General features: G+C 62.4%; 77 protein-coding genes, 1 tRNA gene and 1 pseudogene. 52 read left to right on the forward strand and 27 right to left on the reverse strand.

What is annotated here, in order from left to right; all coding sequences use genetic code 11:
• From K8U03_16070 to K8U03_16080, 3 genes are all read left to right on the forward strand, one after another.
• The coding region (locus K8U03_16070; GenBank protein MCE9606411.1) for a hypothetical protein at nucleotides 1–313 on the forward strand (313 nt) is incomplete at its 5' end.
• Nucleotides 314–315: 2 nt separating this feature from the next.
• A complete protein-coding gene (locus K8U03_16075; GenBank protein MCE9606412.1) occupies nucleotides 316–996 on the forward strand; it encodes a hypothetical protein in 681 nt (226 codons plus the stop codon).
• Between the two features lie 73 nt (nucleotides 997–1069).
• Complete coding sequence (locus K8U03_16080) at nucleotides 1070–2173, forward strand: methyltransferase domain-containing protein (GenBank protein MCE9606413.1); 1104 nt, start codon at nucleotides 1070–1072, stop codon at nucleotides 2171–2173.
• A gap of 76 nt (nucleotides 2174–2249) precedes the next feature.
• Here the strand turns inward: K8U03_16080 and K8U03_16085 are convergent, their stop codons facing one another.
• The 3 genes from K8U03_16085 to K8U03_16095 form a co-directional block, all read right to left on the reverse strand.
• On the reverse strand, nucleotides 2250–3083 hold the full coding sequence (locus K8U03_16085; protein MCE9606414.1) for a YHYH protein: 834 nt from the start codon (nucleotides 3081–3083) through the stop codon (nucleotides 2250–2252).
• Nucleotides 3084–4119: 1036 nt separating this feature from the next.
• Nucleotides 4120–7068, reverse strand: a complete 2949-nt coding sequence (locus tag K8U03_16090) for a serine/threonine protein kinase (protein MCE9606415.1) — start codon at nucleotides 7066–7068, stop codon at nucleotides 4120–4122.
• Nucleotides 7069–7169: 101 nt separating this feature from the next.
• Nucleotides 7170–7718 (reverse strand): sigma-70 family RNA polymerase sigma factor, encoded by a 549-nt coding sequence (locus tag K8U03_16095; protein ID MCE9606416.1) that lies wholly within the window; start codon nucleotides 7716–7718, stop codon nucleotides 7170–7172.
• A gap of 342 nt (nucleotides 7719–8060) precedes the next feature.
• Here K8U03_16095 and K8U03_16100 point away from each other — a divergent pair, with 342 nt between their 5' ends.
• The 4 genes from K8U03_16100 to K8U03_16115 all read left to right on the forward strand — a co-directional run bounded on the left by K8U03_16100 (nucleotide 8061) and on the right by K8U03_16115 (nucleotide 11910).
• Nucleotides 8061–8306, forward strand: coding sequence for a PqqD family peptide modification chaperone (locus K8U03_16100; GenBank protein MCE9606417.1), 246 nt, complete (start codon nucleotides 8061–8063; stop codon nucleotides 8304–8306).
• Nucleotides 8307–8393: 87 nt separating this feature from the next.
• Nucleotides 8394–9440: an ATP-grasp domain-containing protein gene (locus tag K8U03_16105; protein ID MCE9606418.1), complete on the forward strand. Its 1047-nt coding sequence runs from the start codon at nucleotides 8394–8396 to the stop codon at nucleotides 9438–9440.
• A complete protein-coding gene (locus tag K8U03_16110) occupies nucleotides 9437–10822 on the forward strand; it encodes an alanine racemase (GenBank protein ID MCE9606419.1) in 1386 nt (461 codons plus the stop codon). The genes K8U03_16105 and K8U03_16110 overlap by 4 nt, the downstream gene beginning before the upstream one ends.
• Nucleotides 10823–11142: 320 nt before the next feature.
• Nucleotides 11143–11910 (forward strand): Crp/Fnr family transcriptional regulator, encoded by a 768-nt coding sequence (locus K8U03_16115; GenBank protein ID MCE9606420.1) that lies wholly within the window; start codon nucleotides 11143–11145, stop codon nucleotides 11908–11910.
• On the opposite strand, the gene K8U03_16120 is transcribed toward K8U03_16115, so the two are convergent.
• Nucleotides 11894–13726: a sulfurtransferase gene (locus K8U03_16120; protein MCE9606421.1), complete on the reverse strand. Its 1833-nt coding sequence runs from the start codon at nucleotides 13724–13726 to the stop codon at nucleotides 11894–11896. The genes K8U03_16115 and K8U03_16120 overlap by 17 nt on opposite strands.
• Nucleotides 13727–13853: 127 nt before the next feature.
• A complete protein-coding gene (locus K8U03_16125; GenBank protein ID MCE9606422.1) occupies nucleotides 13854–15062 on the reverse strand; it encodes a Gfo/Idh/MocA family oxidoreductase in 1209 nt (402 codons plus the stop codon).
• 215 nt (nucleotides 15063–15277) lie between these two features.
• On the opposite strand from K8U03_16125, the gene K8U03_16130 reads away from it, so the two are divergent.
• From K8U03_16130 to K8U03_16140, 3 genes are all read left to right on the forward strand, one after another.
• A complete protein-coding gene (locus K8U03_16130) occupies nucleotides 15278–16591 on the forward strand; it encodes a DUF1080 domain-containing protein (protein ID MCE9606423.1) in 1314 nt (437 codons plus the stop codon).
• A gap of 136 nt (nucleotides 16592–16727) precedes the next feature.
• Nucleotides 16728–16940, forward strand: coding sequence for a type II toxin-antitoxin system HicB family antitoxin (locus K8U03_16135; protein MCE9606424.1), 213 nt, complete (start codon nucleotides 16728–16730; stop codon nucleotides 16938–16940).
• On the forward strand, nucleotides 16933–17142 hold the full coding sequence (locus K8U03_16140; protein MCE9606425.1) for a type II toxin-antitoxin system HicA family toxin: 210 nt from the start codon (nucleotides 16933–16935) through the stop codon (nucleotides 17140–17142). The genes K8U03_16135 and K8U03_16140 overlap by 8 nt, the downstream gene beginning before the upstream one ends.
• Before the next feature lie 128 nt (nucleotides 17143–17270).
• On the opposite strand, the gene K8U03_16145 is transcribed toward K8U03_16140, so the two are convergent.
• The 4 genes from K8U03_16145 to K8U03_16160 all read right to left on the reverse strand — a co-directional run bounded on the left by K8U03_16145 (nucleotide 17271) and on the right by K8U03_16160 (nucleotide 23428).
• Complete coding sequence (locus tag K8U03_16145; protein ID MCE9606426.1) at nucleotides 17271–18353, reverse strand: sugar kinase; 1083 nt, start codon at nucleotides 18351–18353, stop codon at nucleotides 17271–17273.
• 129 nt (nucleotides 18354–18482) lie between these two features.
• Nucleotides 18483–19751 (reverse strand): DUF1552 domain-containing protein, encoded by a 1269-nt coding sequence (locus tag K8U03_16150; GenBank protein MCE9606427.1) that lies wholly within the window; start codon nucleotides 19749–19751, stop codon nucleotides 18483–18485.
• Nucleotides 19752–19962: 211 nt separating this feature from the next.
• Complete coding sequence (locus K8U03_16155) at nucleotides 19963–22308, reverse strand: DUF1592 domain-containing protein (GenBank protein MCE9606428.1); 2346 nt, start codon at nucleotides 22306–22308, stop codon at nucleotides 19963–19965.
• A gap of 232 nt (nucleotides 22309–22540) precedes the next feature.
• A complete protein-coding gene (locus tag K8U03_16160; protein MCE9606429.1) occupies nucleotides 22541–23428 on the reverse strand; it encodes a cation diffusion facilitator family transporter in 888 nt (295 codons plus the stop codon).
• A 272-nt stretch (nucleotides 23429–23700) separates the two neighbouring features.
• Between K8U03_16160 and K8U03_16165 the strand changes: the two genes are divergently transcribed.
• The gene (locus K8U03_16165) at nucleotides 23701–24897 is read left to right on the forward strand and encodes a nucleoside monophosphate kinase (GenBank protein MCE9606430.1); all 1197 of its coding nucleotides are present in this window, start codon (nucleotides 23701–23703) and stop codon (nucleotides 24895–24897) included.
• 1070 nt (nucleotides 24898–25967) lie between these two features.
• On the opposite strand, the gene K8U03_16170 is transcribed toward K8U03_16165, so the two are convergent.
• Nucleotides 25968–28187, reverse strand: coding sequence for a hypothetical protein (locus K8U03_16170; GenBank protein MCE9606431.1), 2220 nt, complete (start codon nucleotides 28185–28187; stop codon nucleotides 25968–25970).
• Nucleotides 28188–28232: 45 nt separating this feature from the next.
• The gene (locus K8U03_16175; GenBank protein MCE9606432.1) at nucleotides 28233–30230 is read right to left on the reverse strand and encodes an efflux RND transporter periplasmic adaptor subunit; all 1998 of its coding nucleotides are present in this window, start codon (nucleotides 30228–30230) and stop codon (nucleotides 28233–28235) included.
• A gap of 256 nt (nucleotides 30231–30486) precedes the next feature.
• Between K8U03_16175 and K8U03_16180 the strand changes: the two genes are divergently transcribed.
• Both K8U03_16180 and K8U03_16185 read left to right on the forward strand, forming a co-directional pair.
• Complete coding sequence (locus K8U03_16180; GenBank protein ID MCE9606433.1) at nucleotides 30487–31170, forward strand: hypothetical protein; 684 nt, start codon at nucleotides 30487–30489, stop codon at nucleotides 31168–31170.
• A 224-nt stretch (nucleotides 31171–31394) separates the two neighbouring features.
• Nucleotides 31395–33560, forward strand: a complete 2166-nt coding sequence (locus tag K8U03_16185; GenBank protein MCE9606434.1) for a TolC family protein — start codon at nucleotides 31395–31397, stop codon at nucleotides 33558–33560.
• Between the two features lie 25 nt (nucleotides 33561–33585).
• On the opposite strand, the gene K8U03_16190 is transcribed toward K8U03_16185, so the two are convergent.
• Entirely contained in the window at nucleotides 33586–35481 is a 1896-nt protein-coding gene (locus K8U03_16190) for an adenylate/guanylate cyclase domain-containing protein (protein ID MCE9606435.1), read from the reverse strand.
• A 259-nt stretch (nucleotides 35482–35740) separates the two neighbouring features.
• Here K8U03_16190 and K8U03_16195 point away from each other — a divergent pair, with 259 nt between their 5' ends.
• The 6 genes from K8U03_16195 to K8U03_16220 all read left to right on the forward strand — a co-directional run bounded on the left by K8U03_16195 (nucleotide 35741) and on the right by K8U03_16220 (nucleotide 46797).
• Entirely contained in the window at nucleotides 35741–37420 is a 1680-nt protein-coding gene (locus tag K8U03_16195; protein ID MCE9606436.1) for a cytochrome c family protein, read from the forward strand.
• A 2-nt stretch (nucleotides 37421–37422) separates the two neighbouring features.
• A complete protein-coding gene (locus tag K8U03_16200; protein ID MCE9606437.1) occupies nucleotides 37423–39087 on the forward strand; it encodes a cytochrome c family protein in 1665 nt (554 codons plus the stop codon).
• Nucleotides 39088–39157: 70 nt separating this feature from the next.
• On the forward strand, nucleotides 39158–42244 hold the full coding sequence (locus K8U03_16205; protein ID MCE9606438.1) for a serine/threonine-protein kinase: 3087 nt from the start codon (nucleotides 39158–39160) through the stop codon (nucleotides 42242–42244).
• Between the two features lie 168 nt (nucleotides 42245–42412).
• Nucleotides 42413–44011, forward strand: coding sequence for a hypothetical protein (locus K8U03_16210; GenBank protein MCE9606439.1), 1599 nt, complete (start codon nucleotides 42413–42415; stop codon nucleotides 44009–44011).
• Between the two features lie 84 nt (nucleotides 44012–44095).
• Nucleotides 44096–46021: an adenylate/guanylate cyclase domain-containing protein gene (locus K8U03_16215; GenBank protein ID MCE9606440.1), complete on the forward strand. Its 1926-nt coding sequence runs from the start codon at nucleotides 44096–44098 to the stop codon at nucleotides 46019–46021.
• Nucleotides 45979–46797 carry a DUF3800 domain-containing protein gene (locus K8U03_16220; protein MCE9606441.1) on the forward strand — a complete coding sequence of 273 codons (819 nt, stop codon included), beginning with the start codon at nucleotides 45979–45981 and terminating at the stop codon, nucleotides 46795–46797. The genes K8U03_16215 and K8U03_16220 overlap by 43 nt, the downstream gene beginning before the upstream one ends.
• Nucleotides 46798–47090: 293 nt before the next feature.
• Here the strand turns inward: K8U03_16220 and K8U03_16225 are convergent, their stop codons facing one another.
• Complete coding sequence (locus K8U03_16225) at nucleotides 47091–48167, reverse strand: amidohydrolase (GenBank protein ID MCE9606442.1); 1077 nt, start codon at nucleotides 48165–48167, stop codon at nucleotides 47091–47093.
• Between the two features lie 169 nt (nucleotides 48168–48336).
• On the opposite strand from K8U03_16225, the gene K8U03_16230 reads away from it, so the two are divergent.
• Nucleotides 48337–51978: a DNRLRE domain-containing protein gene (locus tag K8U03_16230; protein ID MCE9606443.1), complete on the forward strand. Its 3642-nt coding sequence runs from the start codon at nucleotides 48337–48339 to the stop codon at nucleotides 51976–51978.
• A gap of 37 nt (nucleotides 51979–52015) precedes the next feature.
• Here the strand turns inward: K8U03_16230 and K8U03_16235 are convergent, their stop codons facing one another.
• Nucleotides 52016–53056, reverse strand: a complete 1041-nt coding sequence (locus K8U03_16235; GenBank protein ID MCE9606444.1) for a C45 family peptidase — start codon at nucleotides 53054–53056, stop codon at nucleotides 52016–52018.
• Nucleotides 53057–53187: 131 nt separating this feature from the next.
• Here K8U03_16235 and leuB point away from each other — a divergent pair, with 131 nt between their 5' ends.
• From leuB to K8U03_16250, 3 genes are all read left to right on the forward strand, one after another.
• Nucleotides 53188–54303 (forward strand): 3-isopropylmalate dehydrogenase, encoded by a 1116-nt coding sequence (gene leuB, locus K8U03_16240; protein ID MCE9606445.1) that lies wholly within the window; start codon nucleotides 53188–53190, stop codon nucleotides 54301–54303.
• A 138-nt stretch (nucleotides 54304–54441) separates the two neighbouring features.
• Nucleotides 54442–55830, forward strand: coding sequence for a hypothetical protein (locus K8U03_16245; GenBank protein ID MCE9606446.1), 1389 nt, complete (start codon nucleotides 54442–54444; stop codon nucleotides 55828–55830).
• A gap of 120 nt (nucleotides 55831–55950) precedes the next feature.
• On the forward strand, nucleotides 55951–56172 hold the full coding sequence (locus K8U03_16250; protein ID MCE9606447.1) for a hypothetical protein: 222 nt from the start codon (nucleotides 55951–55953) through the stop codon (nucleotides 56170–56172).
• 94 nt (nucleotides 56173–56266) lie between these two features.
• Here the strand turns inward: K8U03_16250 and K8U03_16255 are convergent, their stop codons facing one another.
• The 5 genes from K8U03_16255 to K8U03_16275 all read right to left on the reverse strand — a co-directional run bounded on the left by K8U03_16255 (nucleotide 56267) and on the right by K8U03_16275 (nucleotide 62883).
• On the reverse strand, nucleotides 56267–57262 hold the full coding sequence (locus tag K8U03_16255; protein MCE9606448.1) for a threonine dehydratase: 996 nt from the start codon (nucleotides 57260–57262) through the stop codon (nucleotides 56267–56269).
• Nucleotides 57259–59379: a nicotinamidase gene (locus K8U03_16260; GenBank protein MCE9606449.1), complete on the reverse strand. Its 2121-nt coding sequence runs from the start codon at nucleotides 59377–59379 to the stop codon at nucleotides 57259–57261. The genes K8U03_16255 and K8U03_16260 overlap by 4 nt, the downstream gene beginning before the upstream one ends.
• 26 nt (nucleotides 59380–59405) lie before the next feature.
• Nucleotides 59406–60737, reverse strand: a complete 1332-nt coding sequence (locus K8U03_16265; protein ID MCE9606450.1) for an MFS transporter — start codon at nucleotides 60735–60737, stop codon at nucleotides 59406–59408.
• 25 nt (nucleotides 60738–60762) lie between these two features.
• Nucleotides 60763–61545, reverse strand: a complete 783-nt coding sequence (locus tag K8U03_16270; protein MCE9606451.1) for a creatininase family protein — start codon at nucleotides 61543–61545, stop codon at nucleotides 60763–60765.
• A gap of 342 nt (nucleotides 61546–61887) precedes the next feature.
• Nucleotides 61888–62883 (reverse strand): Rieske 2Fe-2S domain-containing protein, encoded by a 996-nt coding sequence (locus K8U03_16275; GenBank protein MCE9606452.1) that lies wholly within the window; start codon nucleotides 62881–62883, stop codon nucleotides 61888–61890.
• Between the two features lie 449 nt (nucleotides 62884–63332).
• Here K8U03_16275 and K8U03_16280 point away from each other — a divergent pair, with 449 nt between their 5' ends.
• The 4 genes from K8U03_16280 to K8U03_16295 all read left to right on the forward strand — a co-directional run bounded on the left by K8U03_16280 (nucleotide 63333) and on the right by K8U03_16295 (nucleotide 67704).
• A complete protein-coding gene (locus K8U03_16280; protein MCE9606453.1) occupies nucleotides 63333–64388 on the forward strand; it encodes an SgcJ/EcaC family oxidoreductase in 1056 nt (351 codons plus the stop codon).
• A gap of 644 nt (nucleotides 64389–65032) precedes the next feature.
• The gene (locus K8U03_16285) at nucleotides 65033–66337 is read left to right on the forward strand and encodes a hypothetical protein (protein ID MCE9606454.1); all 1305 of its coding nucleotides are present in this window, start codon (nucleotides 65033–65035) and stop codon (nucleotides 66335–66337) included.
• A 181-nt stretch (nucleotides 66338–66518) separates the two neighbouring features.
• Nucleotides 66519–66869: a hypothetical protein gene (locus tag K8U03_16290; GenBank protein MCE9606455.1), complete on the forward strand. Its 351-nt coding sequence runs from the start codon at nucleotides 66519–66521 to the stop codon at nucleotides 66867–66869.
• A gap of 175 nt (nucleotides 66870–67044) precedes the next feature.
• Entirely contained in the window at nucleotides 67045–67704 is a 660-nt protein-coding gene (locus K8U03_16295) for a hypothetical protein (GenBank protein MCE9606456.1), read from the forward strand.
• A 137-nt stretch (nucleotides 67705–67841) separates the two neighbouring features.
• Here K8U03_16295 and K8U03_16300 read toward each other — a convergent pair whose 3' ends face one another.
• On the reverse strand, nucleotides 67842–69443 hold the full coding sequence (locus K8U03_16300; GenBank protein ID MCE9606457.1) for an arylsulfatase: 1602 nt from the start codon (nucleotides 69441–69443) through the stop codon (nucleotides 67842–67844).
• Nucleotides 69444–69642: 199 nt separating this feature from the next.
• Here K8U03_16300 and K8U03_16305 point away from each other — a divergent pair, with 199 nt between their 5' ends.
• The 4 genes from K8U03_16305 (at nucleotide 69643) to K8U03_16320 (ending at nucleotide 72656) form a co-directional block, all read left to right on the forward strand.
• On the forward strand, nucleotides 69643–70089 hold the full coding sequence (locus tag K8U03_16305; GenBank protein MCE9606458.1) for a hypothetical protein: 447 nt from the start codon (nucleotides 69643–69645) through the stop codon (nucleotides 70087–70089).
• Nucleotides 70090–70305: 216 nt separating this feature from the next.
• Nucleotides 70306–70902, forward strand: a complete 597-nt coding sequence (locus K8U03_16310; GenBank protein MCE9606459.1) for a DUF1080 domain-containing protein — start codon at nucleotides 70306–70308, stop codon at nucleotides 70900–70902.
• Between the two features lie 195 nt (nucleotides 70903–71097).
• Nucleotides 71098–71772, forward strand: a complete 675-nt coding sequence (locus K8U03_16315; protein ID MCE9606460.1) for a hypothetical protein — start codon at nucleotides 71098–71100, stop codon at nucleotides 71770–71772.
• Nucleotides 71773–71867: 95 nt separating this feature from the next.
• Nucleotides 71868–72656 (forward strand): hypothetical protein, encoded by a 789-nt coding sequence (locus K8U03_16320; GenBank protein ID MCE9606461.1) that lies wholly within the window; start codon nucleotides 71868–71870, stop codon nucleotides 72654–72656.
• Nucleotides 72657–72875: 219 nt separating this feature from the next.
• Here K8U03_16320 and K8U03_16325 read toward each other — a convergent pair whose 3' ends face one another.
• Nucleotides 72876–74675, reverse strand: a complete 1800-nt coding sequence (locus tag K8U03_16325; GenBank protein ID MCE9606462.1) for an ABC-F family ATP-binding cassette domain-containing protein — start codon at nucleotides 74673–74675, stop codon at nucleotides 72876–72878.
• Between the two features lie 200 nt (nucleotides 74676–74875).
• Here K8U03_16325 and K8U03_16330 point away from each other — a divergent pair, with 200 nt between their 5' ends.
• The 4 genes from K8U03_16330 to K8U03_16345 all read left to right on the forward strand — a co-directional run bounded on the left by K8U03_16330 (nucleotide 74876) and on the right by K8U03_16345 (nucleotide 78501).
• On the forward strand, nucleotides 74876–76579 hold the full coding sequence (locus tag K8U03_16330) for a sodium/solute symporter (GenBank protein MCE9606463.1): 1704 nt from the start codon (nucleotides 74876–74878) through the stop codon (nucleotides 76577–76579).
• Between the two features lie 39 nt (nucleotides 76580–76618).
• Nucleotides 76619–77536 (forward strand): dihydrodipicolinate synthase family protein, encoded by a 918-nt coding sequence (locus K8U03_16335; protein MCE9606464.1) that lies wholly within the window; start codon nucleotides 76619–76621, stop codon nucleotides 77534–77536.
• A complete protein-coding gene (locus K8U03_16340; GenBank protein ID MCE9606465.1) occupies nucleotides 77533–77838 on the forward strand; it encodes a hypothetical protein in 306 nt (101 codons plus the stop codon). Before K8U03_16335 ends, K8U03_16340 begins: the two co-directional genes overlap by 4 nt.
• A gap of 354 nt (nucleotides 77839–78192) precedes the next feature.
• Entirely contained in the window at nucleotides 78193–78501 is a 309-nt protein-coding gene (locus K8U03_16345) for a type II toxin-antitoxin system Phd/YefM family antitoxin (protein ID MCE9606466.1), read from the forward strand.
• A gap of 319 nt (nucleotides 78502–78820) precedes the next feature.
• On the opposite strand, the pseudogene K8U03_16350 reads toward K8U03_16345, so the two are convergent.
• Nucleotides 78821–79354, reverse strand: a pseudogene (locus K8U03_16350) (hypothetical protein).
• Nucleotides 79355–79636: 282 nt separating this feature from the next.
• Here K8U03_16350 and K8U03_16355 point away from each other — a divergent pair.
• Nucleotides 79637–80089, forward strand: coding sequence for a carboxymuconolactone decarboxylase family protein (locus K8U03_16355; protein MCE9606467.1), 453 nt, complete (start codon nucleotides 79637–79639; stop codon nucleotides 80087–80089).
• Nucleotides 80090–80144: 55 nt separating this feature from the next.
• Here the strand turns inward: K8U03_16355 and K8U03_16360 are convergent, their stop codons facing one another.
• A complete protein-coding gene (locus K8U03_16360) occupies nucleotides 80145–80459 on the reverse strand; it encodes a DUF1398 domain-containing protein (GenBank protein MCE9606468.1) in 315 nt (104 codons plus the stop codon).
• 138 nt (nucleotides 80460–80597) lie between these two features.
• Nucleotides 80598–82409: a hypothetical protein gene (locus K8U03_16365; protein MCE9606469.1), complete on the reverse strand. Its 1812-nt coding sequence runs from the start codon at nucleotides 82407–82409 to the stop codon at nucleotides 80598–80600.
• Between the two features lie 310 nt (nucleotides 82410–82719).
• Between K8U03_16365 and K8U03_16370 the strand changes: the two genes are divergently transcribed.
• The 3 genes from K8U03_16370 to K8U03_16380 are packed head-to-tail and all read left to right on the forward strand — an operon-like array spanning nucleotide 82720 to nucleotide 85789.
• On the forward strand, nucleotides 82720–83769 hold the full coding sequence (locus tag K8U03_16370; GenBank protein ID MCE9606470.1) for an RluA family pseudouridine synthase: 1050 nt from the start codon (nucleotides 82720–82722) through the stop codon (nucleotides 83767–83769).
• Nucleotides 83770–83787: 18 nt separating this feature from the next.
• On the forward strand, nucleotides 83788–85029 hold the full coding sequence (locus tag K8U03_16375) for a CoA transferase (GenBank protein MCE9606471.1): 1242 nt from the start codon (nucleotides 83788–83790) through the stop codon (nucleotides 85027–85029).
• 1 nt (nucleotide 85030) lies between these two features.
• A complete protein-coding gene (locus K8U03_16380) occupies nucleotides 85031–85789 on the forward strand; it encodes a hypothetical protein (GenBank protein ID MCE9606472.1) in 759 nt (252 codons plus the stop codon).
• Nucleotides 85790–85799: 10 nt separating this feature from the next.
• Here K8U03_16380 and K8U03_16385 read toward each other — a convergent pair whose 3' ends face one another.
• The 3 genes from K8U03_16385 to K8U03_16395 all read right to left on the reverse strand — a co-directional run bounded on the left by K8U03_16385 (nucleotide 85800) and on the right by K8U03_16395 (nucleotide 89020).
• Nucleotides 85800–86954: an altronate dehydrogenase gene (locus K8U03_16385; GenBank protein ID MCE9606473.1), complete on the reverse strand. Its 1155-nt coding sequence runs from the start codon at nucleotides 86952–86954 to the stop codon at nucleotides 85800–85802.
• A gap of 48 nt (nucleotides 86955–87002) precedes the next feature.
• Nucleotides 87003–87521, reverse strand: a complete 519-nt coding sequence (locus tag K8U03_16390; GenBank protein MCE9606474.1) for a zinc finger Ran-binding domain-containing protein — start codon at nucleotides 87519–87521, stop codon at nucleotides 87003–87005.
• A gap of 110 nt (nucleotides 87522–87631) precedes the next feature.
• A complete protein-coding gene (locus K8U03_16395; GenBank protein ID MCE9606475.1) occupies nucleotides 87632–89020 on the reverse strand; it encodes an undecaprenyl-phosphate glucose phosphotransferase in 1389 nt (462 codons plus the stop codon).
• 159 nt (nucleotides 89021–89179) lie between these two features.
• Between K8U03_16395 and K8U03_16400 the strand changes: the two genes are divergently transcribed.
• The 13 genes from K8U03_16400 to K8U03_16460 all read left to right on the forward strand — a co-directional run bounded on the left by K8U03_16400 (nucleotide 89180) and on the right by K8U03_16460 (nucleotide 101338).
• Nucleotides 89180–90073: an NAD(+)/NADH kinase gene (locus tag K8U03_16400; protein ID MCE9606476.1), complete on the forward strand. Its 894-nt coding sequence runs from the start codon at nucleotides 89180–89182 to the stop codon at nucleotides 90071–90073.
• A gap of 160 nt (nucleotides 90074–90233) precedes the next feature.
• Complete coding sequence (locus tag K8U03_16405; protein ID MCE9606477.1) at nucleotides 90234–91532, forward strand: hypothetical protein; 1299 nt, start codon at nucleotides 90234–90236, stop codon at nucleotides 91530–91532.
• Nucleotides 91533–91853: 321 nt separating this feature from the next.
• Nucleotides 91854–92018 carry a 50S ribosomal protein L33 gene (rpmG, locus tag K8U03_16410; protein ID MCE9606478.1) on the forward strand — a complete coding sequence of 55 codons (165 nt, stop codon included), beginning with the start codon at nucleotides 91854–91856 and terminating at the stop codon, nucleotides 92016–92018.
• 40 nt (nucleotides 92019–92058) lie between these two features.
• Nucleotides 92059–93813: a single-stranded-DNA-specific exonuclease RecJ gene (gene recJ / locus K8U03_16415; GenBank protein ID MCE9606479.1), complete on the forward strand. Its 1755-nt coding sequence runs from the start codon at nucleotides 92059–92061 to the stop codon at nucleotides 93811–93813.
• A 335-nt stretch (nucleotides 93814–94148) separates the two neighbouring features.
• Nucleotides 94149–94223: transfer RNA gene (locus K8U03_16420), tRNA-Pro, on the forward strand.
• 123 nt (nucleotides 94224–94346) lie between these two features.
• Nucleotides 94347–95642, forward strand: a complete 1296-nt coding sequence (locus K8U03_16425; protein MCE9606480.1) for a site-specific integrase — start codon at nucleotides 94347–94349, stop codon at nucleotides 95640–95642.
• A 407-nt stretch (nucleotides 95643–96049) separates the two neighbouring features.
• Nucleotides 96050–96343 (forward strand): hypothetical protein, encoded by a 294-nt coding sequence (locus K8U03_16430; protein ID MCE9606481.1) that lies wholly within the window; start codon nucleotides 96050–96052, stop codon nucleotides 96341–96343.
• Nucleotides 96344–96417: 74 nt separating this feature from the next.
• Nucleotides 96418–96909 (forward strand): hypothetical protein, encoded by a 492-nt coding sequence (locus K8U03_16435; protein ID MCE9606482.1) that lies wholly within the window; start codon nucleotides 96418–96420, stop codon nucleotides 96907–96909.
• A gap of 85 nt (nucleotides 96910–96994) precedes the next feature.
• Nucleotides 96995–97225 carry a hypothetical protein gene (locus tag K8U03_16440; protein ID MCE9606483.1) on the forward strand — a complete coding sequence of 77 codons (231 nt, stop codon included), beginning with the start codon at nucleotides 96995–96997 and terminating at the stop codon, nucleotides 97223–97225.
• Nucleotides 97222–97527, forward strand: a complete 306-nt coding sequence (locus tag K8U03_16445; protein MCE9606484.1) for a hypothetical protein — start codon at nucleotides 97222–97224, stop codon at nucleotides 97525–97527. Before K8U03_16440 ends, K8U03_16445 begins: the two co-directional genes overlap by 4 nt.
• 400 nt (nucleotides 97528–97927) lie before the next feature.
• Nucleotides 97928–99076, forward strand: a complete 1149-nt coding sequence (locus tag K8U03_16450) for an AAA family ATPase (GenBank protein ID MCE9606485.1) — start codon at nucleotides 97928–97930, stop codon at nucleotides 99074–99076.
• Between the two features lie 392 nt (nucleotides 99077–99468).
• Nucleotides 99469–99771: a helix-turn-helix domain-containing protein gene (locus K8U03_16455; GenBank protein ID MCE9606486.1), complete on the forward strand. Its 303-nt coding sequence runs from the start codon at nucleotides 99469–99471 to the stop codon at nucleotides 99769–99771.
• Between the two features lie 199 nt (nucleotides 99772–99970).
• Complete coding sequence (locus K8U03_16460) at nucleotides 99971–101338, forward strand: phage major capsid protein (GenBank protein MCE9606487.1); 1368 nt, start codon at nucleotides 99971–99973, stop codon at nucleotides 101336–101338.
• Nucleotides 101339–101455: the final 117 nt, after the last annotated feature.

A 101455-nucleotide genomic window follows, 5' to 3' on the forward strand; every position in this document is an offset into this window, starting at 1 on the left:
GATCGGGCTCGTCGCTTCGCGCGGCGGCCGATTGGTTGCGCTCTCCGCTGCGCCGTTCGTGGCCGGCTTGGCGCGCGTGGCCGTTTCGCTTCGCTACGTCGGGCCGTACACGATCGAATCGACCACGGCTCCCGCGCGGTTCGCGCCGGCTTCGCTCACCCGCGTCGACCTCGACCCGATCTACGGCTTGGCGTCGGTTCGCCGCGGCGATTTGGAACTTCGCTTGAAAGCCGCGGTGCCGGTTGCGCCCCGCTCGGAAGACGAGTCGTGCGGCGCCGATTGGTTGGAAACGGCCTCCTCGAAAGGAACCTAACGATGAAGTATCGGGCTTTATTCAGCCGCCGAACCATGCTCGCGCTAGGCACGGCGCTCGCCTTCGCCGGCGCGCCGACCATCGGCGGCGTCTCCATCATCTCCACGGTCGCGGCGGCGATCGCCGGCGACATCGCCAACGAAGCGGTCGCGAAGTCGCTCACGTTGGAGAAGGAGCTGAAATACGACGAAGCGATTCTCGCGCTGACTGCCGTGCGCAAGGCGAGCTATCTCGTGAATCTGCGGCTCGGTTGGTTGCATTATCTCAAAGCCGATTACACGACGTCGAAGCAGTTTTATCAAGCGGCGATGCGCATGGCTCCCAAAGCGATCGAGCCGCGCCTCGGCGTGACGTTGCCGATGCTGGCCGAGCTGCGCTATGCCGAGGTCGAGGGGGTGTCTCGCGCCATCCTCACGCTCGACGCCAACAACTACACCGGCAGCTTGCGACTGACCACGGCCCTCCGCTTGCAAGGGAAGTATCGCCCGGCGCGGGAACTCAATGCCGCGATCCTCGAGCTCTATCCCACCGACGTGACGTTTCTGAGCGAGCAGCTTCTAACGAGCGTCGCTTCGCAACAGAACGACGTCGCTGCGCTTTGCGACATGATCTTGGCCCTCGATGCCGAGAACGCGACCGCGAAGTATTACCAAGCCAATTCCGTCGCCGGCCGCAAGAAGTAACCGTGCGGCAGCCCCGATCCATCAGCCCGATCCCTCGATCTTCTTGAGCTTTATCTTTTCGGAGAGTCATTCGATGCTGAGTCCGTCGTCGACGTTGTGGGAATCGCCGGCACCGCCGAAAGGCTCGCCCCGCGATCGAGATAATCGCTACTACCAACTGTTGGCCGGCGGCGCGAAGACCCGGCTGCTCGAAGGCTTCATCGAGCTGCGCGTCCCCGAGCTGCTCGGCGGCGCCGGTCCCTTAGCGGCCGACGAGATTTGTCGTCGTTTGAATCTCGATCTCACGCGCGGTTGGAAGTTTCTGCATCTCTTGGCGCTCGCCGGATTGCTGACGGAAACGCCGGGCGTCGACAAGCGCGGCGCACAAGGGACCGACGGCACGATCTTCGGGCTTTCCGAAGAAGCGATCGAGTATTTCGGTCCGCGCGGCGACGAAGGCTATTTCTATCGCGACTTGGTGCATTATTGGCGCCATGTCGCCATGCTGCCGTTTGCGGACGTGCTGCGGGGCATGCCGCTCCCCGAGGCGGTGCGCTGGCCGCCCGAAAGCGCCGAGGCGGCCGATCACTTGGAGACCTGGATGCGCGTCACCGCGACCGGCGCGATTCGGACGCTCGTCAACTCCGGGGCGATGGCCCATGCCGAGCGCCTGCTCGACGTCGGCGGCGGCGACGGCACGATCGCCTGCGCGCTGGTCGAGCTCTACGGCAACCTCGACGCGACGGTCTTCAATCTCCCCGCCTCCGCCCGACTGGCCGAACAAAACATCGCCTCGCGCGGTCTGACCGAACGGGTTCACGTCCACATCGGCGACTTCCTCCGCGCAGAACTCCCGACCGGTTTCGATCGGGTCTTGTTCAGCCGCGTGCTGACCGATTGGAATCCGCAGATCTGCTTGATGCTGTTTCGCAAAGCGAAAGCGGCGCTCGTGCCGGGAGGCCGGCTGGTGATCAACGAAGCGCTCGTCGAAGGGAACGTCGACTACACCGTGGCGTGGGAGTTTCGCTACCTGTTTTACGACACCTTCGGCCGCTCGCTTTTGAAGCCGCTCGAAGCCTATGAGCAACTCTTGCACGCCGCCGGCTTCGAGATCGTGCAAGTCACGCCGATGATCGACGACGCGTTCTACAGCGTGATCGAAGCCCAGCCGATCGGCGAGCTCGATACGCGACGCTAAGCTTCGACTCTAAACTCCAACGCTAAAATTCGCGGCGAGCGGCCGGCTCACAACCGGCGGCTCGCTTCCGCTTGCGCTACATCGGCCGCTTCACGTTCTTTCGTTCGAGCGTCCCCCAGTAGCCGCCGAGAATGTGCGGGAAGCGCCCCGGCGTTACGTGGTAGTGCGGGCCGCGCTCGGGATCGTCGTGGAGGTTGAACTCGTTCAGCGGCAGCTCCTTCGAGTCTTTCGCCATCACGCCGGCGGCCTCGTAAGGGCCGTATACCGGAAAGCCGTCGAATGCGAAGCCGATGAGCGGCGAATGGCCCGTGCCGTCGTCGCTCCAGGGCGACTTCACGCAGACCGGATACTTGTGATAGTGATACTGTTGGAACGGGCTCGGATGCCCGCAACACCGGTCGAGCCTCCAGAACGCTTCGACGGCTTCGGCGTCGTAAGGATCGTAGAAGACGACGCCGTTGATGGCGATGCCGATCGGGCCCGGCGGCATCACGTAGCGGTTCGCGATGCTCGTGAAGGCTTGCTTCTCCGGGTTCTCTTTCGGCTCCAGCGGAATGAGCCACGTCGCGTCTTGCTCTTTGATGTAGTTGTGGCTGCCGTCGAGCGCGCGGGCATTGTCCGGGAACACGGCCGTCGGATGGTTCGGCAAGTTGTGCGAACGACCGACCAGGTGCGTCGGCGTGAACGAGACGACGACGTTGTCCGGCACGAAGCGATCTTGCTCGACCAGCTTGCCCGCGAGATCGAGATAGCCGCGCCGGAGCCAAGCGGTCGTGTTGTCGGCAAACGGCGCTTCGAGGCGATCGGTCAAGTAATACAGACGGTCGGCGTTCGAGCGGTCGAATTGCTTCGGTGTTGCTTTCGTTTCGCCGCGGGGGTCGTAATACCAGCGTCCGCCGAGCGGCAGCATGCCGGCGAGCGCGGCGGGTTTCGTGGGCGCGCCGGTTTTCGTCGCCGCGCGAGCGACATAGTCGGCCGGGTCGGGAATGCGCACCAGTTCGATGTCGTCGATCATGAACTCGCTGCGCTCTCCTTCGCCGTTGCCGTCGCGAAAGCCGACCGAGAGCTTGAGCGTGTCGACTTCGACGAACGGCGTGTGGAACTCGAGCGCGTGCGTCGTCCAGGTGACGGCGCCGAGCGGTCCGGTGTCGCCGCTCGGAACGTCGCGGCGCGCTTGCTCTACCGTGGGATAAAGGTTTTTCGAAACGGCATCGAGCGAGTTCTGGCCGTCGGCGGCGAAGAACTCGGCTTTCAAAAAGAGTTGCTTCGACGACGAGCTGAAGCCCTCTTGCGCGAGGCCCCGCACGCGGAAGCGGAACCAGCGTCCCTCTTCGCTGCGCAGATTGCGCACCGTGGCGGTCAACGCTCCTTCACGCTTGCCGTCGCCGTCGACATCGCGGCCCGACGGGAAGCGGACGCCCCAGCCGGTGCGGTCGGTTTTCGGATTGCCGAGGTAGCTGTACAGATAGTCGCCGGTGAGGGTAAAGCCGCGCGGCGTTGTGCTGATACCGGTCGTGCCGCCGGCCGACTTACTTGCGCCGGCTTTCTTCCCCTCGGCGATCTCGAAATCGGCGTTGTCGATCAAGCCGCGTTGCGACTTCTTGTCTTCGCTTTCGCTCCGGCGCGGTACGGTCTCATCGACGATGCGCCGGCCCGGCGGCGGGCCGAACCCTTGCTGCCCGAAGCCTTGAGGGCCCATGCCTGGCGGTCCAAAGCCTTGCGGCCCGACGCCCTGTGGTCCGAAGCCCTGCTGTCCGAACCCTTGGCGGGGCGGCCGCATTCCCGGCGGCGGCTGCGCGTCGAGCGTGGCGACGAAGCCGAAGAGCGAGAGTAGTAAACCACCCACGAAGAACGAGTAGTAACGCTTCATGATTTCCTAACTCTTCTCAGTGCGAGAGAAGGAGGCCTAAAGGGTGCCGACAGGGAGCGAGAGAAAGTGCGGGAAGCTATTCCCCTTCGTTGCCGCCGACCGGGCGCGGCGGGGTCTTTTTCAAGCGGTCTTCGAACTGCCGCAAGATATCGAGATCGTGCGTCGCTTGAGCTTTTAAAGCTTCGTCTTTAAGCAACGGCTCGACGACCTTGCTCGTCGCTTGAATCACCGTGAGCGCTTGGTCTGGATGCCCGCGACGGAGTAGCGTCTCGGCGTAGTTGCGGCTGATCCGTGCCAGCCATTCGGTTTGTAGATAGACGCCGGCGAATTGCTGGGCGATCCGTTGTTGCTCTTCGTAGCAGCGCTTCAGCGCGGTCTCCGATTCGGCGAGGTCTCCTTGATCGCGCGCAAGCGTGCCGAGCCGATGGTAGATATGTACGTTCGAGATCGCGTAGGCGGTCGTTTGCGGATGTTCGCGGAGCAGACGATCGGAGATCGTGGCCGCTTCGCGCAGCTGCGCCGCCGCGGCCGGACGATCGACCGGCGGAATGTCGCGCACATGGAAATCGACGAGCGTCTCGCAGAGTTCGTAGGAGAAGTCCGGAACCGTCGGAAATTCGCTGCACAGGCCGCGCAGCAACGCGACCGATTGCCGATAGTCGGCCGATTCCCACTGCTCGCGACCTAAGGGACCGGCTTTCGAGCGCTGATGCAGGCACCGAGCCATTAGCAGTCGGACTTCGGCATCGGCCGGTCGTTCGATAGCGAGCTGCTCCAACAACACGAACGCCGAAGCCAGATGGGCGCTGAGCATGGTATCGACTTCGGGCGATGGCGCGTGTTCGCCAGGGGGACCATCCGGCGGTCCCGGCGGCATCCGGTCGTGCGGCGGCCCACCAAACGGTGGCGGGCCGAAGTGGGGCCCGAACGGCGGTGGGCCGGGCGGATGCGGCGGGCCGGCGAACGGAGGCGGCCCGCGCTCCGGACCACCGCCGGGCCGGCCACCGGGGCCCCCTCGTTCACCCTCTTTGCCCCCCGGTCCTCCCGGCGGTCCATCAGGCGGGCCTGCGTGCGGACCTCGACCGTCCGGAGGTCCGTGCGGGCCGGGACCGGCGTGCGGCTGTTGCGACGGCGGGGGTCCTTTGTCGCGCGTTCCCAAGGCCAGATGGATGCGGGCCGAGGTACGGCGCGAGGCGAACGTCGCTTGCGATTCGGAGAGTTGCGATAAGTCCGCGAGCGCGAGCGTGTAGGCGGCGCGGGCCTCGACGTTGCGATCTTCCAAGCGCTCCGTGTCGCCGAGGTCGCACGCCATTTCGGCCGCGAGCAGCGCCAGACCGGTGCGCGTTCCGTCGTCTGCGGTGGCGGGGACCAAGCCGGCGATCTCGCGCTCAGCCGCGTTCCAGGCTTCGCGCGCTTCGGTGAACCGGCCGAGCCGAGCATGGATCAGGCCGATCCGATGTCGGGCCGAGATCGTTTGTCGGCGGACTTGCGGATCGGAGCCGCGCTCGCCGGCGAGCTTGAGATAGTAGGGCAACAAGTCTTCCAAGGCCGCGGCGATCTGCGGCGAGACGGTCGGCACGGCGGTCGTCGATGCGCCGGCTCCGTCGCTCGCGATGCCGTCGACTTTCGCGAACGAGCTGGTAAGCGAATTGCTCGGCGCGAACCGCTCGAAGACTCGATCGAGCGCCTCGAGCGAAGTCGCCGAGATCGATTCGGCCGCGGCCCGCGCTTCGCGCTGCGCCGCGAGCGAGCTCGTGAGCTCCTGATTCAAGCGCGACGTATGCCAATAGCCCCAAGCCGACACGACGGTCAGCGTGACGAGCGAGGCGGTTGCTAAGCCGAGCGCCGCGGCGGCGACCCGATTGCGCAGGCACCAGCGGCGCATCCGTTCGAACGACGAGACTCGCCGCGCACGGATCGGCATTCCTTCGAGAAACCGATCGAGGTCGTCGGCCAATTCGCCGGCCGAAGCGTAGCGGTGGGCCGGCTCTCGGGCCGTCGCTTTGGCGATGATCGTGTCGAGGTCGGCCGGCAGCAGCGGGTGGACGGAGCGGAGCCGAGGCAAGCTCGTTTCCGTAATCTGCCGCATCAGCTCGACGCTCGTCATGCCCGTAAACGGGACGCGTCCGGTGGCGAGCTCGAAGAGGGTGACGCCGAGGCAATACACATCGCCGCGCACTTCGGAGATCCCCAGAAAGCGCTCCGGGGGAAGATAGCGGAGCGTTCCGGCGACATGCGTGCGCGTGACCGTGTCTTCCGATTCCAAAGCCTGCGCGAGTCCGAAGTCGGTGATCCAGACGTGCCCGGCCCGATCGAGCATGATGTTCGCCGGCTTCACGTCGCGATGCAAAGTCCCCTGCGCATGGGCACATTCGAGCGCTCGGGCCGCGTCGCGCCCGATGCGGGCCGTTTCGCGCGGGTCGAGCCGGTGGTCGGGCTGCGCGGCCGAAAGGCGATCGAGGCCCGAGCCGTCGATCAATTGCATCACATAGTAATGCAGGCCTTCGTCGAAGCCGACGCCGAACACCGGCACGATGTTCGTATGATGGAGTTGCGCGGCGAGCCGGGCTTCGAGCTCGAACCGATACACGCGCCGCTCGTCGTTCAAGACTTGCGGCGGCAGCACCTTCACGGCGACGTTTCGTTCGAGCGATTCTTGCCGCGCTTCGTACACGACCCCCATGCCGCCGGAGCCGATCTCGCGTAGGAGTCGAAAGTCGCCGAGGCGCTCGGGCATCTTGCGGAGCGAGGCGCGTCCCCCTTCGTTCGTATAGCCGGTGCGTACCTTCACGTTCTCGACCGCCGCGATCGTCGGCAGGAGCGTGCGCAGCAGCTCGGCGATCTGCGGATAACGGCCGGCGTATTCTTCGATCGTCGGCCGGTCGTCGTCGCGGAGGCGGCGCATGAAGTCGGCGGCGACCATCTCGAACAGGTCGTCGTCGTCGAGAATGATCGGAGCCGTATCCGGCGAGAACGAGGCGGGCGCGCGCTTCGAGGCGTCTTCCACCGTCGGATCGGAGATCATCGGGTTCGAGGTGTTCGGCGAGCGTGGCGGAGTCGAAGACTCCGAGCCGAGGGACAACTTCGAGGATCGAACCGGCTCCGGTGTCATGTCAATTCGCCGTTTTAACTTTCCGTTGCGTCGAAGAATCCGGGTACTTGCTTCAGAATCGTTTTCAAGCGTTCGAGTGCGCGAACGTAGCGAATGCTCGCCGCCTTCACTTCGATGCCGAGCACTTCGGCCGTTTCCTTGTTCGTCAGTTCCTCGAAGTGTCGCAAGGCCAGCACTTCGCGGTCGGTCGGGTTCATGTCGTCGAGCGCCGTCGTGACGAGCTCCGACAACTCGGCTCGCTGCGCCGCCTGGCTCGGCGACGACAACCGGCCCAGGAGTTGGAACGACATCGTCAGCGAAGTCCCGTCGGCCAAGCGCGCCTGGATCGACTGTTCGCGGCCGGCGTCGCGCATTTGCGCGCCGATGTGCCGACGATGGAAGTCGATCAAGGTTTGTCCGACGATCAAACGCAACCACACGAAACCGGTCATCGGCTGCGAAGTTCGGAAGGCGTCGATCCGTCGGGCCGCGTCGACGTAAGCCTCTTGCAAGACGTCTTCGGCATCGACGCGACCTCGCAGTCGCGGATCGAGCCGAAATTGCACCATCCGAGCCAATCGCATCCGGTGACTCGCAAAAAACTCGACCAGCGCCGCCTCTTCGCCCGAAAGCATTCGAGCGGTCAGCGGATCGCGGGACAGGGAGTCGTCGCGAGCACCTAGTTTAGAAACGGAATCGTTCATAAAGCGTCTACAAAAAAATATCCGGAGGGGAGAAATCCTACGGTTTCCCTCGATCATAACCGGTATTACGTCGCTCGTCGTCGGGGGTTCGAGCCGGTCTCGAAAGAGGCCGGCCGTTTTTTCGGCGGAGTTGTAGACGCCGGGCCGGAGCCGCCGTTTATCTAGGTAGAGCAGCACGGTTTTCTAACAATTAAAGACCCTTGGTTTCGAAGGCTTCCGGCCATGAGCATTGTCGACCGACTATCGCACCTCACGATTAAAGACGACGGTTTCCTCTTCGACTCGACGACCGGCGACACCTACGTCGCCAACCCGACCGCCTTGGCGATCTTGCGCTGGATGCAAGACGGCTGCGATGAAGTTCAAGCGGCCGATGAAGCGGTGCGCAGATTCGATGCCGGCGAGACCGAGATTCGCCGCGACGTCGCCGACCTCGTCGCCCGACTTCGCTCTTGGCAGTTGTTGTAAGCCGCTCGTTCAAGAATCGTCGCTCGAAAAAAATCTACCGCCCCGTACGCTACCGAAAAAGAAGCAACTATGACCGTGATCATCAGCATGAAGGGCATTACGGTCGGTATCTCCGGCATCAACGCCGCCGACAACCCCGGGCCCGGCACCGGCATCGCCCGGAGCTTGAAGGAAGATTTGGATCTCAACGTCCGGACGCTCGGGCTCGCCTACGATGCGCTCGAGCCGGGCATCTACATGGACTGGTTGTTCGACCAGTCGTATACGTTGCCCTATCCTTCGGCCGGCGGCGGCGAGTTCGTCGAGCGGTTGCTCGAAGTGCAAGCGGCCCACGGCCTCGATTGGATCATTCCGAATCTCGATATCGAGCTGCCGCTGTATATCAAGTATGCCGACGTGCTCGAGCGCCACGGTATTCGGACCTTCTTGCCGACGATGAAGCAGTTTCGTTTGCGCGGCAAAGACAAGCTCGTCGAGGTCGCCGCGACGATCGACGTCGATGTGCCCGAGACGTTCGTCGTGTCGAGCGAAGACGAATTGTTTCACGCTTGCGAAAAGCTCGGCTATCCGGTGATGGTGAAAGGGGCTTACTACCAAGCGCATCGCGCCTACACGGCCTTGGAAGCGGTCGCGAAGTTTCGCGCCGTGGCTGCCGAATGGGGCTATCCCGTCATCGTGCAACAGATGGTCACCGGGGACGAGTTGAACCTGGTCGGCGTCGGCGACGGCGAAGGAGGTTTGCTCGGCGCCGTCTCGATGAAAAAGATTTCCACGACTTCGCTCGGCAAGGTCTGGTCGGCCGTGACGCTGAAGAACCCGCTGATGGACGAAGCGGCCGAGCGGTTCGTCGCCGGCTTGAAATGGCGTGGGCCGTTCGAGCTGGAGTGCATTCTCGACGCGCGGCAAGAGAAACTTTATCTGATCGAGATCAATCCCCGCTTCCCGGCTTGGTCGTACTTTGCGACCGGCGTCGGTTTGAATCTGCCGGCCCGGATGCTGCGCACGGCGATGGGCTTGCCGCTGCCGCCGCTGCCCGACTACGAAGCCGGCCGATTTTTCATGCGCTATACCGACGAGATGGTGACGAGCCTGGACCGTTTTCAAACCGTGATGACGCGAGGAGCCGCCCGATGAAAATGGTCTACGAGAAGCCGATGGTGATGAAGCTGCAAAGCAAGATGATGAACAAGTTCGGCGTCGGAGCGACGTCGCATCGTCGGGTGCGCAAGGCGATCGACGGCGTGCGCGTCTCCGAGCTCGTCGAAAAATACGGCTCGCCGCTGTTCGTGTATTCGGAGCGAGCGCTGCGCCGCCGTTTCTCGCAGCTGCGCTCCGCCTTCACGACCCGCTATCCGCACGTCACGTTCGGCTGGTCTTACAAGACGAACTATCTCAAGGCCATCTGCGCGCTGATGCACCAAGAAGGGGCCGTCGCCGAGATCGTCTCGCAGATGGAGTATGAAAAAGCGAAGGCGCTCGGTGTGCCCGGCGAGCAGATCATCTTCAACGGGCCGCATAAGCCGTACGAAGTGCTGCTCAAGGCGATCGCGGAAGGAGTGACCGTCAACGTCGATCATCTCGACGAGATCGACGACCTGCAACGAATCGCCGAGCAACTCGGCCGGACGATCGACGTCGGAATCCGGCTCAATATGGATGTCGGCATCCATCCGCAATGGTCGCGGTTCGGCTTCAACCTGGAGTCGGGCCAAGCGCTCGATGCCGCGAAGCGCATGGTCCGCGGCGGCAAACTGCGCATCACCGGGCTGCATTGCCATATCGGCACGTATATCCTCGACGAGACGGCCTACGCGCGACAGGTCGAGAAGATGGTGAAGTTCGGTTACGAGTTGCAGAACTTGTTCGGCTTCGAGATGGAATACATCGACGTCGGCGGCGGGTTCCCTTCGCGCAGCAAACTCAAGGGAACCTATCTCTCGCCCGACGTTTCGGTTCCTTCGCTCGACGACTTCGCCGAGCAGATCTGCGACGCGCTGGCGAACACGCTCCGCTCGGGCCATCAGCCGCGGCTGATCGTCGAAGCCGGCCGGACGCTCGTCGACGAGGCCGGTTACCTCATCAGCACCATTCAAGCGACGAAGCGCCTCGCCGACGGCACGCGGGCCTACGTGGCCGACGCCGGCGTGAACCTATTGTTCACTTCGTTCTGGTACAAGTATCAAGTCGAAGTCGATCGCGAAGTCTCCGGGCCGAACGAAACGAGCGTCGTCTATGGGCCGCTCTGCATGAACATCGACGCGATCGACGACGGCGTGGCGCTGCCGCCGCTCGATCGAGGCCATCGGCTGATCTTCTCGCCGGTCGGGGCGTATAACAACACGCAGTGGTTGCAGTTCATCGAGTATCGCCCGAACGTCGTGATGGTGATGGAGAACGGCGACGTCGAACTGATCCGCGAGCGGGAAGACCTGAGCGATATCGAACGGCGCGAAGTGTTGCCGGAGCGATTGCAGTCGAACGACGCCGGCATTCGCCCGTGGCGTGAGTTGGCGTAGCGGGCGAGTTGTTCAGTTCTCGACCTCCGAGGCGAGCGGCCGGTGTGAACCGGCCGTTAGGGGCGCGCTCGGATTCATCTTACCGGCGATGCGTTTCGGCGGGTTCAACAGTGGCTTCAAAACCCTGACATGACTGTCCCCGCTCGCCTCAGACGCGGCGATCGTCTTAAACCCGCTCGTAAGGAAATTCCTGATATTTTCTTTTAGTGAGGAAGGCTAGGGTAGCATGCTCGACATTTATAGCGCTATCGGTTCGGACGATGTCAAAGGCGGCCTCCCTCGATGCTTCGTGCTCGTCACCTCTTCGCCGGTGAAGCTTCATGAGCGGCGATTCCGCGTCGCTCTCGACCAACTGGATCCTCGGCCGACTCACCGAGCCTGAACACCGGTCGTTCCTCGCGCGGCTGCAGCTCGTGCCGCTGCGCTTCAACGACGTGATCTATGAAGCCGGCGACCCGCTGAAGCAGGTCTACTTTCCGATTCGCGGCGCGCTCTCGGCGCTGGCGATGATGGAAGGGGGAGACGGCATCGAGATCGCGAGCATCGGCAAAGAAGGGCTCGTCGGCTGTTCGACCTGTAACGAAGCGACCCACTCGCCGTACAAAGTCATCGTGCAATCGGCGGGAGAAGCCTATCGCCTCGAGGCCGCGGTGATGCAAGAAGAGCTCAAGCTGAACCCGACGCTGCGCCGGCTGCTCGAGCTTTCTCAGGCGACGTTTCTCGCGGCCGTCTCGCAAACCGCGGCTTGCAACGGTTTGCACACCGTCATGCAACGCTGCTGCCGTTGGCTGCTCACGTCGTGCGATCGGCTCGAATCGAACGAGCTGCCGCATACGCACGAATTTCTCGCGCTGATGCTCGGCGTCCGCCGCCCGAGCGTGACGGATGTGCTTCAGCCGCTCCAGCAGCAGGAAATCATCCGGCATAGCCGCGGCCGGATCACGATCGTCGACCATCGCGCGCTCGAAGAGCGGGCTTGCGAATGCTACCGCACCACGAAGGAAAATCGGCGTCGGTTGCTCGAGAAGTTTCCCTCCGGCGAACGCGATGGCTTCGCCGGTGCGCACGCCTTCAATCCGGCTTCTTAGCCGCGGCCCATTCGGGCAACTCCGACGTGAACTCCAAGCGCTCGCCCGTGAGCGGGTGGCGAAACGAGAGCCGATGCGCAAGCAGACAGAGCGGCGGATCGTCGACGGCGTGCGTCTGCATCTCGCCGAGTCGATGACCTGTGAGATAAGAACGATCGCCGCAGATCGGGAAGCCGAGATGCCAGAGATGGATCCGAATCTGATTCGTCCGGCCGGTCAGCGGACGGACCTCGAGCAGCGTGGTGCCGTCGTCGAAGCGGTGGAGCGTCTTGAACTCCGTGCGCGAGGGAAGCCCGGCCACGAGGTCGATCGTCCGAAGTCCGGCTTCGAGCGTCTCGGCTCCAATCGGCGCATCGCAAAAGAATTCTTCCTCGCGCGGTAGGCCGACGACGCGCGCGAGGTAGATCTTCTCGACGCTCCCTTCCGCGAACTGCGGCTGTAGCAGGCCCGCGAAGTGGCGTGTGCGCGAGAAGACGACGAGCCCGCTCGTGTTGGCATCGAGCCGATGAGCGGGCCGAGGTTTCTGCGGCGCGTACACGGTTTGCAGAATCGATTGGAGCGTGTTGCGGTTGAACCTACCGCTCGGATGGAGCGGCAACGGAGCCGGCTTGTGCAACACGATAAACGCTTCGTCTTCATGCACGATCCGAATCGCGGCGTTGACGTCGGGCTCGGTGGTAGCGGGCTCGGAGTTGAGATACCGCTCGCCGCCGCGCACCCTATGCTCGGCCGGCACGGGACGCTCATCGACATCGAGGATGCGGCCCGAGGCGCAGAGCTCGGCCCAATGTTCGCGCGGAACATGCGCGAAGATGCCGCAGAGAAAGTCGAGCAACGTCGCCCGATCGAACGCGGCGGGAACGATCAGCGGGCGATAGTTGTGATAAGGAATGCTGCCCGGTAGCGGCGCGACCGCGGCGCGCAGCGCGCGTTGCCGAGCCGCGAGCGCTCGGGCCCGTTGCTCTTCGCCGGGGGCGAAGCAGTAGGGGCACGAGACCCCTTTCACGAAGCGGGCGTCTTGCTGGTCTTCGGCCGTGAGCGGAGTTTGGCAAGCATAGCACTGATCGCTTTCGGTCTCGCGCAGCGAAGGATCGAGGCCGACGCGGTAATCGAAGACGAAGCACTCGCCGTCGTAGTGCGCTGCGCCGCACTCTTCGAAGTATTTGAGGATGCCGCCGTCGAGCTGATGGATCTGCTCGTAACCTTCGCGCTCCATGAAAGGTCCGGCCTTCTCGCAACGAATGCCGCCGGTGCAGAACATCACGACCGGCTGCTGCTTCAATTCCTCGGGTAAGCGCACGACCGCGTTCGGAAACTCGCGAAAGTGGTCGATGCCGACCGTAACCGCGCCGCGAAACGTGCCGAGCTTGATCTCGTAGTCGTTGCGCGTGTCGAGCAAGGTGACGGGCCGACCTTCATCGAGCCATCGCTTCAACTCCTGCGGCGAGATCTTCGGCGCCGGCTTTCGCGCGGGATCGATCCCCTCGACGCCGAACGCAATGATTTCCTTCTTGATGCGCACGAGCATGCGCGAGAACGGCTGCCGCGCGCTCTCGCTGATCTTCACCGGCAGATTTTCCAGGCCTGCGATGCTACGCAGCTCGGCGAGCAGCGCGTCGACGCCCTCACGCGCACCGGCGACGAAGAGGTTGATTCCTTCGGTGCTGAGCAGGATCGTCCCCTTGAGGTTGCGCGAACGAGCGAGCGCGATCAAGCGTTCGCGGAGCGGCTTCAGATCCGCGAGCGGCGCAAACTTGTACGCGGCGACGTTGACGATCGGCGCGGCGGCGTCGAGCGGAGCAGGGGACGAACTCATGATACTTTTTCGGCCGCGTCGATCCGGGGGCGGAAACGTGACAGTACCGCCGTATTTTACGCCGGTTCGGGTTTTACGCCAGCAGCCCGCGGCGCGATCGTCGTCGATTCACCGGTAACCCAAGGACTCAACCCAAGCGAGTGAGCGGATTGTCGCGCTGGGCGAGCGGGAACGTGACGCGCGCCCCGCCGCGAACGTGCGACTCGAAGACCGCCGCGATCATTTCGACGATCGTGCGCGCTTCGTACATATCGCAGAGCGGCTTGCGGTTTTCCGCGATCGCGGCGATCAGATCCTTGCCGCCGACGACATGGTTCATCACTTGCTTCGCGATGCCGTCGAGTGGTTCCGGAGCGCCGATGCCCGCTGAGCTGATGGTCGTCCATTGGCGCGGCTCCTTGGAAGGGCGCAGCGGATTGCCGGCCAGGAAACTTGCCAACGGCTCTTGATCGATCCGCATGTCGACGATTCCTTCCGTGCCGATGATCTGAAGACCGAAGCCGGCTTGCTTCGTCCCGGCGTCGTGAATCGAATCGAAAAACACGGGGATCCCGCTCTCGAACTCATAACGGGCATGCACCTCGTTCCCCGCGAGTGGCCCGAGCCCTTCGGCACCGGGCCCGACATCGGCCTTCACGATCGGACGACCATCGCGCAGCACCGTGGCCGAGCAGGCGACCGGCTTGCCGGCGAAGTAGGCGCACAGGTTCAGCGCATGACCGCCGAGCACCCACAGATCGAGCGCGCCGCCGCGCGTGTCTTCTTTGCCGCGCGCGCGAATTTCGAGGACACGGCCGAGCTTGCCGTCGGCCATGAGTTTCGCGATCGCCGGCAGCACCGGATGGTTGCGGTTGCGATGCGCTACGGCGAGCTTCACGTTCTTGCTTTCGCAAGCCGCGACGATCTCATCCGCCTCGGCCGGGGTGCGGCAAAACGGCTTCTCGATGTAGATCCCGCGCACACCCGCCGCGACCGCCGCGAGCACGGCCTCGCGATGTTGGTCGACGTGCCGCATGCCGATCGCGACCAAGTCGGGCTTCGTTTCGGCGAGCGCTTGCTTGTAGTCGGCGTAGCCTTTCTCGACGCCGCGCAGTTTGAGCTGCGCGGCAAGTCCGGCCGCATCGGCATCCGCAATGGCGACGAGCTCCGTCTCGGGCAAGGCCGACCACATCGTGTTCAAGCCATGCCCGTAGTCGCCGCGCCCGGTATGCCCGATGACGACCACGCGGAGCTTCCGCTCGGCCGCGGGCTTAGCGCTCGCCGCCGGATCGGCGGCCTGGGCCTGCGCTACAATCCCGGCGGCAGCGGACGTGAGGAGAAAGTCGCGTCGATTCATGGCAGGCACCTCGAAAGAAAACGACCGATCAGTCTCGTCGATCATCGACGTCCGGCGGTCGCTTGTAAAGGTTCTTGCGCCTTCCGCTTCGGGCAGCGCGCCGTTTCCCCGCCGGAGAGAGGCTGGCAAAGCGCCCTGCGGCGGAATAGTATGGCCGCTTGTTTCCCGCCCGTCGTCGAACCTCGCCCACCTTTCACTCTCAGGAATTTCTTTTCATGCGCTATCCGCTTTGGCTCGCCGCTCTCGCGGCGCTCGTCGCCGGTTCCGGCGTTCGGGCCGCCGACAACACGCCGCCCGAAGGTTTCACCGCTCTGTTCAACGGCAAGGACTTCGCCGGTTGGCACGGCATGGGACACTTCGATCCCTACAAACTCGCCGCGATGACCGATGCCGAGCGCGCCGAGAAGCGCGCGAAGGATCTGGTAGACCTGAACCAACATTGGAAGGTCGAAGCCGGCGAGCTCGTCAACGACGGCCACGGCGTGTATCTCACGACCGATGCACCGTACGGCGACGTCGAGTTGTTCGTCGATTACAAGATGCTCCCGAAAGGAGATAGCGGCATCTATCTGCGCGCCACGCCGCAAGTGCAGATTTGGGACTTCACCGAAGAAGGAGGCAAGTGGAAGCTCGGCGCCGATAAAGGCTCTGGCGGTTTATGGAACAATCGCGCCGGAAAGCCGGGCAAAGATCCGCTGGTCTTGGCCGATAAGAAGTTCGGCGAATGGAATACGTTTCGCATCGTGCAGGTCGGCGCGCGGACGAGCGTCTGGTTGAACGACAAGCTCGTCGTCGATCATGCCGTGCTCGAAAACTTTTGGGACAAGGATCGCAAGCTGCCGCTGATCGCATCGGCTCCGATCCAATTGCAAACGCACGGCAGCGAAATCCGTTGGAAGAACGTCTACGTCCGGCCCATTCCTGCGACCGAGGCCAACGAGATTCTCGCGAAGCACGAAAGCTCCGGCTTCGCGCCGATCTTCGACGGCAAATCGTTCGACGGCTGGAAAGGCCCGACCGAGAACTACGACATCGTCGAAGGGGCCGTCCGCTGCAAGCCGAGCAAGGGAGGGACGATCTATCGCGATGAAGAGCTGACCGACTTCGTGGCGCGCGTGGAGTTCAAGCTGCCGGCCGGCGGCAACAACGGCCTCGCGATTCGGTATCCCGGCACCGGCGACACGGCCTACGTCGGCATGACCGAGCTGCAAGTGCTCGACGACAGCTCGCCTAAGTATGCGAAGCTCGATCCGCGCCAAGTCCACGGCTCGGCCTACGGCATGGCGCCGGCCGTGAAGGGCTATCAACGCCCCGTCGGCGAATGGAACTTTCAAGAAGTCACGGTGAAGGGCTCGACGATCAAAGTCGAACTCAACGGCTCCGTGATTCTCGACGCCGATCTTTCCACGATCACGGAATATATGGGCAAGTCGCCGCATCCCGGCAAGGAACGGACCAGCGGCTTCTTCGGCTTCGCCGGCCACGGCGACGCCGTCGAGTTTCGCAACGTGAGCGTGAAGAAGCTGTAGGGCTTTTTCAGGGAATTCGAGACTGGCGATTCCTCGTGGGTCGTCTCATAATCAATAGGAGGCGTCGGCCGGGATGATCCGGCAGGCGCCACGGTTCTCGGGCCTGATCGCGATCTTTGAAGCTGGGAGCTCTCCTATGGAACTGACCGCCGTGCTCACGCGGGCCGAAGAAGGGGGCTTCGTCGCTTTCAATCCCGAGACGGGGACCACGACGCAAGGTGAAACCGTGGAAGAGGCCGTTGCCAATTTGAAGGAAGCGACCTCCTTATACCTTGCCGAGTTCCCACTTCCCAATACCGGGCATCCGGTCGTGACCATGTTCACGGTCCCCGGGCCGGCGCATGCCTAAGCTACCCCACGTTTCGGGCGCGGAGCTTCAGCGGCTTGGCTTTCGGAAGGTGCGCCAAAGCGGTAGTCATGTTATCATGAAGCGCGAATCGAAAGGCTGCGTCGTGCCCATGCACAGCGAAGTCAAGGTCGGCACGTTGGCCGGTGTTTTGCGACAGGCCGAGGTTTCTTCCGAAGAGTTCATTCAGGCGTTGCGAGGGTGACGAAGCACAAGGCCCGGCGAGATGTGTTTCTCGCCGGGCCTTTTGTGCTTTAGATCATCGAGCGCGGGTTCAACGGGAGCATGACTGCTCCCGCTCGCCTCGGAGGTTGACAGTTAGCGCTGCACTGTTTAGCGCTGCACTCGGGCCGAGCCACCCTTGGCGAGTTGTTCCACTTCCGCGAGGCGGGCCATCGTCGTGTCGCCGGGGAACGTGGTGAGCAAGGCGCCGTGGGCCCAGCCGAGGCGGAGCGCTTGTTCCGCGTCCTTGCCCGAGAGCAGGCCGTAGATCAGGCCGGCCGCGAAGCCGTCGCCGCCGCCGATCCGATCGATCACGTCGAGCTCGCAGGTCGGGCTCACGTATTCCTTGCCGTTGAGCCAGAGCACGGCGGCCCAATCGTGGCGGTTCGTCGAGCGCACTTCGCGGAGCGTCGTGGCGACCGCCTTGATGTGCGGATGCTTCTTCACGACTTTGCCGATCAGGTCGAAGAACGCCTTCGGGTCGAGCTTCGACGCATGCTCGACGTCTTGCCCTTCGATGCCGAGCCCCTTCTGCAAGTCTTCTTCGTTGCCGACCAACACGTCGACATGCTCGACGATCTTGGCGATCACTTCTTGCCCCTTCTTCTCGCCGCCGATCGACGACCAGAGCTTGGCCCGATAGTTGAGATCGAACGACGTGACGGCTCCGGCAGCCTTGGCGGCCTTCATCCCTTCGATGATGACGTCGCTCGTCGTTTCGGAAAGGGCCGCGAAGATGCCGCCGGAGTGAAACCAGCGCACGCCGCGGGCGTGGATCTTCTTCCAATCGAAGTCGCCGGCCTTGAGCATGCCCGCCGCTTCGTTGGCGCGGTTGTAGAACACGACCGGCGGACGAACGCCGCAGCCCCGATCGCTATAAACCGTGGCGATGTTCGGGCCGCGAACGCCGTCGTGGTCGAACCACTTATAGAACGCCTCGACACCCATTTCGCGAACCCGCGCTTGCACCAATTCGCCGATGCCGTACTTCACCATCGCCGAGGCGACGCCGGTCTTCAAGCCGAAGCAATCGCTCAGGTTGGCCGAGACGTTGTACTCGCCGCCGGACACATGCACGTCGAGCGTGCGGGCCTTGCGAAACGGCAACACGCCGGGATCGAGTCGATGTACCAAGGCGCCGAGCGAGAGGAAATCGAAATCGCAAGCATCGGAGCGAACGGCAAGAGAGGTCATAGGAAGGGGTCGGGGGTCAGAGGTCGGGGGGGTGGGGAAGAGAAGTCAAAAGTCTAAATGCAAAAGGCAAAAGTGGGAAGCGGGCGAACTCCGTACTTTTGCATTCTGCATTTTGACTTCCGACTTCTACTAGATTTCGCTCAACGTCCCCGTGCTGGTGCCGAACTTGTCGGTCTCGATTCCCATTCGTTGCAGCATCGAAACGAAGAGGTTCGAGAACGGCTTGTTGTTCTTCGGGTCGTAGGCGACGTGACCCGCGTGTTTGAAGCCGCCGCCGGCGAAGACGATCGGCAGGTTGCGCGAGTCGTGAGCGTTGGCGTTGCCGAGGTTGCTGCCGAACAGCACCGAGGTGTTGTCGAGCACGCTGCCCGCTCCCTCCCGTTTCGATTTCAGCGACGAGAGCAGAACGTTCAAGCCCTTGAACATCTCCGACTCGACGAGCTTCAGCTGCGCGAGCTTCTCGGGATCTTGCCCGTGGTGCGACAGGCCGTGATGGTCGACGCTCACGCCCGGCACCAGCGGCACGTCGCCGCGGCCTTGCACCGTGACGGCGATCACGCGGGTCGAATCGGTTTGCAAGGCGAGCGGCACCAGCTCGAGGATCAGCTTGATCCTGTTGATGAGATCGGCGTCGACTTTGCTATCGGTCGGCTGTTGGGCGTCGACCTTCGGCTTCGGCCGGCGAACCCACTCTTGCGACTTCGAGATCCGCAGCTCCATCTCGCGCACCGAGGTGAAGTATTCGTCGAGCTTGTCTTTATCGGCCGGCCCGACGCGGCGCTCGAGCCGCTTCGATTCGTCGGCCACGGCGTCGAGAATGCTCCGGCCTTGGCGTAGCTGCTCGCTCTGCGCTTCGATCTCGGCGGCCTTGCCGTCGAGGAACAACTTGGCGAACACCTTCGCCGGCGAATACTCGGCCGGAATACTGACGCCCGAGCGCGTAAACGATTGGCTGCTGGTGCCGGTGCTGCTCAAGACGAGCGACGGGTAGCGCGTTTCGTAGCCGAACTTCTCGGCCGCGAACTGGTCGAGGGAGATCGCATTGCGAAAGCCGCTGAGGCCGGGATTGCGGACGGCCGTGAGCCAGGTCATTTCGGAAGAGTGGCCGTTTGCGCCGGCTTGCTCGGGATGCGACATGCCGGAGAAGACGGTGAATTCCTTGCGATGATCCTTGAGGAGTTCGAGATACGGCGTCGGGGCATAGTCCGGGCCGGTCGTCGTCGGAAAGAGATACGGCGTGTGGATGCCCAGGTTCGTGCAGATCGTCACCATGCGCTTCGGCGCCGCAGCCGCGGCGGCACGCGCCGCGCGGAGCGTGACGGGGAGCATCGCATCGAGCGCGGGAAGCCCGAGGGCGATACCGCCGGCTCGAAGAAACATGCGCCGCGAGAGAGGCATAGTCATGACTTAAATTCCTAGTTGCAATATCTCCCTCTCCCATCGGGAGAGGGCCGGGGTGAGGGGCGTAGCTGCTTCTTACTCTCTAATTCAATCGACCTTCTTCGAAACTCGATCGACCGGACCCCTCATCCGGCCTTCGGCCACCTTCTCCCGCCGGGAGAAGGGTTTTATCACTGACCCCTGACCTCCGACCCCTGACCCCTTCCGCTCACTTCGTCTGAAACAATTCCGATTGCACGACTTCATGCACCAACGTGCGGAAGCCGTAGTTGCGTGAACGGGCGTTGTGCAGAATCTTTTCGACCGCTTCTCGATCCGCGAATTCGACCGTCGCGCCGGTGCCGTAGGCGAGCAAGTTGTTCGTGAGCGCGCGGGCCACTTGCTCGGTTTGCGTGAGCAGGTATTTCTTGAAGTCGTCGATGTTCTTAAACTTCGCGCCGTCGGGCAGGTCGCCGCTCGCGTCGACCGCCGGGCCGTGCTTATAGCCCACGTGCTTGCCGCGGAACAGTTCGACGACCTGGTCTCCTTTCCCTTGCGAACGATATCGCTCCCGCCAGCTGCCGATGACGTCGAAGTTTTCCAACGCGAAGCCCGGTGGATCGATCGTCCGATGGCAGGTGTTGCACGACTCGACGCTCCGATGCTTCGCCAACTGCTCGCGCACCGTCGTCGTGCCGCGCGTGTCGGGCTCGATCGAGCCGACATCGGCCGGCGGCGGAGCCGGGGGCTGCCCCAGGAGATGTTTCATCACCCATGCTCCGCGCAAGACGGGAGACGTGACGGTGCCGTTGGCCGTGACTTTCAAGATGCTCGCTTGCGTCAGAAGTCCGCCGCGATGCGAATCGGCCGGCAACTTCACTTTGCGGAATTGCTCTCCTTCGACCCCCGCGATCTTGTAGTGATCCGCCAGCCGGCGATTGATGATCGCGAAGTCGGAGTGGATGAAGTTCGCCACGCCGAGGTCTTCGCGTAGCACTTCCGTGAAGAAGTCTTCGGTCTCGCGAATCATCGAGATGCGGAGCAGCGGATCGTATTCGGGATACATCCGCGCGTCCGGCGCCGTGGCGTCGATGTTGCGCAACTCCAACCATTGGCCGACGAAATTCTCGGTGAAGGCCCGCGCCTTCGGGCTCGCGAGCAGGCGCTCGGTTTGCGCTCGCAACACGGCGGGTTGCGACAACTTCTTCGCCGCCGCGACCGCGATCAACTCGTCGTCCGGGAGCGAACTCCACAGGAAATACGACAGCCGCGCGGCGAGGGCATAGTCGTCGAGTCGGCCCGGATGTTCTTCGAGCATGAGGAACTGCGGCGCAACGAGAATGGCTCGCAGGCCGACGCGCACCGACTTGTCGAACGATTGCCCGGCGTCGAGCGCTTCATAGGAAAGCTTCAAGAACCGATCGATCTCGCCCGGCGCAAGCGGCCGGCGGAAGGCGCGCACGGCGAACGCGGTCAGCGCTTTCGCGGCGTCGGCGCGCGGGTCTTTCGACGCGATGTCGTAGCAAATGGCGCTCGGGTCCCATTTGCGTCGGTCGCCCGCGACATTCGTCTCGAAGGTCGCGCCGGGAAACAAAGCGGTGGTGCCGGCCGGCGGCCACGTATCGCCGAGCGGTCCTTCGAACTCGATCCACTCCATGCCGGTGCCCGAGCCGTTCCAGTTCTTCGCGCCGACGTTGTAGAGCCCCTTCTTCGTGTCGGGATCGGCTATCAGATCGGCCGGCGCGGGATAGAAATACTCGCTTGCTTCGAGCTTCGTCACGAAGTCGACTTCGCGCGAACCGGAGATCGGCATGTCGAAGTAGCCGACTAGCCGCGCCGAACCTTGGCGATAGTTGCCGGCGTAGAATTGCAAGATCGTCGGCTTCTGCGACTTATGCGAGAAGCCCGAAGCCCGGATACGATACAAGCCGGTTTGCGGAATACGCAGGCCGAAGATCTTCGTGATGTACGAAGCGTCGCCGAACATCACGATGCCGTTCGGAACTTCCAAACAGAGCGCGTGTTCCGAATCGAGGTTCTTCTTGACCCCTTCCTGCTCTTTGTAGATGAACCGCTGCACGAGCTTCTCGGGCTTGCGCGTCAGGCGGATGCCGAGGTCGAGCGCCGTGTCGGCCGCTTCCAAGTATTTTTCCAAGTGCAGCGGCGAGATCCGTAGCCCTTCGGCAACCGTGTCGAAGCCGCCGACGGCGTTTTCTTCGGGAAGGATTTCTTTGAGGGGGGCGTCGATGTCGAGCAGATGGTGCAACGTCTTTTCGTATTCGACGCGGTTCAAGCGGCGCATGCCGACGCGCCCTTCCTTCTCTCGGCGGGCTCGGCTCACATCGATGAGCGCCGCGCGGAGCGAGCCCAGCGACGCAGTCTGCAGCGCTGCCGGCGGACGGGCCTCGCCGACCGGCGGCATCTCTCCCTGATTCACCCGATCGAACACCTCGACCCATTGCGCGAAGTTTTTCGGATCGCTCGGGTTCCAAGTAAGCGACGACAGATCGAGCCCGCCGTCGGGCGTAGCCTTGTCGTGGCACGACGTGCAATTCGTGTCGATGAACCCCTTCATCGGCGACGGCGGAGCGGCACCGCGCGCGGCCGAAAGCAACGACATCGTGGCGACGTGTGTCGCGGCGACGAGCATCAAGCAGTTCGATATCAAACGCGCAAGCGGCATGGGCATCGCTACGGGACCAAGCGGTGGCGGAGCTACGGCGGAACCCGGTCGCCGAACCGGAAACAGCGATTATAACCGAGGCAGGCCGGAATTTCTCGCTGGGTTTTATACCGGTTTTGCCTCGCTAACGACTGCGGGTTAACGTTCGCCGAGGCTCGATATGCACCACGACGTCTTGAATCCGGAGGCCCGAGGCAAGCAGCCGGTCTTTCACCCGATGGGCGATCGTGTGCCCGGCGGTGACGCTGATCGCTCCGTCGACGTGAACATGAATATCCATAAACAAGCCGAGGCCGCTTTTGCGCACGCGCACCTTCTCGATCGCCTCGACCCCTTCGACGCCGGCCGCCGCCGAGCGGATCGCCTCTTGTATCTCGGCCGGCACCGTCGCATCCATGATCTCTTGCACGGCGGTGCGCAGCAGCAAGCCGCCGTTGAGCGCCATCACCGTGCAGGCGAGGAGCGCGGCCCAGGCGTCGGCGCTTTCGTAGCCCGGCCCGCAGAGCAGCGCGATCGAGATGCCGACCAATACCGCGGCCGAGGTGATCGCGTCGGAATGATGGTGCCAGGCGTCGACCTTGAGCGAAGTGCTTGCGAGATTCCGCCCGATGCCGGAAACGAACCGCGCGATGGCGATCTTCGCCACGATCGCCACGACCAAGACCGGCAGCGTGAACCAAGCCGGCGCGCGATGGGCCACGCGAATCTCGTGGATGCTCTGTACGGCGATCAGCCCGGCCGCGAGGAGCAAGCCCATCGCCGCGAGCATGCCGGCGATCGACTCCGCTTTGCCGTGTCCGTAGGGGTGCAAGTCGTCGGCCGGTCGGGCCGCGATACGCAGGCCGCTCCAGACGATCATCGAGGCGAGGATGTCGCCGGTCGATTCGATCCCGTCGGCGATCAGAGCGTAGGAGTTTCCCGCGATGCCGGCGACGATCTTCATCACGGCGAGCGCGACGTTGACGCCGATGCCGATCGTCACGGCCCGAAATCCGGAATCGATGGAATTCATGCTCGCAGTATACAACGCCGAGGCCGCGGCCGGGGCGAGCCGGCCACGGTGAACGGGCCATCGGTGAGCGGGTCTGCGGCAAACTCGACAGTAGGAATCGTTTCGTCCGATTACGAGCGATTTCCCTTGCCGCACGCCGGCACGCTTGCCGAACCGTGCGGCAACTCGCATAATCGAGTCCCTGCCATGTCGGGCCGATCATGCCGTAAGGAGAGTTCCCTTGCGTCGTCGGAAGTTCGCACCAGTCATCGCCGCCTTCCGAGAATCGAGCTATGGGTTCCCCACCGGAGCAGGTTAAAGCTTCGCAAGACCTGGAAATCAAAGATGCGCACGTCATCTTCCACACGGTTTGGGAATCGCTCGAAGAAGAAGTAGGGCACGAGAACCTGCGGTTTCCTAAGGAAATCATCTTGCTCGGCGGTGCGCCCGGCGCCGGAAAAGGAACGCAGACGCAGTTCATCATGCGGGCCCGAGGCCAGACCCGGCCGCCGATCGTCATCAGCGAGTTGCTCACTTCGCCCGAAGCGCAGAAGATCAAAGACCAAGGGAACATGGTCGGCGATAAGGAAGTGATCGGAATTCTCTTGCGCAAGTTGCTGCAACCGGAATTTCGCGACGGAGCCTTGCTCGACGGCTTTCCGCGCACGCGCGTGCAGGTGGAATGCTTGAAGCTGCTGGTCGACAAGATCAACCAGCTGCACAACGAGTTCGAGAACACGCCGCACGCGATGCACTTTCGCCGGCCGACGATCCACGCGATGGTGCTATTCGTCAGCGAACGGAGCAGCATCGAGCGACAGTTGGCGCGCGGCGTGAAGGTCGCGGCGCACAATCGCGAGGTCGAAGAGACCGGTGTCGGGAGAACCCTCGAACTCCGCCCGACCGACCTCAGCGAAGAGACCGCGCGCCGCCGCTATCGGGTCTTCAAAGAGCAAACGTGGGACGCGCTCCAATCGCTCAAGGATATCTATCACTACCACTTCATCAACGCCGAAGGGCCGATCGATGAAGTCGAAGAGAACATCCTCAAAGAGCTGCAATACCAAAGCTCGCTCGAACTCGAGCAGCGGACCTACGATCGGCTCGGCCCGTTGCCGCTGGCGGAAGAGATCATCCTGCACGCGCGGCAAGAGCTCGTGCGCCGGCTCGACAGCTACGAGCTCGAACACACGGCCCTCTTCGTCCGCACGGTCGAGATCATCAAATCGAAATTCATTCCGATCATCGCGCGGCACGCGCTGTCGGGCCGTGCGGTCGTCAATTCGGAAGATCCGATCTTCGAGGATCCGCTGGTGCTCAGCATGCTGATCGACATCTTCTCGGAGCGCGGTTTTCACGCCGTCGTGGATAAGAACATCCAAGAAATCCCCGAACGCATCGACCTGAAGACGGGCCAGATCCACCGCCGACTGAAGACGGTGTACCGCATCCAAATCTACTTCAAAGGGTCGGAAATCCGCCGCGGGTAGGGCGAAAGTAGCAGGCACGTTCCACGTGCCGTCAGCCACGTGCGCCGTTCGAGCTAAGTGCAGCAATGCAACGCAAGTAGCCTCCGTTCAATAGCCCCGGATGCATATCCGGGGCCGCACGGTGACGATCGTTCCCTATCGTTCGTGGCAACGGCACGCGGAGCGTGCCTGCAACGTTGTAGGCACGCTCCGCGTGCCGTAACCTCATGCGTCGTTCTCTAACGAAGCCGCTGTGGTTGTGTGAAGTCGTCTGTGGCGGACGGCACGTGGAACGTGCCTGCTACTTTGGCCCAATTCTTCGCGTTGAAGTTCGCCGCGCGTCGTGCGATGTTGAACCGCGTGAGGAGACGAGACTCCGACCTCCGGTAGGTTTCGACACGTTGCTGGTCTATGTGAGACAAGTGACGACGAATTGCGATGGGGAATTTTTAGCTTCGGCCGCGCCGCTTGTCGCCGTCGGGGCTGGAATGAATCGAGCGCTAAGCTCGGTCCCGCGCGACGATGGTCGATCGAACGATTGTTGTGAAGACGATCGCTTGATGTCTCTTTCCGGCCTGCGGTGCGTGAAGGTTTGCTTCGGCGAATGATCACGCATCGCGATCCTCGGTCGTTGCGCGTTCGTGGATGAAACGCAAAACGACAACCAACGCGGATCGAATTTGCACGACGTTCTCTGCGAGGTTGCAACATCGCAGAGAACGCTTCGCTGCCTTGGGTGTCGTCCGGTGCGTCGTCGCGCGAGCCAGCCTTGCTTCCCGCGAAGCAAGCCGGTTCGGGCGGAATGCTCTGCGCAGAGAATCGTTTGACAAGATGCCCGGCCCGCTCGGGCGACGACGCACGAATGTTTTTTCAAGTCGCAAGCAAGCGCGATCACGGCCGTGCTTTGTTTAAGTAGCAGGCACGTTCCACGTTCCGTCCGCCACGAACGATACGGAACGATCGTTGCGGTGTGGCCCCGGATATGCATCCGGGGCTATTGAACGGAGCTGGACGTGTCGCGATCGTACGTCGCGCTCGAACGACGCACGTGGCTACGGCACGTGGAACGTGCCTGCTACTTTGGCTGCGCTTTACCAATCGAAATGAAATGTGCGGCTCAGGCTTCTTAACCAGCGCGACCCGAGCGGCTTCGGCGCCACGCGAACTCGGGCCGTGCCGCGCCAGCCTTGGCGGAACCGTCCTTCCGGATCGTCGAGATCGACGCGTACCAAATACGACGTCGAAGCCGGCGCTTCCGTCGTGCCCGACTCCGCTTTGGTCGCTAACTCGCCGCCCGATTTATTCGAGAGCCGGCGCGGGCTTTCGCGCAGTTCGCCGAGCGCGATCTCGGCGACCGTGCCATGCAGCGTTTCCTCGGGAAGTGCGTCGAGCAGAATTTCGACGCGATCGTTCGGGCGGACGAAGTCGACGTCTTCTTGATCCAACACGATCGCGGCTTGCCAACGGTGCGGATCGCCCACGCTCCCCAGCGGCGTGCCGACTTCCAACGTACCGCCGAGATTCGTCGGATCGAGCGGCCGACCGGTCCACGCGGCGAGCTCGTCCGGCGAATGCGAGCTCGGCTGCGCGGGAGGAGGATACAAAGTCCCTGCGCGGTGAGCGACGGGGACGAGCCGGTCGCGGTCTTGCCGCTTGTCGCGCAGCTGTTGCTCGATCGAGGCCAACAGCTTCTCCGATTGCGGAATCGAGCCCGACGCGCCGGCGTTGTCGAACGCTTCGCGCTTCAATGTCGCCAGGTCGATGCGCAAGCGTTCGCATTTCGCGGAGAGTCGTTCGATGTCGAGCTCGAGCTCGTGGTTTTCGAGTCGCACGATCGGCGCGCCGGCTGCGAGGCGGGAACCGTAGCTCGCCGGCAGCGCCGCGATCCGGCCGGGAATCTCGACGTACAACTGCTCGGCGTTCTTCAACTGCAACTCCATCGGCCCCAACACGGAGTGCCGAACGGGCACGAAGAAGATCAACGCCAATAGTAGAAAGGAGGCGGCGGCGATCAGTGTGATGCGAGCGGGCTTCATACGGTCACGTTTCGTCGCGGCGGGAAGCATTTGTCGAAGATAGAGGATCGTGGCCGTTGCGATCGATCCGATCATGACTATTCCGACGGCTCGCGACAAGTTCTCCAAGCGATAAGGACGCGCCGCCGCAACGAGCATCAGCACGATCGCGATCGTCAGGCCCCAACGATAAAGGGTCGAAGCCACGGCATAGAGCAAGTACCAACGCTGCCGCCCGAGCGGCGCCAGCGGATCGAGCGGCGCGTCTTTTCCGAAGAGAGCTCGCAGTAATAGTTGACGGAAGGCCGACGCCGAGCGCTGCGACAGGTTCGGCACTTCAACGAGGTCGCTGAGAATATAGTAGCCGTCGTATCGCATGAGGGGGTTGCCGTTGAAGAACAATGTCCCGACCGACGCGACGACGATCACCGTCAGGCAAACACGACTTAACAAGCCCGGCTCGGCGGTCGACCAGATCAGCGCGGCGATCGCGGCGAGGATAAACTCGAAGTACATTCCGGCCGCTGCCACGGCGATTCTTTTCCAACGGCTTTGGAAGCGCCAAGCGTCCGTCACATCGCAATATAAACAGGGAGTGAAGATCAACAGCATCACTCCCAAGTCGCGACATTCGCCGCCGAAGCGTCGGCAAGCGAGACCGTGCCCGAATTCATGCAGCACCTTCACGCCCGCGAGCACGGCTCCGACGAACAACACGTTGCTCGGCGTGAACAGTTCTTGCGCGTGGGGCAATTGCGAGGTGAACTTCGTCCATTGCAAAGCGAGCGCAACCGCGGCTGCGACGAACAGGAGAGCAGCCGCGGCCGCGGCAAGCGGCGAGAAGATCCACCGCGCGAACGGCAGCAGCAGGTCGAACGGGCCGGTCGGATCGACGACGGAGAAGCGCAACGACAGCGGGTTCATCCACCGCGACCAAAACGAACGGAACCGGCGCTTGCTCCGGCGCTCGACGAGCACGTCTCCTTGGCCCGAACTGTCCGAGATGAGGAAGTCGAGCTGATGCAACGACGACACGAACCGCGAGACCTCGTCGGGTCGAATGCGCTGCGGCGCGAAGCGGGCCTCGAACAAGTCGACCAGCTCCGCGATGCCCGTTCGGCCGTCGAGCGCGGTCAGAATCAGATACTCGAACTCGCGCAGGCGCGCGAAGCGCAAGGTCAGCGGATCTTTGATGATCCAGTAAAGCTCCGTGCCGATCGTCTGCTCGACGATGATGAGATCGCGTCGACATCGCAAATGCAGCGGGCGTTCGTAAGTGCGGCCGACGGTCGACATGGACGAAGCCGAGGAAGAGGAGCGCGCCGAACGAAGATGAATAGATTAGAACCAGCGGAACAGAACTTTGGCCCGAATGAAATCCAGCACGTCGCGAGTCCAGACGTAAGCCGTCGAGCGGCGTCCGCAATGGACATGCGCGGCCGCTTCCGCGCCGGGTCGGCGTTGCGGAAGATCTTCGGTGCGGATCGCGGCGCGCACCAACACGACGTTCCCTTCCTCACCGTGCAAGTCGGCCGAGTTTTGAATTTCGACCACCTTCGCCTCGCGCACCAAGCTCGGATCGACCGCCGGGCTATAGGTCACGCGCAGCGGCTCGGCCGAGGCCCGCGCTGCGTCGACGATCCGGCCGCTCCGATCGTCGGGCACGTTGAGCTCGAGTTCCCACGGGCCATCGACCGCCGCGACCGTGAGCAATTGCTGCCCTTGGCGCACCGGTCTGCCATGCAGCAGATCGTCGGCATTCCAAGTCGTGATTTCGCCTTCGATCGGGCTCGCGATCACGAGCTCCGAGCGCTTCGTGCCGTAAAGTTGCAGTTGCCGATCGAACGAAGCGATCTCTTCGCGCAGCCGATTCCGTTCGCCCGAGAGCCGCGCTCGCTCGGCGGCGGGGAGTTGCTCGGTGCCGTTGAACAGGGCCCGCTCGGCAGCCAGCGATTGCTCGAAGGCGGAGGTGCGCCGACCTTGGAGCTCGGCCGTAGCGATCTCAAGATCGGTATTTTGCAGCTCGATCAACGCTTGGCCTGCGCGCACGTGATCGCCGTGCTTCACCAACAGTTTCCGAATCACACCGTCGAGCGGAGCGAAGACGCGCCGCTGTTCGACCGGCTGCAAGTGTCCGCGACAGTAGGTCGTGAACTCGCTCGTCGTGAACAACAGCGCGCCGCAGCCGGCGGCTACGAGCGCGACGATCGCGGCCGTTCGCAACACCTTGCCGGGTCCGAAGCACGCTTGCCAACACGCTCCCAAACAGCGCCAGACCGGCAACAAGAACAACGAGTAATACTGTCGCGAGCTGCGGAGCGCCGCGGTCGCGGAGCGCGCGAGCAGTTCGATTCTTGCCGCTTCCTCGGCGATCGGCGTGCTCTCGCCGAAGTATTCGACGATCAGTGCCCCGAGCCATTCCCCTTGCGAAACGGTCGCTTGCCTTTCCCGCTCCTGCTCTGGCAACGTCGGCAGGGCGATGAGCGGGACGAAGACGAAGCGTTTGACGAAATGCTCGTCGACGTAGCGGGCCAGCGCGGCGGCGAACGAGGCGTCGCACTTCGCGGTGGGATTCGGATACGTGATCGTGTCGCGAAACGGCGCGCAGGTCGTGGCGAGTTCGCGCAACGCGCGCACGGCGCCGGCGCGTCGGGCCAGCTCGGTCTGTCCGCTCACTGCGGCGACGTGAAACTTTCGGCCCCGGCGAATCAGCACCGCCAAGCGATCGGAGCCGAGGAACAATCGCCCGTCGTTCGCAATCGTGGCGGTCGTCGATTTCAGATCGAGCGACTGCCGGAGCGCTCCGGTCAGCGCGAGCTCGCGATCTTTCCGTTCGCTGCTGCGCAACGCCTCACGACGATCGTGCAGCAAATGAAAGCGCTCGACCGATTCGCTCGCTTCGACGACGAACTTCGCGCAACCTTGCCGAGCCGCCGCGCTGGCGACGGCAAATACGACGACGACCGCGCCGCGCAATTCGCCGGCGACCGACAACGGACACCAGACCTCGGAGCATGCTTCGGCCGATTCCGCAGCGGGCTCCGCGAGCGCGAGGATCGGCTGGCCCGAGCGGCGCAGTTCTTCGAGCCGCTCGGTGGGCAATTCGGGCAGGCCGTCGGCTCGGCCGGCTGCGGCGATCGGTTCCCATATCCCTTGCCGGTTGATCGTCCAACAGCGTCCGGCCAGGGCCGAGGTCGAGCTGCAGAGGGTTGTGAGCCACTCGACATAGAAGGTGCGTGCATCGATGTCTCGTTCCGCAATGCCGCGCAACGACAGCAGCACCGCCGGCAGTTTTCCCGGCGTTGGCTCCGGTGCGACGGCGGTAAAGGGGACCGACATGCGTGGTCGCGGCAGTGGGGAACGGAAAAGCGAAACGCCGAAGCCGGAATTGTAACCGGTTCGAGATTCTGCGACGACGCCGCTTCGGCCGGTCCCGTGCTGCCGCACGGCGGCGAGGCAGGGAGTTGCCTAATCGTTACAACGAATAGACTCAGAATTGGTTCCGGAAACGCCGAAGCAAAAAGGAGAGTCGCCTCGCGACGGCCAAGCATGCGCTTCGCATGCGTGGAACTCGGGCGATCCGGGGTATTCGAGGATGAGGATCGAATCCACTTTGCGCAAGACGATCGGCCGTGCGTTCGCGCACGCGCTCTTGGTGCCGGCACTCGCACTCACGACGGCAAGCGCCGGCGGCGCGGAACGAGAACTCGGCTCGCCGTCGAACGCCGACTTCGTTCCGTACGCGCCGCCACAAGAAGCGTTGTCGTCGGGCACTCCTTACGCTCTCACGACGGCTCCCATGTCTACGGCGCCGGCGGCACCGAAGAACCAGCTTCGCCCGATCTCGGAAGTCGTGATCGACACGAGCTTGCCCGGCGGCGGCGCGATGCCGACCGACGGGGCGAACGACCGACATGCCACGGCCGATGTCGGCCCGGAGTGGATCGACACGCGACCTTGGATGACGTACGAGTTTGCTTGGGCGGCGTCGGGCCTCGCGCATCGGCCTTCCTACTTGGAAGACCTGAATCTGGAGCGCTACGGCAACTCGGCTTGTCCGGTGTTTCAGCCGGTGATCTCCGGAGCGCGGTTCTTCGCTTCGGTGCCGCTGATCCCTTATCAGATGGTGGTGCATCGTCCGCGCGAGTGCATCTATATGCTCGGCTATTGCCGGCCCGGTTCGCCGGCGCCGAACCTCGGGTATCGACCACCGTTGCGGCTCGATGCCGCGGCCGTCGAAGCGGCGGCGATCACCGGCGCGGTCTTCATCATTCCGTAGCGCCTCGCGCACGGTTTTACGAACGCATCTTCGGCTGTCGCCGGCATTGCCTGCGCACGCGATTTCCGGCGCGCGCGTTTTCCACTAATGATTGGGGGGATGCCGTCCGATAGTTATGACGATTGGCAAACTTTAACGCTTGTAACGATTACTTAAACTGGAGCGTCGCTCTTCGACCGCTGCTGCCCGGCAGCCATGCGAATCAAGAGCGGCTTCGGCCCCGCATGATGCGACCCTATCGGACGCAACTCGCTATCGTCGTTTCGTTAGCCGTGCTCTGCGCCGGCTGCGGGCGGCAGAGTTGGTCCGGGCGCGAGGCTCCGTTCAACCAGTTCAATCGAGTCGCGACGACGATCGAATACCCGAACGTCGTCGAGCCGCAAGTGAGCGAAGCGCTCGCCACGCCGCCGCCGCATAAGATCGATTCGCCGATCTTTCAAGAGTATTGGGACATCACGCTGCAAGAGGCGATTCAAAGCGCCCTGTGGAACAGCCAAGTGCTGCGCGATCTCGGCGGTACCGTCGTCACCAACCCGACCGGAAGCCGCACGATCTACGAGGCGGCGATTCGCGAAAGCGATCCGCGCTACGGAGTCGAAGGAGCGCTCAGCGCGTTCGATGCGCAACTTTCGCAGAGCGTGTTTTGGTCGAAGAACGATCGGGCGCTGAACAACGTGTTTCTCGGCACCGGCACGACCCTCTTCCACGGCGATACCGGGACCTTTCAAACGCAGCTCTCGAAAGTCGCCGCGACCGGTACGCAGTTCGCCGTGCGCAACAACACGAACTACGAAGCGAACAACGTCCCGTCGAATACTTTTCCCAGCGCGTGGGACACGAACGTCGAGGCCGAGTTTCGGCATCCGTTGTTGCAAGGCGGAGGCATCGAATTCAATCGGATCGCCGGCCCGAGCGCCACGCCGGGTCTGTTTCTAACCAACGGCGTGCTGATCGCGCGGATCAACACGGACATCAGCATCGCCGACTTCGAAGCTTCGTTGCGCAACGCCGTGAGCGAAATCGAAAACGCGTATTGGGATCTGTACTTCGCCTATCGCGATCTCGACGCGAAGATCGCGGCGCGCAACGGCGCACTCGAACACTGGCGCTCGATCCATGCGAAGTACGTCGCCAACACGCCGGGCGGCGAAGCGGGCAAGGAAGCGCTCGCCCGAGAGCAGTTCTTCATGCTGCAAGCCGCGGTCGAAGACGCGCAGAGCGGTTCGCCGGGGCGCGGCTCGTTGTCGGGCAGCGGAAGCGGCGGCGGCGTGTTTCGCGGAGCCGGCGGCGTGTTCGCCGCCGAACGACGTCTGCGCGCGCTGATCGGCAACCTCACGCAAAGTCAGCGCTTGCTTCGGCCGATCGACGAGCCGCCGAACGCGGAGATCGTTTACGATTGGCAAGAGATTCTTTATGAAGCGCTGGCGACGCGCGTCGAGCTGCGCCGCCAGAAGTGGCTCGTCCGTCGTCGCGAGTTGGAACTCGTCGCGGCCCGCAACTTTCTGTTGCCTCGGCTCGATGCGATCGGCAAATATCGTTGGCGCGGGTTCGGCAACGATCTCTTGGCCTACGGCAACCAACCGCAGTTCGCCGACGCCGTGGGAAATATGTTCGACGGCAATTTCCAAGAATGGCAACTCGGGATGCAGCTGCAAGCGCCGCTCGGATTCCGGCAAGGCTTCTCGGCCGTAAGAAACGCCGAGCTGCAACTGTCGCGCGAGCGGGCCGTGCTCCGCGATCAAGAGCGCCAGATCGCGCATGATCTTTCCACCGCGGTCGGCGATGTCGATCGGACGTTCACTCTCGTGCGCACGCACTACAACCGCCGTACGGCTGCGGCGCAGCAAGTCGACGCCGCGCGCGCCGCTTACGAAGCCGATGCGACGAGCACGGCCGAGCTCTCCGATTCGCGTCGTCGCTTGGCCGATGCCGATGCCGCTTACTATCGCGCGCTGTGCGACTACGCCATCGCGCTGAAGAACGTTCACTTCGAGCGCGGCACGCTGCTGAAGCACAATCAGATTGCGATGGCCGAAGGGCCGTGGCCCGAGAAGGCCTACGGCGACGCGCGGAGCCATGAAGCCGATCGGCGTCGAGCCGTGGAGTTGAACTACACGTTCAATCGTCCGACGATCGTATCGCAAGGTCGACCGCAGCTGCCTGCGGAAGCGGGAGAGCTGGTTCTCGAACCGGGAGCGACCGTGATCTCGGAAAGTGTTACTTCAGGAACGGCTACTCCGGGAACTGCGGCTTCAGGAATGGGCACTTCGCCGAACGGCGCGCCGGTGCCGACCGAGCAGGTTCCGCTTCCGACGACGATGCCTGCTGCTCCGCCCGTGCCGATGAATCTGCCTCCTGGTCCGACGTTCCCGCGTTCGCCGCTTCCTTAATAGCCGTTGCTTAACGAAGTCTCGGCTACTTGCCGGGGAGCCGCCAGACAGGATCGCGGTCGGCGTCCGGGTTCACCAGGCACGTCACCGCGCGCGACAGCAATTGCAGGCTCGGTCCGTCTTCGGCGAACATCGTGAACAACTGTCCGAGCTCGCGCGACGACTGCATGAAATCTTGCGACTCGAATAGATAGAGCGCATGTTCGTAGCGCGTCTTAAGCTTCTGCCAGCTCTCGGGCGGGTCGACGAAGATCTCGAACAGATCGACCGGCCGTTCGATGTTGATGACTTTCACGCGGCACAGCCTGCGCGAGCGAAACTCTTCGCCGAGTTGTGCCATCGTCGAATCGGTGACGATCAGATCCGTGCGCAAGTATTTCGTCGCTCCGCGCACGCGGCTGGCGAGATTCACGTCGGGCCCGAGCGCGCCGTATTTGAAGCGCTGATCGGAGCCGGTGTTGCCGACGCGGCTGGTGCCGGAGTTGATGCCGATCGAGAGTTGGGTGCGTTGCGCGATGATCGCCTGCCAACGTTCGTCGATCGAGGCCATCGCCCGCGACATCGCCACGGCCGCGCGGCACGCGCGCATCGCATGGTCGGGCTGGTGCTTCGGCGCACCGAACATCGCGAACAATTCATCGCCGATGAAGTCGATCACGACTCCGCCATGCTGCAGCACACACTCGGAAAGAACCGTCAAGACGTCGTTCATCCAGCGCATCGTGGCCTGCGCGCCGAGGCGCTCCGTGATCGTGCTGAAGGCTTTGACGTCGGCGAAGAGGAGCGTTACCTCGGTGTCTTTCCCTTCGAGCAGCTTGGCGTTCGACATCAATTCGTCGGCCAATTCCTTGGTGAAGAACGTCTCGAGCATCTTATGCGCGGCGGCGGCTTCTTCTTCGATCTCCAGCCGCGCGATGCCGTTGGCGACTCCGCCGGCCAGCAGCTTCACGGCCAGGAGCTCATAGACGGAAGTTTTCGTCGCGCCGACGCTGCGACGTTCGCCGTAGAGCGCGCCTTTGATTACGCCGTCGCGACTGATGATCGGCGCGGCGATGAGTTGCCGAATCCCCGTAACGCTGTTCAGCATGTCCGCTTCGTTGCCGAAGATCTCGCCGATCGCGGTCATCGTCTCTTCCATGTGCTTGAGCATGCTGCGGCTCGGCGTCCACGATTCGCGCGCGTTTTCCGACTGCGGCGGATAGCAGCAATGCATCACCCATTGGTCGTCGACCTTCATCAGCACGGCCCCGTGATCGAGACCCGCCAGCTCGACGAGCGCGCGGGCCGCTTGCTCGTAGAACTGTGTTTTGCCCGTCGCGCTTTGCAGCACTTCGAGCACCGCTTCCAACCAGCGGCCGAGATTTTCCAACTCGCCGGTCGGGAGCGGAGCGATCGCCGGAATGGTCGTGATGCGCGTGCCGGAAAGCTTCGAGCGAGGCGCGAAGCTGCGATAGGTCAGGCTCTCGAAAATCTCCTTGGCTTCGCCCGAGACTTGGATCGAGATGTCGCACAGTTGCAACGTGATGGGAAGTCGATATTCCCCGGTCTGCTGCGTCGCGAGCGACTCATGTCCTTGAATACCGATCGGGTTCTGCGGGCCGATGTTCGTCACGCGGATCATCGACGGCCCGGTGCATTCGAGGCGCAGGTGCCGGCGATGGATGTGGGTCTCTTCGTTGCCTCGGCAGAGGACGAATCGCAGCCGGCCTTCGGCCCTGATCTTCGCGAAGATCGGTTCGACTTCACCGGCGCGCGGCTGGTTCTGCCGGCCGAGCTCGACCGGCTCGTCGAAAACTTCGCGAGGATGAAGCGGTACGTCGAGCCGTGAGACTACGACATAGAACTTGTCGGCGATGCTGCACCTCGGAAAGTCTCGTTCGACGGATCGAACCGGATCGGGTAAGCGCTCGATTCTATTCATGTCGGCGCAGAAAACGAGCCCGACGATGGTCCTCGGAGCCGATGGGGTTGTCGCTCGGGAACAAACTTAAATGTAAATTTCCCGAATTTTATCCGTTCGGCGGCAAATTCAATCAGCTAGCGGTGATGGTTTTAGCCGATTAAGATGACGCGCTGCATCGTCGGAACAGACTTGGAACGAACCGGTTCCGGCCTCGAATGGAGCGTTCGGCGTCCAGCGAGGCCGCGAGTTTTCGCACGTCCTTATCCCGGAGCAAAACATGGCGCGGTCGTCGTACCTGCCGTTGATTGTTGCTTCGGCGGCCGGCGCGGCGTTCGTCATGGCCGTGGGAGCCATCTGGGCGCAAACTCCGGCCGGCGATGCGACTTCGCAGAAGACCGCTCCCGAAACTCTGCCGATCATTCAACTGGAGCCGAACAAGTCGGCCGGCGAAGACCGCTCCGACGGGCCGCGCACTCCCGACGATCTCCGCTTCATCGGCGTCAGCTCCTGCGCGGCGAGCGGGTGCCACGGCGGCACGAAGGTCGATCTCAGCTACGCGCAGACCGACTCGCTCTGGTGGCGCAGCGCGTATGTCGTCTGGGCGACGGCCGATCCGCATGCCCGCGCGTATCAGACGTTGCGCGGCAGCGCGGCGGCGTCGATCGTGAGAAAGTTAGATCGTCTTCCCGCCGATCGACCGGTCGCCCCTTACCACGACCGGCGCTGCGTCAGTTGCCACGCGACGACGTATCCTCAAGAAGATCACGACGCGACCGTCGCGGCGAACGCGCAGGCCGATCCTCGCGCAGCGGCGCGAGAGTCGGCGCGCTGGTCGCAAGCGACCGACGGCGTGAGTTGCGAGTCGTGCCACGGCGGCGCGCGTAAATGGCTCGGCGAACATTTCTTACTGCGCACGAACCCCGCCTCGCCGACATCCGCCGACGACGCCCAGCAAGAAAAACACCGCCTCGCCGAGCTCGGCATGCTCGACACCGACAACCTCGCCGTGCAGGCGCAAACGTGCGTCCGCTGCCATGTCGGCGAGCGGAGCGGCTCCGACGTTCGGGACATGAACCACGACATGATCGCCGCCGGACACCCGGCGTTGAATTTCGAGTTCGCGGCCTATAAGGCCCGCATGCCGCGTCACTGGTCGCTGCCGCAAGAGCCGGTCGCGCGAGCCGACCGCGAGCGGCGCAGCTGGGCCGTCGGCCAACTCGTTTCCGCAGCGGCTGCTTTGCGCTTGTCGGCCGAGCGGGCTGCGGCGAATCTCGATTTGCAGCCGGGTGCGGCGCATGCCCCTTGGCCGGAGTTCTCGGAGTTCGCCTGCTTCCGTTGTCATCATGCGCTGCGCAGCGGCGCGAACGCAGAGCCGACCGCGCAACAAAACTCGGCCCTTGCTCGAGCGAAAGGGTCCGACGCACCGCTCGGCCGGCAGCTATGGGGGACCTGGAACTCTTGGCACACGACGCAATCGCTCGGCTTGAAAGAGAATCCCGAGACGGCGGAACTGCGCGCCTTGCTCCGGCAAGCGTCGAACCCTTTCGTTGCGGAAACGGAACTGCGCGAGCTGAGCCGAACGATGCGCACCTGCGCGACGAAAATCGAAGCCGCCGCCGAAGCGCTCGGCAATGCGCCGGCAGATGTCTCGCGAGAGCAACTCGCGCAAACACTCGCCGACGTCGCGCAAGCAGCCGCAACGGGCACGCTCTCCTGGGACGAAGCGACGCAAGCCTATTTGGGGGCCGTCGCGCTGTATCGGGCGCAGCGCGCCGTCGCCGGGCTTCCGCTCGATAAGGCCGACGACGAAGCAGGCCGAATTCTCAAGCAACTCTTCAACGCGCTCCGCTTCGATCAGCCGGGCGAGCGGCGCTTCAACAGCCCGACGACTTACGATCGAGAGCTCGTGCAAGGGCTCTTCGAGAAGCTTTCGGCCTCCGCTCGGAAGGGGGCTTAGTCGTGTTCAAGCCGTCGCGCTTTTTTTCGATCATGCTTACGGCGGCACTCGCGTGCTGTGGGCTTAGCGCTGCGGTCGCGCCGTCGGCATCGGCTGCGGAGCCCGCGAAGAAAGCGTTCGATCCGAAGTATCTCGCGACCCCCAACGGAGCCGCGACGTTTTTGGATCCGCAGGTGAGTTGCTTCAGTTGCCATCAGGCGACCGATCCGAATCAGGCCGAGATGTACAAGGAGCGCGGGACTCTGAAGCGCGTCACGTTGGTCGAAACGGCCCGTTGGCGCGAGCTCGATTTCCATAGCCAAGCCGCGAACTCGCTGACGACGCCGCGCGCGAAGGTGATGGGAGAGTTGCTCGGATACGATGTGGCGAAGAGTACCCGCTGCTTGAATTGCCACAGCGGCCATCAGCGGATCACGGAGCGCGCAGCGCAACCGCCGGAGCTCTCGGCTCCACGCGATGCGCTGACGAAGCACGGAGTGAGTTGCCAAGCTTGCCACGGCCCGGCGCAGAATTGGGAGACGGCGCATCGGGCCGCTAACGAGAAAGACGACAACTGGTGGAAGAAGAGCAGCGACGATAAATACGCCCTCGGCTTGCTCGACATTCGCCATCCGAGGTCGCGGGCCCAGATTTGCCTCTCGTGCCATTTGGGAAGCAGCAGCGAAGGGAAGATCCTCACGCACGATATGTACGCTGCCGGTCATCCGCCGCTACAGAACTTCGAGGTCGAGACATTCGCCGCCGCGATGCCTTATCACGGCCTCTTGCTCGAAGAGAAGATCAAGAGCTCGCCCGAGTCGCACCAAGATTGGTATCGCGCCGAGGATTTCTATCGGACGCGCTCGGTGTTCACCTCCGCGATCGTCGCGCTGCGCATGCAAGTGCAACTGATTCTCGACGAAGCCACCTGGGCTGCGCAGCCGGCCGCCGGAGCGAAACCTGCCGGCGACGTGCATCGCGCTCAATGGCCCGAGCTGGCGTTCTTCAATTGCGCGTCGTGCCATCATGAGCTCGCCGCCGACAGACCGAGCCGCGATCGATCGCCGTCGGCCGCGCCTGGTCGACCGATGTTGCGCGAGTGGCCGACCACGTTGTATGAAGTCGCGATGCGCGGGACGGGCCTCGAGCGCAACGCCGAGCCGGTGTTGAAGCCGCTGCAAGAGGCCTTGAGCCGCAACCCGTTCGGGCGAGCGCAGGAAGTGCGCGCAGCGGCCGCAACGGTCGCGGCTCGGCTCGATGCCGACCTCGCGGCGTTCGAGAGTCGTCCGCTCGATCGGGCCGCGGCGGTCAAGTATCTCGATGCGATCTGCGCCGTCGGGCTGAGTCGGCCGATCGACTATGAAGAGGCTCGGCAACTCGCGTGGTCGGCGAAGACCATCGTGCGCGAGTTGAAGGGCTCGGCTTCCGGCACCTCGGTCCCTTCCACGGCGACGCTGGAACGGATCGAGCGGGCAGTCGGGGCGTTCGACGCCGATTTATGCCTGGAGTTTCCGGTTAAGCAAGCGAAACCGAAAGGCCCGGACGTTCCTAAGCCGACTCCGATTCCGTATAGTGCGGCATTGTTCGGCTTAGGGAGCCAATCGCTCGACGCGGCATTCCGGTTCGACGAACCGTCGTTTCGCCGGCGCTTGGCGGAGCTCCAAGCGGCCCTCGCGCCGGCTCCGTAAGCGGAAGCGGTTCGTGGTTGCGTCTTGAAAGTTTGCCGCTCGGCCGCAGGTCCGCCATCTCGAGGCCATTATGAATCCCGGTCGTTACGCTTCGCTCGCGGCAGGGGGCTCGGAAGCAGAGCCGTTCGTGCGGCAATCGTTTCAGCTGCTCGAGGCCGACTTTCGACAGTTCGCCTTGGCGGCGCTGGCCGACTGGCAGCGGCATGAGCTCGCGGCTGACGAACTGTTCCCCGCGGTCGCCGCCTTGCAGCGTCCGTCGTGGGGGAGTTGGAACGGCCTCGTCGCGGCCTTGCGCGAGGCCCGCAAGAATATTCTGCGCGGCGGCGAGCAGGCGCAGCGGACGAAGCTCGAAGCGGCGGCGACTTTGCGCGGCGTGCTCGATCTGTTCGACGAGCGGCTCGCCGACGATACGGTCGCCGCGCTCGAAGCCTTGGCTCGCCTCACGCGCACCACAGTCCCTGCGCGTCCGCGCGTGGCGTTCTTGCTGACGCTGCCGATCGCGCTGCGCAATCGCGTGGTCCACGACATGCCGACCGAGCCGTCGTGGTGGAACGCGGCGGCGGCGGCGATGCGGCCGATCGTCGACTACCACGCCGCGCATGAGCTGGGGACGAAGCTGATCGCCGAGGCGGGATATCCCGAGCCGTGGTTCTTGCTCCAAAACGACAAGCCGTGGGCGTTCAACGGTATCGAGCGCGACTCGTCCGTGATCTATGTTTCGCCGACCGGCGAATCGCTCTTCTCGGCGGAGCGCACCTCGGCCGTGATGCAAGCCTTTGCGGGCCTGCTCGGCAAAACGGAAACGCAAGAGACCGACTTCCGCCGCTTGATCTCGCAATCGGCTCCCGAGGATGTGCGCGGCGTATTGATGGGCGATTTCCTCGTCGGTCGTCCGGCGGGCGCGGGAGGTTTCGCCACGGTTCACGTCGGCCGGCAACTCAGTACGGGGCGCAAGGTCGCGGTGAAGATTCTGCACGACGGGATGCCCGAGGAAGCGAAGCTCCGCTTCCAGCACGAAGCGCGCGTCTTATCGCAACTCAAGCATCCGCACGTCGTCGTGGTCTATGGGTCGGGCGAGGAGTCGTGGTCGGCACCGCGGGCGTTCAGCCTTTCCGACGAACCGTGGTTCCAGAAGTTCTCGAAGACTGCGCCGGTGAAGTCGTATATCGCGATGGAGTGGATTGCCGGAAAAACGGTCGACGACTTCATCCGCGCTTCCGGCGGCGATCAACCCTCGGAACGAACCGTCGCCGAATGGTTTCGCCAAGCGGCCTCGGCGCTGGGGGCCGCGCATCTGACGGGCATCGTGCATCGCGACGTGAAGCCGAGCAACCTGATGGTGACCGACGAAGGCCAGATCAAACTGATGGACTTCGGCATCGCCCGGTCGCAGTCGGAAGCCGGCGCTTTGATGACGGCGACCGGCCAAGGGCTCGGCACGCCGGCTTATATGTCGCCCGAGCAGATTCGCGCGTCGGATGCCGAAGGGGAGGTCGGTCCGGCGACGGATATCTATTCGTTGTGCGCGACGTTCTACGAACTCTTCACGAAGCGCCGGCTCTACGATCACGACTCGGAAAGCCCCGAGACGATCCGCACCAGCAAATTACAGGGACGTCCACCGCAGCTGCCGCGGGCGCATGTGCGCGGCTTGCCGTGGGAGCTCGAAGCGATCTTACTCGGCGGCTTGGAGCACGAAATCGCCGATCGTTACCGCTCGATGGCCGATCTCGAACGAGACCTCACGCGCTACCTGCACGACGAGCCGATCGAATATCGAAGGCCGTCGTTCCTGCGGCGCATGCAACTGGCTTATCGGCGCAATCGGGCCGTGGCGAACGTCGTCGCCGGCGCGCTCTTGCTGCTCGTCGCCGGCACCGGGATGTATGTGCGCGATTTGAGCATCGAACGAGCCAAGGCCGAAGAAAGTTTTCGGAATGCTCGCGGCGCGGTCGACGAGCTCTTCACGCGCGTCAGCGAAGAGACGTTGTTGAACGAGCCCGGTATGCAGGAGCTGCGCAAAGATCTGCTGCGTAAGACGCAGAGCTACTACCGAAAGTTCTTGCAGCAGCGCGCCGACGATGAAGCGCTTGAAGATGAATTGGCGGTCACTTACTTCCGCGAAGGGCGAATTCTCGAAGAGCTCGAAACCCCCGCCAACGCGCTGCCGAGCTTGCTCGAAGCGAAGCGCCGGCAGGCGAATCTGCTGAGCGCGACGCCGAACGACTTGCAGCGCTTGCAAGCGCTCGGCGATACGAGCAACGCGATCGGCCGCGCGCAGCAGACCCTCGGCAAGTTCGACGAGGCCTCGGCGGCGTATCAGGAAGCGATCGGAGTGCGCAAGCGCTTGGCCGATGCCGAGCCGACGAACCACGAATATCGACGGACGCTCGCCAACACGCACATGAACGTCGGCATGATCGAGCAGAAGCGCGGTCGCTATGCCGAGGCCGGCGCAGCCTTCGACACGGCGCAAAACATTCGCCGCTCGCAACCGGCCGACGGCAAGGCGGCCGAAAAGATCGAACGCGACATGGCGATGGGCTACTACAACCAAGCCCTGCTCGACGTCGGACAAGATCGGACGGCCGATGCCGAACGAAACTTCGGCGAAGCGCTCAAGCTCTTGAAGACTTGCGCCGCGCGCGAACCGCGCGACCTGTCGCTGCGCCGCTTGAGCGCGATCTGCCATCGTCTACTGGGGGACCTGAAGCAGTTTCAATCGCAGCCCGATCAGGCCCGCGTGCATTATTCCGAGGCCCGCGATATTCTTACGCGCCTAGTCGACTTGAGCCCGGACGTTTCGGAGTACCGCGCGGAGTTGGCCGGGGTGCTCATGAACGGCTCGAGCGTCGACCCGGCGACTTCGGCCGCCGCGCTCGAGCAAGCGCGCGTGATCCTCGATCGGCTCGTGGCATCGCATCCCGACGATTCCCGTTTCCGGCGCGATTTGGCCGCGGCGTTGCGAGCCCTCGCGGCGTCGCAGCGACAAGCCGGCGAAGTCGAGCAGGCGAAAGCCGGCTTAGAACTTTCGTTGCAACATCTGACGCGGCTCACGCAGTCGCATCCCGACAACGTGGAATTCAGCGATGAACTGGCGAAGACCCGCACGGCGCTGGCGGAATTGAAAGCCGGCAGTGCCGGCACGCCGAAGTAGCCCGATCGCGCCAAGTGCGCTTTCCGAGGTTCGGCATCATTCTTGGGGGGCATTGCGCCGATAAGTTGGATGATCGGCTTGGTTAAATCCGATCCCGTCGAACTTTCCGGCAGAAAATCTTTCAGGCAGGCAAGGTTCTCTCGGGCCTCGCCGCCGAAAGCCTTGTTCATGGCGGTATTTATGCAGATTCGCTTACGATCGTCGTCGCTCTACGGAGCCGCCCTGCGCGGTGCGCGGAGCTTCATTGCGCCCGTGATGTGCGCGGCCGTGATCGTGGCGAACGTCGGCGAGGTCGCGGCCCAACGGCGTGAGCGCGATTCCGAGTTGCGAATCGTGCCGGGCACGGAGCTCGCGCAAGTGCAACCGCTGCCGCCGGTCGTCGCTCCGCCGGCGCCTGTCGCCGCGCCGGCGAACCCTGCGACTGTGAATCCGGCATCGAGCGCTCCGCCGACCGTGCCGCCAACTACAACTAACTCAGCGCCTGCGAACACGGCACCGGCGAATACGGCACCGACGAACACTGCGCCTGCAAACTCAGCGCCGCCGAACAACGCCGTCGCGCAGGCGAACCAGCCGAACCTCGTGCCGCGGGCCGGGGCGAATAACTCGCGCAGCTTTAGTTTGGCGCGCGTTCCCAACATGATCGGCGATCAAACCGGCGGCGGGGGCGCGCAGATCCAAACGACGGGCCTCGTTCCTCAATCGGTTTCGCACCCGAACTTGGGCAACAGCCGCTTGAACGTCGCGGAGAATAATAGCCCGGTCATCGGCGATCGTTGCTATTTCACCTACCGGCACTTCGAGAGTGCGTCGAGCGTCGACTATCTCAACGGGCTGCCGACCGGCGGCGCGGCGAGCCAGAACATCGATCGGATCATGTTCGGCATCGAACGACAACTGACCGACATGAGCTCGCTCGAGTTCCGCTTGCCGTTCAATGCGCAACTCGATTCGAACCTGCTCTTCAGCCAATTCGCAGGACCGACGACTTCGACCCCTTACGGCGCGACGAACTTCGAGCTCGGCAACATCAACTTGATCTTCAAGCAGGCGCTGATCGATAGCGACGGCTTCTATCTCTCGGGCGGCGTCGGCTTGAACATCCCGACGGCACCGGACGTCACGGTACGCACGCGCGTGGACGACCCGGCATATCGCGTTTTCGATTCCCGACGCAATCCGCCCGCTTTCCTCGGCACCGCGGCGGTCAATTTAGATTCGACGACGGTCGTGAGAAACCAAACGGTCAACTTGTCGCCCTATTTCGGCGGCGCTTTTCGTCCGAGCGAGCGATCGTTCGTGCAGGGCTTTCTGCAATGGGACCTGCCGCTGAACCGTTCCGGCGTGTCGCTGGATGAGACCTTGATCGTCAACACGTTGCCGGCCGCGCGGCAGAATTTTCAAGGTCGGCTCGAACAGCAGATCTTGATGCGGGCCAACGTCGGCGTCGGCCATTGGTGGCGCTATCGCGAACGCTCGCGGTATTTCCATTCGATCGCCACGATGTTCGAGGCGCACTACACGACCTCGCTGAACGATGCCCAAACGACCGGGCCGTTTACCGTCGCTACGAATTTACCGGCCGTTTTCACGCAGACGACGGTAGGCAACATCGCGAATCGGATCGATGTCGTGAATCTCGTGGCGGGGGTGCCGGTCATGGTCGGCGCGACGACCTTTACCAACGCGTTCACGGTTCCCGTGCGCGGAGGCTTGAACCGCAGCTTCGATTTCGAGTATTCTCTGATCATCGACCGGCGTTTCTAAAGCGCCGCCGGCGAGACGCCTGCCTCGCGGCTTGCGGCCCGTGGCGGTTGCCGATCGCAAAGAATACTTTTCTCCGGAGACGTCATGTCGAACGTCGAACGGCCGGATGCGACCGACGCGCTGCTGGAGTCGGCAGCGCTGTGGGGTTGGGAAGCGGCCCAGGCGCGGCATCGTGCGCAATTAAGCGCGGCGGATCCAAGCTCGATTCTGCTCGGGCACTTGGTCGCCGGCTGGATCGCGGTCGAGAATACGCAGGTCGAAGAAGCGACCGCGCGATTTCGACACGTGCATCAAGATCCACGGCTCGCCGGTTGGGCTCACGTCGGCGCAGCGCTCTTGGCCGTGCGCATTAAAGACTTCGCCGCCGCCGAACGGATGCTCATGCAAGCCGAAAGCTCGAGCGCCGCTGCCGAAGATACGGCGAGCGATACGTGCGGCGATACGGCCGGCCTCATCGCGCATGTGCGCGGCTCGAAGGCGCTGCATGAAGGAGACCGGGACGGAGCGAAACGCTTTCTGTATCAAGCGATCAAGGCTCTAGGGCCGACGCACTACGCCTACGGCCGTGTGCTCGACACGCTCGGCACGTTGTACATGAGCAAAGATCATTTTCTGATCGCGAAGCTGCTGCTCGAGCTCTCGCTGAAGTGCAAGGAACGGGTTCACGATTTGCGCGGCCTCGCGCTGACCCACGGCCAGCTCGGGCGGCTCTATCAAGATTGGGGCTACCTCACGCGGGCCGAATATCATTTCCGCGAAGACTTGCGCCTCGCCGAAGAATTGGGGGATGCGTTCGGCGAGGCGCGCATGCTCGGAGCGCTCGGCCAAGTCGGTGTGCTCGCCGCTTACGAAGGAAGCTTGCAAGGCTCGAACGAACGAGCGCGCGATTATGCGCGCCGCGCCGCCGATTGGCTGACGGCGGCCGTCGAGCGGAGTCGCCGCGCGAAGTTCGACATTTGCGCAGGCTTCGCGCATAAGGATCTGGCGTTGTTGCATTTGTTGCAGGGAGACCTGCCGACGGCGGAAAGCGAATCGGCTCGGGCCCGCGCGATTTTCCAAGAGAAGCAGTTCGAGGAAGGGCTGATCGTGGTCGAGCGCGTCGACGGCTTGATCTGCGCCGCGAAAGGTTTGTGGAACGAAGCGCGCGATCGCCTGCAGCTCGCGATGAGCTATTACGCGCGCATCAAGGAGCGGACGGAAACGGCCCGTATCCGGCTCGATTTGGCCCGCGTAGCGCTCCGTTCGCACGAACCGGACACGCTCGTCGAGCGGATGCTCAAGGAGGCGCTGAGCGCGGCGGAGTTGAGCCGGCGCACGTCGTTGATCAAAGAAGTCGAACAAGAGCTGCGGCAATCGCTGCCCGCCGCCTATTGGGCCCATCTCTATCAACGCGTGCGCGGCCGAGAGATCGTCGACGGCGCGACGGCGCTGATCGAAGGTGCGCGCGAGACGGCGACCGTGCTCTACTTCGATCTACAAGGCTCGACCGATTTCGCCCACGGACGCGATCCCGAAGAAGTGATGATGACGATCAACCAAATGATGCACGACACGGCGCAAGTGCTGCGCCGCTATCGTGCGCAATCGGTCGGCTCGCGCGGCGATGGCTTCTTGGCGCTCGTGCGCGGGCCCGACCACGCGCGGCGCGCGGTCGACGCCGGCTTGGAGCTGCTCGCGGTGATGGAAGAGTTCAACGAGCCGCGACGGGTGCTGCATATCCCGCAGTTTTCTTGCCGCATCGGCATCAGCTCCGGCGAGGTCTTGCTCGGCAACGTCGGGAGCTACGACAAGATGGACTATTCGGGCGTCGGGACGATGATGAACCTCGGCGCGCGCATCGAAGCCAAGGCCGAAGTCGGCATGCCGTGCATCAGCCAAAACACGTTCCAACTGGTCTCGAAGCAGTTTCGCTTCGCGCCGGGAAGCCCGCGCAAGATCGAAGCCAAAGGGCTGGGGGAGCAAGCGGTATGGGACGTCGTCGGCCGCGTCGAAGCGACGCCGGCCGGTTAGCGGACACGATTCCCGCAACAACAAATCAGCATTGCAAGGACGTCGTCGTGCAGGGACAGACGCTTCACATCTACTGCGACGAAAGCTACTCAGACAAAGGCCACGCCTATATGGTGATGGCCGGCCTGATTGCGGCCGCGTCCGATGCCGCACAATATCGAAAGGAGATCATGGCATGGCGCGATGAACGGAACATGCATAGTGAAATGAAGTGGACGAAGGTTTCAAGAAATAAGATCGTCGAGTATACCGACTACGCGACTTTCGCACTGGAGAAGATCAAACGCGGCGGCCTCAAGTTTTTTGCGATCGTTCTTGAGAAGAGGTTCATCGACTATCGCAAGCATCACGACGGCGACGAAGAGCTTGGCTTCTACAAATTTCTGTATCAGCTTCTATATCACGGATTCTGCAAACGGCTCAAACTCGGCGATAAGGTTTTCATTTTTGTTGACGAGAGGAACACGCGATACGAATTCAATGGGCTTCAGCGAGCATTGAACCACAATCTATGCCGAGAAGGTCTGTTTGAAAATCCGGTCAAACAGGTGACCCCGATCAACTCCAAGGCAAGCGAGTTGATGCAGATGAACGATGTGCTGATGGGGGCTTGCGGCTTTCATTGGAACGGCCGACATGAACTGCCTGGAACCGATCCCGCCAAAACGACCCTTGCGGCACATATCGCCGCGTCACTTAAGACGCCGACCCTCGCTGCTCCCATCTCATGCTGCATGGGGAGATTCGGAATCTGGAAGTTCCGACTTCAGCAATAAAAAAACGCCCCTAAATCCTAGCCTTGCGGCCCGCAGAACGGTCCCCTGAAATAATCCAGGGTGTTCGGATTTAGCGGCGTCTTAATAACAACTATCGCCTTATTTTACATAAAAATCAAGCGCAGATCATTTGCCGCCCTAAGTTTGCGCTACCGTTACACTTGCATCTCGTGGATCGATTTTCAATTAGCACGACAGCTTGTGCATACGGAAATCGAGCCTGTCCCTACTTTTGATGCCTCTGCTTCGTGCTTCGTTCTGCCTACTCCGGCTGCCGGCAAGCGCCGTGCGGCTCACGGCTTGCGGTTCCAGGCTTGCTCGAGTTTGAACACGCGCTCGGCGTTGCCGTGATAGAACTTCTCGAGCACCGAGCGCGGCAAACTGAGCGCTTCGGCTTGGCGACCGCGATGCGTAAGAATGCCTCGACCGGCGAAATACTCGTAGTCGGCCTCGTAGCCCAGGCGAAGCTTTTCGACGTGGGCCAGGGCATCGGCCGGGGTCGAGGTCTCCTTCGGCAGCCAGGTCGCGTCGAAGCCGTAGAGGATCCGATCGGCGTATTTGAGAAACAAGCCGCGCACCTTGTCGCTCGGGTGGCGCATCAGGTCGGGCTTGCGGGCCGCGGTGTCGATGTGGAAGTTCGGGAACCGCTCGAAGGTCTGCGCGAGCGCGTCGAGGTCGTGCTCGAGGCTGCCGAGATGCGCGCCGACGACGATCAGCCGCGGATGCTTCTCCATGATCCGATCGCGCGCGGCGATGAGTTCGGCATGCGTCGGGTAGTCGGGCTGGCCGTAGAGATGCCACTCCGGATGTTTGGCGTAGTAGCCGTAATGTACGCTGTCGGGATCGAGCTTGCGCCAGGCGTCGATCGGTTCGGCGAGATGGGCATGCAGCGGCTTGCCGACGCGCGCGAGATGCGCATAGATCGGATCGAACATGGGATCGTCCGGCAGGATGAAGCTGCCGTCGGGCCGCTTGATCGACATGCCGACTTCCTTCCAAATCTTCACTCCCACGGCACCGTTGCGAAACGTTTCGTCGAGCTCGGCGACCACTTTCGCGGCATAGTCCGGTTGGTCGCGCCCCAGCAGATCGAACGTGGAAGTGAACGGATAGAGATCCGGATATTTTCGATAAAGATCGAGCGCAATCCGATGCATCCGGCGGTAATCCTGAGTACCCTTTACGCAGACGTTGACGGTGCGGAGACGAATGCGATGCAGCAAATCGCTGAGCGCGGGAACGTCGTCGAAGACATGCGAGTGGACGTCGATCTTGAGCAGCTCGGTGTAAGCCGGTGCCGAGTCCTCGGCGGCCTGAGCGGTGCCGGCGAACATCAGCAGCAGCGGCACGACGAACGAAAAGCTTTTCATAAGGGCTCGGATCCGAATAAGCGAACGCATATCGACAAGCGACAGCTCCCCAAGAATATGGCACAATTCCACGCGCCCGCAAAGCATCGCCGGTTGCCGTAACCGGACGCTCGCGATCGACAACTAGAGCTAGACGGCTTAGCACCCACGACTCAACAGAGAAGTTCCCATGCGACTCAGCGGATTACGCTTCGGCCTCGCAATCGCGCTGCTCGTCGTCGCCCAGGCGGCGAGCGCTCAGCAAGCTCCGGCGACGACGCTTCCGAACGTCGATTTTCAATCGGCCGGCGAGCGCTTGCCCGGCTCGCAATTCCTCTACGACGCCGGCTTCGACGTCGTCGATTGGAATCACGACGGCAAGCCCGACATCTTCTTGTTCGCGACGGGCACCGTCGGCGGGAGCGTGAACTACAACGAAGGAACCCCGACGGAGCCGAAGTTCGGCCATGCCGTGTATTGGCCGTTCAACAGCACCGAGACCGAGCCGCAAACGATCGAGCATGTGGCAGCCTACACGTTTTGCGATCTGCATCGCAACGGCCTGTCGGGCATCATCTTTTTCGACGGTCAATTGCGCTACTGCCCGAACACGGGGACGAAGCAAGGTCCGTTTCATTGGAAGCTCTGGCAAGACGATCCGAACGAACGGAGCAAGTTCTTCCCGGGGACCGACCGATTCGTTCAAGAGAATGCTCGCTTCTCGACCGGGCCGCAAAGCATGTATTGGAAGAAGGGAATCTTCGCGCGGCAAGTGCTCACGCTGACCGCCGCCGATTGGGACGGCGACGGCTTGGAGGATCTGCTGATCTGCCGCTTCAAGCAAGAAGCCCCCGGCGTAACCGATCTCGGCGCGCATGATCAGGGCTACCGGCGGGAAAAGTGGTCGGCCTGGGGGCGCACACGTACGGCGCTCCCTACTCCGGCGGCGCTCGCGGCCGTGAAGCAAGAGGACTTCAGCGGGCCGCTCGCGTCGGCTCCCGAGCGCGGATTGTACTTCTATAAAAACCTGGGAACTCCGGAGAAGCCGCGCTTCGACGCCGGAGTCGAAATTAAAACCCCGGCCGGCGAATCGATCGCGGCACCGAACCCCACGACGGCCGATATCGACGGCGACGGCCTGCTCGATCTCGTTTCGAGCGAAACGGCGTACTCGTGCAATGCGTTTCGGGTCGACTGGCCGACCGCTCCGCATGTGCAATGGTTTCGTCGCGCGGGAAAAGAAACCGATCGCTTGTCGGCACCGCAACCGGTCATGGCCGGCGGCGAACCGGTTCGCGCTGGGACGATGGTGAAGCTCGCCGACTTCCGCAAGACCGGCGTGAACGACTTGCTGGTGATGGATCCGTTGGGCTCGATTCGTTGGTATGCGAACGGGAGCCAGAGCACGAAGTCGGCCGCGGCGTTCGGGAAGCCGGTTGTGCTGCGCGGCAAAGACTTCCTGCGGTTCGAATTCATGGTGCAGCCGACGATCGTCGATTGGTTCGGGCCCGGCTCGCGCGATCTTATCTTGCACGGCTCGACGGACCATCATTGCAAATGGGATCTGCGCCGCACGGCGTTGTATCGCAACGTCGCGAAGCGCGCCGGCGACTTGCAATATGAGTTCGCCGGGTATCTCAACTACGCCGGCGATGACGCGCTGGTGCCGGTCGCGAACGAGGAGCGGCACTATGAAGTGTTCGGTTCGTCGCTGAGCGTTTATCCCGACGACGGCACCGGACGGAAGCGCATCATGCTGAGCGTCGGCGGCCGGCTCTATTCGTTTTCCGATCTCGCTCCCGACGGCCTCACCTTTCGCCGGATGACGCCGATCGACATTCCGCAGGTGCGCAATCGGCATCGAGGTTGGCAAGACATTCCGGTGGAGCATGCCGAGCCGGTTCGCTATATCCGCATCTCGAACGAAGCGAACGGCCTCGGCAACCTGCGCGACAGCTTCTTACATGTGCTGCAATTCGAGGCGCTAGCCGGCGGGAAAAACATTGCGACCGCCGATGCCGTCGAAATCAAGAAGCTCAACAACGAGACGGTTCGCTGGTACCAGATTCAAAACCCCATGAACATGTTCACGCCGGGCAACGCCAACACCGACACCGAACTGAAGGCGACGAGTTGGGGCTACTTCATCGGCCCGGCCGTCATCACGCTCAAAGCGCCCGTCCGTTTGGAAAAGATCCGCTTTCTCCTCTCCGAACGAGATAGCTATTGGTACTCGAATCTCGTTCCCTTCGCATGGCAAGGAAAAGTCTATCGGGCCGGCATGGAGATCGACGAGAGCTGGTACCAATACAAGATCGAAGTCTCCGCCGACGAAAAGAATTGGACGCTCGTCACGAATCGACTTCAGACGGAGATGCTCTACAGCCATCCGGTCATGGTCGATTGGAATCGCGACGGCAAAACCGATCTGTTTCTCGGCGTGACGTCGAGCATCGGCATCTACCCGCAGCATAAGACGTATCGCTTGTACCCGAACGTCGGGACGAACGAAGAGCCGAAATACGGCGAACCGATTTTTGCGACGAACGAAAAGGGAACGCCGCTGCAAGTGCCCGCGAATTGGGCTCTGACGTACGGCGCGCAGTGCAGCGTCGCGCCGTTCGACATTTACGGCGACGGCAAACCGGCGCTGCTTCTCGAAGGGCCCGACGGCGGCCTCGACTGGCATCGCAACATCTCCGACGATTCGACGAAGCTGCAGTTTCGCAACGATCGCCACACGCTCTCGCTGAACGGTCAGACGATCACGAGCAGTCAGTACCGCTTCTTTCATTGGGGCGATGTCGACGGCGATCGGACCGCCGACCTGATCGATAGCGGGTTCGGCAACATGACTTACTACAAGGGAGTCGCTGCGACGGCTCCCGCACGCGTGAAGGATCTAGCGGTCGTCGGCGCGGGTCCCAACTCGTTGACCGCGAAATGGAGTCGCCCGCCGAAAGCCGGCAGCTACGAGCTCCGTTGGAGTCGGCTCGGTGTGACCGAGCTACCGTGGAATCAACTCAACGCTACCTCGGGCACGTACGGCGCAGCCCCGGGCGAAAAGGAAGTCGTCACGCTGACGGGCCTTCCGCCGGGGGAAACGGTGCGCGTCGCCGTTCGCTCTTTCGGCACGAACCAAGAGCCCTCGGGCCTTTCCGACGACGTCGAAGGAGTCGTGTTGCCGGGGCGACGGATCGTGTTGCGCAACGGCCCGGCCGGCGAGCGCGAAGAGCCTGCGTATCAGGGCGCGCAAGCGGTCGATCTGTTTACCAGTAGCGCTGCTCCCGCGACACCGGCTGCGGCTCCCGGCACAGCGCCGGTTGCCGCCCGAAGCATCGTCGAAGTCCGTTCGCAAGACTCCGACACCGTCAAAGGGAAAGAGAAAGTCATCTTGCTCCGTTTCGCCGAGCTTCCGGAATTGAAGAACTTGGAGCGCGCGACGATCGAGCTTATGCAAGAACCGACGACGACTCCTTCTCCGATGACGACCATGGCCGTGAGCTGCAACACCATCGCGACCGCTTGGGACCCCGCGACCGCGACGACCGCGCAAGCTCGAGCCGGATTGCCGTGGAGCAAACTGGAATTGGAACGGGGCGGAACCTGCCGTTCGTTTCTCGAGCCCGTCTTGCTCGTTCAAAATCGTCGGCGGACGTGGGACGTGACGGAAGCGGTGCGCGATGCAGTGCGCAATCGTCAAACGTCGGTGAACCTCTTGTTGCGCGTCGACTACACCGGCCACTACGCAGCCGGCCAGAGCATGCGCTTCTGCAGCCCCGAGCACGCTTCGGTAAACGATCGCCCGCGGCTCGTTCTCGTGACCAAATGAGTAGCGAAGTATCCGAGCGGCACGGCACGTCATCGCCTTACAGCGAATACGTCGTGAAGCGTCCTTCGCACGGCGGGCCGTAGCTGATGTGCAGCGTGCGGGTCGCCGGTTCGACGATCGACGTCGCGGCCGTTTCGTGTTCCGTCGGGATGTCGCTATGACGACAGATGGTTTCCTCGGCCGGTTCGTGTTGCGAGAGGAGCAACTTCATTTGCTCCACGTCGATCCGGCCGGCAACCGCGGCCAGCGCACGGTCCATCGTGCGGCACCGACCGATCGAGCCGGGATATTGCAGCGGTTGGAGTTCGTAGTCTTGCTGCGTCGCATCGTGGCAATGGTTCGTGTGGGCGTACGTCCCTGCATCGCGCGCGATCACCGCGACCCGTTCGGGCAGGATCTCCAAGTTGCGAATCTTGCCGGCCGCATCGACAAGCAAAAAGCTTCCGACTGCCGGACCCTCCAGCGACCGCGCCGCAGCGACCGCGGCGTCGGCATCGGCAGTCTCGAGTAAGACGCGCCGCAGCACGGGCGTTCCCATCCAGTTCCGGCCGTTCTTCGCCCCGAGCGAGTTGGCGAAGAGTGCGAGTCCGTCGCCGTTGAAGCCGGTGCCGCCGAGCTCGCCCGGCACGGAATGCATCAACAGCGGCCTGCGACCTTGCGGGCGGAGCAGAGTCAGCACCATCTTCGCGCGAGTGCCGGGAAACAAGTCGCGGTTCTGCGCGCCGAGCGGCCGGCCGTCGATGGTCGCTGCGCCGGCCGCGGCGATCGCCGTGCAACCGCCGCGCATTCGACCGGTGCCGGGCCGAACCTGAATGGCGACGACTTCATCGAGCGCGAGCCGCGCTCCGTCGGCGATGCCGCGCAGCTCCTCGACCAAGTGCGGAGCGAGCCGCGCGATCTTCGGCAACTGCGCGGCCGACCACGCGAGCGCGGCTGCGCGATTTTCTCCCGCGGCGGCGGCCATCGCGAACGTATCGGCCACGGTCTGATGGATCAGCTTCGTCAGCGTTTCCCCGTAAGCGCGCCCTAGTTCGTACGGCTCCCCGGCGAACTCATACAGCGGAAAGCAATCCGACATTCCCGACTCCCCAGTCTGCTCGACTTCAGCGGCCCGGTTTCGCCCACGGCCCGGGGGCTGTAATTTTGCCCTACGAGGCGATATCCTAGCCTCGACCTTCGTCCGTGTCTCCTTTATCTCGGAATCAGTTCATGTCGAAGACGATCTCGATAGCAGCACTCGCCGGCGACGGCGTCGGCCCGGAAGTCATGCGCGAAGCCATCAAGGTGCTGCGCGTCGTCGAAAAGCGGTTCGGGTTCACGCTCGAAATCACCGAGGCTCCGGTCGGTTGGGCCGGCATCGATGCGGCCGGAGCGGCCTTGCCCGACGCCACGCTCGCGCTCTGCAAAAAGAGTGCGGCGATCCTGTTCGGTTCGGTCGGCCTGCCGGATCGCGACCCGACGATTCCCAAAGAGCAACGGCCGGAGCGCGCAGCCCTACTGCGCTTGCGCAAAGAGTTCGGCCTGTTCGCGAATCTCCGTCCGGTGAACCTCTCGAAAGCGCTGGCGCATGCCTGCCCGCTTCGGCCCGAGCGCCAGGGGGACGGGATCGATATCCTCGTCGTCCGCGAGCTCACCGGCGGCATGTATTTCGGCCAGCCGAAGAAGACGGAAGACTTGGGCAACGGTCAGAGCCGCGCGATCGATACGATGATCTACACCACTAGTGAGATCGAGCGGATCGCGCATGTCGGGTTCCGGGCCGCCCGCGCGCGGCGCAAGAAGCTGACGAGCATCGACAAGGCCAACGTCCTCGAAAACGGCATCCTCTGGCGCGACGTCGTGACGCGCGTCGGCAAGGAGTATCCCGACGTGACGCTCGAGCACATGTTCGTCGACAACGGCGCAATGCAGTTGGTGCTCAAGCCGACGCAGTTCGATGTGATGCTCTGCGAGAATATGTTCGGCGATATCCTAAGCGATGAAGCCGCTGCGCTGGCCGGCTCGCTCGGGATGCTGCCGAGCGCGAGCCTCGGGGCGACCAGTGGCGAACTGACGTTCGGCGTCTACGAACCGGCCGGCGGCACCGCCCCCGACATCGCCGGGAAGAACCTCGCCAACCCGATCGCGCAGATTCTGTCGGCGTCGATGTTGCTGGAATACAGCCTGGGCCTGACGGACGCGGCCCGCGCGATCCAGGCGGCGGTCGGAAAGGCGATTGACGCCGGACTCCGAACCGGCGACATCTACTCCGCGCAAGATCCCGCGGCGAAGAAGGTCGGTACGAAGGAGATGGGAGACGCCATCGCGGCGGCCGCGGCGGGCTAACGGCCTTGTCGGCTACGGCGTCGAGCGGAGTGCCGAATCGATCGCAAGCCGGGAAAATTCTCGGCCGTCGCCGGATGCCCCGACGATCGTCGGGGCTTATGATAGGCCTCGGTAACGAACCCTGCGGAGGCCGCGCCGATGCGACGACGAACCTTTCTACGAACCGGGGCGACGGCCCTTGCGCCGCTCTTCGCTGCGCCGCAGCGTTTTCTGGTCGGCGCCGAACCGGCCGGTGCGCGGCCGAAGATCGCGGCCGTGTTCAGCGAGCTCCGGTTTCGTTCGCACGCGTATAACATTCTCGAAAACTTCTTCGCGCCGTATCTGTTCAACGGCGCGCTCGTCGACCCCGGCGTCGAGATCGTGTCGTTCTACGTCGATCAGTTTCCTAAAGACGATCTGGCGCGCGGCGTTTCGAAACAGCTCCAGGTCCCGATCTTCCGTACGATCGACGAAGCGCTTTGCGTCGGCGGGAAAGAGTTGGCCGTCGACGGCGTGTTGATGATCGGCGAGCATGGGGAGTATCTGATCAATGAGTTCGGCGTGCGAGAGTATCCGCGCAAGCTCTGGTTCGATCAAATCATGCGCACCATGCGGCGCTCGAATCGCTTCGTGCCGGTGTTTAACGACAAGCACTTTTCCTACCGTTGGGACTGGGCGAAGGAGATGGTCGACGAGGCCCGCAGCGTCGGCATGCCGCTGATGGGCGGCAGCAGCGTGCCGTTGGCCGAACGCCGGCCGGCGCTGGAGTTGCCGGCCGATGCGCCGCTCGAAGAGGCCCTCTCCATTCACGGCGGGGGCCTAGAGAGCTACGACTTTCATAGCCTCGAAATCTTGCAATCGTTCGTCGAAGGCCGGCTCGGCCCGCAGGGGCGCACGGAAACCGGAGTGGCGAGCATCGAGTTTTTCGACGGTGAGGCGGCCCGCTCCGCCGCCGCGGCCGGCCGCTGGTCGCCGGCCTTGTTCGCCGCCGCGATGGAGGCGGAAGCGGAGACGCCGGTCGTCAGGCAACCCCGTCCGCCGCTCGGTGAACGGCCGCAGCAAATCCGCGAAGAGAAGGAAAAGCCTCCGCAAGATAACGTCGCGCAAATCAAGCATGCGATCGCGATCACCTATCGCGATGGGCTGCGCGCGACGGTGCTGGCCGTCGGCACCAGCTCCAACCGTTGGAACTTCGCCTGCAAACTTCGCGGCGAGACGAAGCCCCGCGCGACCGTGATGTACAACGGCCCGTGGGGCAACCGGGGTTTATTCAAAGCCCTCTCGCATGCCGTGCAGCGGTTTTACATCGACCGCCGCGAGCCTTGGCCGGCCGAGCGAACCTTGCTGACGACCGGCATGACCGCAGCCGCGATTCGCGCGAAGCAAACGCCCGGCCGAGCGCTCGAAACGCCGGAGCTTGCCATCGCCTACGTGCCGACCGACTGGCGGAGCCTACGCGAAACCGGCGCGACCTGGAAGCAGATCACGGTCGACACGCCGCAACCGAGGAATTTCGAGCCCGGAGATGCGCGATTCGTGCGCAAATAGAGCTCCGCAGTTCGCTTCGCGTCGGTCGCAAGTAGAGTGCAGTCGTCCGGAGTTGCGGTACAATCGGCAGCGCCGCCCGAGCCTTCGCCCGCCATCGCCTCATCGAGGAGCATCGCCTCTATGCACCAGATCAAGATGTTCAAAGGAATGGAATCCGAGTTGAACGTGCTCGAAAAAGACGTCAACGAATGGCTCGCGCAAAGCCGCGTGCGGGTCATTCAAATGCTCGGCAACATCGCACCGCAAAGCATCCCGCCGACCGCGAAAGGTTCCGGCCTTTCGACGACCGAATTCGCGCCGTCCGATGTGTTGTTCGTGGTCGTGTACGAAAAAACGACTTAGAGATAGTGGTCGGTGTTCAGTGGTCCGTGATCAGTTGCGGAGTGTCAAGGTCTATTTCCTCGCTGACCACTGACCACCGGCCACTGAACACTTCCTATCTTGCGAGCGCTTGCGCAATCAGCGCGGCGCTGGCGTTGCCGCCGCTGAGCACGCAGCCGATCTTTCGGCCTTTCCATCGCTCGCGGTCTTTCGTGATCGCGGCCAGCGCCAATGCGCCGGCTCCTTCGGCGAGGTTGTGCGTCGTGCGCAGCAGCTCGCGCATCGCCCGGAGCGCTTCGTCGTCGCTCACCGTCACGATGTCGTCGGCGTAGCGCAAGATCCAGCGCAGCGCGAGCTCGTGGGGAGTGCTGCACGCCACTCCTTCGGCCACGCGGGTCTTGCTCGGCTCCGTCGTGAGGCGCCCTGCTCGAAACGAAAGCGCGTAGGCCGGCGCATGTTCCGACACGACGCCGATCAAGCGCGTCTGCATGCCGAGCGCCTCGCGCGCGGCGGCCAAGCCGCAGAAGCCGGAGCCGAGCCCGATCGGGACGTAGATCGCGTCGAGCAGCGGCACGCTTCGCGCGCGCATCGCGTGAAACCATTCGAGCCCGTACGTGGCGACTCCGCGCACGAGCCAGGGATGGAACGACGGCACCGGATGCAGCCCTTCCCGCGCCGCCAGCTCGCGAGAATGCTCGAGCGCCGCTTGGAATTCGTCGCCGTGTTCGACGAGCTCCGCGCCGAGCGCGCGCATCGCGGCGTTCTTCTCGGGGTTGTTGTTCTCGGGCACGACGATCACGGCCCGTAAGCCGCGCCGGCGCGCGTTCCAAGCGATCGACTGGCCGTGGTTGCCGGTCGAGGCGGCGATGACGCCCGGCGTTTTCGGTTCGGCCTTGAGGAGCTCGTCGAGATAGACGAACCCGCCGCGGACCTTGAACGCTCCGAGCGGCGTGTGGTTCTCATGCTTGATCCAAACGTCGCAGCCGAGCGCTTCGTTCAACAGGGGCCAAGCGTAGGCCGGCGTCGGCGGAATCGCTTCTTCGATGAGCACCGCCGCCGAGGCGATCTCGGAGAGGGTGGGGAGCGGAGGAAGCTCGGTCGCGAAGATCATTTGGTGGACGCTTCGATGATGTAATCGGTCGCCGCGCCGAACTTCGCCGGAAGCGGCATGTTCGACCAAGCCGGATCGTCGCCGATACGCATCCGCCACTTGCCGGCGAGCGAGATCGAGCGGTCGGCCTGCTTGAGCACGGGTGCCGCCGACAGAGCGCGAGGGCTCGGCAACTTCATCCCGACGGTCGGCATGCGACGCACGACGATCAGGTTCGCATCGCCCGGTGCGACCGCTTCGGCCTCGACGCGGTTTCCGTTCGGCGCGGTCACCGGCTTGCCGTTGAACCAGATTTGATCGGTCGCGCGCAGATCCGGCAGCTCCAGCGTCACCCCTTCTTTCGACCACGACGACGGCACGCGCACCACGCAACGGAGCCAGAGCGGCCCGGAGTAGTCGTCGAGACTCCGCTCGATGGCCGGGGCGAGCGTGCTCGGCACATCGAGCATCATCCAATGGCGCTGGAGTTCTTCGCGCCGCGACACGGCGGGAAGTTGCTCGGGCATTGTTTGCCCGGTCGCCGCGAAGACGCCGCTGAGAAGCAAGCGGAGAAAGAGCGGATCGTCGAAGTCGGCTGCTTCGCCGAGCGATGTGTAGTACGAGCGACTGCCGTCGGCGCGAACGAACGTCCACGCGACCGGCTGCGATTCGCGATCTTGAACGCCGCTCCAAGCCGTATGCAATGCCGAGCCCGACGACTCCGAGATCTCGAATCGATAGAGTCCGCCGACGCGCTCGAAGGGCTGCAACAACGACGTCACCAAGCCGATCGAAAACGTCTCGAATTTGCGGTGAATCTCGGCCGGGTTCTTCGAATCGGAATGCCCCAGATACTTCGCGCCGAGCACATCGACATCGAACGTCGGCCACGCTTCGTAACCCTGCGGGGTCTCTGCGCCGTCTTTCAGCGCGAAGGCGTGGCTCGTCGTGCGGATGCCGATCACCGGCTTCTTTGCGGCGACGAACCGGCGGACGATCGCCATTTGCTCGGGCTTCAAGACCTTGCGGCGGATGCTGAGGATCGCGACGTCCGCTTCGTCGAGCACTTCGAGGCCGGGAATGTCGTACTGCGTCGTGCCTCCGTCGAGCGGCGCACTGCCGAAGACATAGCTCACGCGGAAGTCGCCGAGATAGCGATTCGCGAAGTCGGGGAGCGTTTGCGCGGTGCCGTAGCCCTCTTCCGCGACGACGATCGCCACATGCGGGCGTTTATCGGCAGCGTAGCGGAAGGGCTTCTTGTCGCCGAGGATTTGATCGCTCGAAATGGTCGGGCAGACGCGCTGTTCGACATGCGCAACCATCCGATCGTTGCCGGTGAAGTGGGCCACGTACGGCCACATCTTCGGGTTGTACATCGTGTCGGTCAGGTCGCGCAGCAGCACGGCGTTCTTGCCGCCGAGCATCATGCGCCGTAAACCGAACGGCCGGCCGAGGACGCACATATTCAAATGCACGCCGGTGAGCACCACGTTCTTAATGCCGCGGGCTTCAAGAATGTTCCAAACTTCTTCTCCCTTGTCGCTGATGAAGTCTTGTGCGTCGTCGATCTTGATCATGTCCGATTGCCGCTTCCAAGGCATCTTCGGGTTGCGGCCGAGCGCCGTGAGCTTCGCGGCCCATTCGGCGTGCTCCTGCGGGTCGTCGTCTTCGCCGCCGTCGGATTGATCGAGCGGATACACGGCCTGCCGCTCCGAAGGAACGATCGAACACCAGCGCGCGACGTCCGGCGGCAACACGGCCGACTTCGGCGCGGCGATCGCTCGCGCCCGAGCCGGATGCTCGGCATAAGCCGGCATGCAATCGCTCGGGGCGTGAATGATCGTCATGCCGAGCTCGCGCGAGCGATGGACGACGGCATTCAGCCGCGGCCCGAACTCTTCGAGCCGGCGTACCGCATTGAGGCAATGATGGTAGTCCCACACGTCGCAGACGATCAGGGCCGTGGTCTTCGGGTCCCAGTTTTCGCTCCGTTCGACGACATGAAAGCGATTCGTGCCCGCCGCGGTTTCGGTTTGCGAACGGAGCTTGAGCGCGAGGACCTCGGCCTGAGCTTGCGCGCCGCCGAGCATCACGGCCGACGCGATGAATGCCGACGAAAGCGAACGGATGCACGACATGGAACGGCCCTTAAATAGGATGAGCTTCAAATGTTATTTGCTTCGCGGTGCGCCTCGCGGGCCGGGCTCCAAAGCACCCACAGAGCGACGACGGCGACCAGCGGACAAAGGCCGGCGAATACGAGCCCGACGTCGAAATTCTTCGTGGCGTCGATGTGTTTGCCGAACAACGGATGGAGCGGCGAAGCGGTCAGCCAGGCGAACGTGCCGAGCAGGCCGGTCACCTTCCCCTGATGCTTGACGGAGAGATCTTGCGTGAACGAGTAGTAGCAAGGGAACAAGCCGAGGCAGCCGCAGCCGACCAAGAGCAAGACGCCGAGCAAAGGCCAACCGGCCTGCAACTGAGGAATGAACAGGCTCAGCGAGGTAGCGAACGAGCAGAGCGTGAACGTGACTAAGCGGGCACGATGAACCGAGGCCCCGAGCCGGGCCAGCCAGAGCGTGAGAAATCCGGCGCCGATGCAACCGACATCGGTGCCGATATAAAAGACGGTGATGAAGCGTCGGGCCTCGGGGGCCGTGTAGCCGCGACCTTCTTCCAGAAACATCGGCAACCAGACGCGGAACAGATGCCAACAGGCGTTGATCGCCGCGACGACGACGAGCAACACGACGAAGCGGCGCGAGAAGATCACTTCGAAGAACGACGCCTCGCCCCGGGCCGTTTCACCCGTCGAGGTCAGCGGTTGCGCGACCGTGGTTTGAAAGTCGCGCGGGCGAAGTGCGAGAAACCAGAGGACGACCCAGCCGAGCCCGACGAGCGCGATCGCTTGAAACACGAAGCGCCAGGAACCTTTTTCGTCGCTCAACAAGAAGCCGACTAGGACCGGCGTGATCGCCGCACCGATCGACGAACCGCTTTGCAGGATGCTATTGCCGAGCGTCCGCTGGCTGGGAGGGAGCAGGCGCTGCGTCGTTTTCAGCGCGCAGGGCCAGTGACCCGCTTCGAACACGCCGAGCAGCGTGCGACACAGGAGCATGCCGAAATAGGTTTGCACGTGGCCGGTGCAGTAGCCCATCGCCGACCAGAGAATCAGTGCCGTGGGATACAGCCACCGGACGTTCGTGCGGTCGGCGAGCCAGCCGAAGCCGATCGCTCCGGCGGCGAAGGCCAGCCCGAAGCCGAGCTCGAGGTTGCCGTACTGGTGCTTGGTGAGGTTGAGCTCGTCGGCCGAGGTGATGCGTGTGCTCATCACGGAGAGTGCCTGACGATCGAGGTAGTTGATCGTCGTCGCCAAAAGCAGCAGCCCGCAGACGTAGTAGCGCCACGCCGTCGAACGCTCGGGCACTACCGGCTCGGGCGAACGGAGCGGCGGCTCGTCTTTCGGACGTTGCTCGGCGAGCGCGTCGACGGTCATAGTGCTTCCTCAATTGCCGTGCTTCCTAGAGAGCAGGGGCGTCCCAGGTCTTGCCGTTCCACGCGCGCATGCGTTCGAGCAGCGTGGCGACGTCGCCCGAGAACGTGCGGAACAGCCCTTCACCTTTCTCGGCCGAGGCGTGTTGCGGCAAGCCGATGTGGCCGGGGGTGGAGCGATCTTGCATGATCCAGCCGCGCGTCGCCGGCTCGAAGCCGGGCGTAAACGGCACGTCGATCGTGTGCTTATAATCGCCGACGAGCTCCGGCCGGATCCGCAGTACCATCGATGTTTCCCATTCGCAGGCATGGCCCATCTGCCGCTGCACGAGCGAAGTATCGGCCTCGTAGGGCTTGCCGCCGAGCAGCCAATAGGTCGCGAAGTTGAGCAGCAAGTCGCTGCGGCTGCGATGGCGTTGACGTAGTTCGTACACCGCTTGCTTGCCCGGCACGTCGTTGCCGCCGTGGCCATTGACGAAGACCAGCCGGCGAAAGCCGTGATGGATGAGGTTCTCGAACGTTTCGTTGAGCAAGTTCAAATAGGTGCGCGGAGTCGCGGAGAGGGTGCCGCAGAAATCGATGTGGTGTTCCGAATTGCCGAGCCATTGCAACGGCGCCACAAGCACGCTGCCGGCCCCGTGCTTCGCCGTGAACTGTTCGTGGGCCCGACGTACGACTTCGCCGCAGAGCAGGCTATCGGTAAACACGGGCATGTGCGGCCCATGCTGTTCGAGCGCCGCGACCGGCACGACGACGGGAGTATCTTTCGACAACGCGGCCACTTCAGGCCATTTCATATCGGCAAGCAACATCGAAGCGAAATCCTATGCGCGAGGGGGGCGAGGAATGTACGAGGGAATACGGAACGAGCACGAAACGGGGCGGGGCGGGGAGCAAGCGGAGAAGCCGATAGTCTAACGAACGGCTCGACCTGATGCCACGCGCGAGCTCTTCCTATAGCCAAGCGAATTCCGCGGGAGATTCCGGGACGAGCGGGGACAGTAATGTCCCCGTTGGGCCTGTCGGATGATGCTCCATTGCGCGAGGTTCGTCGAGGATCGGCGTCGAGCGCGCTCCTAACGGCCGGTTCACACCGGCCGCTCGCCTCGGAGGTGGAACGTGATGCTGGGGGAGTGCTTGTCGCCGATGGCGTGCTACTTTTCCGTTTCCAAGCCCCGATAGATCCGGTTGATCCGCGAGCGATTCAAACCCATCACGTGGTCGAAGCGGCTGAGCTTCAGGCCTTCTAGGCCGGGGCGGGTGTCGGCGAGTTTCGCTAGGGCGACGATGTCGTGATCGATCTCGACTTTCGCCATGCGCCGCAGCCACGGTGCCGCGAGGCGAATGCCGCCGTAGGGGCCCGGGTAGCCCGACTTCATAAAGACTACGGTGTAGATCTTCGTCGAGGCGGCATCGATCGGCGTGAGGAAGACGTAGGCCCGATACTTGAGCTTGGCGGGCTTGCCGGTGTCGGCGTCGAACACGGTATGCTCGACGCAGAGATGCAGCGGCGAGAAGCGGGTATACCACTCGGAGTGGAACGCCATCTGCTTGCCGACCCCCATGCCCCAGCGCATCGGGGTGGGTATGCTTTTGTGCGGGCCGTCGGAAACGCAGCGCACTTCACGATCGTCGGACTGCACGTCGATCTTCACTTCGGCCATGCGGTCGAGCTCATAGCCGAACATCATGTGAACCATCGCCGTATGCTCGACCTCGCAGAAGTTGTCGAGCGACACTTCCAACGGCACCGGCGCGATGTGCTCCATACTGCAGAGATGGTAGTAGTCCCGTTGTTCGACTTCCGGAAACTCCGCGTTGCAATCGCGCGGCTTGAGCCACACGAGGCCGTAAGCTTCGCGAATGTCGAACGACGCCATGCGCGCGTGCAGCTTCGGCGTGGCCGGGCTCTCGCCGTTACCCGCGCAGTCGAAGGTCCAACCGTGATACGCGCATTGCAGCTTCTCGCCGACCACGCAGCCGGCGCTAAGGCGCATGCGGCGATGCGGACAGAGATCGTCGAGCGCGCCGAGCTTGCCGTCGGCGGCGCGAAAGAGAGCGAAGTCGCGGCCGTCGATGCGCACGGAGACCGGCTTGCGCTTCAGCTTGCGACTTAGGAATACGGCATTCCAGTGATCGAGGCACGCCATCGCGATCGTTCTCCGCAGCCTTTTCGGTTAGGTCCTCGGTGTGTGAAGATTCGGGGCGGCGATACCGAGGAATTGTTAGCGCCGCGGGAACAATAAAACTAACTCAGACGAGGTACAGGCACAACTTTTGCGCGACTTACAAATTCGCGAAGTTGTGCCGCCGCAAGAGGTTGAGCGTACGGATTTCGCCGACGCTACCGATTACGCCGACCATGCACCGAGCGCGCCGCAACAGGCATGAATCGGCCGACCATGCTCGGTTTCCGATGGGTGATCGGGCCGCCGGATTATTTTCGCGCAATGCCGAGGAATCGGGCGTAGACTTTCGGCGATGCGCCTCGATTCGAGCCGTTTTGCTTCCGCAGCGGCTGGGAAACGCATGGCGCCTCTTTCGCCGCTCGACTTGCTGACGCTTCTTTGACTCGCACCGCCCACTTCGAGATCTTGCGATGAACGCAACTGCTGTTCGTACTTTTCCGCTTCTATTCGTCTTACTTGCTTCGTGCTTCACGGCGCCGAACTTCGTCGCGGCGCAAGCGGCCGATCCCGACGCTTCGGCGATTGACTTGGCGAAGGTGAAGTCCGCCGTCGCGAAATCTTCGGACGACGAGCAAGCCATTCGGGCCGCGATCGGGGCCTATGTCGACGCTTACAATCGAGGCGATGCCGCGGCGCTCGCGCAACTTTGGAGCGAGACGGGGGAATGGATCAGCAACGAGGGGGAACGCCTACGCGGCCCGAAGGAAATCGAAGCGGCGATGAACAAGGTTTTCGCCGGCGCACCCGGCGCGAAGCTCACGCTCGGCAATGCGAACATCCGGCTGATCGCGCCTGATGTGGCGATCGAAGAAGGAACGGCGACCGTGACCGCGACGGACGGCTCGAACGAAGTCTCGAACTACGCGGCGACGCATGTGCGCCGCGGCAAAGATTGGAAGCTGGAAAGCGTGCGCGAGATCGTCGTGTCGGTCGGGCTGGTGCGAGCCCCGCCGCCGAGTCCGCTTGCAGGGCTCGCGTGGCTCGTCGGCCGTTGGGTCGACGACGCCGACGGCTCGCGCATCGAGACGAACGTCGAATGGCGCGCCGGCGGAAAGTTTCTGTTCTATCAATTCCGCGCCATCCTCCTGAACGAAGAGCCGCTCGTCGGCACGCAAGTGATCGGCTTCGATGCCGCGTCGGGCACGATCCGCTCTTGGATGTTCGACGCCGACGGCACGATCGGTGAAGGAACTTGGACGCACGACGGGAAGCAGTGGATCGTGAAGTCGACGCAGACCTTGCCGGACGGCACTCGCGCCGCATCGACGAACGTGTATGAACCGCGCGACGCGGAGAGCTTCGCTTGGAAGTCGATCGGCCGAAAAGTCGGCGAGCGATTCTTGCCGAACATCGAGACCGTGATCGTCGTGCGCGATAAGACCGAGCCGGCAGCGGCGGAAGCCGAGGGGGTGAAGCCGGACGAGAAGCCGGCCGCGGCCGCGAAGCCCACGGCGCCGAAGAAGTAGCGGGCGACGGATGGTCTTTTTTGCATCTTGAATTCTTACTTGTGTTTGCGGAGCGTCTCTCCCATGAAAAAATCATTCACTCGTCTCGTAGCGTACACCTGCATGTTGTCGGTCTTCCCGTCGAACGCTTGGTTCGGCGAGACAAACACGGCCGACGCGCGGGGGGGCGGCGGAGGAGGACGAGGGGGCTTTAGCGGCGGCGGAGGAGGAGGCATGTCGCGCCCGAGCGGCGGTTTCGGCGGCGGGGGCGGAGGTTTTTCCGGCGGGGGCAATTTCGGTGGTGGGGGGGGCAACTTCGGCGGAGGAAACTTCGGTGGCGGCGGAGGCGGCGGTGGTTTCTCACGCAGCGACTTCGGCGGGGGGGTGGGTTTAACGGAGGTGGATTCAACGGCGGCGGGGCTGCCGCGAATCGAAGCCCTTCGCTCGGTCGTTCGCAGTTTCCGAGTTACTCGCCCGACGGCGGCGGCCGCTCCCAATTCGGCAACGGTAATTTCGGCAGCGGTAACTTTGGGAACGGCAACTTCGGTAGCGGTAACTTCGGCAACGGCGGCTTCGGCGGCGACGGCGCTTTCGGGCGGGGTGGGGCCGGGCAGGCCGGCGCGGCGAGTCGGCCGACGCGGCAAAGCCTCGACAGCTTCCTCGACATGCCCGGGAGCGGCGGCGGGCAGAGCGCGCGGAGCAACAGCTTCAATCAAAACAACGACCGCACGACCACGACGACCCCCGGCGGCGCGACGGTCATCCGGGGCGACAACGGCGCGGTGATCAAAGGGGATAACGGCGCGGCCGTGATCGGCGGCGGCAGCTACACGACCAAAGGGGGCACGACGATCGGCGGCGCCGGTGCGGCGGGCTACTACAACGGACCCAACGGCGCGACGCATGTCGGCGGCGGCGGTGCAGCGGGAATCACCAACGGCACCGAATCGGCCGGCGTGGCCGGTCGCTTCAGCGGCACGGCCGGACCCAACGGCGGCCGGTCGGGGAGCGCCTCGGGCATCGCCGCGGCGACCAACGGCAACGGCGTGACGCGCGTCGCCGGCGGCACGGCGGCCGGAGCGCGTGGGCCCGGCGGCGCAGCGATCGGCGGCGCGGCCGGCTTCAACGGCCAAATGCAAAACGGTCGCTTCACCGGCACCGCCGGGAGCGGCTCCGCCATTCGGGGTCCGGCCGGCAACACTTGGACTAATCGGAATCAAGCGGCCGTGGTGAACGGGCAGATCGTCGCCGGGCAGCATTGGAACACCGTGAACGGCAACTTCACGCATTGGAACTACTTCGGCGCAGGCTGGCGCGGCTACTATCCGAACGCGTGGTGGCCCGGCCAATGGGCCGTCGCCGCGACGGCCTGGACCGCCGCGACTTGGGCCGTCGCCGGGAGCTATGTCGGCGTCACTGGCGATCCGAATTACTACGACTACAACAACGGCGTCTCTTATCAAGACGGCACCGTCTACTACGGCGATCAACCGGTCGCCGCGGCCGATCAGTATTATCGAGAAGCGCTCGACCTCGCGCTGCGCGGCGAGCAATCGACCGGCGACGATTGGCTGCCGCTCGGCGTGTTCGGCTTCGTGAGCCAAGGGCAACAAGAGGCCGACAAGCTCGTGCAACTGGCGATCAACAAGCAAGGGATCTTGCGCGGCAACTACCAAGACACGGTCTCGAACCAAGTGACGCCGGTGTTCGGCGCGGTCGACAAGCAAACGCAAAAGGCCGCCTTCATGATGACCGGCAACGACTCGCTCGTCGTCGAGACCGGCTTATACAACCTGACGAACGACGAGGTTCCGGTGCTCGTGCATTACGACGCCGAGAACCAAGCCAACCGGACGCTGATGCGGCTCAAGCAACCGACCCAAGACGGAGCGGCCGGCACGCCGGCGCCGCAACAACAGAGTTCGCAACAAGTTTCTCCGCAACAACCCGGCCCGGCCGTGATCGACTAAGCCGTCGTGCGAAAAGAAAGGCCGCGCATCTCATTCGGATGCGCGGCCTGTTTCGTTCTCTTTCGGCGGTTCCAACGGTCGGTTTACGCCGGCCGCTCGCCACGAATTGTTGTCATCGCTCGGCAATTTAAGCTAGGCTGATTAATCACACGCGGCCGGCAACCGCGCGGAGAGATCGAGCATGCCTCCGTGGGTTTGGAAGCTAAACGCGACGGGTATTGTCGCGGTCGCGAACATGCTCTGCATCGACCTTTGCTTGGCCGTTTATCTATTGTTATTCGGCACGGATGGGCCGATCTCAGGTTGGGAACCACAGTGGAAACTGGACGTGCTTTCCGTCTTACAATGGCCCCTCGTTGTATTGACGTTTCCCATCGGATGGTTTGATCTTTTTTTCCCGAGAATAGACTCGGCTCCAACATTGGTTCCGCTGTTTACGGTTCCGCTGAACGCATATTTTTGGGGCGGCATCGTCACATTGATTCGATGTTGTAAAGCAAAACGAAACATCGAAGCAGCCGCGCAAAAGTGAAGGCCTTTTCGACGCTTCCACCGGCCGGTTCACACCGGCCGCTCGCCTCGGAGTGTGTTGCGATACGTGGTTGCGTTAGGAAAATTCTTTCCTCTTTGAATCGACTTGGATAAGCTTGAAGCGTGTTATGGCTTCTCTGAATCATTCGCATGCGTGCGTATAGCGCCGCTCTTGAATGCCTCTTCTTCCGTTTCGGACCGGCAACACTTGGTTGTCGGACGATCTGCTGATCGTGCTAGATCGGCTCTTCAATATTGGTTGTGGTCTACGTTTTTTGAAACGAGAGACCTTTCAGTTGCAGTGGAATCTCGACTACTCGCACGGTTTCGACGATGAAGAGTTGGAACGGCAGCTTGGTTCGCTCTGCGATCAAGGCTTGCTCCTGCGCGACGACGAAGACCGAGCTTACGGCGCCATTTATCGGATGCTGCCGAAAGGAGGAGCGCTTTGGTCGGAAGAACGTCGTCCGGTTTGGGAACGCTATTGTCAGTGTCGCTGGACTTCGACGATGCGCGGTCGCGAAGTGCTCACCGTCGTCGCCGTCTCGGCCCGGATCCGCGACGATATTCTTCGGGTCTACCCTCGTTCGCCGACGAGAACTCGGACCAAGGTCTTGACCGAGTATCCCTATTTCCTCGGCTGGTTGCCGTTCGACCGGCTTTATCTCGGAGCCGCAATCTGCGACGCGGAAATGCCTTCTCCCGAAGGATCGGCCGAGGAATTCGCAGCATACAGTAAGCGAATCAGCGACAACTATGCGCGATTGGACGCCGAGCGGACTTGGTGGGACGACGTCGCCGACCTCCAGCGATTCATCACTCCCGGTTCCGGCTGATCGCGTTCTGCGCAAAAAGAAAGGCCGCGCATCTCATTCGGATGCGCGGCCTGTTTCTTTACCTTTCGACGCTTCCAACGGCCGGTTCACACCGGCCGCTCGCCTCGGAGGGTTTTCGGCAGCGGTAAGCGGGGCGCTTAGTTGTTGCGCTTGTTCATTTGCGCTTCCAGCTTTTGCTTGAGCTCTTCCAAGTTGAAGCTCGCTCCCTTTTGCATCGGCGGGAACTCGATGAACGTCATCGCCGTCTTCGCGACTTCCTTCTGCACGAACGTAAAGCGCCAGAACTCGAAGACGAACCAGTTGTAGAAACCGAGCGAGCCTCCCTTGCCGTTGTACATGCCGGTTCGTTCGAACGGGTCGAGTCGCAGGTTCGTCAGGATCGGCCAATCGACTTTCTCCGTCGCCCCGAGCCAGCCGTTCGGCTGATCGGTGAAGCGATACTTATAGTCGTTGATGCGCGCCGCACCGAGCGTTCCTTCGGTGAAGTAGAAGATCTCCTTACGGCTCGAAGGACCCTTGCCCGTGATCAGCGCGGTCTGGTCGTAACCGTCGAGATGGACCTTGAACTCTTTCTCGCCGAGAGTCTTCCCTTGCTTCAACTCGGCGACGATGTTCGGATTGCCGGCCGCGGCGACGAACGTCGGAAACCAATCGAGCCCGGAGAAGATGCCGTTTTCGACCTTGCCGGCCGGAACCTTGCCCGGCCAACGGAGAATCGCAGGGACCCGGAAGCCCCCTTCGAGCGCGGTTCCCTTGCCGCCGGCGAACGGCGTTTGGCCGCCGTCGGGCCAAGTGAAGTTTTCCGCGCCGTTGTCGGTGGTGAAGACGACGATCGTGTTCTCGGCCAGCCCGTTGTCGTCGAGATATTTCAGCACGCTGCCGACGACGTCGTCGAGCTGCGCCATACCGGCTTCTTGGATGCTCCAGCCGTTTTCGGGCGTGCGCAGCGCTTGGTATTTGTCGGAAAGATGCGTGACGACGTGCATCCGCGTCGGGTTCAAGTACAAGAAGAACGGCTTCTTCTCCGCGCGGGCCTTGTCGACGAACTTCAGCGAGAGATCCAAGATCTCATCGTCGACCGTTTCCATGCGGTCGGGATAGAGCGTGCCGGCGTCTTCGATCTTTTGCTTGCCGACTTTGCCCCACCGCGGATCGACCGTCGCGTCGTCTTCCGTCGTGGCCCAAGTGTGCAGCATGTTGCGCGGACCGACCGTGGCCTTGAGCTCGGGCGGATAGTTGCGGTGCGAGGGGTCTTCCATCGCGTCGAGATGATAGAGATAGCCGAAGAACTCGTCGAAGCCGTGAACGGTCGGCAGGAATTGGTTTAAGTCGCCGAGATGGTTCTTGCCGAACTGACCGGTGGCGTAGCCCATCGACTTGAGCGCCGTGGCGATCGTCGGGGCTTTGTCGGGCATGCCGGTGAGCGAGCCGGCTTGGCCGACCGTGGTAAGGCCCGTGCGAATCGGAAGCTGCCCGGTAACGAAGTTGGCGCGCCCGGCCGTGCAACTGGCTTCGGCATAGTAGTCGGTGAAGCGCATCCCTTGGTTGGCGAGCTTGTCGAGGTTCGGCGTCCGACCGGACATCATTCCTTGGTGGTAAGCGCCGATGTTGAACCAGCCGACATCGTCTCCCATGATGAAGACGATGTTGGGCTTCTCCTGCGCCGTAGCGCTGTTCGTCGCCGAGGCGACGACCGCGCAAGCGATGAGAAGAGCGAGCGGGAGCGTACGCATTTTCATGGTGTCGGGTCCTCGGGGTGATGGTTGGCTGCAGGCGCGCAAGGAGATGTGGTTTCGCGCCGTAGCCGGGATTGTAGCCCGATAAGATGTTCTGCAACTAGGAAAATGGACCGCTTTCGTGAGGCGAATGTGTTCTCTCAAGAGAAATCGTAAGTGACGACGAATCAGATATAAGTGATATGTAAGGAATGACTGACGTTTGCATGAGGCTTTCCTGTTGGATATGAACAACTCCCTCTTGATCGCGATTTTGCAGATCGGGCCGATTCTCGTCGGTATCTTGCTTGGCCGGTGGCTTCACTACCTCGGACCGCCGCCCAACCTTGCAACCACCTCGGCTCAGATCGCCGCCGCACTGATGTTCGTCGGCTACTGCGAAGCGAAGATCAATCTACGACTCTACATTCATCCTCGTTGCTCACAGGTCTGCGGTGCGGTGTTCCTCTATTCGTTGCCGATCATCTTGGTGATTTCCCAACTTAGTCGACCTCGGTTGGGTGATGACGTCAGCTCGATCGTCGTAGCGCTCATCCCGTTGCCCCCGCTATTTGCGATTCCCCTACTCGTGCGCCTGAAAGTTTGGCGTACCGTGGCCGGAATCGTGCTGTTCGAGTTCGCTTGTTACTTAAGGCAGACGAGCTTTTAGGGCGTAGTTTCCGCAGTATCGGCTTCGTAGACGATTGGTTCGCAATCCGCTGTTCCCTGTCCGAGCCCGCCTCTTTTCTCGCGCCATAGCGGCGACTATGCTGTGGGGGTTCGCCGCTGGTTTCACATTCCCGTCGCTTATCGCATCTCTTAAAAAAATTCACTGGAGTTCTCCGCCGTGACTCATCGCTTTATCCATCGCACAGTTAATCGCTCTATGAAGATCGTGTTAGCGTTGTCGTTGGTTTGTCTTGCGTTCGCTTCGTCGGCCTCGGCCGAAGAAGGTTGGGTCTCGCTGTTCAACGGCAAGGACCTCACCGGTTGGAAGCCGAACGAGCTGCCCGAGAATTGGGAAGTGAAAGACGGCGCGATCCACGGCCACGGCAAGCGGAGCCATCTGTTCTACATGGAAAAGCAATTCGAGAACTTCCATTACAAGGCCGACTTCAAGCTCACCAAGGGGAGCAACTCCGGCATGTACTTCCGCACCGAGTATGCCGAAAACGTTTGGCCGAACGGTTACGAAGCGCAAGTGAACAACAGCCATGGCGATCCTATCCGCACCGGCTCGCTCTATAAGTTCGTCAAGGTCGGCGACCAGCTTGTGGCCGACGATACGTGGTGGACCCAAGAGGTGATCGCCGACGGGAACCACATCACGATCAAGGTGAACGGCAAGACGGTCGTCGACTTCACCGACGAGAAAAACACGTACAAGAAAGGCTACTTCGCCTTCCAACAGCACGATCCGGGCAGCAAGGTCGAGATCAAGAACGTGCTGGTGAAGGAACTGCCGGGAAGCGAGAAGAAGTAGAAAAAGAAGTAAAAAGTGAGAAGGCAAAATGCAAAATGAGGAGGAGCAGACTGCATTTGTTCGCAGTTTTGCCGATTACCTTGAGCATTTTACGTTTCTCCCCACCTGCGGCGGCGATTAGACTATTAGTGGTCGGCTATTAGTCGCGTCGGGTCTTGATCGGGCCTTGGAAGATCTCTAGCGGAGCGTGCGGTCATGAAGTTTTTTGCGGCGTCCGTTTTGGTGCTCACGTCCGTGGTCGTCACGTCGTTCTCCGGCGCGCTCAGGGCCGAAGTAAACGATAAGATTCTCACCGACGTCTACCATCAGGGGCTCAAGACGTTCTATGCGGGCCAGTATGCCGAGGCCCACGACGTCTTCACGCAAGCGATCGACGGCGGCACGAAGGATCCGCGGGCCTACTACTTCCGCGGGCTCGCCAACTCGCGCCTCGGCCGGGCCGCGAATGCGAAGGCCGACTTCGAGAAGGGGGCCGTGATCGAGGGGAAAGACTTCGACGTCTTCTTCAACGTCAGCACGGCGCTCGAGCGCATTCAGGGCAACGAACGACGGACGCTCGAAAGCTATCGGGCCGCCGGCCGCAAACACGCACTCGCCGAGATCGACAAGATTCGCTTCGAGCACTTCCGTCGCTTCGATCCGAACGAAGGAGTGCCCGGCGCCGCGACGACCTCGTCGGGCACCGGCTTGCCGGCCGGCCAAGTACCGGCGGCGGCAACCGAACCGGCCGCGATGCCGGCCACGCCGGGCGCCGCGCCGGCGAACCCATTCGGCACCCCGGCCCCGGCGAACGCCCCGGCGAACCCATTCGGCACACCGGCTCCCGCCGCCCCGGCAACCCCGCCGGCCAAGAACCCGTTCGGAAACTAACGAGCAGGACGAACTTTTTCCGAGGCGAGCGGCCGGTGTGAACCGGCCGTTGGACATTGGAGTGCGGAAATCGACCGCATTAGGAAGAGGGTCGAATGGGATGCTCTTTAACCCGTTATATCTTGCGCCCTAACCAGGATATCACAACAATCCAGGCGCTCGCGCGCGAGTTTCGTCACTCGCTTAGTCGCCCTTCGCGATTGGTCTTTCGAAACCTCAGTGAATCGAAAGTTCGGCGATCGGAACTAAAGTTATTTCGTGATGCCGGCGCTTCCATCGTTGATTTGGTCACGTCCGCGACCCAAGAACAACTCATTCAATTGGCGAAGCGGATTTTGGGAGAGGATGGCTTTTTACTGTGTATCACCAACGATGAAGAATGTGACTTTATTTATCCGAGTCAGGAATGGCTGGACACGCACTATCCGACACATGGACTAGAGTGGCTCTTATTACCTGATAAAGTTCCCATTCCTTGGAACAATACGGCAATGTATGCCTTCCCGAGCAATTCGCCGTCTTGGGACGAAACAGTGCCTATCATGGGTTCACTTTTGTCGGTTGCCGTAGTCGGCAGGCCCCGTCCCTGTCCATACTGTGCTACGATTTACACAAGCCGAGGCGAGCGGGGGCAATGTCCGGCATGCGGGGCGATTGCTCAACCATTCAGTTCGTCGAACGCGGCCCATGCAATCATAGTGATCCCGATAGACGCTTTCGGCTGGGGCACTTGTTACCGCTGCCGAGCATCATATGAATTCAATGCGCTTATCGAGCAATGCAGCAGGTGCGGCCAGATGCTTCAAGCCGAAACAAAGAGGCATGGAAACGTGCTGCGCGACAACTCTAATCGAATTCGAGAGCTTCTCGCACAATTGAAATAACTAGAAATAACTAGAAATAAATTGAATCACGTCGCTCGGCAAGCTAAACGGACACAGCGTTTTCAACGCTCGCTTTAAACGATATTTTGCAAAGCAGCAGGCACGTTCCCGTGCCGTCCGCCACAGACATTTGAGGGAACTCAGTAAGACTCCACCGCATACGATACCTTTCCAGAATGGCGCATGTGGTTACGGCAAGTGGAACGTGCCTACAACTTTCTACTCCTCGGCGATCTCCTCGCTCAGCGCCACCCAGCGTTCTTCCGCTTCTTCGAGTTGCTTCGTGAGCGAAGCCGCTTCGTTGTGAAGCCGGAGCGCTTCCTTTTGATCGGTTGCTTTCAGTAGCTCGGCGGTGACGTTTTTCTTTTCGGTGTCGAGCTTCGCGATCGAGCGTTCGAGCGCGGTCAGTTCTTTGCGGACTTCGCGCTCGGCGCGGCGCGGGGCTCGGGTATCGCCCGTCGACTTCGCGCCGGCAGGTTTCGTCGCCGCCGGTGGGGCCTTGCCGGTCTTCGCAGCCAGTTCGCGCTCGCCGTCTTCGATCTCTTTATTCACCGAGTAGAGATAGGCTTCGTAATCGCCGCGGTAGTTCGTCACGCGACCGTCGCGGACTTCGATGATGCAGGTCGCCACGCGCTTCATGAAGTGTCGATCGTGGCTCGTGAAGATCAGCGTCCCTTTGTAGATCAACAGCGCTTCGGCCAGCGCTTCCACGGTGTCGACGTCGAGATGGTTTCCCGGTTCGTCGAGGATCAAGACGTTGTGCTTGCTCAACAGCAGGCTCGCCATGCAGAGTCGGGCCCGCTCCCCTCCGGAAAGGACCGTGATCTTTTTCTTCACGGCATCGCCGCGGAACAAGAGCGCGCCGGCCATGTCGAGAATCTCTTGCGTCTTCGTCCCTGCGGGCGCGTGATATTCGAGATAGTCGAGCACCGTCTGCTTCTCGGGCAGGCTGGTGTACACATGCTGCGCGTAGACACCCATCTGCGTCGCATGACCCCAACGGACTTCCCCTTCGAGCGGCTCGAGCGAATCGACGATCGTGCGCAAGAAGGTCGTTTTCCCTTGGCCGTTGTCGCCGACGATCGCGGCCCGCGAGCCGTGTTCGATCTCCAGGTCGATCCCTGCGGCGATCTTGCGCTCGGCATAACCGATCGCGAGATCCTTGCACCGCAGCACGGGCCCTTTGCGCGGCTCGACGAGCGGCGCGCGGATCCGCGCGGTCGGCTCGTCGGAGGCGATATCCGTCAGGTCGAGCTTCTCGAGTTGCTTCTGCTTGCTTGCGGCACGCGTGGCCGTGCTGGCGCGGGCCTTGTTCTTGGCGATGAACTCTTCGAGCTGCTTCCGCTTGGCCGAAACCGCGGCGTTGGAGCGCACATCGTGTTCGCGCTGTTCTTCTTGATAGGCGAGGAAGGCGTCGATCTTGCCGGGATACATCGTCAGCTTGCCGCGCGACAGGTCGAGCGTGTGGTCGCACGTGGCGCCGAGAAAGGCGCGATCGTGCGAGACGATGAGGCACGCTTCCTTGTAGTGCCGCAGGAAATGCTCGAGCAAGATCTGCGTGCGAAGATCGAGGAAGTTCGTCGGTTCGTCGAGCAGCAGCAGGTTCGGCTCATGCAGCAGCAGAGCGGCGAGCTTCACGCGCGTCTGCCAACCGCCCGACAGTTTCGCGATCGGGCCTTCGAGATAGGCCCCTTTCAGCTCGAACTCGCCGGCCACTTCGCCGCACTTCCAGTCGGGCTTGCCGCTGTCGCGCATGAGAAACTCCAAGGCGGTTTCGCCTGGGAGAAACGGATCGTGTTGGCGCAGATAGCCGATCTGCAGCTTCGAGCTGCGCGTGACTTCGCCTTTGTCGAGCTCTTCTTCGTCGAGCAAGACCCGGAGCAGGGTGCTCTTGCCGGCTCCGTTGCGGCCGACGAGCCCGACCTTGACGTCGTCGTAGAAAGTCGCGTCGGCGCCATCGAGCAGGATTTGATCCCCGTAGCTCTTATGAGCATTCTTCACCTGCAACAACACACCCATCGACTTACGACCCTTCGTGAAAGGAAAATCACCGACACTTCATAGCCTAGGGAAGGGTCGGAAATCTCGCAACCCGCCAGGTCGCCGCGGAACGAGCGCTACGGCGGCAATCTCGCAGCGCCGTGCGGTCGAAATCGCTTGGCCCGAGCGCAGGGGTGGGTTAAGTTGGGGCGGCCCGCTTCCGCCTAGGAGAACCCAGCTTGCCGAGCCTCATCGCCGCCGCACCTGCGCGCCACGCCGGCATGGGCTGGTTCGATTACGCACTCGTGCTCGTTTATCTCTTGTTCACCGCGGGCATCGTGTGGTGGTCGTCGCGCAGGGAAGCGAACACCGAGCAATTCTTTCTCGGCGGACGTCGAATGCCGTGGTTCGCCGTCGGGCTGAGCATCATGGCGACGCTCCTCTCGACGATCACCTATCTCGGCATGCCCGGCGAGTTCATCAAGCACGGCATCACGGCGATGGCGCAATACATCGCCTATCCGCTCGTCGTGCCGGTCGTGTTCTGTTTGTTCGTGCCGTTCTTCATGCGGCTCCGGCTGACGAGCGTCTACGAATATCTTGAGCGCCGCTTCAACTCGCCGACGCGCATCCTCGGCGGCACGCTGTTCTTCTTTTTGAAGATCGGCTGGATCGCGCTGGTGATGTATAGCGCCGCGCTCGCGCTCGAAATGATGGCGCATGCCGACGTGCGTAATATGCTCACGCCGCTCGGCCTCGCAGACCACGGGCTGTACGTGATGATCTTCGCGCTCGGCCTCACGGCGACCAGCTACGCTTTCTTCGGCGGCATGCGGGCCGTCGTCTGGACCGACGTCTTGCAGGCCGTGATGCTCTTCGGGGGCGCGCTCGTCATCATCATCTACGTGATGGCGACGACCGGCGAAGGAATTTCCGTTTGGTGGGACGCCGTCGCAAGCCAACGGACCTCGCGCGCGAAGCCGATCCTCTTCGACGTCAACCCCACGACGCGCCTCACCGTGTTCACCGTGATTCTCAACGGCTTCTTTTGGGCCATGTGTACCCACGGCTCCGATCAAGTCGTGCTGCAACGCTACTTCACGACCACTTCGATTCGCGCCGCGCGCAATAGCTTCCTCATCAACATCGCGGCGCAGGTTTTGATCGGCGTCCTCTTAGCGCTCGCCGGCCTGGCGCTACTTTATTTCTATCTCGTCAACCCGCAGAATCTCGGCGACGGGCTCTCCGTTAAGTCGTCGACCGATAAGATCATGCCGTATTTCTATGCCCATCAGTTGCCGCTCGGCTTCGGCGGCTTGATCCTCGCCAACTTCCTGTGCGACGCCATGCAAACGCTCGTCTCGGGCGTGAACAGTATGACGGCCGTCGCGTCGAACGATCTGTTTCGCGGCGACGGCTCGAAGCGGAGCGCCGCGGAAGCCGATCGCCGGCAACTGGTCGTGGCCCGCGCGATGACGCTCGGCATCGGACTCTTCTGCACTTGCCTCGCGGCCGGCACCGCTTGGCTCGCCCAGCGCGACGACCACGGCATCTACGAACTCCTGCCCCGCACGTTCAATATGTTTCTCGGGCCGTTGGCGTCGTTGTTCTTCGTCGGCATGTTCATCCCGCGCGCCACGGCCCGCAGCGTGTTGCCGGCGGCCGCGCTCGCGCTGTTCGTCTCCGTTTCTTGGACGTGGTGGAAGCAGCTCTACGGCATCGACCATCAGTGGTATATCGATCTGTTCCGCAACCCGGAGACGCCGGACGTTCTGCCGGGCCCGCCGTCGATCATGTGGTCGATCTTCGTGCCGTGCAGCGTCGGCTTCTTCACCAGCGCAATACTTTCTAGAATCGTCGACAAAAACGAAGACCACCCCGGCCGCGCCTATAGCTGGCAAGAAATCATGAAACGCCCGCCCCCACAAGAAGACCGCAGTTAGCTTTTATTCCTGACCACCGACCCCTGACCCCTTCCTCCCATGCCCAACGCTCTCATCGCCGCTCGCAACCGCATTCTCCCCGCTCTCGTCACGCCGCTCACCGATTCGGGCGCGCTCGATGAGGCGAGCCTCGAACGATTGATCGACCATCTCTATTCGAGCGGCATGGGTGGGCTCTACGTTACCGGCAGCACGGGGGAAGGAATCTATCTCGACGGCGCGATCCGTCGCCGCGTGGTCGAGATCGCCGTGGCCCATTCGCGCGGGCACGGGCAGGTGCTCGTCCATGTCGGCTCCATCTCGGCGATGCAGGCCTTCGAGTTGGCGAAGCACGCGGCTTCGGCAGGGGCCGACGGTGTGAGCAGCATCCCGCCGTTCGTCGGAGGCTATTCACCGGCCGAAACGCTCGACTATTACCGCGCGCTCGTCGCCGCGAGCCCGTTGCCGGTCGTCGGCTATTACATTCCGCAGCTGACGGGCCAGGCCTGGCCGATCGAACGGGTCGTGGAATTGATGTCGCTCGACGGCATGGCCGGCTTCAAGTTCACGCACTCCGATCTTTACGTGCTGGAGCGCGTGATGCAGCATGTCGGGCCGGCGAAGATCGTGTACTTCGGCACCGATGAAATGCTCTGCCACGGCCTCGCGATCGGGGCCCACGGCGGCATCGGCACCACCTACAACTTCATGCCGAAACTGATTCTCGAAGTCGCCACGCTTTCGGCCGAACGCCGCTGGGACGAGGCCCGAGAAGTGCAAAAGAAGGTGAACGAGATCGTGGAAGTGCTGCTGACTTTCCACGGCATCGCAGCGACGAAACAGATCTTAGTCTGGCAAGGCCACATCGCCGAACCCAGATGCGCTCCGCCCAGAGCTTCGCTCAACGCAGAACAACAACAGACGCTAAGAGCCAAGCTGATGAATACGGCGATCGCGGAGACGCTTATCAAAGAATGACGAATATCGAAGGAGGCGATGCCATGCTCCGCGTCTTTTTTCGCCTGCTGATCGCCGGCGATCTTCTCGGTATTGTGTTGGCGATTGCGATTTGGATTGAGTCGATGTCTCCCGAGCAAGGCGCAAATATGGTCCTGATGATGCTGCCGATGATCGCCTTCCCGACGCTGTTGTGCGGGCTCGGCATTCTCTTGTTCATCTCTGCCGCGGGTGAGCGATTCGGTCGTTGGGAACGACGCTTCGGTACATTGCTTGGCGCCGCGAGTCTCATTATCTTCGGAAGCTTGTTCGCTCTTGGATGAACACACACCTCCGAGGCGAGCGGCCGGTGTGAACCGGCCGTTGGGAGTGCGCCAAGCATCGCGGCGCTGCACGCCGAAGTAGCAGGCACGTTTCACGTGCCGTCCGCCAAGCGCGACTTTGGGCAACCCTATCCGACTCCCTCACCGAACGACGCACGTGGTTGCGGCACGTGGAACGTGCCTACTACTTGAGAGAGTAGCCAAGAGAAGATCGTTCGGCAGGTTCAACGGGGGCCTCACGGCACCCCGCTCGCTTCGGAGGTCGAGCGCTCGACCATCGACATAACTTGCCCGTCGGCTCAGAGCATGATAGCATCGAATTAGCATCTAATTCCATGCGAAAGGATTTGTGCCATGCTCAATCTATCGAGCGGCATCGACTCGCTGACCAACTTCAAGCGGCAGACCGCCGAGTATCTCTCGCAACTGCACAAGACCGGCGAACCGGTAGTGCTTACCGTCAACGGCAAGGCCGAGGTCGTGGTCCAAGACGCCCAGGCATATCAAAAACTGGTCGAAGCGGCAGCCAAGGCCGATCGCGAGGAAACCGTTGCAGCGATCCGTGCCGGACTCGCGGATGTCGCAGCGAAGCGAACGAAGCCGGCCCGCGCCGCTTTGAAGGCGTTGGCTAAGAAGTACGGCATCCCCACAACCGGCGCTTAACGTGAAGAAGTATCACGTCCGGCTTACTGGCCTCCGAGGCGAGCGGCCGGTGTGAACCGGCCGTTGGGAGTGCGCCAAGCATCGCGGCGCCGCATGCCGAAGTAGCAGGCACGTTCCACGTGCCGTCCGCCACTTGCGATCCCAAGTAACGCGACACGACGCACGTGGTCGCGGCACGTGGAACGTGCCTACTACTTGAGAGAGCGGTCGAGAGAAGATCGTTCGGCAGGTTCAACGGGGGCCTCACGGCACCCCGCTCGCCTCGGAGCCGAGCGCTTGTCCCCATCTGACCCCCGACCCCTGACCTCCGACCCCTTCCTCACTTCACCTCAACCACATCCACCTGCACGAACTGGCCGTTGAACGGCAGGGGGGCCGGGGCCACATCCGGCACCACGAGCTTCTTGAAGTTGGCGATCATCTTGCCGTTTTGGCCGTCGCCGTGAAACGTGATCGTCGCGCCCCCTTCGATCTCGATCGTTTGCGTGTAGTCGATCGTAAAAATCTGATGGCCGACTTTATCTTGCCGGTTGAGGAAGTAGTGCGACTCCGGCGAGGAGACGCTGATTTGATAAACGTTGTACGTGGCGTTGTTCTTCTCGCCGCCGATGTAGAAATAGTCGCCGACTTGCTTGCCCCCCTTATACATCATCGGCTCGACGACGCCACGGAACCGGAGCGTCACTTGATAGCGCTTCCCCTTCTCGCCGCCGAAGGTCTTCTTCACCGTGAAGTTGTCGGTCTTCATCGGGTCGCCCGTTACGATCGCCGAGGTGCCGGTCGCCCCTTCCTTCGGATTCTCGGGCATCGCTTCCTTCATCGGAAACTCGAAGCGATAGCCGTTGATCGAAGCACCCGGATTGTCCCCCTCGGCGGCGCGGGCTGCGCTGAAAGACGGAACGACGAACATACCGAGCACGAGACCGGTGAGTGCGAGGAGGGAGCGATTCATGGTTAGGGCCGTTGGTTGGATTACGTTTGGTGGGCGGAAGCGGCGACGTCGCGATTCTAGCAGGTAGTTGCGGCTCGCACAGCATGCGGAACCGGCGGCAGGCATGGCAACCGCGCCGCTCGCCGATTACGATGGCGCGGAGTAGAGAGTGCGTAGAGTTCGTCGCGAAGGAGAATCGAAATCATGCCGCGCCGCATCCCGTATTTCCAGATCGCGCCCGACGCCGTCAAGATCCTCGCCGCGGCGAAGCCCTATCTCGAAGCCTCGGGCATCGACGCGCGTCTTAAGGCCTTGGTCGAGTTGCGCGTGTCGCAGATCAACGGCTGTGCCTTCTGCGTCGATATGCACTCGCGCGAGGCGCGGCAAGCCGGCGAAACGCAGCAAAGGCTCGATTGCCTCCCGGTCTGGCGCGAGACCTCGTTCTACGACGACCGCGAACGGGCCGCGCTCGCCTGGGCCGAATCCGTGACGAACGTCTCGACGACCGGCGTGCCCGACGCCGTGTATGACGAAGCGCAGCGGCACTTCGCCGATAAAGACCTCGTCGACCTCACGCTCGTCGTCGCGTTGATGAACGCGTGGAATCGGATGGCGATCAGCTTCCGCCAAGGCCCCGCGAAGCGAGCCGAGATGTAGAGCCCGCGCGCGGCGATCGTCACTTCGCGCCGAGAGATCACTTCACGTCAAGAGTTTACTTCGTACCGGGAAACGGCTCGCTGTGCAGATCGCCGGTTCGGCCGAAGTATTGCACGCGTCGGCCCGCGATCTGCACGAAGTACCCGACGCAGCCGGCCGCGGTCGTGAGCCGGACGAACTTGGGATACATGATCTCGCCGCGCTGCGCCTTGCGAATCGCCGCTTCGACGGCTTGCGGTGCGAACGCCTCGGCGATCGCCGGCTGCTCGCCGTGCGCTATCGAGACGACGAGCGAGTCGCCGTCGGGCAGGTAAAACGTATTCTCCTGCCGGCTGTAATCGGCGTGATACCGCTCGACGCCGATCTGCATGAGCCGCCCGACGACCTCACCGAACGAGATGGTGCCCGCGAGCGAGGCAGCGACGCACTCACGGATTACGGCCTGTTGCGTATCGTTCAACTCTCACTCTCCTTAGTGATAAAATCGGCAAACGAACTCATTGAGGCATTAACCCCGCTTCCGCCCCAGCGGTGATTCGCCGAGCGTGAGGCGGGTTTGTAGTTCGGCGGCGCGGCGTTCGAGGCCGGCGAGGTCGTCGATCGTCCGGCGGATCTCGCGGCATTCCGTTTCGGCCGGGGCGAACAACCGTGCGACGGCGGCCGGCCCTTCGCGGCGAGCGCGGAACGCCGCGATCTCGCGACCGATCCCGCGCTTCAAGCGCGATGTGAACAACCAGAGCAGCAGGCCGCACCAACCGACGAGCACGACGCCGGCCGCTAAGAAAAACTCGAAGCCGTAGAGCGGCCGGGGCGTCGCACCGCTTAACTCGACTGCGAGCCAGGAGTCGTAGAGGAAGTTTTTCAGAAAGCGAAACACAAGCGCTCCGACCACCGCGACGAGCAACACCTCGTAGCAGAATCGAACGAACCAGCCGGCTCTTTCTCGGGCCAGTCGATCGACCGAAGCTTGCAGATCGGCCGCGGCCGCTTCGACGAATTCGCGCGCCGCGCCGGCCGCTTGCAGCGAGACGTCGGCGAACTTCGTGCCGCGCCGATCGATGCCTGCCTCGCCTGCATAGCCGTCGACGATGATCGACGCCGTGCGCAGATCGCTTTCGCTCCAAGCTTGCGCGGCGGCGCGCGTCGAGGCGGTTTCCTGATCGCGGCGATCACGAAACTGCTTGAGCCGGCGCGTCCCCTCGAACATCCCCCAGAGCGCCAGTTGCGAAGGACTGCGCACGCGCGACAGGCCGTAGCCCGAGACGAGCGTGCCGAGCGCTTGGTAGCCGCGCAGCAAACAAGCGAACGGACTGAAACCCCAGCGCACGGCCACGGCATCGACCAGTCGGTCTTCCCACAAACGACGACTATTCTCGAGCTCTCCGCACACGCGCTCGACGAGCACGACGGAAAGTTTGGTCCGCTGTTCGAGAATGGCCGCTTCGAGCGGCGCGAGGGGCGCGGTGGCGGCGTTGAGCCGCTTGCGGCAGGCGGCGACCGTCTCTTGCACGAGGTCGAGAAAGTTGGCGCGGCGAATCCGAGCCGCGGCGCTGCCGGCAAGTTGCCGAGTAAGAAAATCGACGAGCCGTCCGAACTCGCCGTGCGGGGCGTTGCCCGCCTTGGCTTCGGCAAGCGCCGCCGGGCCGTCGACGAAGAACATCTCGCCGGTCGCGAAGTCGTCGGCCAAGACGCGCCGCCAATCTTCGCGCAGGTCGTCGTCTTGGTCGGCATGGGTCTGCACGAAGATGAGCCTGGCGCCGGATGCCGCCGCGGCGAGCTCGGCCGAGACGCGCGCGCTGCGATACTTCTGTTGCGTCGTCACGACGAGCAGCACATCGCAATGCGGAAGCAACTCGCGCAGCCGCGCCAGGTTCGTGCCGCCGGCGGTGTCGTCCTCGGCGGTCGTGTCGGGGTCGGGGCAATCGATCACGACCAACTCGCGCAACAGCGGCAGGTCGCGCCGCACGACGTTCACCGTTTCCGGCGCGATGCCGAACGTCTCCGGACCCAAGCCGGGACGGCAAATAAATACCGGCAACTTCGTCGTCGGCCGAAGTCGACCGGCCGGGCTCACGTCGTCGCCGACCAGCGCATCGACCAGCGTGCTCTTGCCGACGCCGGTGCCGCCGAGCGTAGCGACGACGAGCGGCGCTTCGATCCGCACGCGCAACGTCGCCGTCCGTTGCAGCAGGCGCTCGATCAGCGCTTCGCAAGCCTGCGCCGCGGGCCAAGCGAGCTTCGCGCCGTTCCACTGTTTGAGTTCTCGCACGAGCGCGTCGATCTCGGCGAGTAGTTCGAGATGTTCGAATTCATGCGACATAGGTCCATCATAACCTAAAGTAGCAGGCACGTTCCACGTGCCGTAGCCACAAGCGTCGTTCCCTAACGAAGCCGCATGGCGCTCGTAAGTCTTGTAGGCGGACGGCACGTGGAACGTGCCTGCTACTTTAGCGAACGGAAAACTTCGCCGCCGCGACGCCGCTTTCCCCCGGGTATACACCCGGGGCTATTTGGCTTACGCTGGAAGTATCCTTTTCTCTTCCGTTCGTGAGTCAGATGCCGTGCCGGCGAAATCCAACGATCGCAACTTTCACGTCGATGAAACCGAGGTCGGCAAGACGCTCGCGGCGATGCTCCGCATTCGTCTGCCGGGGACTTCTTGGTCGGAAGTGCAACGCTTGGTACGCAAGCGGCATGTGATGATCAACGGCAATCTCTGTTGCGACGAAGGGCGGCGGTTGAAGAGCGCCGAGGTCGTGAAACTGCTCGAGCATCCGACCGCGCCGCCGGCGCGCGAGGAAGACGTGCGCATTCGCTACGTCGATCAATATCTCGTCGTCGTCGAGAAGCCGGCCGGGCTCACTTCGGTGCGGCACGAGGAAGAGCGGCAGTGGAAGGCCGAGCGCAAGAACGCGCAGCCGACACTTGAAGACTTGCTGCCGCGCATCTTAGCGAAGCGCGAAAAAGGGGGGGACAAACGGCCCCTCAAGAATCGTTCGCAACACACGCAGCCGCGCACTCCGCCGATGCGACCGGTCCATCGGCTCGATCGCGAGACGAGTGGGCTGATGGTTTTCGCGCGCACCGTGCCCGCCGAGCGCGAACTCGGCCGGCAGTTTCGCGAACACACGACCTATCGCCGCTACATCGCCGTGGCCGAAGGAGACGTTGCCGAGCAAACGATCGAATCGCGACTGATTCGCGATCGGGGCGACGGTCGACGCGGCAGCACGAACGACGCGACGCTCGGCAAGCGCGCGATCACGCATGTCGTTCCGCTGGAGAAGATCGGCGATTATACGGTCGTACAATGTCGGCTCGAGACCGGCCGGACGCATCAGATTCGGATCCATTTCGCGGAGTCGGGCCATCCGCTTTGCGGCGAGAAGGTGTATCGCCAACCCCTCTTCAAGAAGCCGCTTCCCGATCACAGCGGCGCTCCCCGTACGGCCCTGCATGCCGCCGAGCTCGGGTTCACGCATCCGATCTCCGGCGAAGAGATGAAGTTTTCGATGCCGCTGCCGGACGACTTGAAGAAGTTTATGGAACGGTTGCGGAAGTTGCCGGCTCGGAAGAGTTCCGACGGCAAGGAAGTACGCAACGCTCGCGAACCCGCAAGCGAGGAACGGTCTGCTGCGCCGCCGCCGGATGCTTCCGCTACGGATGATGCCGCTTCGTGAGGTGAGAGAAATCTTTCGATGACGACGCGTGCCGATCTACCTCTGGCCGGTTTGAAGGTGCTTGATCTTTCGCGCATCTTGGCGGGTCCGATGTGTGCGCAGATTCTCGCCGATCTCGGCGCCGATGTGGTGAAGATCGAACGGCCACAGAGCGGCGACGACACGCGCCAATGGGGCCCGCCGTTTCTCGCAGCCGATGCCGAGGGGAAGCCCGGCCCGAGCGCTTATTATCTGTCGTGCAATCGCGGGAAGCGTTCGATGGCGCTCGACCTGAGCAAGCCCGAGGCGCGCGAAGTGCTCGACGACCTGCTGCGCACGGCCGATGTGATGCTTGAGAACTTCTTGCCTGAGACCCTCGCGAAACTCGGACTCACCCCCGAGCGGCTCCGGACGCTCAACCCCCGGCTGGTAAGTTGCTCGATTTCGGGCTATGGGCGAACCGGCCCGAACGCCGATCTGCCGGGCTACGATCTCGCGATCCAGGCCGCTTCCGGTTTGATGTCGATCACGGGGGAGCGTGACCGCGCGCCGATGAAGGTCGGCGTGGCGATCAGCGACGTCGTCACGGGGTTGTATGCCGCAGTGAGTGTGTTGGCGGGGTTGATCGGTCGGGGCGGGGCAGGGGAGGGGCGGCAGTTCGACGTCGCGCTGGCCGATTGCACGTTGGCCGCACTGGTGAACGTGGCGCAAAGCACGCTCGCAACGGGCCGCAGACCTGCGCGCTACGGCAACGCGCATCCTCAGATCGTGCCGTACGAGTCGTTCGCGACGGCCGATGGGCATCTCGTGTTGGCGATCGGCGCCGATCGACAATGGGTTCGATTTTGTCAGGCGATCGAGAAGCCGGTGTGGAGCGACCACGCGCGGTTTCGGACCAATCCCGATCGCGTGGCGGCGCGCGAGGTGCTTGTGCCGCTCGTGGCCGAGGAGATGCTACGGCGCACGACGGCCGAATGGGAAACGCTGCTCACCGCGGCCGACGTGCCGCACGCGCGGATCGCGCATGTCGACGAGGCGCTTGCCTCGAAACAAACCGAAGCGCGCGGCATGGTGCGCGAGGTGGTCGACGATGCCGGTCGAACGGTGCGCTTGTTGGGGAATCCGATTCATTGGCCGGAGCGACCCGACCCGGCGGACGATGCCCCGTCGAAAGCGATGCCGCCGGGGCTCGGCGCGCATACTGACGAAGTGCTCCGTCATTGGCTAGACTATGCAGACGACCGCTTGCTCGAACTACGCCGTGCCGGAGTGATTGCCTGAGATGACTCGGATCGACGCTGACCAAGACCCTGAAGAGCCGGACGTCGCTCCGTATCAGCCGCAGCTGATCTCCGGCAAGTGGGTGATGATCGTCGTCGCCGCGGTCAGCTTTTTCGGTGCCGCTTTCGGTTGGCTCTGGATCTACGATGCGCAGCGCCGCCCGCGCGATTTCTGGGGCCCCAGGTCGTGGAAGTTGATGGGGCTTGCGCCGGTCGTTCGGGCCCGCTCGCTGATGCCCGAACTCCCCGCTGCCGACGGCAAGCCGCACCCCGATGATTACGACGGGCTCGTCGTCGTGCATTACGATCCGGGCGAGGCGGCGCGCTTCGTCGTCGAGCAAGAGAAGCGCGTCGAGAACGAGCCGGGACTTTCGATCGCGACGCAAAGCGCGTCGTTGCGCGAGGCCCTGACGAATCATCGGAGCTACAATTGGGACTCGAAAGCGGCGGCGCTTCAGCGGCCGAAATGGCGCTACGCGCTCCTCTTCTCCGAACGAACCGAAGCCGAGGTCGCGAAGCCCGAGGAGCTGACTTCGGGCAAGCCGCTCGGGAACCCGACGGCGACGTTGCTCTTCGATGCCGATTGCCGTTTCGTGCGCTTGCCGTTGGTCGACAAGGCGATCTCGCTGCAGCCTTCCATCGCCGAGCAATTTCGGAAGTTCTTCCGGACGCAGTTTCCGGAAGGGGACGCGAAACCGCAAGCGATAGGCACGGCGGTGCCTGCTGCAACGCCTGCCATGTCTGTCGGCACCGGTAGTTAGACGGCGTTAGTTAGCTTGCATTCCAGGCTAACGCTTCGGCGAGCCGTTTCGGCGCGGTGCGGAAGAGCTTCACGTATTCGTCGTGCGTCGGCTTGAGGCGCACATGGGCCTTCGCACCGTGGTTAAGTGCGATATCGGCGAGCTTGTGCCGCATGAACGGATTGCGCAAGCGATCGAACGTCTGATCGGCGAACTCGGCGACGTCGTCGACCCGATACGCGATCGTCGGCACGATCTCTTCGTAGAGCAAGCCACGAACCCAGCGCGTGGCGACGGCGTTGCGGAGCACGTCTTGTACGGTCTCGAAACCGGCCGGCAAGAACTTGGCGACCATCGCCGAGTGGAGCCCGTTGAGAATGCGAACCTTGCGCAAGTAGAACGGCGTGAGGTCGTCGACGATGCGAATCGCCGGATGCGCGAACAGCGGCGCTTCACGCCCCGCCGGCTTCTCGATCGCCCAGAGCGTATAAGGCTCGGCCGAGGTGAAGAGCGGGTCTTGCTTCGTAAGGGGATGATCGGCCGGCGGCGGCGTGACCATGCAGTCGACCAAGTTGTTGAGCCACAAGCAGCGACGGAGCCAAGCGTGAAACTCGCCGGGCAAGCGAAGCCGCTCGGCTTGCGTTGCGACGAGCTCGGAAAGCTTCGCGGCGTTGCGCTCGATCAGCTCGCAGGGGATGATCGTGAGAGGTTCGAGCCCTGCCCGAAAGCGGCTCCAGAGAACTTGCGTGAGTTTGCCGGGCAGCGTTTTCGGCACGGTGGTCTTCCGCTGCGCCACAGCCTCGCCGGCCGCATCGGCTTGCGCAGCCTCGCCGGAATCGGCATCGTCGAGCACGTAGCCGGCTTCGGTGGCGTTGCTCACGATGAACTTCAATTCAGGTGATCGGGCGACCTCGAGCACGGCCGGCCACGACTCGGAGGCGACCAGCGCTCGGCTGACGCTGCGCACCGTTTCGACTCGGTCGACCACTTCGCCGGCCTCGTAGCCGCGCACGACGACATGAAAGCCGCCGGAACCGGAACTCAACAACTCGGCGCGGCTGCCGGGAGTCGATTGCACGACGACGACCGAACCGACGCCGAGCCCGGCATCGTTGGCGTGTTGTACGAAGCGATCGACGAAAGCGCGGAGGAAACGGCCGGCGCCGAATTGCAGAATGGTTTCCATCGTGATGTGTCTCGGTGTCTCTCTAGGTGGGTGCGTCGTTCAATTCGGTTAACTGTCTTCGGAGTTGTCGTCGAAGTCATCGGCGTCGAAGCTGCCGCCGTCGTCGGAGTCGTCATCATCGTCGTCGTCCGGAGCATGATCTTGCTTCGCGCGTCGGGCTCGTTCTTGGAGATAACCTTGGGTCGTGCGGCGGATGATCGTCGTCGAAACGTATGCTCCGACACCTACTACGAGGGGATAGAGGACGAAGAAAATCAGTTGCTCCATCGCGTTTGCCGGCCAACGGCCGCGCAGCAACTCGCCGAGGAACTGCAACAAGAGAACGCCGCAACAGATCGCCAGCGGAAGAAATAAGAACCAAACCCCGAGCACGACGATCAAACTGCGCGGCGCTTCTTGCACTTTGCGGTATGTCCAACCGGAAGTCTTGATCGTATCGAACGCATCGTTCACGGCATGGGCCGTGATGGGTGCGCCGCACGCAACGCAGTAGTTCTTATGCGGACTATTCACCCACCCGCAACTGAGGCAAACGACCTCGTTATCTTTCGGCGGCGGAGAAGGCATGCGTCGATGAACCCGACAAAACTCGGCGGACGGAGACGGAACTCAAGCACCGAGTATATCGTGAGGTCGGCTCGGCTGCGCGCTCCGAAAAGCGTAGGCCGTCGTCGCTTTTAGTACGCGTGTCGGCTGCGGAAGCCGCGGGTGATCGTCAGCGCGAGGATCTTGAGATCGAGCCAGAACGACCAATGGGCGATGTAATAGAGATCGCATTCGAGCCGTTTGCGTAGCGAGGTGTTGCCGCGCCAGCCGTTCACTTGGGCCCAACCGGTCATGCCGCACTTCACGCGCTGCCGTTGATAGTAGCTCGGGAGTTGCCGTCGGAAGCGTTCGACGAAGACCTCGCGCTCCGGCCGCGGCCCGACGAGGCTCATCTCACCGGCCAAGACGTTGAACAGTTGCGGAAGTTCGTCGAGGCTCCAGCGCCGCATGAATCGGCCGAGCGGCGTGCAACGATCGTCGTCGCGGGCCGTCCAGACCGGACCGGTTTTCCGTTCGGCATCGGCGCGCATGCTCCGAAACTTGAGCATGAAGAACGGTTTGCCGCCGAGGCCCGAGCGCTGTTGATGAAAGAAGACCGGCCCGCGACTCGAAAGCTTCACGGCCGCGGCGAGTGCGACCATCAGCGGCGAGAGGGCGACGAGGGCCGCCGTGCCGACCAGGAGATCAAGCGTGCGCTTGGCAAGCGAGCCGACGCCGATGTGCGGGTCGCTGCGGAGCGCGATGAACGAAAGATTGTCGACCTCGAGCGTGGCGAGCTGCATGCCAGCCATGTTGGGGCGGTCGGGCACAAGTTGCACTTCGACGAGCAGCTCGTCGAGCTGACGATAGACGCGCGGCAATTCGCCGTAGCGCGCCAAGGGAAGCGCGACGAAGACGTGGTCGGCATCCGTTTGCGCGACGACTTCGGCCAGTCGATCGATCGAGCCGAGGCGCGGGAGCGAGGTCGGCTCGCGCATCGGGCGGTCGTCGACGAAGCCGACCGCTTCCAGGCCGGTCCAGCCGTTACGCGCGATCGTCTCGGCAACCAAGCGGCCGGTTCGTCCGCAGCCGACGATCACGGCGCGGCTATGGTTGAGCCCGCGGCGGCGCAAATACTTGATGGTTCGCCACACGACGCGCCGGGCCAGCGAGAGCCCGACGAAATTCAAGATGAGGAACAGGCCGAAGGCGAGGCGCGATTCGTAGACGTCGCGCCGATAGAAGACGACGGCGGTCGCCAAGAGCAACATGAGGAAACAGGCTTTGCAGATATCGCCGGCCTCGCGCGGAAGCTCGCGCATGCGGTGGACGACATAGAGCCCGCTGAAGCGATAAGCGGCGGCTGCCGACAGTAGGACGAGCGGCAAGGCCTGCGCCATTTGCGGGATGCTCGGCACCCCCTCGGGCGCAGGCCAGCAGGCGAAGCGAATCGCATACGACACGAACCACGCCACGGCCGTGACCACGAGATCGCAGCCGAGAAACACCATCGCGAGCTTGTCGCCGTGCCGCCGATACATAGCAGGTCGCACTCCCGAAGCGGGTTGAGGGGCGGACTTGTATCAAAACGACTTGCGCGGGGTCAAGACGACTACGACGCGGCGTTAGATGCCGCCTCGCGAACCTCTTTGCGGAAGCGTGCTTGCTCTCGATACCCGACGGGACCTATGATCGAAGCCATGAACGAGCGCGACCCTCAACCGAACGATGCAACTCCGACCGAGCGCAAGCGTCCGCGCGTCTTCGTGCTGGGGGCGGGGAAGAAGGCGTCGATCGCGGCAGGTGCCGAGCGATTGCGCGAAGTCGTCGAGCGGCATACCGAAGTCGTGTTGTGGGACCTCGCGTTTCAAGCCGATCTGTCGAAGATCGAAGCCGAATGGGCGATCGTGTTCGGCGGCGACGGCTCGATCTTACGCGCCGCTTATCAGATGGGCTACCGGCAGTTTCCGATGCTCGGGGTGAACCTCGGCAAGCTCGGGTTCTTGGCCGACCTTGCGCCGAACGACTTGCCGGCAACGCTGCCGCGCCTTTGTAGCGGCGAGTTTCGCGTCGGCAAACATTTGATGTTCGAATGCACGCTCTTTCGCGACGACCGAGAAGTTTGGACCGAGCTGGGCTTGAACGAAACGGCCGTCGTCGCCGGGCCGCCGTTCGTCATCGTCGACATTCATCTCTACGTTGACGCGGAAATGGTGACGACCTATAGTTGCGACGGTTTGATCGTCAGTACGCCGGTCGGTTCGACGGCGCATAGTTTGTCGGCGGGCGGACCGATCTTGCGCAAAGATTTGAGCGCGTTCGTCATCTCGCCGATCAGTCCGCACACGCTCACGATGCGCCCGGTCGTCGACTCCGCCGATCGGACCTACGAACTGATCGTGCCGGAGCCGAACTCGGAGATGCATGTCGTGATCGATGGTCGCGACAAAGGATTGCTGGAGCCGGGAGATCGGCTGCGAATTCGGCGCGCGGAGCCTTGCTGCTTGTTGATCGAGCCGCCGGGCAACAGCTATTACCGAACATTGCGAGAAAAGCTCGGCTGGGGCGGACGCTTCCTGCCGAGCTCGGGATAGATTCAGAGAGCGGGATAGATCAAGAGAGATGGTCGACGCCGAGCAGGATGGCTCGGAGCAGAAACCGTATCGGGCGAAACGATACCACTCGAAAGGATGCGAGATGGCGACGAACGAATCAGCGGCGCGAACGCTTCGCGCAGCGTCCCGCAAAAATACGGTGCTTGGCATACTTACGGCGCTCAGCCTAGCATCGGCGATCGTCACGGCCGACGCTCAGCAACGCTCGAACCGCCGCACCACGACGACACCTGCCGCAGCGAAGCCGGCCGCTAAGCCTGCGACTCCGAAGCCCGCGCCGACAGCGAAGCCGGCCCCGGTTGCGAAAAAGCCACCGGTCGCCGCACCGTCCGTGCCTGCCCCTCTGCCGCCGGAGCCGAAGCGCGAGGTAGAAGAGAAGCTGAAGCCGATGAAGAGCGTCGAGCCTGCGGAACCGGCCCTGCTCGCGCCTCCCGCGGCGAAGCCCGAGGTTCCCACGACGGCTCCCCTTTCCGCCAACGCACCGACTGCCGTTGTACCTCAGGCTGCCGCACCGAAGCCCGTTGCGCCGCTTCCGCGCACGACGGAGCTGTTCGCGCCGCCGCCGATCGACGGCGTGACCGATAAGAACGAAAAGTATTTGTTGCGGTATCAATTCTCGGCCGGCGAAACGGTGCGCTGGGAAGTCGAACACAAAGCCAAGATCGCGACGACCGTCGAAGGGACTTCGCAAACGGCCGAGACTCTGACCCGCTCGGTGAAGGCGTGGAAAGTCGTCGGCACGCAGCCCGGCGGCGAGACGACGTTCATCCACGCGGTCGAGAGCATCGACATGCGGCAAAAGCTCACCGGTCGACAAGAGACCCACTACAACAGCCAAACCGACAAAGACGTGCCGCCGATGTTTAAGCAGGCGGCCACGCAAGTCGGCATCCCGCTCGCCGAGCTCACGATCGACACGCGCGGCAAAGTGCTTAAGCGCGTCGACGGCAAGACGCGCCCGGAAGGGGCCGTGATGACGGACATCACTCTCGTGCTGCCCGACAAGCCGCTCGGGATCGGCGAAAGCTGGTCGACGCCGATCGACATGACGGCGACCGACAAAGCCGAGGCGACGAAGATCATCAAGGCCCGCCGCAAGCTCACGCTCGAAAGCGTGGCGAACAACATCGCCGTGCTGAAGCATGAGACGCAGATTCTCTCGCCGCTCAACGATCCGGCGATCGAAGCGCAGGTCGTGCAGTCGGAACAGTCCGGCACGGTTCGCTTCGATCTGGCGCGCGGACGGATCTTGTCGATCCAGATGACGAACGATCGCGAAGTGTTCGGCTTTCAAGGAGACGCGAGCGTGATGCACGTCGAAGCGGCGTTCAGCGAACGCCTTTCGGACGCCGCCGCACCCGCCCCGGCGAAAGCCGTGCAGGCTCCGACGCCGGACGACAAAACCGCCGTCCGGCCCGAGCCGACGACGGTGAAATAGCCGCCGCGAACGGCGATCTCACGCCGAGCGCGTTGGCGAACATGTCGGCAAGCGTGGCCGGCGAGAGGTGGTTAAGTAGTTGTTTTGCAATGGTTTACGGACGGCGAGTCCGCGGAGTCGTCGATCCGGAAGTCGGTCCCCTGGCCGAACTCACCCCTGTTTGTTTAAGATGAGTCGTTTACGTCGTATCGGCAGCGGCATTCTCTGAGCATCACGTCTCCGAGCGAAGTCAGCCGCGTCGGCGATTACCGAAACAATACGTTTACGTCCCCCGCTCGCACCGGCGATGTCGGTCAAGGCGAGCCCCGAGGAGTTTGGGTCATGGCGAAGAGCAAGAAGAAGGTCGAAGTCATTCATCTCGTTTGCGAAGAGACGGGCGATTACAACTACACGATGCGTCGTAAGAGCGGCGGCGAGAAGTTGAAGCTCTTGAAGTATTCGCCGCGCCTCCGCAAGCGCACGCTGCACGTCGAGAAGAAGAAGTAACGCGAGCGATCCGAGAGACGATACCGAACGACGGATCGCCATGCCGAAACTTTGGCGCATTCAACCCTACGATGCCTCCCGAATCGCCGCGCTCGGCAAAGCGACGGGAGTTTCCCCGGTCGTCGCGCAGTTGCTGATGGCCCGCGGCATCGTCGAGCAGGTCGCCGTGCGCGACTTCCTCGAATGCAAGCTCGCGAACTTGCGCGATCCCGCGCTGCTGCCCGGCGTGAAAGAAGCGGCGGCTTGCCTCATGTCCGCCGTGCGCGAGCGCCGCAAGATCACGGTCTACGGCGACTACGACGTCGACGGCATGACCGCCGTCGCGCTGTTGTTGCAATGTCTTCGGCTGCTCGGCGCCGAGGCCAATTTCTATGTCCCGCGCCGCATCGAAGAAGGCTACGGACTCAACGCCGAGGCTTTGCGCACCCTGGCCGAAGCGGGAACGAAAGTCGTCGTCACGGTCGACTGCGGCATCTCCGGCGTCGCCGAGTCGCACGTGGCACGCGAGCTCGGGCTCGAGCTCATCATCACCGATCATCATGAGTTCGCCGCCGAGTTGCCGGTTGCCACGGCGATCGTGCATCCTCGTTTGCCCGGCACGAGCTATCCGTTCGCCGGCCTTAGCGGAGCGGGCGTGGCGCTGAAAGTGGCGTGGGAGTTGTGTCGCCAAGCGGACGGCGCGACGAAGGTGAGCCCACGGATGCGCGACTTCTTGATGACCGCCGTCGGCATGGCGGCGCTCGGCACCGTTGCCGACGTCGTACCGTTGACGGACGAGAATCGTATTCTCGTGCAGCATGGACTCGCGAGCTTAAAGGAACGACCGACCGTCGGGCTCGAAGCGTTGTTGCGCGTCACGGAATTGTCGAAGAAAGAGAAGCTCGATTCGGAAGACGTAGCGTTTATGTTGGCCCCGCGCCTGAACGCGGCCGGTCGGCTCGGGCAGGCCGAGCTCGGCGTCGAACTTTTGACGACGACGAGCCCCGAGCGAGCCCAAGCCTTGGCCGAGTACGTGCATGAATTGAATGCCAATCGCCAAAGCTTGGAGCGCAGCATCTACATCACTGCGCACAAGCAGATCACGGAGAAGTTCGACGTTGAAAACGATGCCGCGTTCGTCGTTGCCGATGCCGATTGGCATCCCGGCGTGATCGGCATCGTCGCCGGTCGATTGGCGGAGAAGTTTCATCGACCGGTCGTCGTCATCGCGCTGGACAAGCTGGGAGTGAAGCCCGGCACCGGTTCGGCGCGCAGCGTAGTCGGTCTTGAATTGCATCGAGCGCTCGAGGCGTGCAGCCACCACTTGGTCGGCCACGGCGGCCATGCGGCGGCGGCCGGCTTGAAGATCGAAGAACGGAAGCTCGATGATTTCCGCGCCGACTTCTGCGAGTTCGTCGCCGCGGAACTCTCGACGGCCAACCGCACGGCCGAGCTCGTGATCGACGCCGAAGTTCCGCTCTCGGCACTCACGCTCGAAGCGCTCACGCAAATGGAACGCTTGGCACCGTTCGGACAAGCGAACCCGCGTCCGACGTTTTGCGCCGTCGGGCTCACGCTCGACGAACCGCCGAAGAAGATCGGCGGCGGAGGACGCCACCTGGCGCTGAAGCTCACGCAACATCGCAACTCGATGCGCGGCGTCTCGTTCGGCAACGGCGAATGGGCCGAAGAGCTCGAGCAGGTCGAGGGCCCGATCGACGTGGCGTTCCGTCCGGTGGTGAATGAGTTCCGTGGTCGTCGCAACATCGAATTGCAAGTGGTCGATTGGCGCGTCTCGACCCCGGCACCGGTCTGAGCCGTCGAGCGGGCGCGAAACGGTGACGCGATTGCGCTTCACGGCGGCTTACGTTTCGCAGTGATCTTCCGTAGTGAAACATCGCCGAGGCTCGTGCGGAATCGAACGCACGAATCATGTGAAACCGCGTGTTTTAGGGGCCGAAGTTGACGTTGACCGCGACAAGCCGCCGACTAGAATAACGGCTTCTCGGAAACCTTGCGGATTCCGGCGACAGGGTACTTCAGCCTTGGTAGTCGTTTCAAGAACGACGGCCGACGTCGATTCCGCAAGCTCTCCACCGCCGGCAGAAACCCGAACGCCGGCGTGAACCGTTCGCACACAGAGACGCCGCTCGGGGCGTAGCTCAGCCTGGCTAGAGCGCTACGTTCGGGACGTAGAGGTCGCATGTTCAAATCATGTCGCCCCGACTTAACCTCAAGATATGACAGACGTTGCACTTATCGCAACGGCTTGGACCTCGCACGGCACGTTACTCCGCTAGAACAAAACGTGGATCATCCACGCTTGGGCTTAGCATCGGAGTTTTCACAGTGCCGAAACTCGTCAATCGCACCCCGAAGTATTCTCGTCATCGCCGCTCGGGGCAGGCGTTCGTCCGCTTGGAAGGCAAGCAGGTCCAGCTAGGGCCGTGGAGCAACGACCCCAACGCACCTAGCCGGCACGCCTACAATAAAATCGTGGGCGAATGGATCGTGAATGGTCGCATGGTCCCGAGGACCGCCACGGGTTCGCAGCCGCTCACCATCAACGAGTGCATCCTTCGGTACTCGACCTGGGCGGAAGCCTACTACGAAGGCCGTACCGATTCGATCAAGGTGGCATGCCGGTTCCTTCGCAAGACATACGGCACGACGTCCGCTCAAGAGTTCGGGCCGCTGGCCCTGCAAGTCGTCATCGCCAAGATGGTCGAGCAGGATCTATCCCGCGGCTACGTCTGCGACCTCATCGGCAGGATGAAGCGTTTCTTTCGGTGGTGTACCGCACAGCAGTTGATCACGGCCTCGGTCATCGCCTCGCTGGAATGCGTCAGTTCGCCTAGGAAGGGCAAGGGCGAAGCTAGGGAGACTTTACCCGTCGTGCCCGTAGACGATGCCATAGTCGACGCTACGCTGCCTCACGTGCCCCCGACGATCGGCGACATGATTCGGCTACAGCGGCTCTGTGGGATGCGGCCGGGTGAGCTATGCCAGCTTCGCCCGTGCGACGTCAACCGCGTCGGCGATGTGTGGAGTTATCGACCCGAACACCACAAGACCGAGCATCGCGGCCGTGATCGTCGCATCGCCATCGGGCCGCTGGGCCAAGCGATCCTCGCCCCGTATCTGGATCGAGATCCTGACGCCTACTGCTTCGTGCCGTGCGAAGTCGTCGCTGCGATCAATGCCGAGAAGCGAAAGAATCCCGATCTCGCTAAGCGTCGTCGCGTACGCAAGCCACGACGGCTTCCCGGCCAAGCCTACACGGAAGACAGTTTCCGCAGGGCGGTGGCAAGGGGTTGCGAAGAAGCCTTCGGGATGCCCGACGAACTTCGCTTGGCTTCGTCGGCATACTCGCGAGCGGTCAAGCTCCGAAAGGAAAACGGCACGGCCATTCCCGCGGCGCTCCAATCGATCGAGGACGCACGCCGGGAAGCTGCCCGTGATTGGCGTGAGCGGTTCGTGTGGTCGCCGAATCAACTTCGCCACAGTGCCGCTACGTCGATCCGAGCGAAGTTCGGGCTAGAGGCCGCGGCCAACGTGCTCGGTCATGCACGGGCTGACGTTACGCAGGTCTACGCCGAACGCGATTGGAAAACCGCCGAGCGTGTTGCTCGTGAAGTCGGGTAAAGAAAAAACCCATCGGCATGAAATTGAGAAAACATGCCGGTGGGTCGGGTGTTGCGGCTTTGCGGTCCCTGGATGTGGGCAAGGGCCGCACCCTTCAACACCCGAATACTAACAGCAGGGCACCCGTTGCGAGTTCTCATCGAAGCGGACTTGATTTTTATTTGATCGATGATGATGATGCTCCAGTCCCTCACGCAGCGTAAAGACTGCCGAGTGCGACCGAACCCGAGGTAACATTATGCGTTGCGATTCCACAACGGGCACTGAGCCCGGTCACGTTGGCAAATCTCCAAGCTTTGATCCGGGTAGCCGGGGAGCAAGGTTTTTGCGGCAGTCCTCGGGCTGCTCTTTAACAGCGTGTCCGGGCTCGGTGCCGTTTTTATGCGCAAGCATGGAAGGACCGCATCATGTCTGTCGTCTCGAAAAAAACTCGCCGCGTTCGGAAGCCTAAGGCAACGATCCGAACCACTGTCAGTTTCGTCGTCTCCGCGAGTCTAATGGACGGAAAGTTGGAAGTCGCCCACGTAACTATGGACGAAAGTGGGGCACACTCCTACGCCTACGGATTCAATGATTACAGGCATCGCGGCACGGCTCGCGTCGTGACGGTCGATATCGACCTGCCATTGCCGATCGAGCCGCACGTCGTGACGGCCTCGCCTGCTTTGCGGCGAGAGATCCGAAAGGCGGTGGGCGTATGAGCACTTCCACAAAGAACGTCAGTCGACCGCGGATCACGGACATTGAAGAGGTTTCGTCGCGTGACCTTCGGGAGATGGCCGATGAGATGGCAATCATTGCACGCCAGTTAAACTCGCTCGCGATGTCGATGGAACATCACGGCATCCAGTCGGTGATGTCCCGCGGGATGGAAGCATATCGCCGGCTCCATGCCTATTCGTTTCAGGCCGCGTCACACGTGCAATCCAATGTCGAAGCCGCGATGCCGTTTCCGCAGAAGCACGCTTTCAAGGACTATGAATGTTACGAAGAACTCAGGCTGCCGCGCACCGGGACGATCGAGGCCAATGTGTTCTTGGCGATCGACGTGAACCACGAAACGGGCGAGAGTGCGTTGATCGGAATCGCTGCCGATGAGGTAACGGCTCGTCGATTTTCGGCGTTTCGATTCAGGTATCGAGACCAAACGACGCCGGTGATCGTGTCGACGACGATCAAGGTTCCTTGCCGTTCAATCCCCGTTCACGCCCCGTGCACGGAAATCAAGGCTAAGGCCAGCGGCTCTCGCATTCTTGAACTGGGGTAAATCTGTTTGATTGCTCCCCATCGCGTGGTACAAAGTTGGGGCGGTCGTCGATCACTTCGGCCGCTCCAACTACCACGGAGCCGACATGAACGCAGAGCAGCGTATTAACGAACTGGAATCGACGTACAGGAAACTAAAGAACGAACTCGCCGAGTTGAAAGCGAAGTTGATCGAAAAGAATCTGATCGACACTCCGCCACCAGAGAAGCCATTTGATGTGAAGGAATTCATTGGGAAGGCCAGCGACGAATTGCCCAATGCTTACGCACGCGCCGAAGCGATTGTCGAAGAGATGAACCGAAAAGAGCAACCATGACATTCGACCTTTACGGCAAGCACATGATTTACGGGCTCGTGGCCCTGCATCCCGACGGCCGGCAAGAACTAGTGTCATGTCACAACTATCGTCGGCAGGCCGAGAATCGGCCGAAGGCTCTTGCTCGGGACGAAGAGTATGCAGACTGTAAGTTTTTCATCATTCGCCGCTCCGTGAACTTCACGATTCCGCCCAAACACTTACGCCATGAGGTTTCGCCGAACGTCTATGTCAGTTCCAGGCTCGTACTCCGTGAAGAGGCCGAACGCTTCGGCCTGAGTAAACACCCTACCGACGATTGACGGCCGATTGTGTCCGCGCGGACACCGGGCCGCAGCAAGCCCGGCAGGATGGGCAATCAGATTGATGCCGTTGCACTCTAGAAAAGCTCCGTCATCGTAAGCCTGGAAAACTAGGGGACTGCCATTTCAGGTTGTGCTAATTTATCACAACCTATTTTGACAGATGGCAAAGCAATGGACTGAAAATCCATGCGCAAGCGCCCCGTCCGATTGAGCGATCGCTCTCGGGAAATCCCGTAACACGTCGAACGACGGGACCTCGCACCGACGAATCTCGGCCAATACTGAGTCCAGCAGGTGCTAGAGCGGTTCGCTACCGCCCTGGCTCAATCGCATCGGTGAATGGTGGGCTACTCCTTCCCATCGTCCACCGATGCGGCCTGCCCTATGGAGTATCCAATTGAGCAGCGAACCAAACAAGCCCCAGCCGCCGAGAATCCTCGGAAACATGACGGTCGCCGAATGGGCGGCGAAGAAGACGCCGAAGATCGAGTACCTCGTTAAGGGCGTCGTGCCGGCCGGACTTCATGGCATCATGTCCGCTCCCGAGAAGTCGCTGAAAACGCACCTATCGCTAGACCTAGTAGTCAGCATGGCGACGGCCACGCCGTTTCTCGATCGATTCAAGGTGCCTAAGCCAGTCAGGGCCGGCTATGTATCGAACGAGTCGGACGAGCCCAAAGTGAGAGAGGCTTTCGATCGCATCACCGCTCACCACGGCACGACGGTCCATGAGCTAAAGAATACGTTCCTCGACTTCAATCCGATATTCCTTCCGCGGAACATCTCCGAAGTTGAGTTGTTCATCACTGAGAACCGGTTGCAGTTTCTTGTGCTCGATCCGACTTCCAAGATCCTATGCGAGTCGTCCGAGAACTCAACCAATCAGATGGGCATGTATCACAACCTAGGCCCGATCTCCGACGTCGGGCAGAAGACCGGTTGCTCGATCATGCTCGTCAACCATAGCGTTAAGGTGCGGCACAAATCGAAAGGCCCATACTCCCCGCCCGAGCGCAGTGAAATTTCCGGTGCCGGGTTCGCCGGCTGGATGCGTTGGTGGATCTTGCTTCATCCGCGGCAACCGTTCAACGGCTTGACCGGCGAGCATCGACTCTGGATGCGTGCCGAAGGTAGCTCCGGGCACTCTCGCAGTTGGGCTATCGACGTTTCCGAAGGCCCGGCGATCGAAGGCGACGACGATGATGATGGAGTCGGCGCGGGCCGAACGCACTGGATGCCGACCAAGGTAGTCGACGAGAGCGAAGTGCATGCCTTCACCAAGCCTAGGACTACCCCGCTGAAGAAAGACAAGACCGCTGAACGCAGGGCGGAGATTACGCGAGTCCTTAGTGACTCGGCCGCAAAGACGCGTAACGCAATCTCTACCTCGCTGAACATGGGCGGTGGGCTTTGCAGTGAAGTCATTGAGGGGATGATCTCCGCCGGCTTGCTTGAAGAATGCCCAATACCAGGATCGAAAAAGAGCGGCGTCCGGCTCATGCCCAGTGCTGCGAATGAAACCAGACAATCGGACAAAGCCGCGTAATTGTCTGGTTTGTCGGGTTTGTCCGAGTCCTACATGCCTTAGCAAATCAGACAAATCGGACAATCGGACAAACACTCTATAGAGAGTGTTGTCCTGTCTGTCTGGTTTGAGGCGTTGACTCCATCCCATATTGAAGTCAGACAAGCCGCTGAATGGGTTGAAGGCCTGCCACGCTTGAAAAGGTGGCGACGGTCTCCCTGCTTCCGACCGAAGCGAGTGCGTCATGCAAGGTGACGACGACCCAACGAAAACCATTTTCGACATCAGCGGCAAATTTCGGACGACTTAGGACCTCGCAAAACGATTTCGTAGGCGAGTATCTGAGCATCGGGTGATGAATCTTCCCCGACGGTCAAGAGAGACGAAACTTGCAACTCAACGAAGGTAGACCCATGACGAATTTAGAACGTGTTCGCGCTCGGCGATTTTCGGTCCAAGAGGCAGCCGAGTTTGTCGGCGTGCAAAAGCAGACGATCTATCGTTGGCATCGGCTGGGAATCAACTCTCACCGCTTGACGCTGTTCAAGGTCGGATGCCGCACTTATGTCAGCGAGCAAGATTTGGAAAACTTCATGGCCCTGACGTCGGGCATGAAAGACGACACGCACGGACCTGCGACGATTGTCCGTGCGGAATCGCAAATGGAGAAGGCCGCAAAGCTCGCTGATGGAAAACTGGCAGCGGCCGGCTATTGATTGAGTGCAACGTGCTTCGGCACGACGCGATAGGCCAGGCGGCTAGCCCGGCGTCGTAAGCGGAAGTCGTGATGTATGCGGTCCCTCGGGACGTCGGCTATCACGGTGAAGGCTTTCGACGTCGGGTGATCCTCCGGCCAGGATGCAAGAGCGCCGCCTGGAAGTGTCGCTCTTAAAAAAATGTTCACGGAAGAACTGAATGTCCAAATACAACTGGGGTCCGGGCTACTCGACGCGAGACATGCAAGCCGGTCGTCGCGTCATTACCGACAGCGGGCCGGCACGAGATCCGATCAAGCCCACTATGATTCGCGCGGTCTCCAAGCGAGCGCCCAACGTGCCGAGCAATCCGGCTCGCGACGAAGAGGGAGACGAGGGGGATGATTTCGTAGAGCGTGCCATGCACGGCGATCTCAGTCGCCCTCGCAACCCGGCTGACGGAAGTGAAGATCACGTTCGGCCCGCTCCACGGTGGGATTCTCGCGGCCTGCCTCCGGGCGATGCGATCGATCGTCGGTATCTCGGGCAGTTGCAAGAAGCACACCAGCAAGACCAGGAGGCTCGCGAGAAGCGGCACGTCAGTATCGTGTTCGGCGAACCGTCGCGCAATGAGTCGCGTGACATGGCTGCCGATTGGGTTCGGGCCGTTCTCACAGACAAGAACCAGCCGCACCGCCATGCGACGCACGAATTCAACAAGCGAGCGTTGAGCACGGCGGTTCCTGCGGACGGCGGGTACATGATTCCGCCCGGCTATGTCGCAATGTTGGTGCGAGACCCAGCACCGTTCACGTCGCTCGACAAAATGGCGACTCGAATTCCAGTGGAGCAAAATATCGGAGTCGTACCTACGCTGGTTGCAAAACCGCAGATCTCGTATGGCACGGAACTTGAGGCGCTCACCGCTACCGACATCGAACTCGGGCAGGCGTCGTACTCACTTAAGCCTCGGGGCTCATACATCCCGATGACGATGCAGGTCATTCAGGACTCGTCTCCGGCCCTGCTCTCGACCGTCGAAACGCTCATCATGGAGGCGCTGATCGAGGAGCGAGACCGTAGTGCCGCCTACGGTAGTGGGTCGGGGCAGCCCACGGGACTGTATCAAAGTTCGGGCATCACGGACGTTGCCGGCATTACGGCGATCAACTGGGCGAATCTGAATAAGATGTTCTGGAAGGTGGACTCGCGTCATCACCAAGATCCGAGCCTCTGTTGGACGGCAAACCAGAACGTCATTTCGGCGATCGACGGAATGGTCGACAACCAGGGCCGGCCGCTTCTCAAAGAGAACCCGCGGGAAGGTTCGCCGCTGCTCTTGTTCGGCAAACCGATCGTGATCTCTCCGGCGTTCCCGAATACCTATATCGGTTTTGGTTGCGTCCGGTACTACCACATCTTCGACCGCGGAATCCTGGTACTCGATTCGTCGAACTCCGCCGGGGCCGAGACGTGGCTGAAGCAACAGCTACTCGTTCGCATCTCCGAACGAACTGATGCAAAGTACATCGGGCCGCCGACGTCGACCGCCTTCGTGCGATCGAAGATCCTCGCAGGCATCACCTAAGAGAACCGAATCCGATGTTCGCCGGTCGTGCGCTAAGGGATTTCCGCACGGCCGGCGGGCTCGGTTTATCTGAGGTACGAATGGCGGCCCGGGTGAAACACGGAGCAAGACGAGACC

Source organism: Planctomycetia bacterium, from assembly GCA_021413845.1.
GTDB lineage: Bacteria > Planctomycetota > Planctomycetia > Pirellulales > PNKZ01 > PNKZ01.

Coding starts and splice junctions, on each gene's coding strand:
- K8U03_16320 (MCE9606461.1), top strand. CDS start 71,868: ATGGGATGCTCTTTAACCCGTTATATCTTGCGCCCTAACCAGGATATC.
- K8U03_16390 (MCE9606474.1), bottom strand. CDS start 87,521: ATGCCTTCTCCGCCGCCGAAAGATAACGAGGTCGTTTGCCTCAGTTGC.
- K8U03_16430 (MCE9606481.1), top strand. CDS start 96,050: ATGTCTGTCGTCTCGAAAAAAACTCGCCGCGTTCGGAAGCCTAAGGCA.
- K8U03_16195 (MCE9606436.1), top strand. CDS start 35,741: ATGGCGCGGTCGTCGTACCTGCCGTTGATTGTTGCTTCGGCGGCCGGC.
- K8U03_16395 (MCE9606475.1), bottom strand. CDS start 89,020: ATGTATCGGCGGCACGGCGACAAGCTCGCGATGGTGTTTCTCGGCTGC.
- K8U03_16230 (MCE9606443.1), top strand. CDS start 48,337: ATGCGACTCAGCGGATTACGCTTCGGCCTCGCAATCGCGCTGCTCGTC.
- K8U03_16280 (MCE9606453.1), top strand. CDS start 63,333: ATGAACGCAACTGCTGTTCGTACTTTTCCGCTTCTATTCGTCTTACTT.
- K8U03_16220 (MCE9606441.1), top strand. CDS start 45,979: ATGGGACGTCGTCGGCCGCGTCGAAGCGACGCCGGCCGGTTAGCGGAC.
- K8U03_16370 (MCE9606470.1), top strand. CDS start 82,720: ATGCTCCGCATTCGTCTGCCGGGGACTTCTTGGTCGGAAGTGCAACGC.
- K8U03_16345 (MCE9606466.1), top strand. CDS start 78,193: ATGCTCAATCTATCGAGCGGCATCGACTCGCTGACCAACTTCAAGCGG.
- K8U03_16155 (MCE9606428.1), bottom strand. CDS start 22,308: ATGAAGGGGTTCATCGACACGAATTGCACGTCGTGCCACGACAAGGCT.
- K8U03_16145 (MCE9606426.1), bottom strand. CDS start 18,353: ATGACCTCTCTTGCCGTTCGCTCCGATGCTTGCGATTTCGATTTCCTC.
- K8U03_16265 (MCE9606450.1), bottom strand. CDS start 60,737: ATGACCGTCGACGCGCTCGCCGAGCAACGTCCGAAAGACGAGCCGCCG.
- K8U03_16375 (MCE9606471.1), top strand. CDS start 83,788: ATGACGACGCGTGCCGATCTACCTCTGGCCGGTTTGAAGGTGCTTGAT.
- K8U03_16120 (MCE9606421.1), bottom strand. CDS start 13,726: ATGAGTTCGTCCCCTGCTCCGCTCGACGCCGCCGCGCCGATCGTCAAC.
- K8U03_16115 (MCE9606420.1), top strand. CDS start 11,143: ATGAGCGGCGATTCCGCGTCGCTCTCGACCAACTGGATCCTCGGCCGA.
- K8U03_16260 (MCE9606449.1), bottom strand. CDS start 59,379: ATGTCGTGCATCCGTTCGCTTTCGTCGGCATTCATCGCGTCGGCCGTG.
- K8U03_16445 (MCE9606484.1), top strand. CDS start 97,222: ATGACATTCGACCTTTACGGCAAGCACATGATTTACGGGCTCGTGGCC.
- K8U03_16355 (MCE9606467.1), top strand. CDS start 79,637: ATGCCGCGCCGCATCCCGTATTTCCAGATCGCGCCCGACGCCGTCAAG.
- K8U03_16205 (MCE9606438.1), top strand. CDS start 39,158: ATGAATCCCGGTCGTTACGCTTCGCTCGCGGCAGGGGGCTCGGAAGCA.
- K8U03_16080 (MCE9606413.1), top strand. CDS start 1,070: ATGCTGAGTCCGTCGTCGACGTTGTGGGAATCGCCGGCACCGCCGAAA.
- K8U03_16180 (MCE9606433.1), top strand. CDS start 30,487: ATGAGGATCGAATCCACTTTGCGCAAGACGATCGGCCGTGCGTTCGCG.
- K8U03_16335 (MCE9606464.1), top strand. CDS start 76,619: ATGCCCAACGCTCTCATCGCCGCTCGCAACCGCATTCTCCCCGCTCTC.
- K8U03_16150 (MCE9606427.1), bottom strand. CDS start 19,751: ATGCCTCTCTCGCGGCGCATGTTTCTTCGAGCCGGCGGTATCGCCCTC.
- K8U03_16255 (MCE9606448.1), bottom strand. CDS start 57,262: ATGATCTTCGCGACCGAGCTTCCTCCGCTCCCCACCCTCTCCGAGATC.
- K8U03_16360 (MCE9606468.1), bottom strand. CDS start 80,459: ATGCAGATCGGCGTCGAGCGGTATCACGCCGATTACAGCCGGCAGGAG.
- K8U03_16135 (MCE9606424.1), top strand. CDS start 16,728: ATGGAACTGACCGCCGTGCTCACGCGGGCCGAAGAAGGGGGCTTCGTC.
- K8U03_16090 (MCE9606415.1), bottom strand. CDS start 7,068: ATGATCTCCGATCCGACGGTGGAAGACGCCTCGAAGCGCGCGCCCGCC.
- K8U03_16130 (MCE9606423.1), top strand. CDS start 15,278: ATGCGCTATCCGCTTTGGCTCGCCGCTCTCGCGGCGCTCGTCGCCGGT.
- K8U03_16290 (MCE9606455.1), top strand. CDS start 66,519: ATGCCTCCGTGGGTTTGGAAGCTAAACGCGACGGGTATTGTCGCGGTC.
- K8U03_16140 (MCE9606425.1), top strand. CDS start 16,933: ATGCCTAAGCTACCCCACGTTTCGGGCGCGGAGCTTCAGCGGCTTGGC.
- K8U03_16285 (MCE9606454.1), top strand. CDS start 65,033: ATGCCCGGGAGCGGCGGCGGGCAGAGCGCGCGGAGCAACAGCTTCAAT.
- K8U03_16175 (MCE9606432.1), bottom strand. CDS start 30,230: ATGTCGGTCCCCTTTACCGCCGTCGCACCGGAGCCAACGCCGGGAAAA.
- K8U03_16085 (MCE9606414.1), bottom strand. CDS start 3,083: ATGCTGCCGCTCGGCGGACGCTGGTATTACGACCCCCGCGGCGAAACG.
- K8U03_16455 (MCE9606486.1), top strand. CDS start 99,469: ATGACGAATTTAGAACGTGTTCGCGCTCGGCGATTTTCGGTCCAAGAG.
- K8U03_16110 (MCE9606419.1), top strand. CDS start 9,437: ATGAAAATGGTCTACGAGAAGCCGATGGTGATGAAGCTGCAAAGCAAG.
- K8U03_16435 (MCE9606482.1), top strand. CDS start 96,418: ATGGCCGATGAGATGGCAATCATTGCACGCCAGTTAAACTCGCTCGCG.
- K8U03_16170 (MCE9606431.1), bottom strand. CDS start 28,187: ATGTCGACCGTCGGCCGCACTTACGAACGCCCGCTGCATTTGCGATGT.
- K8U03_16075 (MCE9606412.1), top strand. CDS start 316: ATGAAGTATCGGGCTTTATTCAGCCGCCGAACCATGCTCGCGCTAGGC.
- K8U03_16185 (MCE9606434.1), top strand. CDS start 31,395: ATGATGCGACCCTATCGGACGCAACTCGCTATCGTCGTTTCGTTAGCC.
- recJ (MCE9606479.1), top strand. CDS start 92,059: ATGCCGAAACTTTGGCGCATTCAACCCTACGATGCCTCCCGAATCGCC.
- K8U03_16295 (MCE9606456.1), top strand. CDS start 67,045: ATGCCTCTTCTTCCGTTTCGGACCGGCAACACTTGGTTGTCGGACGAT.
- K8U03_16460 (MCE9606487.1), top strand. CDS start 99,971: ATGTCCAAATACAACTGGGGTCCGGGCTACTCGACGCGAGACATGCAA.
- K8U03_16125 (MCE9606422.1), bottom strand. CDS start 15,062: ATGAATCGACGCGACTTTCTCCTCACGTCCGCTGCCGCCGGGATTGTA.
- K8U03_16235 (MCE9606444.1), bottom strand. CDS start 53,056: ATGTCGGATTGCTTTCCGCTGTATGAGTTCGCCGGGGAGCCGTACGAA.
- K8U03_16190 (MCE9606435.1), bottom strand. CDS start 35,481: ATGAATAGAATCGAGCGCTTACCCGATCCGGTTCGATCCGTCGAACGA.
- K8U03_16250 (MCE9606447.1), top strand. CDS start 55,951: ATGCACCAGATCAAGATGTTCAAAGGAATGGAATCCGAGTTGAACGTG.
- K8U03_16095 (MCE9606416.1), bottom strand. CDS start 7,718: ATGCGATTGGCTCGGATGGTGCAATTTCGGCTCGATCCGCGACTGCGA.
- K8U03_16380 (MCE9606472.1), top strand. CDS start 85,031: ATGACTCGGATCGACGCTGACCAAGACCCTGAAGAGCCGGACGTCGCT.
- K8U03_16315 (MCE9606460.1), top strand. CDS start 71,098: ATGAAGTTTTTTGCGGCGTCCGTTTTGGTGCTCACGTCCGTGGTCGTC.
- K8U03_16325 (MCE9606462.1), bottom strand. CDS start 74,675: ATGGGTGTGTTGTTGCAGGTGAAGAATGCTCATAAGAGCTACGGGGAT.
- K8U03_16245 (MCE9606446.1), top strand. CDS start 54,442: ATGCGACGACGAACCTTTCTACGAACCGGGGCGACGGCCCTTGCGCCG.
- K8U03_16275 (MCE9606452.1), bottom strand. CDS start 62,883: ATGGCGTGCCTCGATCACTGGAATGCCGTATTCCTAAGTCGCAAGCTG.
- K8U03_16100 (MCE9606417.1), top strand. CDS start 8,061: ATGAGCATTGTCGACCGACTATCGCACCTCACGATTAAAGACGACGGT.
- K8U03_16215 (MCE9606440.1), top strand. CDS start 44,096: ATGTCGAACGTCGAACGGCCGGATGCGACCGACGCGCTGCTGGAGTCG.
- K8U03_16340 (MCE9606465.1), top strand. CDS start 77,533: ATGACGAATATCGAAGGAGGCGATGCCATGCTCCGCGTCTTTTTTCGC.
- K8U03_16225 (MCE9606442.1), bottom strand. CDS start 48,167: ATGAAAAGCTTTTCGTTCGTCGTGCCGCTGCTGCTGATGTTCGCCGGC.
- K8U03_16160 (MCE9606429.1), bottom strand. CDS start 23,428: ATGAATTCCATCGATTCCGGATTTCGGGCCGTGACGATCGGCATCGGC.
- rpmG (MCE9606478.1), top strand. CDS start 91,854: ATGGCGAAGAGCAAGAAGAAGGTCGAAGTCATTCATCTCGTTTGCGAA.
- K8U03_16400 (MCE9606476.1), top strand. CDS start 89,180: ATGAACGAGCGCGACCCTCAACCGAACGATGCAACTCCGACCGAGCGC.
- K8U03_16105 (MCE9606418.1), top strand. CDS start 8,394: ATGAAGGGCATTACGGTCGGTATCTCCGGCATCAACGCCGCCGACAAC.
- K8U03_16210 (MCE9606439.1), top strand. CDS start 42,413: ATGGCGGTATTTATGCAGATTCGCTTACGATCGTCGTCGCTCTACGGA.
- K8U03_16365 (MCE9606469.1), bottom strand. CDS start 82,409: ATGTCGCATGAATTCGAACATCTCGAACTACTCGCCGAGATCGACGCG.
- K8U03_16165 (MCE9606430.1), top strand. CDS start 23,701: ATGGGTTCCCCACCGGAGCAGGTTAAAGCTTCGCAAGACCTGGAAATC.
- K8U03_16270 (MCE9606451.1), bottom strand. CDS start 61,545: ATGTTGCTTGCCGATATGAAATGGCCTGAAGTGGCCGCGTTGTCGAAA.
- K8U03_16300 (MCE9606457.1), bottom strand. CDS start 69,443: ATGAAAATGCGTACGCTCCCGCTCGCTCTTCTCATCGCTTGCGCGGTC.
- K8U03_16440 (MCE9606483.1), top strand. CDS start 96,995: ATGAACGCAGAGCAGCGTATTAACGAACTGGAATCGACGTACAGGAAA.
- leuB (MCE9606445.1), top strand. CDS start 53,188: ATGTCGAAGACGATCTCGATAGCAGCACTCGCCGGCGACGGCGTCGGC.
- K8U03_16310 (MCE9606459.1), top strand. CDS start 70,306: ATGAAGATCGTGTTAGCGTTGTCGTTGGTTTGTCTTGCGTTCGCTTCG.
- K8U03_16385 (MCE9606473.1), bottom strand. CDS start 86,954: ATGGAAACCATTCTGCAATTCGGCGCCGGCCGTTTCCTCCGCGCTTTC.